The sequence below is a fragment of the Burkholderia sp. Tr-20355 genome, assembly GCF_017104685.1.
Taxonomy (GTDB): Bacteria; Pseudomonadota; Gammaproteobacteria; order Burkholderiales; family Burkholderiaceae; genus Burkholderia; species Burkholderia seminalis.
In genome coordinates, this window is the sequence record NZ_JAAGPK010000011.1 from 1 (window position 1) to 100,551 (window position 100,551).

At 65.7% G+C, this 100,551-nt stretch carries 76 protein-coding genes and 4 pseudogenes; 33 read left to right on the top strand and 47 right to left on the bottom strand.

Annotated elements, in window-relative coordinates; genetic code table 11:
• The 3 genes and pseudogenes from G3N62_RS04300 to G3N62_RS04310 all read left to right on the top strand — a co-directional run.
• Positions 1 to 326 (top strand): annotated as a pseudogene (locus G3N62_RS04300) (cytochrome c); the annotation flags it as partial.
• Positions 327 to 360: 34 nt separating this feature from the next.
• Positions 361 to 1,314, top strand: a complete 954-nt coding sequence (locus tag G3N62_RS04305) for an ABC transporter substrate-binding protein (protein WP_034191524.1) — start codon at positions 361 to 363, stop codon at positions 1,312 to 1,314.
• A gap of 89 nt (positions 1,315 to 1,403) precedes the next feature.
• Positions 1,404 to 2,270, top strand: a complete 867-nt coding sequence (locus G3N62_RS04310) for an MOSC N-terminal beta barrel domain-containing protein (protein WP_049029624.1) — start codon at positions 1,404 to 1,406, stop codon at positions 2,268 to 2,270.
• Between the two features lie 42 nt (positions 2,271 to 2,312).
• Here G3N62_RS04310 and G3N62_RS04315 read toward each other — a convergent pair whose 3' ends face one another.
• The 3 genes from G3N62_RS04315 to G3N62_RS04325 all read right to left on the bottom strand — a co-directional run bounded on the left by G3N62_RS04315 (position 2,313) and on the right by G3N62_RS04325 (position 5,772).
• Positions 2,313 to 3,734: a sensor histidine kinase gene (locus G3N62_RS04315; RefSeq protein ID WP_034191526.1), complete on the bottom strand. Its 1,422-nt coding sequence runs from the start codon at positions 3,732 to 3,734 to the stop codon at positions 2,313 to 2,315.
• Positions 3,731 to 4,411, bottom strand: a complete 681-nt coding sequence (locus tag G3N62_RS04320; RefSeq protein WP_069705315.1) for a response regulator — start codon at positions 4,409 to 4,411, stop codon at positions 3,731 to 3,733. The genes G3N62_RS04315 and G3N62_RS04320 overlap by 4 nt, the downstream gene beginning before the upstream one ends.
• Before the next feature lie 125 nt (positions 4,412 to 4,536).
• Positions 4,537 to 5,772 (bottom strand): multidrug effflux MFS transporter, encoded by a 1,236-nt coding sequence (locus G3N62_RS04325; RefSeq protein WP_124669374.1) that lies wholly within the window; start codon positions 5,770 to 5,772, stop codon positions 4,537 to 4,539.
• 103 nt (positions 5,773 to 5,875) lie between these two features.
• Here G3N62_RS04325 and G3N62_RS04330 point away from each other — a divergent pair, with 103 nt between their 5' ends.
• From G3N62_RS04330 to G3N62_RS04350, 5 genes are all read left to right on the top strand, one after another.
• Entirely contained in the window at positions 5,876 to 7,348 is a 1,473-nt protein-coding gene (locus tag G3N62_RS04330; protein ID WP_124669375.1) for a PLP-dependent aminotransferase family protein, read from the top strand.
• A gap of 216 nt (positions 7,349 to 7,564) precedes the next feature.
• Entirely contained in the window at positions 7,565 to 8,665 is a 1,101-nt protein-coding gene (locus G3N62_RS04335; RefSeq protein WP_034191529.1) for an ABC transporter substrate-binding protein, read from the top strand.
• A gap of 113 nt (positions 8,666 to 8,778) precedes the next feature.
• Positions 8,779 to 10,551, top strand: a complete 1,773-nt coding sequence (locus G3N62_RS04340; protein WP_124608402.1) for an iron ABC transporter permease — start codon at positions 8,779 to 8,781, stop codon at positions 10,549 to 10,551.
• Complete coding sequence (locus tag G3N62_RS04345) at positions 10,544 to 11,611, top strand: ABC transporter ATP-binding protein (RefSeq protein WP_034191531.1); 1,068 nt, start codon at positions 10,544 to 10,546, stop codon at positions 11,609 to 11,611. Before G3N62_RS04340 ends, G3N62_RS04345 begins: the two co-directional genes overlap by 8 nt.
• A gap of 142 nt (positions 11,612 to 11,753) precedes the next feature.
• Positions 11,754 to 12,845 carry a porin gene (locus tag G3N62_RS04350; protein WP_034191532.1) on the top strand — a complete coding sequence of 364 codons (1,092 nt, stop codon included), beginning with the start codon at positions 11,754 to 11,756 and terminating at the stop codon, positions 12,843 to 12,845.
• Positions 12,846 to 12,986: 141 nt separating this feature from the next.
• Here G3N62_RS04350 and G3N62_RS04355 read toward each other — a convergent pair whose 3' ends face one another.
• Complete coding sequence (locus G3N62_RS04355) at positions 12,987 to 13,952, bottom strand: zinc-binding alcohol dehydrogenase family protein (protein WP_124608403.1); 966 nt, start codon at positions 13,950 to 13,952, stop codon at positions 12,987 to 12,989.
• 46 nt (positions 13,953 to 13,998) lie between these two features.
• Complete coding sequence (locus G3N62_RS04360; protein ID WP_034191534.1) at positions 13,999 to 14,250, bottom strand: hypothetical protein; 252 nt, start codon at positions 14,248 to 14,250, stop codon at positions 13,999 to 14,001.
• 95 nt (positions 14,251 to 14,345) lie between these two features.
• On the opposite strand from G3N62_RS04360, the gene G3N62_RS04365 reads away from it, so the two are divergent.
• A complete protein-coding gene (locus G3N62_RS04365) occupies positions 14,346 to 15,137 on the top strand; it encodes a helix-turn-helix transcriptional regulator (RefSeq protein ID WP_124669376.1) in 792 nt (263 codons plus the stop codon).
• A 275-nt stretch (positions 15,138 to 15,412) separates the two neighbouring features.
• On the opposite strand, the gene G3N62_RS04370 is transcribed toward G3N62_RS04365, so the two are convergent.
• Genes G3N62_RS04370 through G3N62_RS04380 form a run of 3 tightly spaced genes read right to left on the bottom strand, consistent with a single transcriptional unit; the run spans position 15,413 to position 21,900 of the window.
• The gene (locus G3N62_RS04370) at positions 15,413 to 17,056 is read right to left on the bottom strand and encodes a tetratricopeptide repeat protein (RefSeq protein WP_241012843.1); all 1,644 of its coding nucleotides are present in this window, start codon (positions 17,054 to 17,056) and stop codon (positions 15,413 to 15,415) included.
• Positions 17,053 to 19,128 (bottom strand): phospholipase D-like domain-containing protein, encoded by a 2,076-nt coding sequence (locus G3N62_RS04375; RefSeq protein WP_124669377.1) that lies wholly within the window; start codon positions 19,126 to 19,128, stop codon positions 17,053 to 17,055. Before G3N62_RS04375 ends, G3N62_RS04370 begins: the two co-directional genes overlap by 4 nt.
• Positions 19,129 to 19,167: 39 nt before the next feature.
• A complete protein-coding gene (locus G3N62_RS04380; RefSeq protein ID WP_124669378.1) occupies positions 19,168 to 21,900 on the bottom strand; it encodes a type VI secretion system Vgr family protein in 2,733 nt (910 codons plus the stop codon).
• A 165-nt stretch (positions 21,901 to 22,065) separates the two neighbouring features.
• Between G3N62_RS04380 and G3N62_RS35840 the strand changes: the two are divergent.
• Positions 22,066 to 22,370, top strand: a pseudogene (locus tag G3N62_RS35840) (AraC family transcriptional regulator); the annotation flags it as partial.
• 78 nt (positions 22,371 to 22,448) lie between these two features.
• Here G3N62_RS35840 and hpaI read toward each other — a convergent pair.
• The 7 genes from hpaI to G3N62_RS04415 are packed head-to-tail and all read right to left on the bottom strand — an operon-like array spanning position 22,449 to position 28,355.
• A complete protein-coding gene (gene hpaI / locus G3N62_RS04385) occupies positions 22,449 to 23,255 on the bottom strand; it encodes a 4-hydroxy-2-oxoheptanedioate aldolase (protein WP_124669379.1) in 807 nt (268 codons plus the stop codon).
• 11 nt (positions 23,256 to 23,266) lie between these two features.
• On the bottom strand, positions 23,267 to 24,070 hold the full coding sequence (gene hpaH / locus G3N62_RS04390; protein ID WP_049036266.1) for a 2-oxo-hept-4-ene-1,7-dioate hydratase: 804 nt from the start codon (positions 24,068 to 24,070) through the stop codon (positions 23,267 to 23,269).
• A gap of 20 nt (positions 24,071 to 24,090) precedes the next feature.
• The gene (locus G3N62_RS04395) at positions 24,091 to 24,483 is read right to left on the bottom strand and encodes a 5-carboxymethyl-2-hydroxymuconate Delta-isomerase (protein ID WP_034191538.1); all 393 of its coding nucleotides are present in this window, start codon (positions 24,481 to 24,483) and stop codon (positions 24,091 to 24,093) included.
• A 44-nt stretch (positions 24,484 to 24,527) separates the two neighbouring features.
• Positions 24,528 to 25,376, bottom strand: a complete 849-nt coding sequence (gene hpaD / locus G3N62_RS04400) for a 3,4-dihydroxyphenylacetate 2,3-dioxygenase (RefSeq protein WP_124669380.1) — start codon at positions 25,374 to 25,376, stop codon at positions 24,528 to 24,530.
• A 42-nt stretch (positions 25,377 to 25,418) separates the two neighbouring features.
• The gene (gene hpaE / locus G3N62_RS04405; protein WP_034191540.1) at positions 25,419 to 26,882 is read right to left on the bottom strand and encodes a 5-carboxymethyl-2-hydroxymuconate semialdehyde dehydrogenase; all 1,464 of its coding nucleotides are present in this window, start codon (positions 26,880 to 26,882) and stop codon (positions 25,419 to 25,421) included.
• Between the two features lie 22 nt (positions 26,883 to 26,904).
• On the bottom strand, positions 26,905 to 27,669 hold the full coding sequence (locus G3N62_RS04410; RefSeq protein ID WP_034191541.1) for a fumarylacetoacetate hydrolase family protein: 765 nt from the start codon (positions 27,667 to 27,669) through the stop codon (positions 26,905 to 26,907).
• Positions 27,666 to 28,355 (bottom strand): fumarylacetoacetate hydrolase family protein, encoded by a 690-nt coding sequence (locus tag G3N62_RS04415; protein ID WP_049036276.1) that lies wholly within the window; start codon positions 28,353 to 28,355, stop codon positions 27,666 to 27,668. The genes G3N62_RS04410 and G3N62_RS04415 overlap by 4 nt, the downstream gene beginning before the upstream one ends.
• 152 nt (positions 28,356 to 28,507) lie before the next feature.
• On the opposite strand from G3N62_RS04415, the gene hpaR reads away from it, so the two are divergent.
• Positions 28,508 to 28,948, top strand: a complete 441-nt coding sequence (gene hpaR / locus G3N62_RS04420; RefSeq protein ID WP_034191543.1) for a homoprotocatechuate degradation operon regulator HpaR — start codon at positions 28,508 to 28,510, stop codon at positions 28,946 to 28,948.
• Positions 28,949 to 29,002: 54 nt separating this feature from the next.
• Here hpaR and G3N62_RS04425 read toward each other — a convergent pair whose 3' ends face one another.
• Positions 29,003 to 30,214: an SDR family oxidoreductase gene (locus tag G3N62_RS04425; protein ID WP_059556453.1), complete on the bottom strand. Its 1,212-nt coding sequence runs from the start codon at positions 30,212 to 30,214 to the stop codon at positions 29,003 to 29,005.
• Positions 30,215 to 30,861: 647 nt separating this feature from the next.
• Here G3N62_RS04425 and G3N62_RS04430 point away from each other — a divergent pair.
• From G3N62_RS04430 to G3N62_RS04440, 3 genes and pseudogenes are all read left to right on the top strand, one after another.
• Positions 30,862 to 31,206: a DUF3564 family protein gene (locus G3N62_RS04430; protein WP_034191545.1), complete on the top strand. Its 345-nt coding sequence runs from the start codon at positions 30,862 to 30,864 to the stop codon at positions 31,204 to 31,206.
• A gap of 422 nt (positions 31,207 to 31,628) precedes the next feature.
• The gene (locus G3N62_RS04435; protein ID WP_034191546.1) at positions 31,629 to 33,521 is read left to right on the top strand and encodes a penicillin-binding protein 2; all 1,893 of its coding nucleotides are present in this window, start codon (positions 31,629 to 31,631) and stop codon (positions 33,519 to 33,521) included.
• Between the two features lie 138 nt (positions 33,522 to 33,659).
• A pseudogene (locus tag G3N62_RS04440) lies at positions 33,660 to 34,019 on the top strand (SDR family oxidoreductase); the annotation flags it as partial.
• Between the two features lie 59 nt (positions 34,020 to 34,078).
• Here G3N62_RS04440 and G3N62_RS04445 read toward each other — a convergent pair.
• The 4 genes from G3N62_RS04445 to G3N62_RS04460 all read right to left on the bottom strand — a co-directional run bounded on the left by G3N62_RS04445 (position 34,079) and on the right by G3N62_RS04460 (position 39,939).
• Complete coding sequence (locus G3N62_RS04445) at positions 34,079 to 35,794, bottom strand: cation:proton antiporter (protein ID WP_034191547.1); 1,716 nt, start codon at positions 35,792 to 35,794, stop codon at positions 34,079 to 34,081.
• A gap of 208 nt (positions 35,795 to 36,002) precedes the next feature.
• The gene (locus tag G3N62_RS04450) at positions 36,003 to 37,424 is read right to left on the bottom strand and encodes a cytochrome c (RefSeq protein ID WP_034191548.1); all 1,422 of its coding nucleotides are present in this window, start codon (positions 37,422 to 37,424) and stop codon (positions 36,003 to 36,005) included.
• Positions 37,421 to 39,199: a GMC family oxidoreductase gene (locus G3N62_RS04455; RefSeq protein ID WP_034191549.1), complete on the bottom strand. Its 1,779-nt coding sequence runs from the start codon at positions 39,197 to 39,199 to the stop codon at positions 37,421 to 37,423. Before G3N62_RS04455 ends, G3N62_RS04450 begins: the two co-directional genes overlap by 4 nt.
• Positions 39,199 to 39,939, bottom strand: coding sequence for a gluconate 2-dehydrogenase subunit 3 family protein (locus G3N62_RS04460; protein ID WP_124669381.1), 741 nt, complete (start codon positions 39,937 to 39,939; stop codon positions 39,199 to 39,201). The genes G3N62_RS04455 and G3N62_RS04460 overlap by 1 nt, the downstream gene beginning before the upstream one ends.
• A gap of 603 nt (positions 39,940 to 40,542) precedes the next feature.
• On the opposite strand from G3N62_RS04460, the gene G3N62_RS04465 reads away from it, so the two are divergent.
• Entirely contained in the window at positions 40,543 to 41,127 is a 585-nt protein-coding gene (locus G3N62_RS04465; RefSeq protein WP_049032163.1) for an RNA 2'-phosphotransferase, read from the top strand.
• Between the two features lie 12 nt (positions 41,128 to 41,139).
• Here G3N62_RS04465 and G3N62_RS04470 read toward each other — a convergent pair whose 3' ends face one another.
• On the bottom strand, positions 41,140 to 41,556 hold the full coding sequence (locus G3N62_RS04470) for a DUF3995 domain-containing protein (protein WP_049032162.1): 417 nt from the start codon (positions 41,554 to 41,556) through the stop codon (positions 41,140 to 41,142).
• Positions 41,557 to 41,840: 284 nt separating this feature from the next.
• Between G3N62_RS04470 and ald the strand changes: the two genes are divergently transcribed.
• The gene (ald, locus tag G3N62_RS04475; protein WP_124669382.1) at positions 41,841 to 42,956 is read left to right on the top strand and encodes an alanine dehydrogenase; all 1,116 of its coding nucleotides are present in this window, start codon (positions 41,841 to 41,843) and stop codon (positions 42,954 to 42,956) included.
• A gap of 53 nt (positions 42,957 to 43,009) precedes the next feature.
• On the opposite strand, the gene G3N62_RS04480 is transcribed toward ald, so the two are convergent.
• The 5 genes from G3N62_RS04480 to G3N62_RS04500 all read right to left on the bottom strand — a co-directional run bounded on the left by G3N62_RS04480 (position 43,010) and on the right by G3N62_RS04500 (position 49,110).
• The gene (locus tag G3N62_RS04480) at positions 43,010 to 44,737 is read right to left on the bottom strand and encodes a helix-hairpin-helix domain-containing protein (RefSeq protein WP_124669383.1); all 1,728 of its coding nucleotides are present in this window, start codon (positions 44,735 to 44,737) and stop codon (positions 43,010 to 43,012) included.
• A gap of 152 nt (positions 44,738 to 44,889) precedes the next feature.
• Positions 44,890 to 45,282, bottom strand: a complete 393-nt coding sequence (locus tag G3N62_RS04485; RefSeq protein WP_034191552.1) for a TraR/DksA family transcriptional regulator — start codon at positions 45,280 to 45,282, stop codon at positions 44,890 to 44,892.
• A gap of 301 nt (positions 45,283 to 45,583) precedes the next feature.
• Complete coding sequence (locus G3N62_RS04490) at positions 45,584 to 46,624, bottom strand: glycosyltransferase family 1 protein (protein ID WP_226103918.1); 1,041 nt, start codon at positions 46,622 to 46,624, stop codon at positions 45,584 to 45,586.
• A gap of 285 nt (positions 46,625 to 46,909) precedes the next feature.
• A complete protein-coding gene (locus G3N62_RS04495; RefSeq protein WP_241012844.1) occupies positions 46,910 to 48,325 on the bottom strand; it encodes an undecaprenyl-phosphate glucose phosphotransferase in 1,416 nt (471 codons plus the stop codon).
• A gap of 2 nt (positions 48,326 to 48,327) precedes the next feature.
• Positions 48,328 to 49,110 (bottom strand): Crp/Fnr family transcriptional regulator, encoded by a 783-nt coding sequence (locus G3N62_RS04500; RefSeq protein ID WP_034191554.1) that lies wholly within the window; start codon positions 49,108 to 49,110, stop codon positions 48,328 to 48,330.
• 919 nt (positions 49,111 to 50,029) lie between these two features.
• Here G3N62_RS04500 and G3N62_RS04505 point away from each other — a divergent pair.
• The 6 genes from G3N62_RS04505 to G3N62_RS04530 all read left to right on the top strand — a co-directional run bounded on the left by G3N62_RS04505 (position 50,030) and on the right by G3N62_RS04530 (position 56,927).
• Positions 50,030 to 50,812, top strand: a complete 783-nt coding sequence (locus G3N62_RS04505) for a Crp/Fnr family transcriptional regulator (RefSeq protein WP_034191555.1) — start codon at positions 50,030 to 50,032, stop codon at positions 50,810 to 50,812.
• Positions 50,813 to 50,979: 167 nt separating this feature from the next.
• A complete protein-coding gene (locus G3N62_RS04510; protein ID WP_006490451.1) occupies positions 50,980 to 51,231 on the top strand; it encodes an acyl carrier protein in 252 nt (83 codons plus the stop codon).
• Positions 51,228 to 52,424: an acyl-CoA dehydrogenase family protein gene (locus tag G3N62_RS04515; RefSeq protein ID WP_034191556.1), complete on the top strand. Its 1,197-nt coding sequence runs from the start codon at positions 51,228 to 51,230 to the stop codon at positions 52,422 to 52,424. The genes G3N62_RS04510 and G3N62_RS04515 overlap by 4 nt, the downstream gene beginning before the upstream one ends.
• On the top strand, positions 52,421 to 53,395 hold the full coding sequence (locus G3N62_RS04520; RefSeq protein ID WP_034191557.1) for an amino acid--[acyl-carrier-protein] ligase: 975 nt from the start codon (positions 52,421 to 52,423) through the stop codon (positions 53,393 to 53,395). Before G3N62_RS04515 ends, G3N62_RS04520 begins: the two co-directional genes overlap by 4 nt.
• Positions 53,392 to 54,447: a DUF1839 family protein gene (locus tag G3N62_RS04525; RefSeq protein WP_034191689.1), complete on the top strand. Its 1,056-nt coding sequence runs from the start codon at positions 53,392 to 53,394 to the stop codon at positions 54,445 to 54,447. Before G3N62_RS04520 ends, G3N62_RS04525 begins: the two co-directional genes overlap by 4 nt.
• Positions 54,448 to 54,476: 29 nt before the next feature.
• On the top strand, positions 54,477 to 56,927 hold the full coding sequence (locus G3N62_RS04530) for a glycoside hydrolase family 2 protein (protein WP_241012845.1): 2,451 nt from the start codon (positions 54,477 to 54,479) through the stop codon (positions 56,925 to 56,927).
• A 60-nt stretch (positions 56,928 to 56,987) separates the two neighbouring features.
• Here the strand turns inward: G3N62_RS04530 and G3N62_RS04535 are convergent, their stop codons facing one another.
• Both G3N62_RS04535 and G3N62_RS04540 read right to left on the bottom strand, forming a co-directional pair.
• On the bottom strand, positions 56,988 to 58,379 hold the full coding sequence (locus G3N62_RS04535) for a sigma-54 dependent transcriptional regulator (RefSeq protein WP_034191559.1): 1,392 nt from the start codon (positions 58,377 to 58,379) through the stop codon (positions 56,988 to 56,990).
• A 699-nt stretch (positions 58,380 to 59,078) separates the two neighbouring features.
• Positions 59,079 to 60,296 (bottom strand): glycosyltransferase family 4 protein, encoded by a 1,218-nt coding sequence (locus G3N62_RS04540; protein WP_080288016.1) that lies wholly within the window; start codon positions 60,294 to 60,296, stop codon positions 59,079 to 59,081.
• A 239-nt stretch (positions 60,297 to 60,535) separates the two neighbouring features.
• On the opposite strand from G3N62_RS04540, the gene G3N62_RS04545 reads away from it, so the two are divergent.
• Together G3N62_RS04545 and G3N62_RS04550 are read left to right on the top strand one after the other, a co-directional pair.
• The gene (locus G3N62_RS04545; protein ID WP_080288009.1) at positions 60,536 to 61,198 is read left to right on the top strand and encodes a drug:proton antiporter; all 663 of its coding nucleotides are present in this window, start codon (positions 60,536 to 60,538) and stop codon (positions 61,196 to 61,198) included.
• Positions 61,195 to 62,757, top strand: a complete 1,563-nt coding sequence (locus G3N62_RS04550; protein WP_124669385.1) for a mannose-1-phosphate guanylyltransferase/mannose-6-phosphate isomerase — start codon at positions 61,195 to 61,197, stop codon at positions 62,755 to 62,757. Before G3N62_RS04545 ends, G3N62_RS04550 begins: the two co-directional genes overlap by 4 nt.
• 36 nt (positions 62,758 to 62,793) lie before the next feature.
• Here G3N62_RS04550 and G3N62_RS04555 read toward each other — a convergent pair whose 3' ends face one another.
• The 4 genes from G3N62_RS04555 to G3N62_RS04570 form a co-directional block, all read right to left on the bottom strand.
• Positions 62,794 to 64,056, bottom strand: a complete 1,263-nt coding sequence (locus G3N62_RS04555) for a right-handed parallel beta-helix repeat-containing protein (RefSeq protein ID WP_124669386.1) — start codon at positions 64,054 to 64,056, stop codon at positions 62,794 to 62,796.
• 82 nt (positions 64,057 to 64,138) lie between these two features.
• Positions 64,139 to 65,284, bottom strand: a complete 1,146-nt coding sequence (locus G3N62_RS04560; RefSeq protein ID WP_124669387.1) for an acyltransferase — start codon at positions 65,282 to 65,284, stop codon at positions 64,139 to 64,141.
• Between the two features lie 219 nt (positions 65,285 to 65,503).
• Complete coding sequence (locus tag G3N62_RS04565) at positions 65,504 to 66,928, bottom strand: DUF6418 domain-containing protein (protein ID WP_124608455.1); 1,425 nt, start codon at positions 66,926 to 66,928, stop codon at positions 65,504 to 65,506.
• A gap of 221 nt (positions 66,929 to 67,149) precedes the next feature.
• Positions 67,150 to 69,465, bottom strand: a complete 2,316-nt coding sequence (locus tag G3N62_RS04570) for a GNVR domain-containing protein (protein WP_124669388.1) — start codon at positions 69,463 to 69,465, stop codon at positions 67,150 to 67,152.
• A 468-nt stretch (positions 69,466 to 69,933) separates the two neighbouring features.
• Between G3N62_RS04570 and G3N62_RS04575 the strand changes: the two genes are divergently transcribed.
• The gene (locus G3N62_RS04575) at positions 69,934 to 71,115 is read left to right on the top strand and encodes a polysaccharide biosynthesis/export family protein (RefSeq protein WP_124608456.1); all 1,182 of its coding nucleotides are present in this window, start codon (positions 69,934 to 69,936) and stop codon (positions 71,113 to 71,115) included.
• A gap of 130 nt (positions 71,116 to 71,245) precedes the next feature.
• On the opposite strand, the gene G3N62_RS04580 is transcribed toward G3N62_RS04575, so the two are convergent.
• The 4 genes from G3N62_RS04580 to G3N62_RS04595 all read right to left on the bottom strand — a co-directional run bounded on the left by G3N62_RS04580 (position 71,246) and on the right by G3N62_RS04595 (position 78,994).
• Entirely contained in the window at positions 71,246 to 72,499 is a 1,254-nt protein-coding gene (locus tag G3N62_RS04580) for an oligosaccharide flippase family protein (protein WP_124608413.1), read from the bottom strand.
• A gap of 38 nt (positions 72,500 to 72,537) precedes the next feature.
• Complete coding sequence (locus tag G3N62_RS04585) at positions 72,538 to 73,728, bottom strand: glycosyltransferase (protein ID WP_124608457.1); 1,191 nt, start codon at positions 73,726 to 73,728, stop codon at positions 72,538 to 72,540.
• 363 nt (positions 73,729 to 74,091) lie between these two features.
• A complete protein-coding gene (locus tag G3N62_RS04590; RefSeq protein WP_124608414.1) occupies positions 74,092 to 75,867 on the bottom strand; it encodes an alpha/beta hydrolase in 1,776 nt (591 codons plus the stop codon).
• A gap of 697 nt (positions 75,868 to 76,564) precedes the next feature.
• Positions 76,565 to 78,994 carry a right-handed parallel beta-helix repeat-containing protein gene (locus tag G3N62_RS04595; RefSeq protein ID WP_124669389.1) on the bottom strand — a complete coding sequence of 810 codons (2,430 nt, stop codon included), beginning with the start codon at positions 78,992 to 78,994 and terminating at the stop codon, positions 76,565 to 76,567.
• Between the two features lie 636 nt (positions 78,995 to 79,630).
• Between G3N62_RS04595 and G3N62_RS04600 the strand changes: the two genes are divergently transcribed.
• Complete coding sequence (locus tag G3N62_RS04600) at positions 79,631 to 81,832, top strand: glycoside hydrolase family 3 C-terminal domain-containing protein (protein WP_124669390.1); 2,202 nt, start codon at positions 79,631 to 79,633, stop codon at positions 81,830 to 81,832.
• Between the two features lie 65 nt (positions 81,833 to 81,897).
• Here the strand turns inward: G3N62_RS04600 and G3N62_RS36240 are convergent, their stop codons facing one another.
• Entirely contained in the window at positions 81,898 to 82,020 is a 123-nt protein-coding gene (locus G3N62_RS36240; protein ID WP_264172321.1) for a hypothetical protein, read from the bottom strand.
• On the bottom strand, positions 82,020 to 82,598 hold the full coding sequence (locus G3N62_RS04605; RefSeq protein WP_226252102.1) for a DUF4865 family protein: 579 nt from the start codon (positions 82,596 to 82,598) through the stop codon (positions 82,020 to 82,022). Before G3N62_RS04605 ends, G3N62_RS36240 begins: the two co-directional genes overlap by 1 nt.
• 130 nt (positions 82,599 to 82,728) lie before the next feature.
• Between G3N62_RS04605 and G3N62_RS04610 the strand changes: the two genes are divergently transcribed.
• Together G3N62_RS04610 and G3N62_RS04615 are read left to right on the top strand one after the other, a co-directional pair.
• Positions 82,729 to 83,586 (top strand): LysR family transcriptional regulator, encoded by an 858-nt coding sequence (locus G3N62_RS04610; protein ID WP_059556698.1) that lies wholly within the window; start codon positions 82,729 to 82,731, stop codon positions 83,584 to 83,586.
• Positions 83,587 to 83,940: 354 nt separating this feature from the next.
• Positions 83,941 to 84,528, top strand: a complete 588-nt coding sequence (locus G3N62_RS04615) for a YigZ family protein (protein WP_034191569.1) — start codon at positions 83,941 to 83,943, stop codon at positions 84,526 to 84,528.
• A gap of 60 nt (positions 84,529 to 84,588) precedes the next feature.
• Here the strand turns inward: G3N62_RS04615 and ppk2 are convergent, their stop codons facing one another.
• The 7 genes from ppk2 to G3N62_RS04650 form a co-directional block, all read right to left on the bottom strand.
• Positions 84,589 to 85,539: a polyphosphate kinase 2 gene (gene ppk2, locus G3N62_RS04620; RefSeq protein WP_034191570.1), complete on the bottom strand. Its 951-nt coding sequence runs from the start codon at positions 85,537 to 85,539 to the stop codon at positions 84,589 to 84,591.
• Between the two features lie 88 nt (positions 85,540 to 85,627).
• A complete protein-coding gene (locus G3N62_RS04625) occupies positions 85,628 to 87,022 on the bottom strand; it encodes an OmpW family outer membrane protein (protein ID WP_124669392.1) in 1,395 nt (464 codons plus the stop codon).
• Between the two features lie 4 nt (positions 87,023 to 87,026).
• Entirely contained in the window at positions 87,027 to 88,322 is a 1,296-nt protein-coding gene (locus G3N62_RS04630) for an HlyD family efflux transporter periplasmic adaptor subunit (protein WP_034191572.1), read from the bottom strand.
• A gap of 12 nt (positions 88,323 to 88,334) precedes the next feature.
• Positions 88,335 to 89,339: a hypothetical protein gene (locus G3N62_RS04635; RefSeq protein ID WP_034191696.1), complete on the bottom strand. Its 1,005-nt coding sequence runs from the start codon at positions 89,337 to 89,339 to the stop codon at positions 88,335 to 88,337.
• Entirely contained in the window at positions 89,336 to 91,456 is a 2,121-nt protein-coding gene (locus G3N62_RS04640) for a peptidase domain-containing ABC transporter (protein WP_059556440.1), read from the bottom strand. Before G3N62_RS04640 ends, G3N62_RS04635 begins: the two co-directional genes overlap by 4 nt.
• 131 nt (positions 91,457 to 91,587) lie before the next feature.
• Entirely contained in the window at positions 91,588 to 91,773 is a 186-nt protein-coding gene (locus G3N62_RS04645; protein ID WP_027791386.1) for a hypothetical protein, read from the bottom strand.
• 225 nt (positions 91,774 to 91,998) lie between these two features.
• A complete protein-coding gene (locus G3N62_RS04650; protein ID WP_006479216.1) occupies positions 91,999 to 92,175 on the bottom strand; it encodes a hypothetical protein in 177 nt (58 codons plus the stop codon).
• Positions 92,176 to 92,453: 278 nt separating this feature from the next.
• Between G3N62_RS04650 and G3N62_RS04655 the strand changes: the two genes are divergently transcribed.
• The gene (locus tag G3N62_RS04655; protein WP_124669393.1) at positions 92,454 to 93,869 is read left to right on the top strand and encodes a TolC family protein; all 1,416 of its coding nucleotides are present in this window, start codon (positions 92,454 to 92,456) and stop codon (positions 93,867 to 93,869) included.
• Positions 93,870 to 93,877: 8 nt separating this feature from the next.
• Positions 93,878 to 94,062, top strand: a pseudogene (locus tag G3N62_RS35845) (ISL3 family transposase); the annotation flags it as partial.
• A 21-nt stretch (positions 94,063 to 94,083) separates the two neighbouring features.
• On the opposite strand, the gene G3N62_RS04660 reads toward G3N62_RS35845, so the two are convergent.
• A complete protein-coding gene (locus G3N62_RS04660; RefSeq protein ID WP_049034740.1) occupies positions 94,084 to 94,533 on the bottom strand; it encodes a helix-turn-helix domain-containing protein in 450 nt (149 codons plus the stop codon).
• 351 nt (positions 94,534 to 94,884) lie between these two features.
• Between G3N62_RS04660 and G3N62_RS04665 the strand changes: the two genes are divergently transcribed.
• Positions 94,885 to 95,808, top strand: a complete 924-nt coding sequence (locus tag G3N62_RS04665; RefSeq protein ID WP_124669394.1) for an alpha/beta fold hydrolase — start codon at positions 94,885 to 94,887, stop codon at positions 95,806 to 95,808.
• 56 nt (positions 95,809 to 95,864) lie between these two features.
• On the opposite strand, the gene ggt is transcribed toward G3N62_RS04665, so the two are convergent.
• The gene (gene ggt / locus G3N62_RS04670) at positions 95,865 to 97,586 is read right to left on the bottom strand and encodes a gamma-glutamyltransferase (protein WP_034191577.1); all 1,722 of its coding nucleotides are present in this window, start codon (positions 97,584 to 97,586) and stop codon (positions 95,865 to 95,867) included.
• Positions 97,587 to 97,996: 410 nt separating this feature from the next.
• Here ggt and G3N62_RS04675 point away from each other — a divergent pair, with 410 nt between their 5' ends.
• Positions 97,997 to 98,521 (top strand): metal-dependent hydrolase, encoded by a 525-nt coding sequence (locus G3N62_RS04675; protein ID WP_034191578.1) that lies wholly within the window; start codon positions 97,997 to 97,999, stop codon positions 98,519 to 98,521.
• 190 nt (positions 98,522 to 98,711) lie between these two features.
• On the top strand, positions 98,712 to 100,551 hold a 1,840-nt coding region (locus tag G3N62_RS04680; protein WP_206141146.1), incomplete at its 3' end, for a DEAD/DEAH box helicase.

The following is a 100,551-nucleotide window of genomic DNA, read 5'->3' on the forward strand; positions in this document are numbered from 1 at the left end:
TCGGCGCGTCCGTCGCGGCGCCCTCGATCGGCACGCGCGCGAACTGCGTCGCGACGACGCCCGATACGTGGCGCGCGTTCGCCACGATTGCCGGCATCGCGCCCGATGCGCTCGGCGGCACGCAACTGCTCGCCGATCGCCGAGGCTGGCTGCGGGCGCGCGCGTTGCCGGGCAGCGCCGGCTGGTCGGATGCCGACCTGCTGTGCCGCTCGAGTGCGGCGGCACGACCGACCGTGCCGGCCGCCGGCGGCGACGCGCTGACCGCACTGCTGCTGCGCGTCGACACCGAACCCGTGCGCGACGTGCAGGCCGGGCTCCCGCATTGAATCCCTGAACCCGTTCTTCCAACCGAACTCCACGATGAATCCGACCCGACGCCATTTCCTCGCACAGGCGAGCGCCCTCGCCACGATCGCCGCGGCGCCTGCCGCACTGCGCGCGCAATCGGGCGCACGGCCGCTGCTGCGCGCCGGCGACCAGAAAGGCGGGCTGCGCGCGCTGCTCGAAGCGGCCGGCGAACTGAACGGCCTCGCGTACGACATCGCGTGGACCGAATTCCCGGCCGCCGCGCCGCTCGCCGAAGCCCTGAACGCGGCGGCCGTCGACTGCGGCCCGATCGGCGACGCGCCGGTGATCTTCGCGCTCGCGTCGGGCGCCCGCATCAAGGTGATCGGCGCGAACCGTTCCGATCCGTACGGCACGGCCGTGCTCGTGCAACCCGACGCGGCGCTGAAAGGCGCGGCCGACCTGAAGGGCAAGCGCATCGGCACCACGCGCGGCTCGATCGGCCATTTCGTCACGCTGAAGGCGCTCGACGCGGCCGGCCTGCCGCCCGATGCGGTGTCGTTCCGCTTCCTGCCGCCGGCCGACACGATGCTGGCGCTCGCCACCGGTTCGATCGACGCATGGGCGACCTGGGAGCCCTACACGGCGCTCGCCGAAACGAGCGGCCGCGCACGCGTGCTGGTCAACGGCCGCGGGCTGTGGTCGGGCCTCAGCTATCTCGCGGCGACCGACGCGGCGATCGCGTCGAAGCGCGACGTGCTGCACGATTTCCTGCGGCGCGTCGTGCGCGCGCAGACGTGGTCGTACCGGCACGTCGACGCGTATTCGGCGGCGCTCGCGCGCATCATCGGCATTCCGCCGGCCGCCGCGAAGCTGCAGTTCGAGCGCCGCAACACGCGCTGGCTGCCGATCGACGCGACGGTGATCGCCGAACAGCAACGCACGGCCGACTTCTACCTGAAGGCCGGGCTGCTGCGCCAGCCGCTCGACGTGCGCACGACGTTCGATACGGGCTTTCCGCTCGCCTGAACGGCCGCGCGGCAGCGTGCAACGGCCCAAACGGCTTCGGCACGATCTGGCACAATCGCGATTCGACCATCCCGCGTTCAGCCAGCGTCATGCCAGCCATCACCGAACTCTTCGTCTATCCGATCAAATCCTGCGCCGGCATCGCGCTGACGCGTGCGCAACTGCTCGAAACGGGCCTCGCGTACGACCGCCACTGGCTGATCACCGATCCCGACGGGCAGATGATCACGCAGCGCACGCACCCGCGCCTCGCGCTGATCCGCACGGCATTCGACAACGACGCGCTCGTGCTGAACGCGCCGGGCATGCCGGAAATCCGCACGCCGCTCGACGGCGACGCATCGCCCGCGACGCCCGGGATGGCGGCGACCGTCTGGCGCGACACCGTCGACGCGATCGACACGGGCGCCGACACGGCCGCGTGGCTCACCGAATACCTCGGTACGCCGACGAAGCTCGCGCGCTTCGGGCCCGACGCGCGCCGCGGCTGCAACCGCAAATGGACCGGCGAGATCGAAACGCACACGCAGTTCGCGGACGGCTATCCGCTGCTCGTGATCGGGCAGTCGTCGCTCGACGACCTGAACGCGCGGCTCGCCGCGAAAGGCGCGCCGGCGATTCCGATGAACCGCTTCCGCCCGAACATCGTCGTGTCGGATCTCGACGCGTACGAGGAGGATTTCGTCGAACACCTCGACGCCGACGGCGACACGCCGGTGCGGCTGCGCCTCGTGAAGCTGTGCACGCGCTGCCCGATGCCGACGATCGACCAGGCCACCGGCGCGCCCGACCCCGCGTGGCCGCACGAGCCGACCGACACGCTGCAGACCTATCGCGCGAACCCGAACCACGACGACGCGCTGACGTTCGGCATCAATGCGATCGTCGTCGAAGGCGCCGGTGCGTGGCTCGAAATCGGCCAGCCGGTCGAAGCGGAGATCGGGTTCGGCGACTGAGCCGGACCACCGCCCTTTCCCGTCCCGCGTTCTCACGCGCGATCACGCGGCGCGCGGCACCGCCTCGGTCGCCGCCGCCGGTAGCCGGATCGTCACGATCAGTCCGCCGCCGGCCGCATCGGCCAGCGTCACGCTGCCCTGATGCACGCGCGCGATCTCCCGCACGATCGACAACCCGAGCCCCGTTCCCTCGACCGTCTGCGTCTTGCTGCCGCGATGGAAACGCTCGAACACCGCGTCGCGCTCGTCCGCCGGGATGCCCGGCCCGTTGTCGATCACGTCGAGCCGCGCGTGCTCGCCGTCGCGCGACACGCGCACCGTGATCACCGCGTGGTCGCCCGCATAGCGGATCGCGTTGTCGATCAGGTTGCCGACCATCTCGCCGAGCAGATCGGGCTGCCCGAGCACGTCGACATCGGCCTCGTGCTCGAAGCCGAGATCGATGTCGCGCGCCCGGGCGACCGGCGACCAGTCGAGCGTCACGCTGCGTGCGAGCCGGTGCAGTTCGACCGGCTTGTGCGCGATCGCATGGCCGCTGTCCGAATCGAGCCGCGACAGCGACAGCAGTTGCTGGACGATCTTCGCGGCCTGCCGCACCGCGCCGTTCGCACGCCGCAGGTGCCCGTTCGCGCGCGGCTGCTCGTCCGGCCGCAGCGCGAGTTCGACGCCGGCCTGCACGGCCGCGAGCGGCGTCTTCAGCTGATGGGCCGCATCGGCGAAGAAGCGGCGCCGCGCGACCTGCATCCGCTGCGTGCGGCCGATGTACTGGTTGATCGAATCGACGAGCGGCGTGAGCTCGCTCGGCATCGCACCGGTATCGAGCGGCGTCGTGTCGTCCTCGCTGCGCGCGGCGACGGTGGCCGACAGCCGGTTCAGCGGCCGCAGCCCGCGCCCGACGCCGAGCCACACGATCCCGAGCGCGAGCACGACGAGCAGGCCCTCCTGCAGCAGCGACCCGACCAGGATCTCGCGCGCGAGCGCCTGGCGCGCCTCGATCGTCTCGCCGACCATCACCCACACGATGCGCGACTGCGCGGTCGGCACGTCGTGCACCGGGATGCGCAGCGCGGCCATCCGCAACTGCTCGCCGCGATACACGACGTCGTAGTAACGCGTGACGAACAGTTCGCCGTCGCCCGCGTCGCGTCCCTGCGGCAGCGGCAGGTCCGGGTAGCCGGTGATCGTGTGGCCGTTGTCCTCGCGGATCAGGTAGTAGATCTTGCCGCCGTCGCTCGATTCGAGCATTTCGAGCGCGAGATACGGCAGGTCGACCTCGATCTCGCCGTCGTTGAGCCGCACGCCTTCGCGGATCGACTTCAGCGACGACGACAGCGTACGGTCGAACGCGACGTGCGCGGCGTTCATCGCGCGCTGGTACGTGAGCCACGAGTCGAGCGCGAGCAGCCCGAGCAGCGGCAGCAGCAGCCACAGCGCGACCTGCGTGCGCAGGTTCGGGCGAATCATTCGTCGTTCTCCGCCTTCGCTTCGAGCAGATAACCGAGCCCGCGCAGCGTGACGATCGCGACACCCGTGTTCTCCAGCTTCTTGCGCAACCGGTACACGTAGATTTCGATCGCATCGGCATTGACCGACTCGTCGAGCCCGAAGATCTTCTCCGACAGCGTGTCCTTGTTGATCGCGCGGCCGTTGCGCAGGATCAGCACCTCGAGCACCGAGCGCTCGCGCGGCGTGAGCGACAGCGGCTCGCCCGCGAGATGGAAGCTGCGATCGATGCTGTCGTACGAAAGCGGCCCGCATGCCACGAGCGAATGCTCGTGACCGAGGCTGCGCCGGATCAGCGCGCGGGCGCGCGCCTCCAGCTCGGTCAGCTCGAACGGCTTCGCGAGATAATCGTCGGCGCCGAGATCGAGCCCCTTCACGCGGTCCTCGACCGACCCGTGCGCGGTGAGGATCAGCACCGGCACCGGGTTGCGGCGCGCGCGCAGCCGCCGCAGCACCTCCAGCCCGTCGAGCTTCGGTAGCCCGAGATCGAGGATCACCAGCGCGTAATCCTGCGTGCGCAGCACGTGGTCCGCCGCCTCGCCGTCCGCCATGTGATCGACCGCGAAGCGCGCGGCGCTCAGCGCATCGCTCAGCGACTGGGCCAGGTTCGGATTGTCTTCGACGAGCAGCACGCGCATGGGGATTCCGGTAAGGTCAGCGACAGGCCGCTACATTACATGATCCTTTCCATGTCGACGCCTCGCGGAAACACGGGTTGCGCGGGGGCCGCCAAGCCGCCGCGCGCGCCGCCGACGGCCGCCGCTCAGCGTTCCGCCGCGGGATGACCGGGCGCCGCGAAGCGCGCATCGCCGGCCGCGCGCCGCTCGCGAAAGCCGACGACCACCGCGACGAACGCGACGCTCGCGCCGGCCGTCACGACGATCATCGGGTGCGCGGTGCCGTCCGACAGCCACGCCAGCACGCCGCCGCACGCGGCCGTGATCGCCATCTGGATAAAGAAGAACAGCCCCGATGCGGTGCCGGCGATCTGCGTATACGGCTGCATCACCGCGAACTGGCACGCCGGAATCGCGATCCCGACCGCGATCATCACGACGAACATCGGCACGACCAGCGCGGCCACCGACATCGGGGCGAGCGCGCCGCCGGCCCACAGCATGGCGGTGCCGGCCAGATTCACGGCGGCCGCCGCCGCGATGACCGAATCGGCTTGCCAGCGCCCGCCGGTCCGCGCGAATGCGCTCGAGCCGATCAGGTAGCCGAACACGGTCACGCCGAAGATCGCCGCATAGACCGGGCCGGACACGCCGATCTGCCGCTGGAACAGCGTCGACGATTCCGCGATGAACGGGTAGTACGTGCAGTAAACGAAGCTGATCGCGAGCGAGTAGCGCAGGAAACGTCGCTCGCGCAGCAGGCCCGCGTAGGTCCGCAGGAGCCCGGGGCCCGGCGCCAGCCGCGCGGCCTGTTCGCGCGTCTCGGGCAGCGCGCGCAGCACCATCGCGGTCGCGACCAGCCCGCCCGCCGCGAGCCATCCGAACACGCCGCGCCAGCCGAGCCACGCGGCGATCGCGCTGCCTGCCAGCGGCGCGACCACCGGCGACAGCGCCATGCCGGCCGAGATATGGCCGAGCATCGTGGCCTGCGTCGCGGCCGGAAAGCGCTCGCGCACGATGACGCGGCCGATCACCGTGCCGGTGCAGCCGCCCAGCGCCTGAAAGATGCGCGCGACGATGAGGGCCGCGACGCCGCTCGACAGCGCGCATGCCACGCTCGCGACGACGTACACGCACAGACCGCCGAGCAGCACGGGACGGCGCCCGTAACGGTCGGACAACGGCCCCGACACCAGCATCGACAGCGCATAGCCGACCATGTAGAGGGTGAGCGTGAGCTGCAATTGGGCGTCGGTGCCGTGCAGCGCATCCGCCATCGCGGGCAGCGACGGCAGGTATGCATCGATCGTGACGCGCGGCAGGCACACGACGAGCATCAACAGGAACAACCAGCCCCGCTGGGGCAATGAGCGTGTCTTCATGCGGCAAGTCCGTTTCCGGTCCGAGGAGAAAGGGTCGACAGCAATCTAAGGGGAAAGTGATATAAGCTGAAGGACCATTAAATCGACCACCAACTGGACCACTATGCCGCGAGGCAAAGCCGCGATTCCGCTCGATCTGCCGCGCCCTTCCGGGCTGTCGGCCGGCAGCCCGTCGTCGAAGCAGGAATGCATTGCCGACACGATTCGCGACGCGATCCTGAAGCGCCTGCTGCCTGCCGACAGCCCGCTACCGTCCAGCCGGACGCTGGCCGTGCGCTGGGACATCGCGCGCGGCACCGTCGAAGCGGCGTACGACATCCTGTGCGCCGAGGGCTACATCGCCCGCACGCGAGGGTCCGGCACGCGCGTCTGCGCGGTGGTGCCGGACAGCTATCTGCGCGCGGCCGCGCAGCCTCGTCCCGGCAACGCACACCGCGAGCCGGCAGGCGGCCCGGACGAGTCCGAATCCGAACATGGCGTGCGCCCGGGCGTCCCGTTCGTCGCGCGGCTCGCCGATCCCGGCCTGATGCCGATGCAGCAATGGAAGAAGGCGCTCGGCGCGAGCCTGCTTGCCGCGACGGCCAACGAGCTCGGCGCGACGCCCGCGCAAGGCGTCGACAGCCTCCGCGACGAAATCGCCGCGTACCTGCGCGAATATCGCGGCATTCCGTGCGACGCCGGCGACATCTTCATCACGACCGGCATCCGCCATTCGATCGACCTCGTCGCGCGCACGGTGCTCGCGCCGGGCTCGACGGTGCTGATGGAAGATCCCGGCTACGTGTCGGCGTGGCAGATCTTCACGATCGCGGGCGCGACCGTGATCGACGTGCCGGTCGATCGGGAAGGCATCGACACGGCGTCGCTGCACCGGCATCCCGATGCGCGTGCCGTCTACGTGACGCCCGCGCATCAGGCACCGCTCGGCGTCACGATGTCGGTGTCGCGCCGGCTCGAACTGCTCGACTGGGCGCAGCGCGGCCGCGCGTGGATCGTCGAAGACGACTACGACGGCGAATTCAGCTACCAGACCGCCCCGCTGCCCGCGCTGAAATCGCTCGACGCGTGCGACCGCGTGATCTACTGCGGCTCGTTCAACAAGACGCTGTTCTCGGGGCTGCGCATCGGCTTCATGGTCGTACCGAAAGCGCTGCGGCCGGCGCTGTCGGCCGTGTGGCATGCGACCGCGCGCGCGGTCGGCGCGGCGCCGCAACTGGCGCTGGCCCGCTTCATCGCCAGCGGCGATTTCGCGAAGCACCTGCGCGCCGCGCGGCACACGTACCGCCAGCGGCGCGACATCGTGCTCGAGCAGCTGGCGAAGCACGCCGACGGCCGGTTCGCGGTATCCGGCGAGCACGCGGGCTTTCATTTCGTGCTGTGGCTGCCGCCCGGGACGGACGACGCGACGGTTGTCGCCCGGGCCCGCGCGGCCGGCATCGCGTTGCAGCCGATCCGCGAATTCTGCCGAAGCGCCCGGCGTGAAGCGGGTGTCGTCGTCGGATATTCCGCGCTGACGGCCGCGCATGCACGGCATGGCGGCCGGATCCTCGGCCAGTTGCTGGCGGCCTCCGCCTAGCGGTCGTTGCGGGCGTTCCCGCGCCTGCCCGGCCCCGCTTCTGTTCCCGTCCGAACCATGCCGCACGCCGCGCAACCCGCGGCGGCGGCCGCCGCGACCTCGGGAAATCCATGACGCAAACGACGCGATTGTGAACGGGAATGAAAGCAGGCTGAAAGTGCCCCGCAATTAACATCCGCGTCACTCGAACAACACCACGCATAACTGGAGGAAGACATGTCGTTTGCACCGAAGCGCGTTGCCGCCGCACTGGCGATCGTCCTGGGCACTGCCGCCGGCGGCGCCGTCGCGCAGGTTCCGGCCGGGTATCCGGGTAATTACCAGGGCGTGATCGACGCCGCGAAGAAGGAAGGCAAGCTGATCGTCTACTCGACGACCGACACGGGCCTCGTGCGCCCGCTGATCAAGGACTTCGAAAGCCTGTACGGCGTGAAGGTCGAGTACAACGACATGAACAGCACCGAGCTGTACAACCGCTACATCAGCGAAAACGCGGCGAGCAGCACCAGCGCCGACGTGCTGTGGAGCTCCGCGATGGACCTGCAGGTCAAGCTCGTCAACGACGGCCTGATGGCGGCCTACGATTCGCCCGAAAGCCCGAACGTGCCGCAATGGGCGCAGTACCAGAAGCAGGCGTACGGCACGACCTTCGAGCCGCTCGCGATCGTCTACAACAAGCGCCTGATCCCCGAGAACGAAGTGCCGAAGACGCGCGCCGAGCTGATCAAGCTGCTCGCGTCGCAACCGGACAAGTTCAAGGGCAAGCTCACGACGTACGACGTCGAGAAATCCGGCGTCGGCTTCAACGCGCTGACGCAGGACGCGCACCTGAACGAGAAGGTCACGTGGGAACTCGTGAAGGCGATCGGCGCGACGGGCCCGAAGCTGCAGTCGAGCACCGGCGCGATGATGGAGCGCATCTCGTCGGGCGAGAACCTGATCGGCTACAACATCATCGGTTCGTATGCGTACGCGAAGGCGAAGAAGGACAAGTCCATCGGATACGTGTTTCCGAAGGACTACACGCAGATCGTGAGCCGCCTCGCCACCATCTCGAAGAAGGCGAAAAACCCGAACGCCGCCAAGCTGTGGGTGGACTACCTGCTGTCGAAACGCGGCCAGACCATGATCGCGAACCAGGCGAACCTGTACGCGATCCGCACGGACGTGACCGGCGAGACGTCGGCCGCGAGCCTCACGAAGGAACTCGGCGATTCGCTGAAGCCGATCCAGATCGGCACCGGCCTGCTCGTCTATCTGGACCAGTCGAAGCGGCTCGCGTTCCTGAAGCAATGGCAGCAGGCGATCAAGAGCTGATCCGCTGACCGGCTCCGGCCGACCCACGGCCGCCCGCCGCACGTCACGCGGGCGGCCCTTCCCCTTACCGACTTCCTTGAGGCGGCCATCCGGATGGCCGCAGGGGCGAACTCATGCTTTCAACCAGCACCCGCGGCACGGCACCGGCCGCGCCACCCGCCGCCGGCCCGCGCGACGCGATTCCCGCGCTGCCGGTCAACAGCCTGCAGCCGCTCGCCGGCATGCTGCGCTGGATCGTCGTCGCGGTACTCACCATCGCGGTCGCACTGCCGCTCGGCTTCATCCTGTTCCAGAGCCTGCTGTCCGCGCCGTTCTTCGACGCGAACAAGACGCTCGGCATCGACGGCTTCCGTTTCGTCTTCAGCGATCCCGATTTCTGGTCGGCCGTGAAGAACTCGTTCATCATCGCCGGTGGGATGCTGTTCATCTCGATCCCGCTCGGCGGCATCCTCGCGTTCCTGATGGTGCGCACCGACCTGCCCGGCCGTCGCTGGCTCGAACCGCTGCTGCTCACGCCCGTGTTCGTGTCGCCGATGGTGCTCGCGTTCGGCTACGTGGTCGCGGCCGGACCGGTCGGCTTCTACTCGGTGTGGTTCAAGGAACTGTTCGGGGTACAGAACATCCCCTGGAACGTGTACTCGGTCTTCGCGATCACGGTGATCGTCGGCCTCACGCACGTGCCGCACGTGTACCTGTATTCGTCGGCCGCGTTGCGCAACCTCGGCTCGGACGTCGAGGAAGCCGCGCGCGTGGCGGGCGCCCGCCCGTTCCGCGTCGCGCTCGACGTGAGCCTGCCGATGACGATGCCCGCGCTGCTGTTCGCCGGCGTGCTCGTGTTCTTCCTCGGCTTCGAAGTGTTCGGGCTGCCGCTCGTGCTCGGCGATCCGGAAGGCCACCTGGTGCTCGCGACCTACCTGTACAAGCTGACCAACAAGCTCGGCGTGCCGTCGTATCACCTGATGGCCGCGGTCGCCGTGTGCATCGTCGCGATCACGTTCCCGCTCGTGCTGCTGCAGCGCCGCCTGCTGAAGACCGCGAACCGCTTCGTCACCGTGAAAGGCAAGGCCGGCCGGACGACGGTGCTGCCGCTCGGCGTGTGGCGCTGGGTCGCGCTCGCGATCGTCGTGCTGTGGCTGATGCTGACCGTGATCGTGCCGATCTCGGGCATCGTGCTGCGCGCATTCGTGACCAACTGGGGCGAAGGCGTCGCGCTCGCCGAAGTGCTGACGCTGTCGAACTTCATCGAGCTGTTCGAGCAGGACAACCTGGTGCGCGCGATCGTCAACACGCTCGGCATCGGCGTGATCGGCGGCGCGCTCGCGATCGGCTTCTACTCGCTCGTCGCGTTCGCCGGCCACCGCCGCCCCGACTGGGCGACCAAGCTGCTCGACTACCTCGTGCTGCTGCCGCGCGCGGTGCCGGGCCTGCTCGCCGGTCTCGCGTTCCTGTGGATCTTCCTGTTCGTGCCGGGCCTGCGCGAACTGAAGAACTCGATGTGGAGCATCTGGATCGCGTACACGGTCGTGTGGCTCGCGTACGGGATGCGCCTCATCCAGAGCGCGCTGCTGCAGGTCGGCCCGGAACTCGAGGAAGCCGGCCGCAGCGTCGGCGCGACGCGCAGCCGCGTGTCGCTCGACGTGACGCTGCCGCTCGTGCGCTTCGGTCTGCTCGCCGCGTGGCTGCTGATCTTCATGATCTTCGAGCGCGAATACTCGACGGCCGTCTACCTGCTGTCGCCCGGCACCGAAGTGATCGGCGCGCTGCTCGTGTCGCTGTGGGCGACCGGCGCCGTCGACCAGGTCGCCGCGCTTTCTGTCATCAACATCGCGATGGTCGGCGCCGGTCTCGGCGTGGCCCTGCGCTTCGGAGTGAAACTTCATGGATAAGCTCATCGTCGACGACCTGCACCTCAGCTACGGCGCCAATCCGATCCTCAAGGGCGTGTCGTTCGAACTGAAGGCCGGCGAAGTCGTGTGCCTGCTCGGCGCGTCGGGCAGCGGCAAGACCACGCTGCTGCGCGCGGTGGCCGGCCTCGAACAGCCGTCCGACGGCCGCATCCAGCTCGACGACCGCGTGTTCTTCGACGGCGCGAAACGCGTCGACCTGCCCGTCGAGCAGCGCTCGCTCGGCCTCGTGTTCCAGTCGTACGCGCTGTGGCCGCACCGCACCGTCGCCGACAACGTCGGCTACGGACTGAAGCTGCGCCGCGTCGCCCCGGCCGAACAGAAGCGCCGCGTGCAGACCGCGCTCGATCAGCTCGGCCTCGGCCATCTCGCGGAACGCTTTCCGCACCAGCTGTCGGGCGGCCAGCAGCAGCGCGTCGCGATCGCACGCGCGCTCGTCTACAACCCGCCGGTGATCCTGCTCGACGAGCCGCTGTCGAACCTCGACGCGAAGCTGCGCGAGGAAGCGCGTGCGTGGCTGCGCGAGCTGATCGTGTCGCTCGGGCTGTCGGCCCTGTGCGTGACGCACGACCAGACCGAGGCGATGGCGATGTCCGACCGCATCCTGCTGCTGCGCAACGGCCGCATCGAACAGGAAGGCACGCCGGCCGAGCTGTACGGCGCGCCGCGCTCGCTGTACACCGCCGAATTCATGGGCAGCAACAACCGGATCGATGCGCGCGTCGCCGCGATCGACGGCGAATGCGTGACGCTCGCCGGCGACGGCTGGGAACTGCGGGCGCTGGCCCGCGACACGCTCGCGCCGGGCCAGGACGCGCAGGCCGTGATCCGCCTCGAACGCGTGCAGGTCACCGACGGCCCGGGCGCGAACCGGCTGCAGGCCGACCTCGTCACGTCGATGTATCTCGGCGACCGCTGGGAATACCTGTTCCATTGCGGCGACATGCGCCTGCGCGCGTTCGGCCACGTGCCGCGCGCGGCCGGCAAGCACTGGATCGAATTCCCGACCAACGACTGCTGGGCGTTCGCGAAAGCGGGCTGACCCGGTCGCGGCGGCTCACGTGCCGCCGCGCATCCCGCCACGCATGGACTTCCCGTCCGGCGGACGCCTCCCGGTGTCCGCCGCGGGCGGATGCGCGCCTAACCGACTCACCCAACCCACAAGAACCAAGGAGACACCGCCAATGAAATCACGCGCAGAGCGTTCCCTTCGCGCCGCCGTCCTGACCGGATCGGCCGCCGTCGCCGGACTCGCGGCAGGCGCCGCGCACGCGCAGTCGTCGGTCACGATGTACGGGATCATGGATGCCGGCATCGAATACACGAACCATGCGGCGCCCGAAGGCGGCAGTTCGGTCAAGCTCAAGTCGGGCAACAAGAACACCTCGCGCTGGGGCTTGCGCGGCGTCGAGGATCTCGGCGGCGGGCTGAAGGCCGTGTTCCGACTCGAAAGCGGGATCGACCTCGCGAACGGCGCGCTCGACGACGGCCCCGACTCGATCTTCGCGCGCCGCGCGACGGTCGGCCTGAAGAGCAAATGGGGCGAACTGACGCTCGGCCGCAACTACACCGTCACCTACGACTACATGCTGCCGTTCGACCCGATGGGTTACGCGCAGAACTACTCGTGGGCCTCGGCGTCGACGGCAACGGGCGGCCGCAAGGACGGCATGTTCACGCGCTCGTCGAACGCGGTGCGCTACGACGGCGAATTCAGCGGCTTCAAGTTCGGCGCGTTGTACGGCTTCGGCAACGTGCCGGGCAGCGTGAAGACCAGCTCGAAATACGACTTCGCGGTCGGCTACGAGAAAGGCCCGTTCGCGGCGGTCGTCACGTTCGACCGGCAGAACGGCGCGGCCGACAGCGTCACGCCGGCCGATACGGTCAACTATATCCAGGGCGTCCATGCCGGCCTGAGCTACGACTTCGGCAACCTGAAGACGATGGCCGGCTACCGCAACTACAAACGCACGTTCCGCACCACGGCGGCGAACCAGCTGAGCGACACGTACTGGCTCGGCGGGTCGTATCAGTTCACGCCGGCGTTCTCGCTGATCGCGGCCGTCTATCACCAGAACATCAAGGGCGGCAGCGATGCCGATCCGACGCTGGTGTCGATGCGCGCGAACTACGCGCTGTCGAAGCGCACGGTGCTGTACGCGGCCGGCGCGTTCGCGATCGCGAAACACGACCAGAAGGTTGGCGTGTCGCGCGATTTCGCGGGATACGGCACGACCCAGGTCGGCGTCACGGCGGGGATCCAGCAGCGGTTCTGACACCCGGGCCGGCGGGCGGCGGCAGTCGGTCGACCGCCGTTCAGCCAGGCCACGCGCGGCGGCATCGCGGCGAACCGCCGGCCGCCGCCGCCCAGCGTGCCCCTCGCGTCACGTCCGGCGCGCTGCGTTTCGATGCGCCGCTCACTCGCCGCGCATCGTGAACACCGGGCGCACGAGACTGTTCGTATCGCCCCAGTGTTCGCCCACGGCCGACAGCGGCACCGTGCGCGTGTCGATCGCGAGGCCGGCCGGCCCGGCCGCGTCGAACACACCGCGCACCGACGCCAGCAAGCGGGGCAGCGACACGCTGCCGATGCCGCTGCCCATCAGTTCGATCGCGGTCGCCCGCAGCACCGCGCCCGGCAGCAGCACGTCCGCGCCGCCGATCGAGCCGATCTGCACGAATCGCAGCCGGCGGCCGTCGGGCGTCGCCTTCGCGGCGGCAAGCAACAGCGTCTGCGCGCTGGCGCCCCACAGATAGTCGAGCACGATGTCCACACCTTCACGGAAATGCGGTTCGAGCGCGCGTGCCAGATGTGCGTCGTCCTGCTGCAGCGACACGACCGCATCCGCACCGGCGCTCGGCAACGCCTGCAGCGCGGCTGCGTTACGGCCCGTCGCGATCACCTTCGCGGCGCCGAGATGCTTCGCGATCCGCACTGCCAGCCGCCCCGACGTACCCGTCGCACCGTTGACGAGTACCGTCTCGCCCGCGACGAGCCGCGCGCGCTCGGTCAGCGCCGCCCACGACGACATCCCGGGAATCGCGATCGCCGCCGCCGTGACGTCGTCGAGCGAATCGGGCAGCGGCACGCACCGCGTATCGGGCGCGATCGTCCGCTCGGCCATCGCGCCGAACGGGGCGGGTGCGCCGAAGAAGTAGACGCGCTGCCCGTCGTCGAGACGGCGGCCCACCCCGTCGACGCCGACGACGAACGGATAACGCCCGTCCGACGAGTAATGCGTGCCGGCCGCGCGCGCCTGCGCGAGCCGGCTCAGCGCGGACGCCGTCACGTCGATCAGGCTGTGGCCCGGCATCGCGCGCGGCGCATCGAATTCCATCTGAACGGGACGCTCGCCGGCGCCCGTCACGACTGCTGCTTTCATGGTGACTCCTTGAATCGGGGATCTCGATCGACGGTTCAGCTGCGCATCAGCGTGCGTCGAGCCACGCGCGCAGCGCGGGATCGCGCACTTCCAGCACGTCGAACAGGCCGAGCGCGCGCAGCGCCGGCAATGCGTCGATCGCGTCGGCCTCCGCGCGCGCCCGGTCGGCAGGCTCGGCGTGCGGGTCGGTCAACACGCGCGCGTTGACCAGGAACGCGCCGACGGTCCCCTTGCGGATTGTCGTTCCGCCGGTTTCGATCCGGTCGGCATGGTCGGGAAGCATCTGTTCGGCTCGCATCGCGTCGTACTCCGGTTGTCATCGATGGATGCAGTGTAGGCGTGCGAAGCCGGCCAATCTCCGGTATAACAGCCATTCGATACCGATATCCGGCCATGTCCGATCCGCTTCTGCCCGCCCGATTCGTCACGTCCGACGACGGCCCGTTCGTGGTCGCCGCCGTGCTGTCGCAACGCGACCCGCGCGTGACCGCGCCGCATTCGCATGCGCGCGGCCAGCTCGTCGGCGCGCTGAGCGGGCTGCTGACGATCGGCCTCGATGACCAGGCCTGGGTCGTGCCGGCCATTCACGCGATCTGGATTCCGCCGCATTGCCGGCATTCGTTGCGTTCGTTCGGGCCGATTTCCGGCTGGTCGGCGTTCGTCGCCGAAGCACGCTGCGCGGCACTGCCGGCCGCGCCGCGCGCGATCCGCACGACACCGCTGCTGCGTGAAGCCGTGCAGCGCGCGGCAAGCTGGGGCGATTCGGAACTGGATGCCGCGCAAACGCGCATCGCCGACGTGATCCTCGACGAAATCGCGTCGTCGGAGGTCGAGGCGCTGGGACTGGTACGGCCGCGAGACGCGCGGCTGATGAAGATCACCGATGCGCTGGCCACGAATCTCGCGGACAACCGGCGGCTGGAGGAATGGGCCGCATGGGCCGGCATCAGTGCGCGAACGATGAGCCGCCGCTTCGTCGCCGAGACGGGGCTGACGTTCGCGCAGTGGCGTCAGCAGGCCAGGTTGCTGCGGGCGCTGGAGAGAATCGCCGATGACGTGCCGGTGACAACGATCGCGCTCGATCTCGGGTACGACAACGTGAGCGCGTTCATCGACATGTTCCGGCGGGCGTTGGGGACGACGCCTGGACGGTATTTGGAGGTGGGCCGAAGAGCGGAAGTCTAGGTGCGGCCATCAGCAAGCGTGAACAGTCGCGACTCACTTACTGATATATCGGGTATTCGAACCGAAAAGCAAACACCGTTGTCACGCTGCGCATCGATTGGAAATCGATCATTCGGGTCTGCCAGGCTCTCAGTGACAGAACACTATCGCCGTCCTGTTTCAAGACATCTCGCCTATCCTGCGCACTGCACTCGACGATGTCGCTTTCGCGAGCCATCGGCTTCGAGTCAACGATGACCGCGTCAGCCTACGTCGGATGCAGCACTACACAACTTTTATAGATTAATGGTGTAAATGCCGGCGGCGCCCGTTTCTGCATTCGGACTCCCCAAATAGGTCCATTGGACATCCTCGTTCGCAATGTCGATGAATCGCTCGGCAGGTGATGGAAACGCCTGCCCTTTTTCGACAAATGCTTGCTGATCCCATTGGTTAAACAAATCCGCCATCGGGTGGTCACCTGCAACGCGGCCCTCCCACACGCCTGTTTCCGTGCAGCGACGATCACCGGAGCACTTCACCGCCAACGGCCGCGCCGCTACCTCGCGCAATAATCCAGCTTCAACCATATTCGCCAGAAAATCTGCACGCTGTGGCGGCAGGCGGTACGCTTCACCGAGGAAATACCATTGCACTCGATCCGGAGATAGCCACTCGTGCATCGGCGGCTCGAACCGTTCTCCGGCTTCAAAGCGCTCTGGCAGGCCAGAGCGAGCAATCAACCGCCCATCGGGTTCATTCAATGAACCGTACAGTGCCAGCCAGTATCCCGTTGTAGGTACGATTTGATCACCGCTGACTGCGAGCGTACTCGCTCCCAATGCGACGACTGCGTGACCATCGGGTATAGAAGAACGCCCCTGAAGCGAGCTGCTCTTTTGCCGTCTGACCGGCGGAGTAACCACCTTCGCGGCATTGATCAGCGTTTGTCCGTCGCCGTTCCATTTGGGTAGCGGCGCTGGCGGTAACGGCAATATCTTGTCCAGGTTGGGAAGCTTCAATCGTCCATCGTAAATCTTCAAGATATCGGCAATTTTTCCGTACCGTTGAGCACGCGCTTTGTCGATATGGCCTACCAAATTGGTTCCATTTTCAAGATCCATCCCGTCAAATTCCGAAACGAGGCTATCCGCACACTTGGTACTCCCGAGCTTCACACCTTCATGCAAGATCTTCAGCGCGCGGAGCTTTGCCTCGAGTGTATTGGGTCGCGCATAGATCAGCCCCAGTTTCTCTGCGGCATCTCCATATCCCTGTGCAAAAGCACATTCGAGCATTTTGGTTCCCACCACTTGGTTGGCCCAAAATCCCTCACTGGGATTATCGTAGGACGCGGCCAGCTTGTATCCCAGGAACGCCATTGCAGCCGGACTACCCATATCCGCTGCTCGTTGGAAAAAAGAGTAAGCGCTCGTAGCGTCCCCCTCCTTTACGACACCATTAAGATGGTATACACCCATCCTGTCATACGCGTCAGGAATACCAAGCCTCATCGCCTTCTCAACCCATTGAATGGCGACCTCCGGATTGTGTTCCGGCACGCCGGAATGATCACTCAAGATCAACGACGCCAGATTCAGCATCGCTTTCCAATGGCTTTTCTCAGCCGCCTGCAGATAGAGCTGATACACTTTTGCATAGTCGATATTTTCGGCAGGTACAGCCGGATCGTCTAACTTCAACGCTTGCTGAAACCACATTTCCGCCTGCGGATCAACGGGCGGCACCTGTTGCGCCTCATATACACAGGTAAAATCTTTTCGATGTGGATCAAAGAGCGGTAGTTTTTCGTTTCGTGGCAGATCAGACATAGCAGTGGTCAACTTATTGCCGATAGAAGTCAGGATGCCTGCATGTGCCGTAGTGGTTAGCAACAAAGCAGCAAGGGCAAAACGCGATGCGTAGATAAAAATCTTCATGCGTATACATTTTCAGGAGAACCACCGACACCACCGCTATTTGGTACAGATATCGACCCATACAGCGTCGTGGTCGAACGATGCTCGACGAATGGTAGCAAAAAACCTGTCATCGGTTGTGTACCCGCTTGCTGGATGTCTTGATTCTTGCTCATTCGTCGATTCCAATTTCTGAATGTATCCGGCATATCTTTTGGGTGACCACTATACTTAATGTCACCACCATAGAGCAGCCCAAATACCCGTTCACGGAGATTGCCAGCATAAATACCACCGGTTGCAGCTATATTAATTTCACTATCAATAGCCATACTTCTCTGATTCAGATTTGCACTACCCACCGTAACAAATACATCATCAATGATCATCAATTTTGAGTGAATATAAATTTCCCGATATGACATATTATTATTCGCATCAGGACCACTCGTTCGCAATCTCGCGACACTGACAACCACTCCCAATGTTTTCTCGAGATTCTCCACACTAGGCCGATCAAGTACCTCACCCCGCCCTCGGCTGCTTTTGCCATAGACAAAATCAAGTTTTCCTTTATCGACAAGCCCCTTTTGCTCAGACATCGAATCACCAGCACCAAGCAAGGTCAGGGTATCGTACGTTCGAGGCACCATTTCCTCTCGCTCCGGATGTGGAATCACGATAAAAATATGCAGCTTTTGCATTTCGGTAACTGGTTTATTCGCCCCCTTCATCCAGTCATCGCAGTGTTTTTTTCGTGTTTTGATCAGATGACGGGCAAACTCCGGATAAAAGAAATACTGATTTTCCATGTAAATATAGTTGCGCGCACTACTTGCAGCCTGAAAATAAACCTCTTTGATCGATTTTTCTCTTTCATGAGGTTGCGTGCGCACAATTTGCACAAGATGTGCCGGATTTCCGGCTGCCCGCGGAATCTTCGCTGGTGGCGTCGGAGGAGTCCGGTACGGCAATTCTCCAACTTGGAGCGCTGCAGCCCATGCGTTTTCGAAATTGAAATGCAGCTGTGCAAGCGCCGGCCCGACAACTCGGCACGCGTAGTCCTGAAAGGGACGTCCATGAACATAGTTTTCATGCCCGATTCCATGCTGTACGTCGTTTTTCGAGAACCTGTTTTTCAGGCTCTGGTACATCTCGGCGGGAAAACTAGTTTTTGCTGGCGCAGTCTGCGTTGCAATTTCTCGCTTCAGTTCGTCTTCAATAAGTGGCGATGACAAGATCTCACGCTTTCGATCGTCGATTTCGTGAGCGGTTCGATCCCAGTAGTCGGTAACCGAATTCAACCCCATGACGTAACCAACCGCCTTACTTCCGTTGTCGTAGTCGTAATCGATCAGAATTGGTTTCTGGTGATGTGTCCCATAGTCCTCCATCCCGCTTCGCTCATCAACAACGCTGAATGTACTGGTTACGGGCTTGTCCTCTTCCGCAGGCGCAGTCGTCATCAAGGCCTTCGCATCGGCAGGCGAAACTTCACGCAGTACCACACGAAGGCGAGGATTTTTTCCGCTGTTGCTTTTTCCACCGGGTAGGTTCTCGGCCCACCATGCAACACAGGTCTTGTGACGCTCGCTCTTCTCATCGCCATACGCCGGCCCCTGTCGAAGATGGTAGACAATAGGACCACTAGTCCAATTTTCCTGGACATCTGAAAAGCCAGGCATATTGTTCTGGACAGCTGAGCCCCGTGGCGTAGACCAGATGAGCAATCGCACCGTGACAGGATTTTCCTTGCGCTTGGTGATCTCATCCAATAATTGTCCGTAGGTTTGCCCCCGCGGCCAATTTTCACCCTCTCTCTCAAGCTCCATGCCCGGATCAAAACCCCAGCAGATGATGTCTGCCGATTTCTTCGCTTCGCGCAAGTCTTTGGCGATCCGCTTGAATCCCTCTTCGCCGCAAATGATGAAGTTGAGCTTATTTCCCTTCGTAATCGGACAGGTGCCGTCCCCATCCTTTTCTTTCACGTCGCGGTGCTCAACGAGAAATTGCATCGCATTCTTTGCCGACCTTGACTGTTCATCGATCGCGACTTTTGCGTGTTTGTGTGTTTTAAGTGGAAAATCTGCCATGGCTGCTATTCTCAGTAGTGGATGCGATTGGCGTTGTTCTCAGACATACCGCTCACCTTGATTCGTGCGTTGATCGGCGTGATCGGAATCTTCGTTGAGCGCATCCTTGACGTTTAAATTGTATTCTGCGCCGTTGCTGAGTCTAGCAGTGTAGGTTTGCGTACCTGTCTGGTGGTCGTCCACAATAATCCGACCGAATTCGTCAGTGACGCCAGCTCCGATCTTTGCGCTACCCTTGTATAGCTCATAGGGCTCGCCGGAAATCAAATGCCCTTCACCCGGTAACGCTTGCAAAGCGAAATGCAGTTGCTCCTTCTCTGGAGGCAGCGCAGGAATATTCGGCGTGCTCACGCTATCGGGGCCAACGAACGTCTGGCTTGCCGAATGCACTTCAAAGCCGCCCGATGTGCCACTCTTGATTTGCGCGCTTGTCCACCGGGTATAGCTCCCCCCCCCATTAATCTCGACCTCCTGCTGCGCACTGATCGTGATTTTCGTCGCCGTCACCGTAACGTTCAGCTTCGCCAGCAAATTGATGCTGTCCTTCAGCGCCTTCACGTCGATGTCGCCGGCCGCCGCAACGAGCCTCATACCGGCCTCATAGGCGAATAGGCGTAGCGCTCGACGCGCACTGGCGAAGAATCCACCACCCGTACTGACGGACATATGTTCGCCGGTGGTAACTGCAGTGGTTTTGCCACTGCTCAGGTGAATCTGTTCGTCAGTCGTGGCCGCGACGCCTGCTGGGCTGGCCAACACCAAATGCGGCCGCTCGAACTGTTTGAGCGTACCGCCACCTTTTATCGAGTTCGCCTGACTCTTCAGCGAATTGGCAACAGCCTTCTGCTCGCCATCTTGGGCGCCTGCGGCTTGGGCCGACTGCGCGACGCCGGCGGCGATATCCTGTGCGTTCACGAGTTGGAGATTCACCTCATCGACACTGAACGTATCCCCAGTCGCCCCGGAGCGGGCATGCGTCGATAGGAGCATCCCGCGTGCGCCGCGTACCGCGACGTGACCATCCGTGCGCAACTCCGCGCCCTCGCCACGCTTCTCGCCGCGCCCAGCGGGTTCGCTGACTCGTGTGAGGTAGCCCAAATGCAGTCCTGACTCGAGATGATCACTCCGAATCTGAGTCTGCACTTGCCCCGCCGTGTCGTCTTTCAGCCAGACGTTGTTCTGCTCCCCACCAATCTCCTTGCTGACGAAACCCGACAGTGCATGTTGATCGGGAAGATTCCACTGCGGCCGATTCGTGCCGTTCCCCACACGGGCCGTGATCACCGGCCTGTCAGGGTCGCCATCGAAAAATGGCACGACCACCTCGTCACCGACTCTCGGTAACTGAACACCGCCAAACTGAGCGCTCGACCACGGCTGTGCAACCCGCACCCAGCACGAGCTGCGCTCGTCGCGTTTTCCAATACGATCCCAGTGGAACTGCACCTTTACGCGCCCCAGTTCATCCGTATAGACTTCCTGGCCTTGCGGACCCACGACAGTTGCTGTCTGCATCTGCATGACCGGCTTGCGGTGTTCGAACGGGCTGCGATACGGAACGGCCTTTCTTTGCGTCTCTATCTCGACGAGAAAGAAGCCTTTGGCTCCATCATCGTGCGTAACGATCGACGTGTTTCCGACGCCCCGGTTCGCCATTGCGTCGGACAAACGACCCTGCAGTCCATGAGGGAAGTTTGCGTGATGACTTGAGCCTGGGAGGTTGTTCTCGATCAGCCATACGGTTTCGATAATCGCGAATTCACGACGCTCGGCAGAATCACGATCGTGCTCTGGATGCCCGGTAAGTTCGAACCATCTACCCGCATCGGCCGCACGCAGGCCGCCCGTACCGTAAAACCGCTTGGCGCTCGACTCCCACTCCTCCATCTGCACTTTGGCAAGGTGATCTCCCCGCTCCTGCTTCAGGTAGGTGTACGGGCCAGTGTACTCGTACATCTCCAACTGTTCGGGCAATTCGGGCAACACTGTCGGTACATTGGTGCCCTTGGGATTTCCAAGGGATGACGGATTCTTGTAATCGAACGTACGGGTCGTCAGCACTGCGCTATGCAGGACTCGTATTCCGGACCAGTGAACCAGTGCGTCGACCTCGCTATTTGCGCCGTCACGCGAAAATTGAACCGCTTGCGGAGTAGATTGCTCACAAGTGTCCAGACGATCGGTCACTATCAGCGTGTGCGATTTGCCATCGCCAGCCTGCGTCCAGATGCCGAACAGCCCTTCTACTTCCATGAGCCGATGAACGAAGTTCCAGTCGTCCTCGTACTGAGTGCAATACGATCTTGGCGGTAGCGGCTTTGAAAGTGCGAACTTGAACTGTCCTGTCGCCTGCGGATGTGCGTTAAACACGTCGCTGAGGATTTCATCTACAGGCTTGTCCTGCCAGATACGTTGATCCCGGCGGAACTTCAAGAAATTCATCCACGATGCGAATCCGATCTGGTAGCTGGTCAGCCCACCTTCCGCTCCCAGCCGCCTTATCGAATAAACATAGCCATGCCGTGGCAGATACGCCTTGTTCGCCTGTAGGATCCACAGGGTGATAGGTTGCCCGATCAGTTTCTTCAGTTTGAGATCGCCACGCGTCGACAACACATCGAGCGTGAAGTCGTAGTGCCGTCCGATCCGAGACCACCCCGCCACGCGATGCGGCAGCAGCACGTTGGGGCCCAGCGGAGTATCGAGTTTCAGCAGACGGTCTTGTTGAAGCAATCCGCCCTGAAGTGCCCTCACAATATCTTGCGCGTCCATTCCCATCCCTTTATTACTTTTTGCTTACTTATTGTCATTAATATGACATGGGCTCTCCAGCGCGATTCTAACTGCACTCAGATCAGCATTGCATCAGGTTTACAAAACTTGGCATACCCGACCCGAAGCACCCCGGCTCGCGGGCCGCGGAGCCGACGGTTCACGAAGATCACCGATGGGTTAGCCGCGGATTTCACGGACAACCGACCGCTGGAGGAGCGCACCGGCCTCAGCGCGCGGGCGATGAGTCGCCGCTTCGTCGCCGAGTCAGGACTGATGGCATTTGCCAACGACATCAGCAAACATGGTTGCTACCGGCGTCGGAAAGAATTGCCGACGATGTACCGGTAACGACGATCGCACTTGATCTGGGGTACTGCAACGTCAGCACGTTTGTCGACAAGTTTTGGCATGCGCTGGGGACAACGGCAGGAAGATATATGGAGGCGAGTCGGCGAGTAAAAGGATAGGCGCGGCAATGAGCCGACATGGGGCCGCACCTCGAAAGGCAGACTCTCCGCGGGCCGAAACTGCCGGCCGCCGCTACGTCAATACGTGCCGTCGCCCTTCTCCGCGGCCTTGCCCCCCTTCCCCTTGAACTGCGCCGCCAGCCGCTCCGCGCTCCTCGCGAGCAGCGTCGTATCGACCCCGACCGCGACGAACAGCGCGCCCGCGTCCAGATAGCGTCGCGCGGCCGCCTCATCCGCGCTCAGAATGCCCGGCGCCTTGCCGGCCGCCTTGATCATCCGGATCGCGCCGTCGATCGCGGCCTGCACGACCGGGTGGCCCGGATTGCCGAGATGCCCGAGATCGGCGGCCAGGTCAGCCGGCCCGATGAACACGCCGTCGACGCCTTCGACCCGCGCGATCGCATCGATCGCATCGAGCCCCGCGCGTGTCTCGACCTGCACGAGCACGGCCATCTCGTCGTTCGCGCGATGCAGGTAGTCGCCCACACGATTCCACCGCGACGCGCGTGCCAGCGCACTGCCGACGCCGCGCATCCCGTGCGGCGGGTAACGCGTCGCGGCCACGGCCGCGCGCGCTTCGTCGGCGCTCTGCACCATCGGCACCAGCAGCGTCTGCACCCCGAGATCGAGCACCTGCTTGACGATCACCGGATCGTTCCACGGCACGCGCACGACCGGATGCGACGGATACGGCGCGATCGCCTGCAACTGCGCGAGGATCGTCGGCACCGTGTTCGGCGCATGCTCGCCGTCGATCAGCAACCAGTCGAATCCCGCGCCCGCGACGACCTCGGCGCTGTACGGATTCGCGAGCCCGAGCCACAGCCCGATCTGCGCGTAGCCGCGCGCGAGCGCGGCCTTGAAGACATTCGACGGAATCTGCATCGTTCGCTACCTCACTCGAAATGGCACTGGATCGTCCCGAGCGGGCCGTAGTCGACGCTGAACGTATCGCCCGGCCGCGCCGCACACGGCCGCGTGAACGACCCGCCGAGCACGATCTGCCCGGGTTCCAGCGCGACGCCGAAACGCGACAGCCGGTTCGCGAGCCACGCGACGCCGTTCGCCGGATGGTTCAGCACGCCGGCCGCGACGCCCGTTTCCTCGACCACGCCGTTGCGCGACATGATCGCCGCGACCCAGCGCAGGTCGACGTCCTGCGGCCGCACCGGCCGGCCGCCGATCACGACGCCCGCGTTCGCGGCGTTGTCGGCGATCGTGTCGAACACCTTGCGCGGCCGCTTCGTATCGGGGTCGATGGACTGGCTGCGCGCGTCGATGATCTCGAGCGCGGGCACGACGTAATCGACCGCGTCGTACACGTCGAAGATCGTGCAGTTCGGGCCCGAGAGCCGCTTGCCGAGCACGAACGCGAGTTCGACCTCGACGCGCGGCACGATGAAGCGGCCGGTCGGGATCGTGCCGCCGTCGTCGAAGAACATGTCGTCGAGCAGCGCGCCGTAATCGGGCTCGTCGATCTGCGACGTGTTCTGCATCGCCTTCGACGTGAGGCCGATCTTGTGCCCCTTCAGCGTGCGGCCTTCCGCGAGCTTGAGGGTCACCCACGCGCGCTGGATCGCATACGCGTCGTCGATCGTGATGTCGGGATGGTCGAGCGAGATCTGGCGGATCTGCGTGCGCTCGCGCTCGGCGTCGTGCAGACGCCGCGCGAGCTGGTCGATGAGGGCGGGTTCGAGCATGGTCGGATCGGGAATGGGGTTCAGCCGGCCCGCTTGTAGCGGGCGTGGATGTTGTTGTGCTTGTACGAGCCGCTTTCGCTGAACTCGGTCAGTTCCATCGACAGCGCGAGGTAGCGTTTCGCGTACAGCTCGGCGAAATGCGCCTTGATCGCATCGAACAGCGCATCGCACGCGGCCTTCTTCTGCGCGTCGGTACGCCCCGAGCCGATCTTCAGCGTCACGTGGACGAAGGCGTCGTCCTCCGTGCCGTCGGCGACGCAGTAGTCCTGCAGTTCGAGCGCGCGCGAGCGGATGCCGCCGGTCGGGAACACGCCGCCCTGCGCGATCAGCGTCGCGTTGATCGTGCGCAGCAGCGCGGGAATGCGCGCGTCGTCGCGGATGTTCGCGGTGTATTCGACGACGATGTGTGGCATGGCAAATCTCCGTTCGGATTCGATTGCTTGGCAGGCGGCAGCGCTCAGGCGAGCGGAAAGATCGCGTTGATCTGCCCGGTGCCCGAACTTGCGAAATAGTCGGTGACGATCTCGACGGGCTTGTCGTAACGATCCCAGCCGAGCAGCCCGAGCAGCATCGCCGTGTCGTGCATCCCGCCTTCGCCGTGGCAATGGAGGTTGTACTCGGGCAGCATCGCGCAGAAGGTCTTGAAGTCGCCCTGCTTCCACAGATCGACCACGCGCAGGTCGACCTGGCGGAAGAATTCGCGGCTGATCTGGTGGATCGATTCCTCGGGGCTGCCGTTGTCGTTGAAGCGGTGCGACAACGAGCCGCTCGCGAGGAACGCGACGTTCGAATCGCTCTTCTCGATCGCCTCGAGCAGCGCCTCGCCGAAGCGGCGGCTTTCGTCGAGCTGATGCCACATGCACCAGCCGGCGATCGACACGACCTTGAAATGCTGGTCGCCGTTCATGTAGCGCATCGGCACGAGCGTGCCGTATTCGAGTTCCAGGCTGTCGATCTCGTGCGCGCGCGTCGCGATGCCGCGCCCGGTGGCCGTCTCGGCGATCAGCCGGCCGAGCGCCGGGTTGCCCGGATACGCGTACGTCATGTCGCGGATGAAATGCGGCAGCTCGTTGCTCGTGTACGTGCCCGAGAACCGCGCGTTGCAGTTCACGTGATAACCGGCATTGACGAGCCAGTGCACGTCCGACACGACGATCGTGTCGACGCCGAGCGCGCGGCAGCGCTCGCCGATCAGTTGGTGGCCGCGGATCGCCGCCTCGCGGCAACCGTGATGCCTGCCGGGCAGTTCCGACAGATACATCGACGGCACGTGCGTGATCTTCGCGGCGAGGGACAGTTTGCCCATCGTTCAGTCTCCGTTTGGTTCGTTATCGCGGCGAAACGACCGTCACACGCCCCAGCGCGGGATGTGGTGCGAACCCATCGAGATGCACACGTTCTTGATCTCCGCGAACACCTCGAAACTGTACTCGCCGCCCTCGCGCCCGGTGCCCGACTCCTTCACGCCGCCGAACGGCTGGCGCAGGTCGCGCACGTTCTGACTGTTCACGAACACCATCCCGGCCTCGATCCCGCGTGCGAGACGATGCACCTTGCCGACGTCCTGCGTCCAGATATACGACGCAAGGCCATACGCGGTGTCGTTCGCGAGCCGCAGCCCTTCGTCTTCGTCCTCGAACGGAATGATGCAGGCGACCGGCCCGAAGATCTCTTCCTGCGCGATACGCATCCGGTTGTCGACGTCGGCGAACACGGTCGGGCGCACGAAGTTGCCGTTGCGCAGATGCGCGGGCAGCCCGGCCGGCTTGTCCGCGCCGCCCGCGACCACGCGCGCGCCTTCCTGCTCGCCGATGCGAATGTAGCCCGTCACCTTCTCCCAATGCTGGCGCGTGATCATCGCGCCGAGATTCGTGCCCGGATCGGCCGGGTCGCCGACCACCAGGTTGTTCGCGCGGCGCGCGAATTCCTGCACGAAGCGGTCGTAGATCGTGCGCTGCACGAAGATCCGCGAACCGGCGGTGCACCGTTCGCCGTTGATCGAGAAGATCGTGAACAGCGACGCGTCGAGCGCGCGGTCGAAATCGGCGTCGTCGAAGATCAGCACCGGCGACTTGCCGCCGAGCTCCATCGAATACTTCTTGAGGCCCGCGCGCTCCATGATCCGCTTGCCCGTCACGGTGCCGCCGGTGAACGACACCGCGCGCACGTCGGGATGGCGCACGAGCGCGTCGCCGGCCGTCGCGCCGTAGCCCTGCACGACGTTCAGCACGCCGGGCGGAATGCCGGCTTCGAGCGCGAGCCGGCCGAGCTGGTCGGCCGTCAGCGGCGACAGTTCCGACATCTTCAGCACGGCCGTATTGCCGAGCGCGAGGCACGGCGCCGTCTTCCACGTGGCCGTCATGAACGGCACGTTCCATGGCGACACCAGCGCGCACACGCCCACCGGCTGGTACAGCGTGTAGTTCAGCATCTGGTCGTCGACCGGATACGTGCGGCCGTTCATCTGCACGCACACTTCCGCGAAGAAATTGAAGTTCTCCGAAGCGCGCGGAATCAGCTGCTTGCTCGTCTGCGCGATCGGCAGGCCGGTGTCCTGCGTCTCCAGCGCCGCGAGCATCGGCACGTTCTTCTCGATCAGCTCGCCGAGCTTGCGCATCAGCTTCGCGCGCGCCTTCGCGGGCGTGTTCGCCCATTTCGGGAACGCCGCCTTCGCCGCGCGCACGGCCGCGTCGACCTCGGCCTCGCCGCCCGACGCGACGTCGGTGATGACGTCGCCCGTCGCGGGGTTCAGCGTCGTGAAGGTCTCGCGGCTCTCGACTTCGCGGCCGTCGATCCAGTGCTTGATGGTCATGTGCTCTCCTTGGGCGACGGGCTCAGCCGGCGCGATAGTAGTCTGCTTCGCCGACGATCGTGTTCACGAGCCGGCCAATCCCTTCGATCTCGGTCACGACCTCGTCGCCCGGCTGCGTGTCCGCCAGCCCCTCGGGCGTGCCGGTCAGGATCAGGTCGCCCGGCGCGAGCGTCATGAAGCCGCTGATGTGCTCGATCAGCGCCGGCACGTCGAAGATCATGTCGCGCGTGCTGCCGCGCTGCGTCTCGTGGCCGTTCACGGTCGTGCGCAGCATCAGGTCGCCCGCGTCGCCGATCTCGTCGCGGCTGACGAACCACGGCCCGAGCGGCGTGCAGGTATCGCGGTTCTTCACGCGCAGGTTCGGGCGATAGTAGTTCTCGAGATAGTCGCGGATCGCGTAGTCGTTCGCGACCGTGTAGCCGGCCACGTAGTCGACGGCCTGCGCACGGCTCACGTTGCGCGCGGGCCGGCCGATCACGACGGCCAGTTCGCACTCGTAGTGCATGTGCGTCGCATCCGCCGGGCGCACGGTGCGCGACCGGTGGCCGATGAACGTGTTCGGTCCCTTCAGGAAGATCAGCGGCTCGCTCGGCGCCTTGAACGCGAGTTCCTTCGCGTGGTCGGCGTAGTTGAGGCCGAGCGCGAACGTCGTGCGCGGCGCGACGGGCGGCAGCCACGCCACCGCCTCCTCGGCGACCACGCGCCCCGTATCGAGGCGGATCGTGCCGTCGCCGGCCGGTTCGGCCGCATGCAGTGCGCCGTTGTAGATCACGCGCGCCGTCTTCATCGTGCTTCCTCCGCAATCAGCGTATGCCGCAGCGTGCCGATCCCGGCGGCCGAAATCTCGATCGTGCTGCCCGCGCGGGCGCGCGGTGCGCCGCCCGCGACGCCGAGCAACAGCACGTCGCCCGCGTCGAACGACATGAACGCGGTCACATCGGCGATCAGTTCGCGCACCGGGCGGATCAGCGTGGCGGTCGACGCGGACACCACCAGTTCGCCGTCGATCCGCACCGTCAGGCCGATCGCGTCGACGTCGCCGAGCGCGGCGGCCGGCCCGATGGCCGGGCCCATCGGGCAGAAGCCGTCACGGCACTTGAAGCGCACGGCCGGGCGGTAGTAATCGGGGTGCGGCACCGACACGTCGCTCGCGAGCGTGAAGCCGTGCACGTAGTCGAGCGCCTGCGCGGCCGGCACGCGCGTCGCGCGCCGGGCGAACACGACGGCCACCGACGCGCCGATTTCCAGCGCGTCGACGCCGGCCGGCACGACGACGGCGGCGCCGTCGCCCGCATGCGTGTTGGCGGGTTTGATGTACAGGATCGGCGCCTGCGGCGGGCGGCCGTAAGGCGGCGCGTTCACGGCGTCGCCGAGCGCGTCGAGCGCGACGCGCTCGTTGAGCAGTGCGCCATAGACGGTACCGATGGCGACCGGCAACGGCGGCGCCGCGGCGGTCGTGCAAGACAGCTCCATGCGTCATTCCCCTGCCGCGCGTCGCGGCGCATCGTCAATAGTTAATATCTTAAGTAAACAATCGAACGCTGGCAACCTCGATTACCCTGATACGCGAAATCCATCTCCTTCGGCTGTTAAGATTGATACGTCCCCGTCCTTTACCCACCCCGATGAACCGTACGCTCGACCATCGCAACCTGGCCATGCTGCTGCTCGAGGCCCGCGAAACGCTGATGGGTCTGTTTCGCCCCATTCTCAAGGAATTCGCGTTGACCGAACAGCAATGGCGGATCATCCGCGTGCTCGACGGCGAACCGGCGCAGGCGCTCGAGGCGGGACAGATCGCCAGGCGCTGCTGCATCCTGAGCCCGAGCCTCACCGGCGTGCTGGAACGGATGGAGCGCGACGGCCTGATCACGCGCACGCGCGCGCAGGAAGATCAGCGCCGGCTGCTGGTCAGCCTGACGCCGCAAAGCAGGAAGCTGGTGACGGAGATCGGTCCGCGCATCGACGAGCAATACCGGCAACTCGAGTCGCGCTTCGGCGAGGACGGCCTCGAAGACATCTACCGCGCGCTCGACCGGCTCATCGAACTCGGCGGCAACGCATAAGGAAAGCGCCCGCTCCCGCCGCGCGCGGGAACGGGCGCGGTGCGGCGCGGGCAGTCAGTGCAACGCGCCGCGCATCAACTCGGTCACGGCCACGCCGCGCGACGTGCGCATGCACTCCTCGACGTAATCGATGAACGGCAACGGCTCGAAATCGATTTCGTCGCGCACGCGACGGTTGTCGAACACGCGATCGACCGTCGCGAATTCCCCGCAGCGCTGCAATGCACGGCCGATCACGCGCTCAAGTGCCGGATCGGCCCGCCCGAGCACGTCTCGCACCACGAGCGGCAGTTCCGCCGGCGCACACGCGGCGTAGCGCGGCGCACCCGTCATCCCCGCCGCCTCGTCCATCGCCCGCACGATCTGCGCGACCTGCGGCGCCTCGTCGCCGGCCGACACGTGATAGACGTCGTGGGCGAGCGTCGGCTTCACGGCCAGCAGCATCGTCGCGCGCGCCACGTCGTCCACCGACACGATGTCGATGCGCGTCATCGGCCGCGCGGTGAAGCGACGCGCGGCATGCGCGAGCCGGAACATCCAGAACGAATTCGGCGCGGGCCGCGTGCCGAGCACCGTATGACCGACCACATGCGACGGCCGCACGACGACGAGCGGCAGCCCGAGCGCGCGCAGGCGCTGTTCGGTTTCGGCCTTCGCGTGCAGATAATCGGCCGCGAGCACCGCACCCGGCAGGCCTTCGTCGTCGTGCGCCGGGTCGTTCGCCGCAGCGCCCGCCGCCTGTTCCTGCACGATCCCGCCGCGGCCCGCGTGCGCATAGGCCGTGCCGACGTACACGAAACGCTGCAGGCGCGGCGCGCGCGCGAAGCGTTCGGCGAAATGCACCGCATCGGCGATGTCGGCCTGCAGATGCGCGCCGTCGGCCGGCGACGCATGGCCGGCGCAGTGAATCACGTGCGTCGCCCCGGCGAGGCGTGGCGCATCGGCGCCGTGCCACACGTCGCCGAGCGCGCCGACGATCACGTTCGCATCGGTCAGGCGCGACGCCCAGTACGGCGCAAGCCCCGCGCGCAGCGCCGCCTCGCGCAGCCGCGCGACGGCGTGGCCGCGATCCTGCGCGCGCACGACGCACACGATGCGTTCGAGCAGCCCTGCATTGACGAGCGCCGTCAGCACGGTACTGCCGATGAAGCCGGTTGCGCCGGTCAGCACCAGGCGCCCGACGTTCGCCGCCGCGACCGGTGCGCTGGCCGGCGACACGAGGCTCGTCCGCCAGTTGAGCGACAACGCGGTTTTCCAGATCAGCACGATAGTCTCCTTCGAAGAATCGGCCGGGCGGCGCGGTGCCCGCGGTTGCGGGCCGCGCACGGCTCACGGCCGGGCCGGGGCTGACGCGGCCCCGGCAGTCCCGATCGGGCGTGCGGCCTGCGATCGCGTCGATCGCTCTCTGGCACGAGATGGCGGCAGCCGCCGCGGACGGGCGTCCGCGGCACAGGATCGGGACCTTCCCAGTGTGGGGCCCGACCGAATGCAAGTCTGTCCCGAAAGTTTCGTGAAAGTGTGCCGATTTGTACGCGATTGTCGGAGTGTGTCGTGCCGGACCCGCCGTCTGCACGACGAAACGTCCGCCCGGTCGGTCTCCCGACTGCGCCATGTCGCATCCGTCGGCACCGTTTCGGTGGCCGGTCGCGCGCGACAGATCGACGCGCCCCGCGCGCGGGTCATCCCATCTCCCGACCGCCTTCGACGCGCCTCTCGACACCGCGATCCCCGCTAACGCCCGTGATGGCAAGTACCGCCGAAACGACCATGAATCGTCAGACGTCGTTCCATCTGAAACCGGAATGAACTCAATAAGGATTGTTTGAGGATTATCACTTGCGTTTCACACCAGTCTATCTAGACTGATCAAGTCAAAACGGTCGAATGCGTCAATTTTTCAGGAGACGATCACAATGCGCCTCACCATTCGGATTAATGGCAGCGAATCGGCAACCCGGCACGCTTTCGCGGTTCTATGGGTCGATACCGACGAGGGACTGTGGTCGCGCGAGGCACATCAGGGCATCGATCTCCCTGCCTGGGGCAAGGTCCGCGACGTCGAGGGCGCGATGGCGCTCTGCGCGGCCGATGGCGGCAACGCCGTGTGCCAGTTGAAGGGGCTGTCGTTCGGCGCGACGCAGCGCGAACAGGGCCCTGCCGTCCTCGCCGGCGACCACGCCGGTGCATGGCGGCTGCAGGCGGTCGATCGCTGCACGACCCAGCCGGAATACCGGGAATTCATTTCCGTTGCCCGATAGCATTCATCGAGGTAAATCGTCTGCGGTTTTCGGGTTTATTCCGGTGCCAGTGATATTCATTTCGATATTCATGATTATCGACGCCCCCTTTCGGGGCGTTTCTCATTTTCGGGCATAAAGAAATAATCGAGGCCCGGGCAATTGATCGCGCTGCGTCGGCGGTCGCGCTCGACCGGCACCCGAATCCGCCTACCCGGATCGCCCCCCCTGCCGAGCATCCCCCCGTTGCCTGCCGTGACGTCGGCCGCCCGCTTTCGTCGTGCTTTTTTGCTGCCTTCGTTTTTCATGTCCGGCCAAGTCGCCGTTTTGACGTTTTTTCACGGGGCCGGAACACACTTTCCCCACACGACGTTTACTCATTTATTACAATCGCATTATCCAGACTGATTTGCCGCCGACGGGCGGCCCGAACCGGCCATTGCATGAGCGTGAAAAAGAAGACCCACCCCGCCGATCCGTACGCGGCCGCGACCAAGAATCCGATGCTCGCGTCGCGCCTGCCGATGTGGCGCTCGAGGTTGATCGTGATCGTCGTGTTCCTCGCGTTCGCCGCGCTGATCGCGCGGGCCTTCTGGGTGCAGGTCGCGAACCAGGATTTCTATGTCGGACAGGGCCAGAAGCGCTACCAGCGCACGATCGAGCTCGACGCGATGCGCGGTCGCATCGTCGACCGCAACGGCGCGATGCTCGCGGTCAGCCTGTCGACCTATGAAATCTGGGCGAACCCGAAACAGGTCGCCGATACCGACTACCCGCAGATCGCCAAGCTGCTCGACATGCCGCTCGTCGAGGTGAAGCGGCGTCTGGGCAACGAGAAGACCTTCGTGCTGCTCAAGCGGCAGGTGGACGCCGATACCGCGGGCCGCCTCGACAAGCTCGCGATCGACGGCATCACGCAGATCGCCGATTCGAAGCGCTTCTATCCGGAAGGCGAATCGGCCGCGCACGTGGTCGGCTTCACGAACGTCGAGGACAAGGGCCAGGAAGGCGTCGAACTCGCGGCGAATGCACGCCTGCAAGGCACGTCGGGGCAACGCGAGGTGATCCGCGATCGGCTCGGCCGCATCGTGTCGGATACGCGCCCGCTCGTCCCCGCGCAGCACGGCGCGACGATCGAGCTGACGATCGATCGCCGCATCCAGCAGCTCGCGTACAGCCAGCTCAAGGCCGCCGTGATCGAGAACAACGCGGTGGCAGGCAGCGTCGTCGTGCTCGACGCGCAGAACGGCGAGATCCTCGCGCTCGCGAACTACCCGACCTTCGACCCGAACGATCGTGCCCGCCTGACCGGCCAGCAGTTGCGCAACCGCGCGGTGATCGACACGTTCGAACCGGGCTCGACGATCAAGCCGCTCGTCGTCGCGCTGTCGATCGACGAACGCAAGGTCACGCCGAACACGATCATCAACACGTCGCCCGGCACCTACAAGATCGGCCCGGCCGTGATTCACGACACGTCGAACCACGGGTCGCTGACGGTTTCGCAGGCGCTGCAGAAGTCGAGCAACGTCGCGCTCGCGAAGCTCGCGCTGAACCTGCCCGCCGAAACGATCTGGAACAAGTACCAGGAGTACGGGATCGGCCGCGCGCCGGAACTGACGTTCCCGGGCGTGGCGTCGGGCCGGCTGCGCGGCTACAAGCGCTGGCGGCCGATCGAGCAGGCGACGATGGCTTACGGCTACGGCCTGTCGATGTCGCTGCTGCAGATCGCGCAGACCTACACGGCTTATGCGGGCGACGGCACGCTGCACCCGGTGTCGCTGCTGAAGAACGGCACCGATCAGCAGACGATCGACGCGCATCGCGGCCACCGCGTGACGTCGCCGCAAACGGCCGCGTCGATCCGCTCGATGCTCGAGATGGCGGTCGGCGAAGGCGGTACGGGGCGCCGCGCGCGCGTCGACGGCTACCGGATCGGCGGCAAGACCGGTACCGCGCGCAAGCAGGTCGGCGCGACCTATGCAAAGGGCAAGTACCGCGCGCTGTTCGCGGGGATGGCGCCGATGAGCAACCCGCGCCTGATCGTCGCCGTGATGATCGACGAGCCGCGCGGCAAGGGCTACTACGGCGGCACGGTGGCCGGCCCGGTGTTCGCGTCGGTCACGAGCGGCTCGCTGCAATTGCTCGGCGTACCGCCCGATGCGCCGGTCGAGCCCGAGAAGAATGCGCCGGCAAAAGCGGCTGCGCCGCAGAAGACGGTAGCCGCGCCGAAGGCCTCGCCGGCCCGGACGGCTGCCGCGCGGAAACCATCCGCGCCGCTCGAGACGGCCGCACGATCCGGCACGGCCGCGCCGGCGAAGGCTGCCGCAGGCTGACGTCGCCGTCCGGGCGATGCCGGATGCGCGTCGCCCTTCCCTGCTTTCATCCCACGTTCCAGGAACGCCCCGCATCATTTGAGGGTTCCGCCGCGTTCTCCTGCAATTTTTGCGCGCCGCAGGCGGCCTTGCCGGTGCGCCCGACTACAACATCCGGCCTACAGCGCGGCCAAGGCCGGGCTGATCAGCGACACGAAATCGCTGGCGATCGAATAGGGCCGCGACGGCGCGCGCGCGAACATCGTGCTGCCCGGCACGGTGAAGACACCCGCGTGGGAAGCGCACGTGCGGCGCAATCCGCAGGTGTTCGAGCAATCGAGAAAGGGGTATCCGCCCGACGATTTCGCGACGCCCGACGACGTCGCGCTGGCCGCGCCGTTCCTGAGTTCGCCGACCGCTCGGATCATCACCGGCGTCGCGCTGCCGGTGGACGGCGGCCTTCTGGCCGGCAATCGCGTGGTGATGGCGCGGGAACCGACGCTCGAGACGTTCTACTGACACCGAAGCCCCCCGGGCCGCCGCGCGCTGCCCGGTGCGCGGCGCGATGCCGCGCGCCGTCAATGCGCGGCCGCGACCGGCTTCACCATCCGGCCGAGCACGTGCTCGGTCATCCCGCGCGCGAGTTCGGTCTCGCCCATGAACACGGTGCCGACACCCTCGCTGGACAGCAGCGCGGCCTCGTCGCCGCTGTTGGTGCACAGCACGACCTCGAGCGTCGGGTTGAGCGTGCGCGAGATCTCGACGATCTGCCGCACGTCGAACACGTCGGGCAGCGTGACGACCAGCATCCCGGCCCGCGCGATATGCGCCTGCACGAGCACGATCGGCTCGATCGCGTCGCCCGACACGGCCGCGATGCCGTCCGCGCGCAGCTTCTCGACGAGTTCGCGATTCTGCTCGACGACGACATAGGCAATCCCGCGCTCGTCCAGCGCATGCGCGATCCGCGTGCCGACCTTGCCGTAGCCGACGATCACGACCTGCCCGGTCAAGTGGGTCTGCGGCGTCGACATCGGCAGCGCGGCGAGCGGATCGTCGCGCGCCTCGAGCTTGCGCGCGAACGCCGAATGCTTGCGGATCCACACGAGCGCCGGGTCGATCATCGCGAACAGCAGCGTGTTCATCGCGATCGAAATCAGCGCGACCGCGAGGATCAGGCTCTGCCCCTCGGCCGACAAGAGCCCGAGCGCACGCCCGAGCCCCGCGAGAATGAACGAGAATTCGCCGATCTGCGCGAGGCCCGCGCCGACCGTCAGCGCGGTGTTCAGCGGATAGCGGAACGCGATCACGAGCGCGACGGCCGCGAGCGTCTTGCCGACCAGCACGATCGCCGCGACCTCGATCACGTGCAGCGGCTCCTCGAGCAGCACCTTCGGGTCGAACAGCATGCCGACCGAGATGAAGAACAACACCGAGAACGCGTCGCGCAGCGGCAAGGTCTCATCGGCCGCGCGCCGACTGAATTCCGACTCGCGCATCATCATCCCGGCGAAGAACGCGCCGAGCGCGAACGACACGTCGAACAGCTTCGCCGCGCCGAACGCGATCCCGACCGCGGCCGCGATCATGCACAGCGTGAACAGCTCGCGCGAGCCGGTGCGCGCGACGAGCCACAGAATGCGCGGAAACACGCGCTTGCCGACCACCAGCATCAGCGCGATGAACGCCGCGACCTTCAGCATCGTGACGCCGAGCGTGCCCCACACGCTGCCGCCCGCCGCATGCGTATCGCCGGGCGGCGTGCCGCCGAGCAGCCCCGCGACGGGCGGCAGCAGCACCAGCACGAGCACCATCACGAGATCCTCGACGACCAGCCAGCCGACCGCGATGCGCCCGTTGACCGTCTCGACGAGCCCGCGCCCTTCCAGCGCGCGCAGCAGCACGACGGTACTCGCGACCGACAAGGCGAGCCCGAACACGAGCGCCGCGCCGAGGCTCCAGCCCCACGTGAGCGCGAGCCCGCCGCCGAGCAGGGTCGCGACGGTAATCTGGACGACCGCGCCCGGCAGCGCGATCTTGCGCACCGCGAGCAGATCGCCGAGCGAAAAATGCAGGCCGACGCCGAACATCAGCAGCATGACGCCCACTTCCGCAAGCTGCTGCGCGAGCGACAGGTCGCCGACGAAACCGGGCGTGCCGGGGCCGATCACGATCCCGGCAAGCAGATAGCCGACCAGCGGCGGCATTTTCAGCAGCGACGCGAGGTAACCGAAGATCATCGCGAGACCGAAACCGGCCGCGAGCAACGCAATCAGGCTGACGTCATGAGGCATCCCCCCTCCCAAGCTCTTGTAACTATTTAGTAAGGTTCAAGAGTGAAAGGATAAGGGATGAGGCGGAAGAATGGCGCGCGGCCGCGAAAAATTCACGCTGCCGCGCGCTTTTGCGGGGTGCAACCCCGGCGAAACGACGGGCGCCGCACGTCGCGGCCGGCGCCCTGAAACGGGTCGAACCGGCGGGGCCGGCGCCCCGCCGCCCGCGTCAGCGCGACGCTTGCGGGAACCGCGCGCCCGGCGGCGGCTCCGGCCGCGTCGACGGCACGCTCTTGCGCACCTTCGCGACTTGCGCGGCCGTCACCGGCGCCCCCGTGTTGCCCCAGCTCGTGCGCACGAAGTTCGACACGTCGGCGACTTCCTGGTCCGACAGGCGCCAGCCGAACGGCGGCATCGTGAAGGTCGACGGCGCGGTGCGCGTCCCCTCCAGCGCGCTGCCTTCCAGCACGACGTGGATCAGCGAGGTCGGATCGTCCCCCTGCACGACCGGGTTGCCGGCCAGCGCCGGGAACACGCGCGTGTAGCCGTGGCCGTCGCTGCGGTGGCAGGCCATGCAGTTGTCGCGATAGACGGCCGCGCCCGGCTTGCTCGCGTCGCCCGTCTGCAGCGCCTTCGCGGCGGCCGCGTCGTATACGTGCGGCTGCTCGCCCTGCACGCGCGGCGGCAGCGTCTTCAGGTAGCGCGCGATCGCGTTCAGGTCGTCGTCGGTCATGTGCTGCATGCTGTGGCCGACCACGTCCGTCATCCCGCCGAACGCGGCCGTGCGCAGCGTGCGGCCCGTCTTCAGGAACTGCACGATCTCGGCTTCGTTCCACGTCCCCAGGCCCGTGCGCGGCTCGCCGCGCAGGCTCGTCGGCACCCAGCCGTCGATCGCCGCGCCGCCGGCCAGGAAGTCAGGGCCGTCCGCATCGGTCAGCCCGCGCTCCTGCATCGTCGGCGCGCGCGGCGTGTGGCACGCGCCGCAGTGGCCGAGGCCCTGTACGAGATACGCGCCGCGCGCGACCACCGGATCGGTGTACGGCGCCGCATCGAACGGCTTCGGCGCCGGCGCGAACAGCTTGCGCCAGATCCCGAGCGGCCAGCGCATCGACAGCGGCCACACGATGTCGACCGCGCGGTTCTCGTGCTCGACGGGCGCGACGCCGTGCATGAAGTACGCGTACAGCGCCTTCATGTCGTCGTCGGTCAGGCGCGAATACGACGGGAACGGCATGGCCGGATACATCGTGTCGCCGTTCTTGCGCACGCCCTCGCGCACCGCGCGCGTGAAGTCCTCGTAAGTCCAGCCGCCGAGACCCGTCTTCGGGTCCGGCGTGATGTTCGTCGAGTAGATGCCGCCGATCGGCGTGTCGAACTTCAGCCCGCCGGCGAACGGCTTGCCGCCGCTCGCGGTGTGGCATGCGATACAGTCGCCGGCGCGCGCGAGGTATTCGCCGCGCTTGACCAGGCTCGCGTCGGCCGACCGGGCCACCGGTGCAGCCGCCGGGCCGGAAGCCGCGGCGGGCGCCGCCGGTTGCGCGACGGCCGTCGTGCCGGCGAGGCCGAACACGGCCCAGCTCGCCGCGGCCGCCAGGGCACGCGACCACGAGGACATGCGGCGCGTGGCGAGGGAATTCATCGTCCTCTTCATACGGTCACCAGCGGGGCAGGATTTTTCAGGTATTGCTCGCGGATCGCGCGTGCCGACCAGTAGGCCAGCGCCGCGATGATCCCGGTCGGGTTGTAGCCGATGCCCTGCGGCAGCGCGGACGCGCCCATCACGAACACGTTGTGCACGTCCCAGCACTGCAGGTAGCGGTTCAGCACGCTCGTCTTCGGGTCGGTGCCCATGATCGCGCCGCCGACGAGGTGGGTCGTCTGGTAGGCGCGCGAATCGAAGTGCTTGCCGAACTCGCGCGTCGACACGCTGATCGCCTTCGGCCCCATCGCTTCCGCGATCTTCTTCATCTGCCCGGTCACGTATTGCGCCATCTTGATGTCGTTGTCCTTCCAGTCGAACGTCATCCGCAACAGCGGCTGACCGTACGAATCGCGATAGGTCGGGTCGAGGTCGAGATACACGTCGCGGTACGACATGTTGGTGCCGTGCGCGTCCATCGAGATCGTGTGCGCGTAGTTGTCCTTGACGGCCTTCTTCCACGCGGAACCCCACTGCGGCGTGCCGGGCGGCGTCGCGATGCCGCTGATCGGCTTCACGCCGGCCTGGTTCACCCACAGCGGCGAACCGCCGACGAAGCCGAGCGGGCCGTGGTCGAAGTTGTCCGCGTTGAAATCGTCCACCGCGACGCCGTTGCCGCCCGCGCCGATGAACGGATTCGTGTAGGTGTCCTTGTCGAAAAACGCCTTGATCGTCGACAGGTTCTGGTACGCGAAATTGCGGCCCACGACACCCTCGCCCGAGACCGGATCGTACGGCTTGCCGATGCCCGACAGCAGCAGCAGGTGCACGTTGTGATACTGGAACGCGGCCACGATCACGAGATCGGCCGGCTGGTGCACTTCGCGCCCGGCCGGATCGACGTAGGTCACGCCGGTCGCGCGCTTCTTCGTGTCGTCGAGGTCGACGCGCAGCACGTGGCACTTCGAGCGCAGCTCGAAGTTCGGCGCCTGCTTCAGCGCGGGCAGGATGTTCAGGTTCGGCGACGCCTTCGAGTACATGTAGCACGCGTAACCGCTGCAGTAGCCGCAGAAGTTGCACGGGCCCATCTGCACGCCGTACGGGTTCGTGTACGGGCCCGACGTGTTCGCCGACGGCAGCCGGTACGGATGCAGGCCGAGCGACTTGGCGGCGTCGAAGAAGCGCTGCGCCGAATACGTATTGAGCTGCGCGGGCAGCGGGAAGTTGTCGCTGCGGTTCGCCTCGAACACGTTGCCGTCGCCGACCACCTTGCCGCCGACCTTGTACGCCTGCCCCGACGTGCCGAACACCTTCTCGGCGAAGTCGAAATGCGGCTCGAGCTCGTCGTAGGTCACGCCCGTATCCTGGATCGTCATCCCTTCGGGGATGAACTTCCGGCCGTAGCGCTCTTCATAGTGGCTGCGCAGGCGCAGCTCTTCCGGCGTGATCCGGAAATGCACGCCCGACCAGTGCAGCCCCGCGCCGCCGACGCCTTCGCCCGGCAGGAACGCGGCGAGCTGCCGGTACGGCAGCGCGGTGTCCTGCAGGCCGTGGCGGATCGACACGGTCGTCTTCGACAGGTCGAGGAACAGCTTCTTGCGGATGTTGTACGTCAACTCGTCGATCGTGTTCGGATACGCGCCGTCCGGGTACGTATCGCGATATTCGCCGCGCTCGAGCGCGACGACCTTCAGGCCCGCTTCGGTCAGTTCCTTCGCGAGAATCGCACCGGTCCAGCCGAAGCCGACGATCACCGCATCGACATGCGGCTTTTTCTCTGCGGCCATCAGCTGCGCTCCCCGTTGATCGAGACGGGCCCGTACGGATAGGGCTTGCCGCTCTGGTTGACGAAATCCATGAAGTCCGCGCGTGCGCCCGGAAAGCCGATCATCTTCCACGCGGCCATGTCGTGATTGCCGCCGTGCACCGGATCGCAGAAGTAACCTTCGCGCGTGTTCTGCAGCAACTGGCCGAAGAACACGCCGGGCGGGACGTCGTCGATCTGCGCGGCGCCCTTCTCCAGCGCGCCGAGCACGGTGTCGCGCGTCGGTGCGTCGAGATCCGCGAACGCCTTGCCGTGCGCCTTTTCGCAATAACGGTTGACGGCCGCGATGCCGAGCCGGTAGATGTCGCGGGGCACCAGCTTCAACTGGTAACCCAGCTCGGGCACGCCCTGCTGGAACGGCCCCTGCATGTACCACGTCGCGCCGTGCGCATACGGCGTCTCCATCTGGCGGTCGATGAATTCGGGCACGCCCGATTCGAGCGCGCCGGGGCCTTCGGCGTCGGCCGGGACGAGCCGGTCGACGGCGGCCTGGACGAACGCCCACTCCTTCGCATCGAAGAAGGTCGGCTTGTACGGGGCGCGCTCGGCGCTGGACGATGCGGCGGGCGCGCTGCCGGCCGTCGTCGCGGACGGCGACGACGAGCGCAGGTCGCAGCCGGCGACCGACGCGATCGGCACGAGCGCGACCGACGTGCGCAGGAAACGGCGGCGCGAGTTGGGTTTGTCAGGTGGCGTGGACATGGTCGGATGTTGATCGTTGGGGATCGGCGCCGGCCACGCGCATTCCGCATGCCGCGTGGCCGGCCGGAAGCCGTGCCGCATGCGGCTGGCCGTCCTGTTCTTCATATGTTGCGAACAACCTCGATGCGGGCAACGGCCGCGCGATACACGGTGACGCCTTCATGCGGCCGCGCGTCGCGCCGGCGACGGCGGCGCGCTGCACGGATCGACCTCTTAACGGGCCCTATCGTCAGACAAATAGCGGCCTTTCGACCGGCATCTGCTGCCATCGCCATGACCCTTGTTCAACTTAGGCGCCGCGTTTGCCGACGGCAAGCGCAACGTGCACGACCCTCTTTAGGGCCCGGCGACGAGTGCGGCGAATTATAGCTGGAACCGGTTCCATTGCTACAGGGTTCGATGCAATTCAATGCATCGAAAATCGCAACAATTGAAAAATCTGAAAACCGGAATGCGCAAGGATGCGCGCGATCGCAGGTGGATGAAGGGGGCAGGCAGGCGTTCGTTGCCTGGAGGACGTACCCGGAGAGCTGTCTCTTTCCAGCCACGCGGCACCACGCGACGGCGCCGGAGCGCGCCGTACCCTGGTAGCCTCCGCCTCTCATGAATACCCGGAAAAACAAATCGCTGGCGCCCGATTCGACCAGCATCAGCAAATATCTGAGCTACCTGCTACGCCACGAGCCGCAGGCGATCGGCCTGCAACTCGATGCGCAAGGCTGGGCCGATATCGGTCGGTTGATTGCCGGCGCCGCCCGTCACGGACACCGGCTCGATCGCGCGACGATCGAAAGCGTCTGTGCAACCAGCGACAAGCAGCGCTTCGCGCTTTCCGACGACGGTCAGCGCATTCGCGCGGTGCAGGGCCATTCGACGCCCGTCGTGCAGCGGCGTTATCCGGCCGCGCAGCCGCCCGAGCGCCTCTATCACGGCACGGCGACGCGCTTCCTCGATTCGATTCGTGCGCAAGGACTGAAACCCGGCGCCCGGCATCACGTGCACCTGTCGGCCGACATCGGGACGGCACGGGCGGTTGGCGCGCGCTACGGCGTGCCGGTGATTCTCGAGGTCGGCGCGCAGCGCATGCACCGGCAGGGCCGCACGTTCTTCATTGCCGAAAACGGCGTCTGGCTGACCGACGCCGTGCCGGCCGAATGCCTTGCGCCGATCGATGCGCCCGCGGGTTGAACCGCCCGCCGCTCACCGCGGCCAGAACATCGACGCGATGGACAGCGCCAGCGCCGCGCACAGCGGCGAGTAATACAGCGAGTCCATCCGTGCGAAACGCGACCCGCGAATGCGCTTGAAGAAGCCGACGTAGCGGAAATCGCCGACGGCGCGCACCGCGAAGATCAGTGCGAGCGCAACGACCGCGAACGCGATCGTGCCGGGATACGCGTTACGCCCCAGCCAGCCGGCACGCGCGGCCACCACGCATGCGCCGCCCAGCAGCGCCGCCGCGACGGCAAGCGTGCCGATCGCGGTCGGCCGCAGCAGCGGCACGCCATCCAGTTCCGGAATCGCCGCACGCTTGCCGCGCCGCCCGCCCAACGCCCAGTAGACGTGTACGAGCGCGATCGCGCAAAGCGTCGGCACGCTGAAATACGCGCCGGTCATGTCGTTCGTGTCCTTGTCTCGTTGTTCTGCCGGAAGGGTTCCGGCGCGCGGCCCCGGCCCGCGCCACGCATGACGATACCGAAACCCGGCGACGCGTGCATTGCGACCTGCGGTCGCAACCCGTGGCAGCACGTGGTGCGATGCAGTGCGCGTGCCAGTCGCCCGGGCCGGCCGCTTGACTTCCCTTCGCGCGCTACTACCCTGTTATTCCAGTACCGCGGTCGGCACGCCGCAGCATCGTACCGACCGCACGACAACGATAACGAAGGCCATGGAGGCGACTCATGCTGATCGGTGTGCCGAAGGAGATCAAGAACCAAGAATATCGCGTCGGCCTCACGCCGGCCGGCGCGCACGAACTCACGCGGCACGGCCATCGCGTGCTCGTGCAGCGCGGCGCGGGCACCGCGATCGGCCTGCTCGACGACGACTACACCGCCGCCAGCGCATCGCTCTGCGACGGCGCCGACGAAGTCTTCGCGCGCGCCGACATGATCATCAAGGTCAAGGAGCCGCAGCCGGCCGAATGCGCGATGCTGCGACGCGGCCAGATCCTCTACGCGTACCTGCATCTCGCGCCCGATCCCGACCAGGCGGCCGCGCTCGTGAAATCCGGCGCGGTCTGCATCGCGTATGAAACCGTGACGGGCCCCGGCGGCGGCCTGCCGCTGCTCGCGCCGATGAGCGAGGTGGCCGGACGCATGTCGATCCAGGTCGCGGCAACCCACCTCGAAAGCCCGCGCGGCGGCCGCGGCCTGCTGATGGCCGGCGTGCCCGGCGTGCCGGCCGCGCACGTCGTCGTGCTCGGCGCGGGTGTCGTGGGCACCGGCGCGCTGCAGATGGCGGTCGGCCTCGGCGCACGCGTCACCGTGCTCGACAACAACGTCAACCGGTTGCGCCAGCTCGACCTCGTGTTCGCCAACCGGATTTCGACCGTCTGCTCGAATGCGCATACGGTCGACGCAGCCGTGCGCGACGCCGACGTCGTGATCGGTGCGGTGCTCGTGCCGGGCGCACCGGCGCCGCGCCTCGTCACGCGCGACATGATCGCGACGATGCGCAAGGGTGCCGTCGTCGTCGACGTCGCGATCGACCAGGGCGGCTGCTTCGAGACCTCGCATGCGACGACGCATGCCGACCCGACCTTCGTCGTCGACGGCGTCGTGCACTACTGCGTCGCGAACATGCCCGGCGCGGTCGCGCGCACGTCGACCTTCGCGCTGAACAACGCGACGCTCGGGCATGCGCTCGCGCTCGCCGACAAGGGCTGGAAGCAGGCGATGACCGACGATCCGCATCTGCGCGCGGGCCTGAACGTCTGCGACGGGCACATCACGTACGAAGCGGTCGCGCTGGCGCTCGGCCTGCCCTATGTGCCGGCGACCGGCATGCTCGCGTGACCGTGCCGGAATGACATGAACGCACGGCGGGCAGCATGCGTTGCCGCCCGCGTTCATCCCCCCCTCGACCGGCTCCGCTTCGTCCCGCCGCCCTCGCCCATCGTCCGTGCCAGCAGCGGCCGCAGTTGCGCGAGCGTGCACGTGTTCAGCACATCCTGCCGCGTGAGCCAGCCGCGTCGCGCCTGATCGATGCCGTACGCGAGATTGTCGAATTCGTCCGTGCCGTACGCATCGGAACCGATCGCGACCCGCACGCCGGCCCGCGCGGCCTCGCGGCACCAGATGTCGGGCAAATCGAGCCGCCGCGGCTGTGCATCGAGTTCGACGAAGCAGCCGCGCGCCGCGGCCTGGGCAATCACGCGCGGCACGTCGAGTTCGACTGCCTCGCGTTCGCCGAGCATGCGGCCGGTCGGGTGCGCGAGAATCGTGAAATGCGGGTGGTCCATCGCGCGCAGCAGGCGATCGGTCTGTGCCTGGCGCGGCAAGTCGAAGTGATCGCGGACGGCTCCGACCACGAGATCGAGCCGGCCGAGCATCGCGTCGGGCACATCGAGGCTGCCGTCCTCGCGAATACCGGCCTCCACGCCCCTGAGCAGCACGAAATCGTCGAACGACGCATTGATGCGATCGATCTCGTCCAGCTGTCGCGCAAGCCACTCGAAGTCGTGGCGGCCGCCGTCGGCAGGCGGTGCGCGATCGGTGATCGCCAGATAAGCGAGCCCGCGCGCACGGGCCGCGTCGGTATGCGCATGCAGGTCGCCATGGAGATGCCTGCGTTCGACCAGGGCCGGCAGCGTGCCGGCGCGCGACGCATCGATCTCGCCGCGATCCTCGCGCAGCTCGGGCGGCACCTCGTGCAACCCGATGGCGGCATAGACCGAGGCCTCCGTGTCGCCGGCAATCCGCTCGTCGCCGCGAAACACGCCGTATTCGTTGATCTTCAGCCCGCCGGCCTGCGCGATCCTGCGCAGCGCAATATTGTGCGCCTTCGATCCGGTGAAGTAGACGAGCGCCGCGCCGAACGCATCGGCATCGACCACGCGCAGGTCGACCTGCAAACCGTTGGCGAGTACGACGCTCGACTTCGTCTTGCCGTGCGCGAGCACACGCGCCACATCGCCGTGGCCGACGAACGCATCGGCGACGGCGGCCGGGTCGCGTGCGGTGACGAGAATGTCGAGATCGCCGACGGTTTCGCGGCGACGACGAAAACTGCCGGCCGGCACGGCCTTGCCGACGCCCGCGACCGCGCGCAGGCGGTCGAGCAACGGCATCAGCGACCGCGCGGCGTCGGGCAGCAGGAAGCGTTGCGGCTCGCGCTGCAGGCGATCGTCGATCGCTTCGAGCAGATGGGCTTCGGTTTTCGCGCCGAAGCCCGGCAGCTCGCGCACGTGGCCGTTTTTCGCTTCGGCACGCAACTGTTCGAGCGAATCGACGTGCAGCGCATCATGCAGCGCCTTCACGCGTTTCGCGCCCAGCCCCGGCACGTCGAGCAACTCGACGATCGCACCCGGCAACGCATGGCGCAGCGTTTGCTGCAGCTCGCAGGTGCCGGTCGCGGCGATCTCGCGCAGCTTCGACGCAAGATCCGAACCGATCGACGGAATCTTGCCGAGATCGTCGCCGTTCGCGATCATCGTCGGAATATCGCGACCGTAGTCGGCAATCGTCCGTGCGGCGTTGCGGTAGGCCCGCACGCGAAACGGATTGGCGCCCTGGATCTCGAGCATGTCGGCGATCTCGGCGAATACGGCCGCGCACTCGGCATTGTGGATCGGCATGATCGGCGTGGCTCCCTTCCACGTGGATGGCGCCGCGTACTGGCGCCACGGCGCCTGCCCGCCCGTCGGCATCGCAGGTCGACGCCACCGGGCGCCCGTCCTTCATCGTACGCCCGCTGCGCATCGCGTGCAGCGCCGTTGCGGCCGCGACGTCAGAGGGAAGCGCGCGGGGTCGTCGCGTAGTGCCGCTCGTAGATCGACTGGCAATGCGTGCAGCGCTCGGCGGCCGGGCGCGCCAGCAGCCGCTCGTAGCCCACCGCGCCGTCGCAATCGATGCATTCGCCGTAACTGCCGTCGCGCATGCGCTGCAGGGCGCGGCCGATCGCGCGCAGTTCGGTCAGCCTCATGCCGATCAATGCGTGATCGACGTCGACGAACAGGTCCGCGTTCGCCTCGTCGCCCTCGTCCGGCGCCGCGCCGGCAAGGTCCGCGTAGGATTCCGACGCGCGCTGGTCCTCGCTCGCGCGGATCTCCGCACGCAGCGCCTGCTCGCTCTCGTTCAGCCGCTGTTTCAGCGTCTGCCGTTGTTGTGGGTCGAGCGCCATGGCCGTCTCTCCTGTTCCGGGTTCCGCGCGAAAGCGTACGGCGCGCGGTGTCGCGCCGGTGCGCGGCGAAACTGCGTGACCGCCGTCGCCGCGCGTCCGGATACGCGCCCGGCAGCACGAAGCGCCGGACGCATTCGACGCAGGATAAACCCATTGAACACGCGTGTGTTGACCGGAATCAGCAGGCCGGCCGCGCGCCCGAAAATCGGGGACGGATGTGAAACGCGGCGTCGCCGGATTCGTCCGACGCAGACGCCGCCGGGATCGACCCAGCCGTTGCGTCGGACCGCGTCACCGCCCGTCAGGTATCGGCACGGACGATATCGAGCAACGCGCGCGCCGAGCGCTGCCAACTGTACCGCCGCGCATGCTCGCGGCCCGTCGTGCGCAGCCGCGCCCGCAGTTCGGGATCGTCCATCACGCGAGCGATTGCGGCGGCGATGTCCGGCGGCGAATAGGCATCGCAGAACAGCGCAGCGCCGCCGCAGACTTCCGGCAGCGAGCCCTCGTGCGACACGATGACGGGGCAACCGCACCGCATCGCCTCGAGCGGCGGCAAGCCAAATCCTTCGTACAACGATGGGAAAACGAAGCATCCGGCGTGCTCGTACAGCGCTTTCAGTTCGCCATCGGTCACGTAACCGGCCCACGTGACGTAGGGATCGTCCTCGCGCAGGCCTGCCTCCCGTACCCCGAATATCTTCGCATTGGCGCCGCCCGCGATCACGAAGCGCAACGTCGGGTGCGACGCCCGCATCAACGCGATCGCGGCCAGTGCGCGCACGAGATTCTTTCCCGGCGCGAGCGACCCGACGAACAGCACATAGCCGTCCGTCTCGAGATTCAGGCGCGACAGCACGCCCGGATCGGCGTCGATCCGGTCGATGTGATCGACCGCGCCCGGTACGACGGACAGGCGCGCCGGCGGTACCCCGAGCCGGGCGGCCAGCCGTGCCCGCGAAAAATGCGACACCGTCACGATATGACGCGCGCGCCGCTTCAGGATCGAGAACGCGAAGCGGTACCACAGACGGAATGCGAGCGAATAACCGGCCGGCAGATCGAAGACCGCCGCATCGTGAATCATCAGCAGCTGATCGCGCTTCACCAGCGGGCCGATGTTGCACAGGCTCAACAGGGTTCGTCCGCGCGTCGTGCGCGGCAGCGTCCATTGCTCCCACAGCGCGCCGTGCCGGCGCCCGACGGTCTGCGGCCGTGCGCCGGCCGGCATGGCCGCCGGATCGTGATCGACCGGCACGACGAGCGACGGTTCGTCACCGGCATTCGCGAGGCGCGCGAGTTCGGCCGTCAGTTCGTAGGCCACGCGCTGAACGCCGGTCATGCGCTGCGCCGTGAATTTTCCGTTGATTGCGAGGCGCCGCAACCGCGCGGTTTGCGCGGCGGCGCCGACGCCCCGTTCCGCGCGCGCTTCCTGCAGTACCGGTGCGCTGCGCTCCCGAATCGACGTTGACATGATCGTGACTGTTCCGATGGCTGCGGCACGATGAGGCGCCGCCGGACACCCCGCTGAGCGGAATGCTGCTGTGCCGTCAGTGTGTCCGCCGCCGCCGATCCGGTCGGTACGTTCGACCGCACAACGCCCGGCTTTCCGGACGATTCGCCATCCTCAGAAAGCGTTGCGGCCGATGAAGCCGCGCACGACCGTCAACAGGATGATCTTCATGTCGAACCAGAAGCTCCAGTTCTGCATGTAGAAAAGATCGAATTTCACGCGCGCCGCCATCGCCTCGACCTTGCGCGTCTCGCCGCGATAGCCGTTCACCTGCGCCCATCCGGTGATGCCCGGACGCACGCGATAGCGGTACATGTAGCAGTCGATCAGTTGCCGATAGAGGTCGTCGTGTTCGATCGCGTGCGGGCGCGGCCCGACGACCGACATCTGCCCGAACAGCACGTTGAAGAACTGCGGCAGCTCGTCGAGCGACGTGCGCCGCAGGAATGCGCCGACGCGCGTGATGCGCGCGTCGTTGCGCGAGGCCTGCCGCAAGACGCCCGGCTGCGCGCGATGCACACGCATCGTCCGGAACTTCAGGATGTCGAACTCGCGGCCGTCCACGCCCTTGCGGCGCTGCCTGAACAGCACGGGCCCCGGTGACGACAGCTTGACCGCGATCGCCAGGATCGACAGCAGCGGCAGCAACGGAATCAGCACGCCGAACGCGAACAGCCGGTCGAACGCGAACTTCGCCCACAGCTCCGGCGCCGAGCTCGGCGTGGTCGCGAGATTGATCGCCGGCATGCCGAGCACGTCGGTCGCGGAGCGATCGACGACCGCCATCTGCCGCACATCGGGCAGCAGCCGCAGCTCGACGAACTCGTCGCGCAACTCGCGCACGATGCGCTGGATCCGCCATTCGTGCGACATCGGCAGCGTGAGCCACACTTCGTCGATCTCGCCGTTGCGGATCATGTCGCGCAGCGTGGCCCAGTCGTCGATCACCGGCACGCCGCCGATGCCGTTCGCGGCGGCTGGTGCGTCGTCATCGAAGACGCATGCCGCCACGAACGGGCCGTTCGGCGCGAGCTGCATCCGCTCGACCGCCACGCGCCCGTATGCCGTTGCGCCGACCACGGCGACACGGCGTTGCCGCGCACGCGGGTCGTTGCGTGTCAGCACGACGGCCAGCAGCGCGGCGCGGCCGAGCAGCAACGCCGCGTCGCCGGCCAGCACCGTGTGCACGAGCCAGCGTGTCGTGACGGTGCCGCCTCGATTCATGATCCACATCGCGGCGGCCACCGTCAGCACGCTCGCGCAGACGACCGCCACCATCGTCTGCGTCAGCACGTGCGCGCCGCCCCGCACCGCCACGCCGCCACGCACGGCGCGCAGGTAGCGCGGCAGCAGCGCCACCGTCAGCACGCACAGCAGCGCGATCGCACCGCGCTGCGCATCGGACAACTCACGCCACGCGAGGCCGGACGCGGCCTGCGCCGCAAGCGTCCCCGCCAGCACGAGCACGACATCGAGCGCCGCGATCGCGGCACGCCGCATCGCATTCGTTCCACCGGACGTCGACTGCATCGTCATGCACCATGTGCCGGGAATCCGCGATGCACCTCCGGCAGGCGCGGGCGAACCGGCGCCGGCCTCGCATTCCCGCGCGCCCCGAGCAACCGGCGATAGTCGGCGCGAATCAGGTCGTAGCATTCGCACGCATGGTGTTCGAGACCGTCGCGGTCGAGCACCGTGATGCGGCCGCGGCGCTGCCGGATCAATCCGGCTTCCTGCAGGTTGCCGGCGGCCTCCGTCACGCCTTCGCGCCGCACGCCGAGCATGTTCGCGATCGTCTGCTGCGTGACGGCCAGCTCGTCGCCGTCGATGCGATCGTGCGCGAGCAGCAGCCAGCGGCTCAACTGCTCGCTGACCGAGTGATGACGGTTGCACAGCGCGCTGCGCGAGATCTGCGCCATCGTCGCCTGGCAGTAGTTGAGCAGCAGCCGGTACGTCTGCGGCGATCGCTCGAATTCGGCACGCATCACGCAACTCGGCACGCGATACGCCATCCCGCCGATGCGCACCTCGACCCGGTTCGACGCCGCGATGCCGCCCACCAGCGTCCCGAGGCCGACCACGCCTTCACGGCCGACCACCGCCACCTCGACCATCGCGCCGTCCTCCATCAGGTGCTGCACCGACATCATCGCCGTCGTCGGAAAATACAGATGGCGCATCGGCTCGCCGACCCGGTCGAGCATGCCGGCCTTGATCCGGACCAGTTCGAGATGCGGTGCGATAGTGCGGATGCTGTCCTCCGGGAGTGCATCGAGGATGGCGTTCGCCGTGTAGCTCGAGTGAAGATGAAGCATGTCTGTATCCCTTTATTGTCCGCACCGCCTGCAGCCGCGTGCACGGAACTCGTTATCGCAATGCGCGTCCGGACGTTGACAACGGTTGCGGCCCACAACCCTGATTCCGACCGACCATCGACTTGTTACCGCCGAATTGAGTCGGCCGCCCCGTTTCGACACGCGAATTCGAATAAGCGATTTACGTGCCAATAGCCGCCCATCCTTAATATATGAATCACACTCGATTTGGATCGCCCGAATATTTGGCCTCGCACCATAAAAAGCGTCTCATTTCCGGACACTCTTCCGGCGACGGACACCGCAATTGATTTGACTGAACAATTCTTCTGCATCGAGCCGGGGCAAACGGATCGGGGTCGCGAAGCTTGTCGTTCAAACACTTACAGCCGATTTTCAATTGTTTCCGTGATGTTCAGGACCACGCTTCCCGATGTCGCCGTGCTTCACACGTTCGTTTGAAACTGTCTCAAATTTGAATCGGCATACGCATTCCCCGTTCTGTAACCTGTCGCACACATCGCATGCAAGCCATTGATCCTGATGGACATTCAGGCAGACCCCGTTTATTTGTCAAATAATGTTCAACGTGCGCCCGATGATTTTCACGTACGATGCACACCGTCATCCGATTGATTCCCGAACAAGATCGAATGACGGACCCGCTCGGCATTCCATTTCCGGATGATTAATTCGACGGAAATGAACCATTAAATCCGCATGACGTTTGCACTCGACCAAAATCGTCAAACTTTGCAAGATGACGTAATGTGCAATTGATCGATTTCAATCGCGTGCTAGCCTTTTCGCAGCATCGTCATTCGATTTTCGATGAACACAAATTCGCACGATCGTGCTGAATCCCGTTTTCACGGGACCGCCACGACGACGCGAGATCGCCACCCTACGAGGATGTGCCGTGACTCTCCAGGCCAACGACGCCGTCGCCTACGCGAACGGCATGATCGAGCTTTCCCACAGCTTCGATGCCAACCGGTTTCTCGCGGCCATCGACCGCGACGAACTCGCCACGCTGGCACCCCACCTGCAGCTCGTTCACCTGAAATCGGGGCAAGTGCTGTGCGAACCCGGTGAAATGCTCACCGCGGTGTACCTGCCGGTCACGACGGCGATCTCGCTGCAGTACGTGTCGTCCGGCGGCATGACGCTGGAGGTGGCGGAGATCGGCAGCGAGAGCGTGGTCTGCGACGACGTGATCGGCGGCAGCGGCCGGATGCCCTGCCGTGCGGTGGCCTGCCGCGACGGCTTCGTCTACCGGCTCGACCGGCGCGTATTCGCCGCCGCGTTCGACGCATCGCCGGTGATCCGCCATCTCGTGTTCGTCTGCGTGCGTCTGCTGATGGCGCAGGTGTCGCAGATCACGTTCTGCAGCCGGCATCACGTGCTGAAACATCAGCTATGCAGATGGTTCCTGCTCGCGTACGACCGCACGCGCAGCATCGAGATCCAGGTGACGCACAGCATGCTCGCGCAGATGCTCGGCGTGCGGCGCGAAACGGTCACGGATGCCGCCGGCGAAATCCAGAAGCTCGGCCTGATCCGGCAATACCGCAGCTCGATCGAGCTTGCCGACCTCGACGGCCTCGAAAGGATGTCGTGTGGCTGCCGCGCGATCGTGCGCGACGAAATGAAGCGCATTCTGTCGGCCGACTCGGGCGTGCCGGCCGCATCGCGCGCGTGATCGACGGACCGGCCCGGCACCGCGAGCACGCCGGGTCAGCCGATTGTAGGGTGGCGAACAGAACGCCGTGCCTGCCAATGGTCTACTGATGCCGGACTGCCGGGGGGACGTCAGCGCACATCGCGCGTCTGCCCGAGCGGACGACACCACGCACGCCGGAGCAGCACGTGAAAAACGAAATCAGAACCATCCTCAAGCACGTCGCCCACCTCGAAGCCGCGATCGATTCGATCGGCGACGGGGACGACCTCTACGAAGCGGGCCTCTCCTCGCTCGACACGATCCAGCTGATGCTCGCGATCGAGAAGCAGTTCAACATCGAGATTCCCGACGAGATGCTGAACCGCAACCTGTTCCGCAGCATCGACGCACTCGCGGACACGATCGCCACCCTGCAACGCACCGAGCATTCCGCATGAGCGCGCCGCTTCCCGAACTCGCGGCCGACAGCGAATCGCATCGGCTCGACGAGGCCGCGCACGCCGTCGCACAGATCGCCGCGCAGCACGCGGATGCGGTCGATCGCGACGCGCGCTGCCCCGTCGAGGCGATCGAGGCAATGCGCGCGCGCCGGCTGCTCGGCGCGATGGTGCCGACCCATCTCGGCGGTGCGGGCGCGTCGCTGGAAGATATCGCGTCGGCCTGCTCGATCCTCGGCCAGGCCTGCGCGTCGTCGGCGATGGTGTTCGCGATGCACCAGATCCAGGTCGCCTGCATCGTCGACCATGCTGCCGACCAGGGCTGGCACAAGCTGTTCCTGCAGCAGCTCGTGCGCCACCAGTGGCTGCTCGCGTCGGCGACGTCGGAAGACGGCGTCGGCGGCAACCTGCGCGCGAGCCAGTGCGCGCTCGAAACCGACGGCGGCGGGTTCCGGCTGCGCAAATCCGCGCCGACGATCTCGTATGGCGACTATGCGGACGGCATCCTCGCGACCGCACGCCGCGACGCCGACGCCCCGGCGTCCGAGCAGGTGCTCGTCACGCTGCTGCGCGACGGCTATACGCTCACGCGCCGCGGCGAATGGGACACGCTCGGGATGCGCGGCACCTGCAGCAACGGCTTCGTGCTCGATGCGCAAGGCGCCGCCGTCCAGTGCCTGCCGGTCCCGTTCGCGAAGATCGCCGAAGAAACGATGGTGCCGGTGTCGCACATCCTGTGGGCCGCCGTCTGGATCGGCGTGGCCGGCGACGCGTTCCATCGCGCGCACCAGTTCTTCCGCGCACAGGCGCGCCAGACCGACGGCGCGCCGTCGCCCGCGGCGCGGCGCATCGCCGAATCGCTCGCGCTGATGCAGGCGATGCAGGCCCGTGTCGACGCCGTGCTGCGCCTCCACGCGAACGCGTCGACCAGCTCGTGGTCGGCCAGCATGGCCCGGGCCGCCGAGATCAACACGCTGAAGACCTACGTGTCGACGACCGCGCTCGAAGTCGCGCACCAGGCGATGATGATCTGCGGGATGGCCGGCTACAAGCAAGGCACGCCGTTCAGCATCGGCCGTCACATTCGCGACCTGCTCGCGGCGCCGCTGATGATCAGCAACGACCGCATTGCCGCCAACACTGCGAGCCTGCTGCTCGCGCTGCGTCCTGCGACGCTGGAGAAACATACGTGAACGATCGCCTCGCCGTGCCCTCCGCCGCCTCCACTCCCGCCGACGCGCCGCTCGACCGCGCGGGCGTCAACCCGCTGCGCGACGAACTGATCGACGCGGGCCTGCTGGTCTCGACCGGCATCCAGGGCCTGTTCGGCCGCAGCGAACGATTCGAGCGCGTCGTCGAAGCGCTCGACGCATTCGTCACGCGCGTCGGCGCCGACCAGCAAGCCGAAGTGCTGCGCTTCCCGCCGGCGATGAGCCGCATCGAGTTCGAGCGCAGCGAATACATGAAGAGCTTCCCGCAGCTGGCTGGCAGCGTGCACGCGTTCTGCGGCGACGAACACCAGCACCAGCGCGTGCTGCAGTGCCTCGATCGCGGCGACGACTGGACCGAAAGCCAGAAGCCGACCTACGTCGTGATGACGCCGGCCGCGTGCTACCCGGTCTATCCGGTCGTCGCGCGCGCGGGGGCGCTGCCCGCCGACGGCCGGATCGTCGACGTGTTCTCGTACTGCTTCCGGCACGAGCCGTCGCTCGACCCGACCCGCATGCAGCTGTTCCGGATGCGCGAGTACGTGCGCATCGGCACGCCCGAACAGATCGTCGCGTTCCGCGAAACGTGGATCGAGCGCGGCACGCGGATGATCGAGGCGCTGCGCCTGCCGAACGCGATCGATCTCGCCAACGATCCGTTCTTCGGCCGGGGCGGCAAGATCGTCGCGAACAGCCAGCGCGAGCAGAACCTGAAGTTCGAGCTGCTGATCCCGATCGAGCACGACGACCGTCAGACCGCGTGCCTGAGCTTCAACTACCACATGGACCATTTCGGCCTGCTGTGGAACATCCGCACCGCAACGGACGACGTCGCGCACACGGGCTGCGTCGGCTTCGGCCTCGAACGGCTCACGCTCGCGCTGTTCCGCCACCACGGCTTCGACATCGACGCATGGCCGGTCGAGGTGCGCGACGTACTGTGGGGCGCGCGATGAGGTTCGTCTCCCGCGACGGCGAAGACGCGTCGTTCGAGGACGTGCGCCACCGCGCACGCCACTACCGGCCGCACCCGCTGCACAGTCAGGAGATGGTCTGGAAGCAGACCAACTGCTACGTCGACATGTGGCTCGAGGTGCTCCGGTGGTGGGGCCTGAATCCGTACGCGGCGCTGCCGTTTACGATCGCGCTCGATTTCGAGGGCGACCAGTTCACGTTCTTCAAGTTTCCGCACGACGAACTGGAGCGGCTCTACGGGATCGTCGTGCAGGAACATTCGATCTACGAACCGCTCGACCAGCACATCGAGACCCAGGTCGCGCGCGGCCACCTGATGATCGTCGAGGTCGACGCGTGGTTCCTGCCCGACACGCGCGGCAGCAGCTATCGCACACAACACACGAAGACGACGATCGGCATCGACGCCATCGACCGCGTGAAGCACCAGATCGGCTATTTCCACAATAGCGGTTACTACGTGGCCGAGGATTTCGACTACAACGGGCTCGTCGGCGGCAGTTCGCCGATGACGCTGCCGCCGTACGTCGAATGCGCGAAACGGCGGTTTACGCCGCTCGACGAGCGCGCGCTCTGCGACGCATCGCTCGCCGCGCTGCAGCGTCACCTGCGGCGCCTGCCGGTCGTCAATCCGATCGCCGCCTTCCGGCGGCAGTTGCAGACCGACGCACGGACCCTCGCCGATGCACCGCTCGAGCACTTCCACGCGTACTCGTTCAATTCGGTGCGGCAGCTCGGCGCAAACTTCGAACTGTTCGGCCACTACGCACGCTGGCTGCAGGCCAGCGGCTGCGTCGGGCCGTTCGCCGAGATCCGCGCCGCGTGCGATCGCATCGCGTCGGAAGCGATGGTGCTGGAATTCCGGCTTGCGCGCGCCTGCGCGCGCGGCAAGGAAGAACGCGGCGACTCGACGCTCGAGGCGATCGAGGCCGCGTATGCCGACCTCGTCGCCTGCGCGCGGCAGATCGGCGCGCCGCTGCGACATGTCGCGCCCGTGCGCAGCGACGCGGCGCCCGTGCCGGTCATGCGGTGACGCGCGCGCGAGCCCTGCCCGCGTGGTCGATGCTCGCGACGGCCGCGGGCGCCGTGCGGGAACCGTGCGACCTTGCGGCGGATGACGCCGGCTGGATCGCGGCGCCCGTGCCCGGCACGGTCGCGCAGGCGCTCACGCTGGCCGGCCGGGTCGACGATGCGCGCTCGCTCGACGAGCGTGACCACTGGTACCGGATCGAGCTGCGCGGGCACGGGCCGCGCGTGCTGCGCTTCCACGGCCTCGCGACGCTCGCGCAGGCCTGGCTCGACGACACGCCGATCCTCCGCTCCGACAGCATGTTCGTCACGCACGACGTACCCGTGTCGCTCGACGGCACGCACCGGCTGACGCTCTGCTTTCGCGCGCTCGCGCCGCGGCTGCGCGACGCGCGCGCGCCGCGCCGGGCGCGCTGGCGCACACGGCTCGCCGAGCCGGCCGCGTTGCGCACGGTCCGCGCATCGTTGTTCGGGCACATGCCGGGCTGGTTTCCGCCGGCGGTACCGGCCGGCCCGTGGCGGCCCGTCGAGGTGCTCGATCCGGCCCACGGCCCCGTCCTGGTCGATGCGCGCCTGCAGGCGCGCATCGAAGGCGACACGGGCTGGCTCGACGCGGAACTGGCGTTCGCCGCGCCGCTGCCCGACAGCATCGCCGCGCGGCTGTCGTGCGGCGAGCATCATGCGACGCTGGAACGCACCGGCACCGACCGCCTGCGCGCCAGCGTCGCCGTGCCCAGCGTGCGTCGCTGGTGGCCGCATACGCACGGCGAACCGGCACTCTACGAGATCACGCTGCATATCGGCGACGAACGGCGGCCGCTCGGCTCGACCGGCTTCCGCACGATCGAGGTCGACGGCGGCGCCGACGGCAAGGGCTTCGGGTTGCGCATCAACGGCGTACCGGTGTTCGCGCGCGGCGCGTGCTGGAGCAGCGCCGCCCCGCTCGCGCTGCACGCGGACGACGCGGCCTACGGCCGCCTGCTCGGGCTCGCACGCGACGCCGGCTTCAACATGATCCGCGTCGGCGGCACGATGACCTATGAGGCCGACGCGTTCCACGCATGGTGCGACCGGCTCGGGCTGCTGGTCTGGCAGGACTTCATGTTCGCGAACTTCGACTACGCGCTCGACGATCCCGCGTTCGCGGACAACGTCGATCGCGAGGCGGATCAGTTTCTCGCGCGCCGCGGCGCTTCGCCGTCACTGGCGGTGCTGTGCGGCGGCAGCGAGATCGCACAACAGGCCGCGATGTCGGGACTCGCGCCGAAGCAGCGCTTCCTCGAGCTGACGGCCGAGCGGCTGGCCGGCCATGCGGCCGCACGCCGCCCCGACGTCCCGTACGTGCCCGATTCGCCCGACGGCGGCGTGCTGCCGTTCACGCCGCGCGAACGCGTGTCGCACTACTACGGCGTCGGCGCGTACCTGCGCCCGCTCGACGACGCGCGCCGCGCCGACGTGCGCTTCGCGAGCGAATGCCTCGCGTTCGCGAACGTGCCGTGCGATGCGACGCTCGCGGAGCTCGGCTGGCCCGGCGTGCACGAGCCGCGCTGGAAGACGGCCGTGCCGCGCGACCCCGGCACGTCGTGGGATTTCGAGGATGTCCGCGACCACTATCTGCGGACGCTGTACGACGTCGCGCCCGACCGGCTGCGGCGCGAGGATCCGGCCCGCTACTTCGAGCTGTCGCGCGCGGTGATCGCCGACCTGATGCGCGAAACGTTCTCGGAGTGGCGGCGCACCGGCTCGCGCTGCGCCGGCGCGCTCGTGTGGCAGTTCCAGGACGTGATGCCCGGAGCAGGATGGGGGGTGATCGACGCCGCGCACCGGCCGAAATCGGCGTGGTATGCGCTGCGGCAGGTGCTGCAGCCAGTCCAGGTGCTGCTCGTCGACGAAGGCTTGAACGGGCTCGACGTGCACGTGGTCAACGAGCACCCGGCGCCGCTGTCGGCGTCGATCGAGCTGGTCGCGCTGCGCGACGGCCGCACGCCGGTCGCGCGGGCCGGCTGCCCGGTGCGGATCGCCGCGCACGACGCGATGCGGATCGGCTCGGCCGACCTGCTCGGCCGTTTCTTCGACTGGACCTATGCATACCGTTTCGGGCCCTGCGAACACGACACCGTTGTCGCGACGCTGCGCACCGACGACGGCACCCTGCTGTCGCAGGCGTTCCATTTCCCGTCCCGCACCCATCCGGCCGTACTGGCGCGCCGCGAACTCGGAATCGAGGCGTGCGTATCGCGCACCGGTGGCACGTGGCATGTCGACATCGACACGCGGCACGTCGCGCGCCACGTGCAGATCGACGCACCGGGCTTCATGCCGCGCGACGACTGGTTCCACCTCGCGCCGGGCACGCCGGCGCGCGTCGCGCTCGTTCCGCTGCAATCGGCCGGGCACAACCCGGCGAGCGACGACGTGCCGCCTGCGGTGGACATCCGTGCAGTGAATGCCGCGCGCGCGGTGCGCGCGACGCACGCCGGTTGATGCGGCGCTCGCGGCCGCCGTGTGCCGCGAGCGTGTTCCATCCCCGCCCGATCGAACCGCTCAGTCGGACGAGCCCGTCCCGCGCGGCCGCTCGATGCCGTACGCCTCCATCCAGCGATACAGCGTCGCGCGCGACACGCCGAGTTCGCGCGCGGAAGCCGCGACGCGGCCGCGCGTGCGCAGCAGCGCCGTTTCGATCGCCTCGCGCTCGATCGACTTGCGGATGTCGGCCACCGACGGCGACGCCGCATCGAGACAGTATTCGAGCTCGAGATCCCGCGCGGTGATCAGCCGCCCTTCCGTCATCACGACCGCACGGCGCACGCGGTTGATCAGTTCGCGGACATTGCCCGGCCAGTCGTGCTTGTACAGTGCGGTGATCGCATCGGTCGAGAAACCGCGCACGCGATGGCGCGCGTCGCCGCGGAAACGTTCGAGCATGTGATGCGCGAGCAGTTCGATGTCCTTGCCGCGCGCGCGCAGCGGCGGCTGGTCGATACGCATCACGCACAGACGGTGGAACAGGTCGGCACGAAAACGGCCCTCCTCCATCGCATCGCGCAGGTCGACGTGCGTGGCCGACACGATCCGGACGTCGACCGGCACCGGATCGCTGCCGCCGAGCCGGTGAATCGAACGCTCCTGCAAAAACCGCAGCAGGCTCGCCTGGCTCTCGTGCGGCAGGTCGCCGATTTCGTCGAGCAGCAGCGTGCCGCCGTTCGCGGCTTCGACATAGCCGATCTTGCGCGCGTTCGCGCCGGTAAACGCACCGCGCTCGTAGCCGAACAACTCGGACTGCAGCAGATGCGGCGGAATCGCGCCGCAGTTGACCGCGACGAACGGGCCGTTGCGTCGTTCCGAATGGCGATGGATCGCGACGGCCGTCAGTTCCTTGCCGGTACCCGTTTCGCCGAACACGAATACCGGTGCGTCGGTGCGCGCGAAACGCCGCACCGTATCGAACAGCCGCAGCATCGCGCTGCAGGTGCCGACGATGCCCTTCTCCTCAGATTCGAGCTGTTCGCGGTCGCGGGCAAACAGGCACTCCATGCCGTACGCATGGCCGACCGTATCGGCGATCCGCTGATGCGACGCGGGCAACGTGACGTAGTCGAAGCAATAGTCGCGCAACAGCGCGCGCACGTTCGGCGACGCGGTCTGGCCGACGTCGACGAGCGCGACCCACACGACGTCGCGCATCGACGCGCAGGTCGACGCGATGCTGCCGATCGCATCGGCATGGCCGCCGCTGAGATCGAGGATGCCGCAGGTGATTTCGCCGGACGTGTCGCGCAACTCGTTCGCATGCGCGACGACCGACACTTTCCAGTCGCGGCGCGACAATTCCTTTCGCAGCATCACGGAAGGCGACTGCGTCCAGTAGATCAGCGGACGCTGCCCGTTACCGCTCCCCGCGCCGGCGCTCTTATCGCGCGTTATTGGCATATTCATAACGACCCATCACTTTCTTCACTCCGTGACCCGTTCGTGTGCGCCGCGGCCGGCGGCGCATGGCCGCCTTTCCGCGCTGCGTTGCCGCAGTCTTGGCGAAGATCGAATCTGCACACGGCGAGAACCCCCGGAGGTCGAGCCGGATGTGTCACCCGGCCTCGTTGTCATCGAACTCGAACGGAACGCGCGGCTGCGGGAGCCGCGACATTCCGGCTTTGAAGCGACCCGCCGTCAGGCGGGACACGTCGGCAAACGGAACATCCGTCCGCATGTGCGTCGCGTCGTACACGACAGTCGCGCCCGATGCTGAACCGGACGGCGGCCAACCCGCTTGCGGAATGACCGCCGCATGTGATCCGTTCGTGAATTTACACCCCGTTTCGCGATGGTCTTGTTACCAAAAGATAATCCTGAATCAGGCGGTTACGCAGCCGGGTCGCCCCGCGCGACACCCCTTTGGCCACTGAGATTTGATTATCTACGAGCATTCCCGTCAATCAGTGCCAAATACTACTTTTCCGCGAGATTGGCGCCGTCGATTGGATGTGATTTTCATCGAAATCCGAGAAAAAAACCGGCACCGCATTCCATGTACCGCATAATCGTGCGTGCCGCCGGCCGGCCGGGCCGTCTCGGCGCCGCGCGCGGGTCGCCCGACCGTTACATACCGTAATCAACCGGCACGATCGCCGCCCGGGCTCACAGTGCCGTCTCGCCCTGCCGGACCGGCCGGTCGCGCATGCCGTCCACGGCCGATGCGTCGTCGCCCGGCGTGAAACCGGCGGGACCGGCCATTTCCTCCTGTAACGCAGCATAGCCGTCCATCACGAAGCGCGTAAACTCGTCCCGAAAGCGCGCCGAGCCGAAGAATTCGGCATTCGCGCGACATGCATGCGGATCGATCGACCCGCGCGGCAGCGCTTCGAAACGGGCCAGTGCGTCGAGCAGCGCGTCGACCGTCTGTGCGCGGTAAAACAGCCCCGTTGCGCCGGTGCCCGGCCATGCGCGCACCGATTCGCGCACGCCGCCCTTCCCGTACGCGATCACCGGCGTGCCGCAGGCCTGTGCCTCGACCGGCGAAATGCCGAAATCCTCTTCCGCCGCGAACACGAATGCGCGCGCGCGCTGCAGGTGGTCGTGCAGCACGTCGAACGGCTGGTAGCCGAGCAGCGTGACGTTCGGCCCGGCCAGCGCACGGATTTTCGCCATCTCCGGCCCGTCGCCGATCACGACGAGGCGGCGTTCGGGCGTACGCGAGAATGCCTCGACGATCAGGTCGATCCGCTTGTACGGCACGAGCCGCGACGCGGTCAGGTAGAACGCGTCCTTGTCCGGGCGCAGCGACAGGTGGTCGACGTCGACCGGCGGATAGATCACCGTCGCGTCGCGCCGGTAGGTCTTGCGAATGCGGCGTGCGATGAAGTGCGAATTCGCGGCCACGCGATCGACGCCGTTCGCCGAGCGCGCATCCCAGTTGCGGATGTAATGCAGGAGCGCCCGCGCGATCGCCGATTTCGGCCCGCGCGCGAGCCCGGCCTCGTTCAGGTACTGGTGCTGCAGGTCCCATGCGTAGCGCACGGGCGAATGCACGTAGCTGGCGTGAAACTGGTCCGGGCCGGTCAGCACGCCCTTCGCGACCGCATACGAGCTCGACAGCACGACGTCGTAGGCCGACAGGTCGAACTGCTCGATCGCCAGCGGAAACAACGGCAGGTAGCTGCGGTAGCGCGTGCGCGCGAACGGCAGCTTCTGGATGAAGGACGTGCGCACCGCGCGGCCGCGCAGGCAGTCACGATCCTCGAGGAAATCGACGAGGCTGTAGACGTCGGCCTGCGGAAAGCAGTCGATCATGTGCGCCAGCACGCGTTCGGCGCCGCCAGGCACGACCAGCCAGTCATGAACGATCGCAATCTTCAAGTACCGCTCCCGATTCTTCATTGACGTTCGATATGGGTCAGCCGCGCAACACGGCCCCATGTCGTGCCAATTATCGGAAAGCCCCGCCACGACCGATGTGTGCTATCGCACATTGCGCTGCTGTCGGCGCGCCGGAACCGTCGTGCTGTTCACGGTCCGGTTTGCCGGACTGCGAGCGGGACGACAAACCGGACCGTGAGTGCGCTTTCGAACAGACCGGCGCGCACGCCATCCGCATCATGGTCATCGCCACACCGCACGGAACGAACGCGTCCGTGCGGCACGGCGTGCTGAAGGTTTCACACGAGGACCGCATCATGGAATGGCATTGTTGTGAATTCGAACATCTGAGCGCCGTCGATCTCTATGCAATCCTGCGCGCACGCAACGCCGTGCTGGTCGTCGAGGATGCGCATACCCATCTCGACATCGACGGCAAGGACGCGGGCGCATTGCACGTCTATGCGACCGTGTGCAACGGCGACACGGCGGAAGTCGCGGCCTACGCACGGATCCTGCCCGGCGACGACATCGATCCGGACGTCGTGATCGACAAGGTACTGACGAGCGAAGCGTGCCGCGACGGCGATACGCTCGAGCATCTGCTCGAACGTGCCCTGACCGCCGCGCTGGCCGCGTGGCCGGACGCCGCGCTGCGCATGCACGTCCCCGAGCCGCGCCAGGCGTTCTACAAACGTTTCGGATTCCGCAAGGCATACGGACCGTATCTCGAACAGGGCGCGCCGTTCGTCGGCATGATCCGGCCGGCCGACCGCGCCGCCGGCGCGTTGCGCCAGCTGCTGTCCCGGGCCGTTTCGACCGCCCGGCCCCGAACCGAAGACGCGCGCGCCGACGGCCGCGTACACAACCGGCTGCCCGCCGATACCGGAGCCAACCGATGACCCGCACCCTACGCCCGGTTCCCGAGCCTGACCTGCCACGCATCCTGCCGGTCATCCTCGCCGGCGGTTCCGGCACGCGCCTCTGGCCGCTGTCGCGCGAACAGTATCCGAAGCAGCTGATCGAACTGACGTCGAACGAATCGCCGCTGTCGGCGACCGCACGCCGCCTGAACGGCATCGCGAACGCGGCGCTGGGCGACACGCTGTTGCTGGTATGCGGCGAACAGCATCGCATCATGAGCGCCGCTCAAGTGGTCGACCGTGCGGCGCCCGCGCGCATCCTGCTCGAACCCGCCGCGCGCAATACGGCACCGGCGCTCACGCTCGCCGCGCTCGACGCCAGCGCGCTCGCGGACGATCCCGTGCTCGCCGTGATGCCGGCCGATCACGTGATCGCCGATGTCGGCGCGTTCCAGGACGCGATCGCACGCGCGGCGCGTTACGCGCAGGAAGGCGCGATCGTCACGCTCGGCGTGCTGCCGCGCCGCGCGGAAACGGGCTACGGCTATATCCGGGTGGGCGAGCCGCGGACGAGCCGCCATGGCGGTCAAGGCGGCTATTCGATCGGACGCTTCGTCGAGAAACCCGACGCGGTGCTCGCCGAGCGCTACCTGCAATCGGGCGACTACTGGTGGAACAGCGGGATTTTCGTCACGCGCGCCTCGGTCTGGCTCAACGCGATTCGCGCGCTGGCGCCCGAGATCCACACGGCCTGCGAGTCGGCATGGCGAGCGGGCGTCGCCGAGGATCCGTTCTTCCGGATCGACGCGGCGGCCTTCGACGCCTGCCCGTCCGACTCGATCGACTACGCGGTCATGGAGCGTCTCGCCGACCACAGCGAACTCGGCATCGAGGGCATCGTGGTGCCGCTTTCGGCCGGCTGGTCGGACGTCGGCACGTGGGATGCGATCTGGGAAATCATGCCGAAGGACGATCACGGCAACGTCGCGCGCGGCCCGATCGTGTTCGAGGACACGCAGGACAGCCTCGTGCGCTCCGAGGGTCGTCTCGTCGCGTGCGTCGGGATGAAGGATGTCGTCGTGATCGAAACGCCCGACGCGGTGCTCGTCGCGAACAAGCACGACGTGCAGCGCGTGAAGAACATCGTCGCGCGCCTGAAGAGCGACCGGCGCCCGCAGGCGAGCGAGCACCGCAAGGTGCAGCGTCCGTGGGGGCACTACGATTCGATCGATCTCGGCGAGCGGTTCCAGGTGAAGCGGATCGTCGTCGACCCGGGCAAGCGGCTGTCGTTGCAGATGCACTATCACCGCGCCGAGCACTGGATCGTCGTGCGCGGCACCGCGAAGGTGACGCGCGGCAACGAGACCTTTCTGCTCAGCGAGAACGAGTCGACGTACATCGCCGTCGGCGAAGTCCATCGTCTCGAGAATCCCGGCCGGATTCCGCTGGAAATCATCGAGGTGCAGTCGGGCAACTATCTCGGCGAGGACGACATCGTGCGCTTCGACGATCAGTACGGGCGCCCCGTCGTCGACACGCTGCCGGAACGGCACGCGGTGTCGAACGTGCAAGTGGTGGAGGGAGACGTCGTCCGCTAATCGCGGGCCGCGCCTGCCGGCGCGTGCATCGAGTCGTCAATCGATGCCGCGCCGCGACGGGCGCGCCTGCCTGAGCGCTTCACGCACGCGCGGCAACGCCGAGGGGTCCGCCCCGACCTTGTCGGCCAATGCTTGCTGCACAACCTGCGCCCCGCACGACCCGGCCTGCGCGCCACCCGAGGGGCAGCCTCCGCCCCCGCCTACCTGCACGGGCATGCCGCCGATCGCGGAGAAGCGGTTGTCCGCGATCCGGTACTGCGATACGTTTCCCCACACGCGAATGCCGGCGAACCGTGCGCGCGACACGCGGTTGCCGATCACGGCCACGCGCGTCACCGAGCCCGACCACGTGCTGACGTCGATCGCGGCCTGCTGCGTGAGCGGGCGCGGATCGGTACGCACGGCCGCGGTCTGGATATCCGAAATCTCGTTGTTCTCGACCAGCACGCCGGACGCGCCGTAAGTCCGGAAGCTGTCCTCCTGCGCGACGAGAATGCCCGCGCTCACCTGCACGTTGCGCACGACGTTGTTCTCGATCGTCACGTCGGCACCGCCGACCACCGTGATGCCGCGCCCCCACGCGTTGCCTTCGAGCGAGTTGCCGGTGATCAGCACGTTGCGGCTGAGCACGCCGTCGCCCTGGTAGCTCACCACGGCGATCATGTCGTCGCCGGTGCCGCGCACGAGGTTGCCCTTGACCAGCACGTTACGCGCCCCATGCGTGATGTGGATGCCGTCGGCCAGCGTCGACAGCACCTCGTTGCCGACGATCGCGACGTCCGTTCCGCCGAATACGAAGATGCCGGCACTGGCGCCGCCGTCGATGACGTTGTCGAGCACTTGCACACCGTGCCCCGTGACCTCGACCTTGGTCGACTCCGGCGTCGCGAGACGCGCCGAGCCGGTTCCCATGATCCGAAAACCGACGAGCGTCGTATCGCCGCCGCGCATCTCGATCGTCTGATCATCGGGGGCCGTCGCGATCAACGCCGCGCCGAAACCCGACAGCACGACATGCGGCTGCCGCACGACGAGCGAGCGGCCAACGACATACCGACCCGGCATGAACACCAGGCGCTGTCCCGACTGCAGCCGGTCCAGCGCGCGTTGCAGTTCGTCAGCCTGATCGGTTGCGTCCGGGGCAGGATGAACGTACACGTCGGGTACGCTCGAGCGAATCGTAACCGGTGCGGGTGCGCCGGATGCCGCTTCGGTGAATCCCGGCCACGCCAGCCCGCTCGCCATCATCACGCCGGCGAGACCGATGCATACGCGGGACAGGCATGGCGATCTGCGCATATCGAATCATTTCCATGGAACAACCTGCGCACAAGGCAGGAGAAGGCCGGAACCGCCGCCGGCCATCCGCCCGGCGAACGCATCAGCCGGCCGCATCGCCCGATGCGAACATGCCCCTTCCCCGATGCGACGTGAGCGTCCGCGCAAGCTTCACGAAAGGTGCTTCACACAATCGGTAGCCGGCCCACGACAACGGAATCAGCGGCACGATCGGTACGATCATGTAAAAGCCGAGCGGCCATCCGACGATGTTGAAACGCTGACACAGCCAGTACCCCACAAAGAGCGGAAGACTGTGCAACAAGTAGACCGAGTAACTGATCTTGCCGATCCACGAAAGCAAACGGATACGAAGCTTCAGCACGGTGGCCAGCATCGCGAATGTCGCGACGCCGATCATGTAGGCAAGCGAAATCGGAAGGTGGAACATGTTGTGATGGCGCCAGTCGTCGATGGCCCCCGCCAGCGCGATGCCGACGACCGGTACCGTCACCCAGGCGACCGCCGCCCGGTAAGTCAGCGAGAGTCGAGACAGCGCCCCGCTTCTGGCCAGTCTGACATGCAGCAATTGCGAAGGGTTGTCGTAGGCCTGGCGAAAGCACGCACCCCAGAACATGATGCCAAGATGATAGGGCATGGTCTTGTACTGACTGAGAAGATCGGCCGGGAACAGGTGCAATTTCAGCGTCAGCACGAACAGCCCGCATAACCCGATCGTGGCGAGACACAAATGGAGCATCCGGTGAAGCGCCCCACACCAGAACAAAATCAGGCACACCCCGTAGAAATACAGCTCCGTTTCCAGCGTCCAGCCATGCGGCAGGATCAGGCTTTCCCCAAACGCAACCGGAATCATGGTCACATTTGCCAGCACGCCACGCAGATCCATTGTTTTATCGAATAGATACCAATGAACAAAATACCCGGCGGGAAGCGCCAGCCAATAGGCGGGATACAGTCGAAGGAATCGTCGCACGAGGAACCGCTTCGTGCCCGCGCCGATCTCGCCGTGCAGACTGGTCGGAATCAACATGCCGCTGATCGCGAAGAAAATGACCACCCCGATTCTTCCGAAATTCACGGAGCGCTGCAGGGTGTCCAGCATGTGCTGAGAACCGGCAAGGGGGACGAACCGTTCCGCATAGTGCGTCCATATGACGAGTATCACCGCAATGGCGCGCATCGCGTCGATATGCTGAAAGCGCTCCGAACCCGCTGTTTTTGACATGACTGGAATGGTGAAGACTCAAGGCGCAAGGCGGCTCGTATCCACAATCGACACATCCGCTTCCGGAATGGACGACGCAAACACAAACGCACTGCACATGTTCACAAACAAGCGATTGCCCGCGTTGGCCGGGCGCGCTTCGACAACCTTGCGCAGCCCGCACCGCCGAACGACGACAACACACGCTTGACGAAAACGCTCAGGATTGCCAGGCCCGGTTCATTTTAGGTTCGAATGTTTCGCATCGACCCAATACCACCAGACGAGTGCGAGAAGCGCATAAAAAGCCGTACGGGAGCCGAACATCATCCAGTACTCACCTTGCTGAACGGCGAAGGTTGCATAGGAAAAAACCTTAGCCATCAGCCACAGCATCACGACCCCGCCGCGCATCGCAACCACGATCTGCAGCGCACCGAGCGCGCCATATACCAGGCCCGTCATCGCAACGAAGAGCGCGCCCCCGGCATAGCCGAACCAATACACGGGCACGGCCATGTTCCCCATCGTGAAGGTCACGTCGTCGAACATGTAGGCCCTGAGCACGCTCGGCTCGGTGTACGACTTCATCAGGTCACGCAAGCCGCTCGGTTCGGAATCGTCGAAAAAGGTGGGCATGGTCCAGGAACCGAGCGAGTTCACGAAGCGCCAGAAAGCGTCCGTGCCGCCCAGCCTCGGTGCCGTGAACAGGTGCGCATCGTTGTCGACCACGTACCACGGTTGCCCCTGAAGCAGAAAGCGCGACGAAAGCATGTCGGCAACTTCCAGCCCTTGCCCGCGGTAGGAATACACAATCGAAACGGCACCCAGCAATAGCGCCAATCCCGCACCGATACCCAGATAGCGGACAACCGGCTTGCCGTTCAGCGCGTGAATCGAAATGAACGGGGCCAGCGAGCACAGGCCGATATGCAGCACGGCCATGAACTGTTCGCCGTGCATCACGTTGAGCGCCAGGTCGACGGCCATCGTCAGGATCGCCGCCACGCGGATGCGCTTGTCGGGACTGGTGGCGATCGTGCCCAGCAGAAAACCCATGAAGGACTGATTGTTCAGGAACAGGTTGAACATCGTCCCGTTCGACGAATCGTTCCGCAGCGCATATCGATTGATGCCGGAAAACAGCGAGAACCCCGACGTCAGCCCCGCGATCACGCCGATCGCGATGATCGTGGCCGCAAGCCCGAACCCGATCACAATGCTCGCCGGCTGCAGCGTGATCCGTGCCTTGATCGGCTCGCGCGCCGGGCGTTCGTCCAGAAACCGATCGAAGGCAACCAGCGCACAGATGACGAAAATCAGATAGAACGAAAGGAGCCGGCTGAATGCCCCGGTCGCGTCGCCGATAACGTCGGTTTCCGTCAGGTAGCCGCCGTCCTCCAATCCCACGCCTGCGAGAAATGCGGTCATGCCGATCGCCAGCACGTAAAGCATCGAAACGGCAAACACCGGACGCGACCTGACCAGGGCGACGAGCCCCATCATCGCCAACAGCAACGTGCACAACGCGCTCGATTCCTTCATTCCGAGCGCCGGCATCACCGCGTTGAACAGCAGTGCTAGCATGAACAGCGTCAATCCGATCACGCCGGTTGCGGAGACAAAGCCTCCGTTGCCGCCCAATGCTCCGGTCGTTCTATCCATCGTGCCGCAACCCGAAATTCGTTCCATCCTTCACGCACCCGCACCAGACAGCAGTGAGCTGATCGTCACGGGCGCCTAGAACCATGGCAAACCCCGCCCGGGAACGCAGGATCAACCACGATCCGACGAACGACATTGCTCGTGCCGTAGCCGTGTCGACTCGAGATTGCCTTTCCGCCCCTGCCCGATGAATCATTTGCCTCGCTCCGTGTTGCTCGACATCACGCAACGTTTCTGAGCAGTTCCTTTCTTACTCGCGTCCATGCCCTGAACCACAACGTATCGGACGCGACGTCGCGAGGATCGGCCTGCGCCCGGGGTTCCTTCGCGTGTCGACTCGCGTTCGCGTAATAGCCGTGGCGAAACGGCGAAAGCTCGAAGCCGTTGAACACCAGGCCATCCACGTTCGCGCCGACCTTGTTCAGGTTCTCGACCGCGTCCGCCACATCGGCGTAGCTGACCGAACCTTGACGAGCCACCATCAACGTGATGTCGGCGAACCTCGACAACATGGCGACGTAGGCTGCCGGGCGGGCCGACGGCGCATCCACGACGATCACGTCGTATTCGCCTCGCAGCGACGCGATCAGCGCCTCCAGCTTCTCGGTGCCGTTCAGGTTCCGCACGGGCTTGGCCTGTTTTCCGGCAGGCAGCATGTCGAGGTTTTCCTGAACGCGCGCGATCGCTTTCCTGAGCTCGATCGAGCCTTTCAGTACATCGGACAAACCCTTCTCGTATTTCGCCGACAGGTATCGCTCGATGCTCCCGTGGCCCGCATCGGCACGCACAAGCAAGGTCCTCAAGCCGCTGTCCGCAAACAGACAGGCAAGATTGGCGGAGATCATCGACTTGCCCTGCCCGGGTTCGGGCGACGTCATCAGGACGGTCGTTGCGTTGCCCCGCTCCGCGCTCATCTTGCAACGCAACAGCATGGCCAGATCCGTCATTGCCTCGGCGAACGGCGTATCGGGGTGCTCCCTTACGGCCATGAAAGCCGGCCTGCCATTCGACTCGGCCTCGACCTGTTGCAACGACGACGGGAGTACGCCAAGCATCGGGACACCGGCCATCGCTTCCAGATGCTTCGGATCACGAACGTGCCTGAAAAACAGCGCAAAACCTTGTGCCACGGCGACGCCCAGTATCAGCCCGACCACCGCACCCAGCACGATCACGAGCATGCGCTTCGGTCGAATCGGCTTGTGGCTCGCATCAGCCTTGTCGATGATGGACGCATTGCCGACCGTGCCGGCTTTCGCGATCTGCAACTGCTGCGTATTGTTCAGCAACCCGACGTACAGCTGGTTGTTGACTTCGACGTCTCGCGCCAAACGTAAATAGGTCTGTTGCTGCGACGGCAAATGCGCAACCTTGCTTTTCAATTCGGCCGACTGCTGGTCAAGCGTCTTCAGCTTGTTGGCCACGGCCGTGAGCTGGGGCTGTCCGGCGACATATTTTGACGACAAGTCCTGATACTCGAGCTTGGCCTCGAGCCGCGACTTGTCCACCAGCGCCAATTGGTCGATGAGCAGCCTGACATCGCCTTGCGAATCAATCGATCCTTGCGCGTTGCGAAACGTGTTCAGCGCCTGCTCCGCCTGCTCCAGCCGCGCCTTCACGGCCGGCAGCTGCGTCTCGAGGAACGACAGGCTGCGCTCGGCGTCCTCCGAGCGCCGTCTTGCGTTGACATCCAGATAAGCCGCGGCAATGGCGTTGAGTAGCCGCGCCGCAAACACCGGATCGGGATCTTCCAGACTGAGCTGCATGATGCCCGACTGGCGTTTCGTTTCGGCCCCGGTCAACTTGGTCAGGATCTCGTCGAGTCGCACGGGCGTGGCAACCCGCCGAACACGGAACTCCGTACCGGCGCGCGCCACGATCCGCGACACATCCACGCGATAACCGTTACCTTCGCTCGGCTCGCCGATTACCCCCTTCAATACCTCTTGACCATCGCTGTCCTTCAACAGGAAACGGTTGCCGTCGAGATAATCGAATTCCAGTTTTTTGCCGATCTGTGCGTCCGGAACGTCGAATTTCCTGAATTCGATGCGTTCACCCCCCCACGCCCAGAACGGGGTATTGAACAGTGGAATGACGAGACCATTCGCATCTTTCGACAGGATCGAAGCAAGCAAACCGCTCACGAGCGGAATCCGGTTACTGACCGACACTTCTGCCTGCGCGACGGTTTCGTCGATTGCCTGGGTGACAACCGTGCGCGAGCGGGCGACATCGATTTCGCCGATTACGGCGGAATTCTGAATATCCAGCGCATTCGAAATCTCCGAAAGCGAGCCCAGCGCACTGTGTTTGTTTTCCTGGACTTGTATCAGCGTGTCAACCGAGTAAATCGGTTTCGCTGAAATGGCATACACAAGCGCCAACAGCAAGCACCCCAGAAAAACAAAAGTGAACGCCTTTCTATATTCAAATACATTCTCGAGCAATTCGGTCAGCGTAAACCTGGACGCGTCGCGAGAAATATTTCCCGCTCCGTCTCGATACTCATTAGACGAATGTCTATCCAAAGCCATGCATGAACTCCCAAATTGCCACCTTGACTGGCTTCCCGCGGCAGCGTGCGCGTCGGTCACGCCTGCCCCGCGACGCGTTGCAGGCCTCGCCACCCCGGGTTCCTGCCCACATCCGGTGCCGGGTCGGCAAAAAATACGTCATCGAACCCTTGTCACAGGTACACCAATGATTCTGTATGTCGTGGTCACTATGCGATAAATGCCCGGCACGCTAAGTGCGATGGCTTACATTAATAGAAACTGACGGCTCGAATCACTCGGTTGCCAACCCGTCTCGTGCTATGTTAAGCGAATCGAAGCTCCCTATTTTTAACAATTATTGTCAAAACAAGTGGCCTGCGACCATGGATATCACGGGTATCGAGATGAAAAATCCCAGACACCCGAAGGCATTGAAAGTATTAAATTGATCAAAGTTGTTTTGAAATCCGGGTCATATCTGGCCGGTTCACCATGCTGAATGACGACATGAACATGCACCAGCAATTCGATACGCGCGCACCGAAAAAGAACGACCATGCAGTGCGTCGAATGCGCGCGACGCTCTCCCTGGCGATTTCCACGCTGCTGTCGGCGTGCGCGCTTGCACCGGGCCAGCACATGGCAGGGCCCGCCGTGTTGCCGGTCACGACTGCCGACAACGGCGACGTGACCCGTGACATGAAGGTCCCGGTCAAGCAGATCGACCTGACGCTGATCAACCAGATGCACGCGGAGCAGAAGCACGGCACCGCGTGGCCGATTCCGGGCAATCTGCTCGGTAAGCCGGGCGCCTACAAGCTCGGCCCGGGCGACGTGCTGCAAATCACGGTTTGGGATCATCCCGAGTTCGCCGCCGCGGTCGGCCAGCCGACGCAGAACACGAAATCGTCCGATGCAGCGCCCGGTTTCGTCGTCGACAGCGACGGCAACGTACAGTTTCCGTACGTGACACGACCGATCCGCGCGGCCGGAAAGACGGCGGCGCAGGTCCAGCGGGAGCTTGATGCCGAACTCAGGAAAGTGTTCATCAAACCGCAAGTGACCGTTCGCGTGGCGTCGTTCCGCGCCGAGCAAGTGTATGTCGACGGTGAAGTGCGCACCCCTGGTTCGCAGACGATCAACGACATTCCGATGACACTGGTCGAAGCGGTCAACCGTGCAGGCGGCTTTGCGCCGACCGCGGACCAGAGCCGCGTGACGATCACGCGCAACGGCGAGATCTACCCGGTCAACGTCGCGCAGTTGATGAAGACCGGCAAGAGCCCCGCCACCATCATGCTGCAGCCAGGCGACCTGTTGCATGTGAGTGCCCGCGACGACAATCCCGTCTATGTCATGGGCGAAGTGAACAAGCCGACGGCCGTGCCGCCCCTGCGCGACGGCTCGCTCACGTTGAGCGCGGCGCTTTCTGAGGCTGGCCAGCTCAACCAGCAGACGTCGAACGCCAAGCAGGTTTTCGTGCTGCGCAAGGCCGCCGACAGTGAGCCGGTCATCTATCACCTCGACATGGAGTCGCCTGTCTCGATGCTGCTCGCGAATCAATTCCCGCTCGCGTCGAAGGACATCGTGTACGTCGACAACACCGGGCTGGTCCGCGCGAGCCGCGTGCTGAACCTGCTGCTGCCGGCGATCAGCGCGGGCTTGACCGGCGCGCTCATCACCAAGTAATCGGCCGGTCGGTGCGACGACAACGGCGACGCGTATCCACTCGCGTCGCACAACGGCAGCGGCGTGGAGGGATGGCGAATCCAACGCATCGCGCCACCACTGCCGGCGCGCCGTCAGCGCGTGATTTTCATCACCCCGAACGCGCCGACAGGTTAATCAGTCCGACCCGCTCACGACGAAGCACATAGGCAAGCGCGACAGCGACGGCCGTCTCGGCGATCAACACCGCGATAGCCGCCCCGCGCTCCGCGAACAGCATGGCAAGCGGCGGCAGCAGTGTCACGTTCAACGCGCCGGACGAGATCAGGATGATGCTGAAGGCGCGCTTCATGCCCATCGGCAACATGGTTTGAACGCCGAACAGATCCGTCATGCAGGCCATGAACGGCACCAGCGCCAGGCAATGCAGCACACCGACCGTCGGCGCAAACGAGCTGCCGTACAGGATCTGGACGACGAACGGCGCGCTCAAGTAGATCGTCGCCGACATGGCAAGCACCGCCGCGCCCTGCAGCACGATCAGCTTTCGCAGGAACGCAAACGCATCGTCACGCGCGTGATGCATCAGATACGTGACATGCGGATAGGTCGCGGCTCTCAGCGGTTGCAGCAAACCGACGGCGGCCCGGATCAACTTGTCGCCAGCGGCGAAATAGCCGGCCGCGACGCTACCCGATACGATACTGAGCAGGACGGTATTGGTCGATGCGTAGAACGAGATCGACGTCGATGCGAGAAAGACCTGCGAGCCGCCTTTCAGGGCCGCGGCGATGTCCGCGAACCGCAAGCGGACGCTTTCGACCTCACGACGAAAGAACAGGTAGGCCAGCAACGTTACGCCGCACAGCAATGGCACCGCTGCATTGATGGCCACCGCGTGCAGGAGATCGTCCGGCGTGCGCACCCACAGGAAGAATGCGATGACACTGCACGCACGGTATACGACCACGGTGACGCTGTAGACGCTCAGCTTCTGGATTCCCTGGAAGTACCAGCCCGGCGTCAGCGCGGCACCGACCGCCATCCCGAATCCGATCAGCAGAGCCGTACGCTCCGCGGCGAAATGCGGAATGAGCAGGGTCAGCGCGACAAGTACGACGAAGCCGGCGGCCGTGATCGCCCATTGCGCGCTGACCGTCGCCCAGAAAATCCGCGATCGCTCCATCCTGCCGTCCGCCAGCGCGACCCGCGGCGTCGCCGTCAGGTCGAAGCTGTAATTGGCCAGATTGATGAAATACGTTGTCACCGCCAGCACGAACGACAACCGCCCGTATTGCAGCGGGCCGAGCACGCGCGTCAACAGAGGTAACGTGACGAGCGGCACGACGTACGTCGAGATTTGCAACGCAAACAACAAGGCGAAATTCTTTCGGACAGCGGTCATCGTGCTTTATGGGCTGAGGGTAAACAGTGTGCCGACTGTCAATGTGCCCACGTTCGCGGTCCATCCGTGCCAATGCCGAGTACGGCACACAGCGACGACGCGTAGCATTCGACCGAGTAACGCGACCAGTCGTAGTGACGATTTTCGCGATCGAGATGCGCGCGCAGTTCGGCGAGTGCATGCGCGAAGCCTTCGGGCGTGCTCCGGTAGAGGATCTTGTTACCGATCTCGTCACCAAAGGTCGACAGGCTTCCGATGTCGTGCACGAGCGCCGGCAGGCCGAGCATCGCCGCCTCCACGATCACAAGGGGGGCGTTTTCCACCCAGATCGACGGCAACACGAGCGCATCGTGCATCGGAAGCGCGGCGAACAACGTTGCATGATCGAGGCGCCCGGCAAAGCGCAGCCTCCCCGACTCGACGAGCGTCGCGTGACGGTTTTCCAGGTCGGCTCGCTCGGCCCCGTCGCCGTAGACGGTCAACGACGCAACCGCATCGCCGGCCGATTCGCTCATGAGCGCGAGAAACCGGCCGAGGCCCTTGTCAGCATCCACCCGTCCGACGAACGCCAGATCGAGGCGATCGCCCCGGGCGGGTTTGGGCAGACGGGGAACCAGCGTCGCGTCGATCGGGTTCGGTACGAGTGTAGCGGGAGTTCGACCGCACTGCGCGATGAGATCTCGCATGAACGGGCTCGGGCAGAGGATCTCGTCGAACAAGCCAAGCGGATCGAAAAGCGCATTGACCGCATGCCAATGCAACTTCTTCGCGACATCGTGGAGAATGCCGCGCGGGCTGGCCTTCAGCGCGACGCGCCGGCTGCGATGCAGCAGGTCGATCGACAGCGGTTGCGCGCGCCCGCGGGGATAGACAAGCAGGCTCGGGTTGTAGAACAACAAATGGTAATCGTGCGCGGTCATGAACAGGCCACATCCCGAGTGCCGCTTGTAGCGCGCGAGAACGGGCAGAATCGCGCTCGACAGCCGGTTGTGGTAGTTGTGCACGAGGATTCGTTGCGGGCGAAACCGGTCGAGCAGCGTGACGAGGGCACGCGCGGCGGCTGGTGACCATGCAGATGCACGCCCGCCACCTTCGACCTCGGGTAATGCACGCTCGTCGAAGGTTTCGACGACAACGCCGTCACGGGCCCGCAGCACGTCGACGGACACCCGGTACACTTCCTCCGCACCGCCCTTGCGAGCGAAATCGTTGATCACCAGCACACGCATCACGATCGACCTCGGCGAACGCAATGTCGCAAGTGCGATGCCACGTCATCGCCTGCACGACAGGGCCTGATGGTTGCACGCGCGTTTCGCGAACCGGTGTCATCCCGTGTCGCATGCACCCGATCGGGCGTTGCCCGCTCGCGGTGACGCAGATCCCACTTCCGATGTTGCCGGCACTCTTGCTTCATTGTCATTCCTGAACGGAGTCGCGATGGTGCTTGCGAACAGGCAACCCCATGAAAATTCGACACGGTCAGGATAAGGCGACAGGTGCGGCGGATCTGTTCGTCCGGTTACGTTAGCGGAAGACTTTGGCCAAACCACCGATGTCCCGCTCCCCGGAGCGGGACATCGGCACGGACGTCATGAAGGCGCGTGTTCCGGTTGCGCGGATACCCGGAATTCGGCCGGCGCGTACCAGCCGGCAAGCAGCGCGGCGCATCGGGCGACGACGTACTGCGCAGCGGCGTTGCCGTGCAGCGAATGGTCGAGCGTGTCCTTCAGGTCGACGGATACGTTCGGCAAATGCGCGAACGCACCGGATGCGGGACCGAAATTCCGGACGAGCGCATCGACGCCGGCATCGAACGTGCCGTACATGAGATGGGTCCGGATGCCGCGAGCCGACATGTCACGCATCAATCCTCGCGGTGTCCCGTTACCCGGACGCCAGCCGAGATGCTCGCCGACACGCTTGACGGGAACGCTCATGACGCCCGTGACGAAACGGAACAGGGCACGCAGGACCGGCCGCAGATCGCGCCCTTCGAGTATCAGCCGGCGCAGCTTGTGGCGGCTGCGCAGCGATGCCCAATAGCCACGCATCGAATTGGTCTGGTTGCTGACAGCATTCGCGAGCGTTTCTCCGCGCGGCCAGATGAAAACGGGAAGATTGACCGCGATCACGCCGGCGAATTGCTCACGCGCGGCGGCATGAAGCGACGCGTACGCTCCGGAGCAAATGCCGAACGCCACGATCTCGCGATGCCCCTGCGCCTTCAGCCACCCGGCCGCGGATGCGATATCGTCGATCACCTGATCCGAATACGGAATGCCCGACTGATCGTCACTCGCACGCGAGCCGCTGTCGCCAATGCCACTCGAATCGATACGCAGGCTGCTGATACCCGATGCCGCGAGCGACCGGGCGAGGCGAACCGCAAACCGGCCGTCCGCGACGTGCGGATTGGCCGCCGTATTGGCGATCAACAGGGTCGGTGCGGCGGCGCGTCGGATACTGCCGGCCGGTTCGCACAGTACGCCGACCATGCGCCCCGGTCCCACGGAGACCAGACGTTCGATACTGCCTTCTCCAGCCAGGGACACGGCTGACTCGCTGCCCCGCGTGGAGACGCGAACGGCCGCATCGGAACCGTCGTCGATCCAGTTCGCGACCGTGTCGAGCAAACCGTCGGGCAGCCGCGACCAGACCGGTTCCCGCATGAGGTTGCCCCAGTCCGGGCAGGTCTGCAGGTCGACCGAAACACCGCGCGCCTGGAGCGCGTCCGACAGCGCGGGACCGTCGCCGTACGGCATATCGACGAGCAACGCGCGGGGCGGCAGCGTCCGGAGTTGTCCGACGGACTCGCACAGCTTGATGCCCCGGAGTGCCGCGACGAGATCATCCGGATACGCGTGCCCGAGCACATGGAGAGGCCGCTCCTCCCGGACCGCGTCCCGCACGGCCGGAGGCGCGTTGTCGAGCCAGCGTTGCGCCACGAGCGAAAGCTCGCGCAGGTAGTTGCGACCGCGCACGACGGGGGCAAGTGCGATGAAACTCGCGAGCCCCGGTATGCCGTCAGCGGCAAGCAATGCCAACGCGGCACCGGCGCGCACGCCGATGAGTGTCAGGTGATCCACATCGGCGTTTTCGTGCAGCGTCCGAACGGCATGCCGGATGCTCTCGAGCATGTGATCGAAGCGTTCGGCATCCCGTTCGTCCCCCAGTGAATCGCCGCTGGCCGGATACTGAAAGCGCAGCACCGGGAAGCCTCGGTCGGCAAGATGCTCGGCGATCGAACGCACAAGTTTGTGCAGCCAAAGCGCCTCATGGCCGAGCGGTTCGCAGATGACAACGCCATGTGGTCGGTTACCCTCGTGAAGCCACCCAACGCATCCATCGAACTGGATGGGTGTCATGTTTGGTCCTTATTTTGAGTTTATGGTGGGTCGCATGTCGACGCATGCTTGCCGGTGCCCAGGGGACAAGCGGCCGATCATTGCCCGGACGATCAACGCGCGGCGAACGTACGACACGCGAACCGCCCCCGCGGACTACCCCGATCCGCGGATCCTTCGAGATTGAGACCTGTTCTGAAAATGCGCTTTCTGCATGTCAAAACAGCGTGGCCCTTCGGATCGGATGACCTCGACACACCGGGCAAGCGCCCCCATCTCGAATGCCTGCCGAAAGTAGACCATTCAATACTGACGTAATCCGTACGCTACATTACATTTCCAATACACCCCGCCTTGCTTCGCACCGGGCGAACAGGAACGACGAATGGGTACGGCCCTGCTTCGGCAAGCACGAAAACCGTGAACACGCCTTCGAATCCCGGTTTCGCGGCGTAACGGCAGCGCCGATCGTGCCCCGCCGTGGCAACTCGCGCAGGACCACCAGATTGAACACTGACCGGAGCGGCGTGTATGTGAGGTCCCTCACATAAACCCGCCTCCACACCAACAGATGCCCGCGTTTGTCGTCGAATTGCCAATGCGCTTTCCGGCATCTGCGATCGTGAATATCGCTGACGCCGACGAAAAGGCGGTTGATCGGGTGCCCGTCCATTTCCTTCCCGCCCCTCCCGATTTCACGTCAGGTTCGCCGCCTGCGTTACTGCCCCAGTCTCGGAATCATCGCGATGGAGGGCGCGGCGCTATAGGTCACCGTCATGGCGTCGCCCGGCTTGAGATCGATCATGCCGTTGGTTAATCCGGTCGCATACGCCTGCTGTCCGTTTCGCGATACGTTGATCGACAACACCGTACCACCGGAGACCGACATGCTGACCGCGCTAGGGTAGCCGTTCGCGAATGTCCACGGCGAAGCACTCACCGTCTGGGTAACCGTCCCCAACTGCACGCCGAGGCCGACAAATCCGTTTTGCGCGAGGTTGTCTTCGCTCCACGACGTGTAGGCCCACGAAGCTGACGAGATCAGCGAGTCGATTGCGCGGGGGTAATTGACCGGCTGGGCCATATAGTTTCCCTGCAGTTTGAGCAATGCACCGGCCGTAAGCGTCCCGACCGTGATGAGCCGCGCGAAGCCGTTGCAGCAACCGATATTTTCCCCGGCGTTGCCGCTGATCTCGGTGAACGACGTACACGATCCATCTACATAGATTCCGTCCTTCGAGATACCGGACAACTGGTTCTTCGAAACGATGCACCCACGAGTGCTGTACAGGGTGATTCCGGAAACGGCACTCAGTCCGCCAGTCCCGGTGAACGTGATCAGCGCGCCACTGGCAATTCCGCTGCCCGTGAAATTATTGGACAACGTGACCGTGGGGCCATTTCCGTTACCGGAAACCGACGTCACGTAAGTGCCGACCGGAATGTTCGTTCCCGATACACCCTGCCCCACCGCACAGCCGCGGGCCGACGGATACGGCGTAAACGTCAGCGTGTTGGTTCCCGCCGCCGACGCAGCCGAGGTCGTGATCGCTTGAGACGTCATGCAGACCATCGGGGTAAAGACGATCGACGTACCGCTCGCGACGGCGCCGATCGTGGGCTTGCTGAGTGTGACCGAATTCGCCGTTACACCGGTCACGAACGTCCCAGGCGCGATATTGGTACCGCTGACGCCCTGCCCGATCGACACGCCAGTCGTTTCGTCACCGGGCGATCCGAAGCCGTAGTTGTCGTTATAAGTAACGCCGGTCGTCGCGGCGAACGTCAACGACGTCGCGGCACTCAAGGCGGCAGCGGTCGTCGCGATCGTCGCGCCGAACAAGCCGACGCCAGAAAAAATCACGGTCCCGCCACTCGGCACGGTCGCAGTTTTATTCAGCGTGACCGCAGCCGCCGCTGCCGACAAGACCGTCCCGATCTGCATACTCGTCGACCCGTTGAAATACCAGGCTGTCATGCCGACCGCAACGCCCGGGTTATTGGCAAAGTTCAGCGTCGCTGACGACGATGTTGCACTGACGGTCGTCAACGGGAATCCGTTCTTGTTGTTTGGATCCCATGCATTGCTGATCGAATTCTGGGAAATATTGACATGGATGTTGCTTCCGGCCTGCTGCCACAGCCCGATCGGCGTGCCTGCCGAGTTCTTGATCGTGTTATTGACGATCGTGATGTTCGAATTATTGAATCCGGCCGTCGCTGTCACGGCCAATGCCGCATAGCCGATCGGGCCGTTTGACGAGTTGACGATTGCACCAATGTTGGACTGAACCCCACACGTATCCAGAATGTTATTTGCGACGGTGACATTGTCGTTGCCGTACGACTGGTAAACGCTCGTCAGTTCCGACGCGATATAAATACCGGCCGCCATCGGCTTGTAGATCTGGTTGTCGGTAACCGTAATCTCTTGCGCACCTACAATCGCTATACCGCGTGCATACTTGGTGCCCACGACCCGGTTATTCGAAATCGTAATGCGACGAGGACGGACGCCCTCGTTGAAGTAACCCACCACGGCAAACGCGTCGTCGCCGCCATTGATCACTTCGTTGTTCGTGATGGTGATATCCGCGCTCGCCTTGGTAACGTGTATGCCGTCATGCCAAATATCGAGCAGCGTATTGTCGAACACCTTGCCGTTGACACAGCTGCGCATGAGCGCTCCGCCCCCGGCGGAATTGTTGAACTTGCATCCTGAAATTTCGAACTGGCTGCAATCCTGCAAGTTGATCGATCCGGCGTTCTCGTCCGGATAATAGGCGGTTGCATTCTTTGAAAAAAACTGCAGGTTCTGAATTTTCAAGTTGCTGGCATTGCGCCAGTAGATCACCGAATTCTGGCCTTGCGGCGTCGTGCACTGCAGGATCGAGTTCCACCCCGCCCCGATGATCGAGGCCGTGGCGGTCAGCGTATTGCTGTACAAGTAGGTACCCGGCGGAAAATACAACGGGATTCCGGCATTGAGCGCCACCTGGAGTGCCGCCGTATCGTCCGTCACACCGTCGCCCATCACCCCGAATCGCCGCACACTCGTCGGCAGATCGACCAGCTCCTGGAGAAGCGTTCTGGCGATCAGGCCCGTCGAGCTACCAACGAGATACGTAGCCGGGAATTCTGCTGTCATTTAAGTGCCCCTGCGATCGCAATTCGTTGCGACGCAAAAAAGTGAAAATTGAATGGCGGGATTCTTGATGAATTCTCTGTTTCGCAACCTCATCGACCACCTTCGATAGGCGTGGGCTCACAGTGGGTCGCGCAAACCCGTCTCAGAATAGAGGCGGTTATCTCGAGGAAAAGTGCGCGGAATAACCGAAGCGGACTGACCCATCCGAAAACGCTTGCCACGAATGCAGCAGTCCGACATCGCGCCGGGCGGCGCTTTTTCCATCGAGCGCGTACTTCTTACCCCGCCATCCGATTCCAATCGGGAACGTTGACCGCCTTTTCCTCCCATCGCTCCACCGCGTCGAAAAAAGATCGTACGTATCGGTACAAACACCGATGCTGTAGTCAAACTACATTCGTACGATTGGTCGCTGCAGAGAATCGCTACATCCGATTCGGCAGTGTCGGACGGTCCGCGTCGCCGTCCTCGATGTTCGATCGGGCCCAACCGGCCGTAACGATTCCCCGCCCGGCCTGGCATGCCGACGCGCAACCACCCTGCATCGCCAGCCGAATACGTCCGATGCGAATCCATCGAACGTGCGCAGCTCCAGACATCATTCGAACAACCGGCAATACGATCATGGAGAGCAACATGCGGGACACCCTCTGGCCGGCCGTCGTGCTGGCAGCGACCCTCTGCACCACCGCCTACGCCGGCAACGCCGATTTCAATTCGCAGGGCGACGCGACCGACGCATTCGCGTCAGCCGCCGCGCAGCGGCGCGCCGACCTGCTCGTGCGCAAGATGACGCTCGACGAGAAGCTCCAGTTCATTCATTCGCAATACGAAATGTCCAAGGTGCCGGGCGGCGGTGCCGGCTACATCCAGGGTGTGCCTCGGCTCGGCATTCCCGATCTCAACATGGTGGATTCGGCGACGGGCTCCGGCAGCACCTCGCAGGCCAGCACCACGTTCCCGGCGACGATCGCCGTCGCCGCGAGCTGGGATCGCCGGCTGTCGTACGACTATGGCAAGCAGGTCGCGATCCAGTTGCGCGCGCAAGGATTCGGCATGGGCCTCGCGGGCGGCACCAATCTCGCGCGCGAGCCGCGCGGCGGCCGCCTGTTCGAGTATCTCGGCGAAGATCCGCTGCTTGCCGGCGACCTGCTCGCCGAACGCACGCTCGCCACGCAGCGGCAGAAGGTCATCGCGACGATCAAGCACTACGCCGGCAACGAACAGGAGCACGGCCGGATGGGCGGCAACACGCAGATCGACGAACGCACGCTGCGCGAGCTTTACCTGCTGCCGTTCGAGATCGCCGCGAAGCGCGGCCGCCCCGGCAGCGTGATGTGCAGCTACAACCGCCTGAACGGCACGTATGCGTGCGAAAACCCTCACCTGCTGAACGACGTGCTGAAGAACGAATGGGGCTTCCAGGGCCAGGTGCAGTCCGACTGGGGCGCCGCGCACAGCACCGCGGCCGCGATCAACGCCGGGCTCGACGAGGAAGAAGACGTCGGGCCGACCGTCTACCTCACCCCGGCGGCCGTCAAGCAGGCGATCGCGAACGGCTCGGTGTCGACCGCGCGCCTCGACGACATGGTGCGCCGCAAGCTCGCCGTGATGATCCGCGTCGGCGTGATGGACGATCCGGCCAAGGGCGGCGGCACGATCGATTTCGCGTCCGCGAACCGGTTCGCGCAGGCAGCCGCCGAGCAGTCGATCGTGCTGCTGAAGAACGACGGCAACCAGTTGCCGCTGGCCGCGGCGGCGCTGTCGCGTATCGCCGTGATCGGCGGCCACGCGGATGCGGCCGTGCTGTCCGGCGGCGGCTCCGGCAACACGCGCGATCCGGTTTCGGGTTCGTTCGCGGGCTGCGGCGGCCTGACGTTCGGGTCGTCGACGGGCTGCAGCTGGTGGCGCAATCCGTGGCTGAAGGTCGACGTGCCGATCGTCGCGGCCATTCGCGCGCTCGCGCCGGCCGCGCAGGTCACGTACGCGGGCAACAGCGATCAGCAGTCGCCGTTCCGCGCGTACACGCAGCAGGAGATCGACCAGGCCGCGGCGCTCGCGGGCCGCTCGGACGTCGCGATCGTCGTGGTCGCGCAACCGGCCGGCGAGGATTTCGGCGACCTACAGAGCCTGAGCCTCGCGAATCCGTCGAACCAGGATGCGCTCGTCGAAGCCGTCGCGCGTGCGAATCCGCACACGATCGTCGTCGTCCAGAGCGGCAATCCGGTGCTGATGCCTTGGAAGGACAACGTATCGGCGATCGTCGAGGCGTGGTATCCGGGCGAAGCCGGCGGCAAGGCGATCGCGAACGTGCTGTTCGGCGCGGTGAATCCGTCCGGCAAGCTGCCCGTCACGTTCCCGGCGCGCGATCAGGACTCGCCGACCTGGGGGCAAAACGGCGCGTTCGACAACGATCCCGTCTACGCGGAAAAGCTGAACATGGGCTATCGCTGGTACGACGCGCGCAACATCAAGCCGATGTTCGAGTTCGGCTACGGGCTGTCCTATACGCACTTCGCGTACTCGGGACTGTCGGTGTCGAGACAATGGGACGGCTCGCTGAGCGTCGCATTCACGGTGCGCAACGACGGGCGTGTCGCCGGCGCGGAAACGCCGCAGGTCTATCTCGGCGTGCCGTACAAGGACGAGCCGCCGAAACGGCTGGTCGGCTGGGAGAAGATCCGGCTGAATCCGGGCGAAGCGCGGCGCGTGCGCGTGACCGTGTCGCCGCGGATGCAAAGCGTGTGGGACACGTCGCGTAACGGCTGGCGGGTCGTCTCGGGCGGGACGGTGTATGTCGGTGCGTCGTCGCGCGATATCCGGCTTCAAGGCAACTGATCGCCGGTGAACCCGCGGGGAGCCGCGTGCCCGGCTCCCCGTCTTTGCCGATCGTTCGAGCGGCGTTACCGGAGCAGCAGCGCCAGCACCGCCGCGAGCGCGGCCATCGCGACGATCGCCGCGGCCACGCCGGCCAGATGCGCGGCAACCACCAGGCCGGCCGGCAATCGCGACCCGATGCCGGCCATCACGCACCACCCGCTTCCAGCGTATCGAGCAACGGCCGCGCCAGGTGCAGGACCTGATACACCGTACCCGCGCCACCCTCGTCCGGTTCGTGCTCCGTGACGACGGCCCGCGTCAGTCGCCAGCGCAGCGGGTCGAGACTGACGACAGCGGCCACCACGCCCTGCCGTGCCGCCGTTTCGCGATTGCGCGCGATCTCTCCTGCAAGCGTCGCGTCGAGGTCGGCATCCGGCGGAATATCGAGGGTTTCCAGACGCGCGAAGCGTCCCATCGACGCACGGCCCTTGCGCGCCTCGAGCACGACCTGGGTTTCGATCGGCGCGCGCCCGAAGCTGTCCGTCACGACCCGATAGCGGCCGGCCGTCACGAACCGCGCGAACGCCTGTTCGTGACGCCACAGATAAAAAGACGCATAGCCGTTTTCCGTCGCGCCGTAACGGCCGGCCTCGCGCAGCAGGAACCCCTTGAACAGCAGATCCGGCGTGTCGTCCCAGAGCGCGCCGCGTTCGCGCACGCGGTTGCGGATGATGTCGAGGTCGTAGTCCGCCGGCAGGCGGTGCACGTAGTACGCGGTCAGCATGGTCGACTCCTGGCGAAAGCAACGGGTGACATTCAGGAAAACGTGCGAACAGCGTAGAAGACCTTGAATCATTTGAAAAGACGATGGCATCATATTTCAATGATTCGATTCTTAAATGGATGAGTGCGCGATGAAAACGCTCGACATCGAAGCCGTGCAAGCGTTCGTGCTGACCGCCGACCTCAAGAGCTTCACGCGAGCCGCGGAAGCGATGGACACGACGCAATCGGCCGTGAGCCTGAAGATCAAGCGGCTCGAAGAGGGGCTCGGCCGCCGCCTGCTGGAGCGCACGCCGCGGCAGGTCCGCCTGTCGGCCGACGGCACCGCGTTCCTCGAGCCGGCGCGCGAGCTGGTGGCCGCGCACCACGGCGCAATCGGCGCGTTCGGCACGGGCCAGCGGCGGCTGGTGATCGGCGTCAGCCACCATGTCGTCGGCGCCGATCTGCCGATGCTGCTGCGACGCATGAGCGAAGCGGAGCCGACACTCGTGCTGGAGATCCGCGTCGCGGCGTCGCGCGACGTGCTCGATGCATTCGACCGCGGCCAGCTCGACGCGGCCGTCGCGCTGCAGCACGACAGCCGGCGGCTCGACGGCGAGACCATCCTGTCGGAGTCGTTCGGCTGGATGGCCGCAGCCGATTTCGAGTACCATCCGCCGCAACCGCTGCGGCTGGCCACGCAGGCCGAACCTTGCAGCGTGCGGCGCATGGCCGTTGGCGCGCTGGACGAGGCCGGTGTTCCGTGGACCGAGGTGTTCGTCGGCGGCGGTATCGCGACGATCGGCGCGGCGGTATCCGCGGGGCTGGCCGTCGCGGCGCTCGGGCATCGCGTGGCGCCCGCCGGCACGGTCGACGTCGGAACGCGATACGGGCTGCCGCCGTTGCCGGCGCGCGACGTGGTGCTCCATTCCAGCCTGACCGACGCGCGCGCCCGGCAGGCACTGCGCACGCTCGGCGCGGCGCTGCGGTCGTCGATCGGGGTACGTTGACGTCGCACGCACGGGTGCGTTCCGAACCTCTCACGGGGAAAACCATGCGCCCGCTGCGCGACCGGTTCAACGAGCGCGGGGCCGCCCTTCAGCTATCCACGCGATCGACCTCGGGAGCCCATGGTCGTTCGACGGGCGGCATGCTCGCGCACGGTGGCCATCTTCGTCTGCGTCTTCGTATCCGGCACATCGCCCGAGCCGGGTTTCGACCGCATCGAAATGCTTCGATGCGCACCACGGTAAAATTCCCGTTTCGTCCCGTCCGCGCGTGCAGGTGCCATCCACGTGCGGGCCGATATCCCAGCATCGCCAGGCCATCATCACCTTGACTTCCTTACCCGTTGCTCGCGGCGCATGAGTTACACGCTCGCCACCACCTATATCCGCGAACTCGAGATCCGCAAGAGCCGCTTCATCGGGCTCGCGATCCCGGTCGACGACCGCGATGCCGCGATGCAGGCGCTGCAACGCCTGCGCGACGCGCATCCGACGGCCACCCATGTGTGCTGGGCGCTGCTGGCCGGCGGCCAGTCGGGCATGTCGGACGACGGCGAGCCGTCGGGCACGGCCGGCCGGCCCATTCTCGAAGTGCTGCGCCATCACGATCTCGACGGCGTGCTCGGCGCGGTCGTGCGTTACTACGGCGGGGTGAAGCTCGGCGCGGGCGGACTGGTGCGCGCCTATACGGATGCGATCGCCTCGGCGCTGCTCGATGCCGAGCGCATCGAGCGCATTCGCCAGACGCGGCTCGCGATCGAGATCGGCTACCCGGAGGAGGCGCGCGTGCGCCGCTGGATCGAACAGGCCGGATACGAACTGGTGGACAGCACGTACGGCATGACGGTGAAACTGGTGATCAAGCTGCCGGAAACCGCCGAGGCCGATGCGAGGGCCGAATTGTTCGACCTGACCCAGGGGCGCTCGGGGTTTCCGGACCTGTGACGCGCGGGCAAGGCACCTGCCTTCCCCGCTTTGCCTGACGCTGCCAGGCGCATTCCGGCGTCAGTAAGTATCCGGCACGATCATGTCGTCCGGCGTCGGCCGGCGGATGTAGTCCTCGTGATGCTCGCGCGGCGGCAGGTCGATCGACGGGTGCGGCACCTCGTGATACGGCACCTGGCCCAGCAGATGGTGGATGCAGTTCAGCCGCGCGCGCTTCTTGTCGACGGCCTGCACGACCCACCACGGCGCCTCGGGAATATGCGTGCGCTGCAGCATCTCCTCCTTCGCGGCCGTATAAGCCTCCCAGCGGCGCCGGCTTTCGAGGTCCATCGGGCTCAGCTTCCACTGCTTCAGCGGATCCTGGATCCGCGCCTGGAAACGCACTTCCTGCTCGTGATCGGTGATCGAGAACCAGTACTTGACGATCTGAATGCCGCTGCGCACGAGCATCTTCTCGAACTCGGGTACCGACCGGAAGAACTCCTCGTACTCGTCGTCGGTACAGAAATTCATCACGCGCTCGACGCCCGCGCGGTTGTACCAGCTGCGGTCGAACAGCACGATCTCGCCGCCGGCCGGCAGATGCGCGACGTAGCGCTGGAAGTACCATTGCGTGCGCTCGCGGTTGTTCGGCGCGGGCAGCGCGGCGACACGGCACACGCGCGGATTCAGGCGCTGCGTGATCCGCTTGATCACGCCACCCTTGCCGGCCGCGTCGCGCCCTTCGAAAATGACGACGAGCCGGTGCCCGGTGCTCACGACCCAGTCCTGCAGTTTCACGAGTTCGCCCTGCAGCCGGAACAGCTCGCGGAAATACTGCTTGCGTGCCTCGCGACGCGCCTGCGAAAACAGCAAGTCGTCGCCGTCGTCGAAGCGACGGTCGTCGAGCTCCATTTCGAGTTCTTCGTCGTATGCGTCGACGAGATCTTCCTCGAAGCGGCGCTGACGCGCTTCCATCGAGCTCGAATCGGCAAGGTTGTCGGTCTCGGTGCGGGTATCTTTGTCGCCCATGGGGCCTCCTTCCATCATTGACGCGGCCAAACTTCGCCATTATCCCAGCGTCGCGCGTCAAATTGATGAAAACCGGCCGCCGGGACCGTCAGAAGCGGAAGTTCAGCAGCACGCTGGCCAGCACCGGATTGGCCGAAATATCGAAGGTGTTCGATGCAAGCGTCCGGTTCGGCTGGCTGATGTCGAGCGTGATCTTCGTCCGCAGCGGGATATAGGTGACCATCCCCGTGATCCAGAGCCGGCGCGTGATCTGGTAGCTCGCGCCGACGGTGAACACCGGCTCCCACACGCTCTTCACCTTCGCCGATACATTGGTCCGCCCCGACAGCAGCAGGTCGCCGCCGGCATCCCAGATCCGCTGGAACATCGCCGGGTCGAGCAACAGCGACTGCAGGCTGCCGATGTCCGCGCCTGCCGCGAGCAGCCCGCCGAGCGACGCGAGCTTGCGCTGGAACACGGGGTTCAGGTTCGTGTTCGTGAAGCGCGTGTAGCTGACGCCGATGCCCGCGAACGGCCGGAAGCGATCGTCGCGCTCGCCGAGGTAGTACTTGAACACGACGGACCCGAGCCACGCGCGCGTGGTCGCGAGCGGATTGCTTTGCGTGTTCGCAAGGTCGATCAGCGGAAAACGCCCCTGGACGCCGGCAAAGATGCGCTCGAGCGGCAGCGCGATGCTGCCGTGCCCGCGCAGCGTCAGCACCGGCGGAATGCCCGCGCCGAGTTCGGCCGCCCAGTGCTCCGATAAAAAGTGGGTGAACGTGAACGCCAGCGTGTTCGTATTGCTGAGCGACAGGCTCGACCCGGCGTTCTGGAAGCTGTTCAGCCCGAGCGCGTCGGTATGCGTCGTCACGGGCGTCGACCGGCCGGTCGTCCCGACGAAGTGCCAGCCAAGGCCGACCATGTTGCGGTCGTCGCCCATCAGCTGCTCGAGCAACGGCGGCGCCTGCGCGGCCGGCAGATCGGGCAGCCGCGACGGATCGACCGGATGCAGTTCGTACGGCATCCGGCCGGCGTGGACCACGCCGCCAGCCGATGCGTCATCCGCCGTTGCCTCGCGCGGCGCGGCCGGCGCGCAGCCGTCGTCCGCGCCGTTGTCGTCGAAGCCGATACCGTCGACGCCATCGTCGCGCGCTCCCGCGCACGCGCGCCCCGCTTCACCGGTGCGCTGCCCGAGCGTGATCTTGCGTGCGCTCAACGGGACGGCGTCGAGCGGCGGCACGCCGGCCGCAGCGCCGTCGCGCCCGCCGCGCGCCGGCCCTGCATCGGTCGCCCACGCGCTCGCGTCGAACCCGTCCGCATCGCCGCCCGGCCAGAAGCCGATCCCGTCGGCACCGGCCTGCCAGCGCGGCGCGGCATCGCCGTCCGGCCGCGGCGCGCCGTGCGCGGCAGCCGCGCACGCGAACAGCGTCGCGCCGAGCCAGCGCGACAACGGACGCACGGCGCCCGGCCGCGCGCGGCGGCGGGTAATGTCGCGATTCGCCATCGGCTCAGGCCGGCACGCCGAACAGGCGCTGGCGGATCCGGTACAGCGGCTCGAACAGCCATTCGAGCAGGCTGCGCCGCTCCAGCACGACGTCGGCCTTCAGCATCATCCCGGCCCGCAGCGACAGCGGCCGCCCCTCGAAGGACGGCGTTCGATCGGCGAGTTCGACCCAGGTCTTGAAGTAGGTCTGCGGCGCGGCCGCATCGCCCGGCAGGTTCAGCTCCTTCGCCGAAAACGCGACCGGCGAGATCGACAACACCTTGCCGCGATAGGTGCCGAACTTCTCGACCGGATAGCTTGCGTACGCAACCTTCACTTCCTGCCCCTTCTTCACGAAGCCGGCCTTCGACGACGGAATGTAGACCTCGGCGATCAGCCCGTCGGCCTGCGCGGGCAGGATCTCGACGACGCGCGTGCCCGGCGGGTCGATCACACCGCCCTGCACGACGTCGAGCCGCACGATCTGCCCGTCGGCCGGCGCGTACAGCACCTGGTTCACGTTCTCGTCGATGTTGTATTCCTTCGCGTTCAGCTCCTCCTGCTTGATCTTCAGTTCCGCGTTCGCGCCGTCGTACTTGCTCTGCATCGTGTCGAGGTCGCCGCGCAGCTTCATCGCGTTCTTCGCGAGCTCGGCGCGGCGCAGCAGCAGGTCCTGGTACGCCTGCCCGGCCTGCAGGTACTGCGTGTTGACCTGGTTGTACTGTTCGAGCGTCACGACCTGCTCGTCGAGCAGCTGCTTCACGCGTGCGCGCCGTTCGCCGTACTCGTCGACGATGCGCTTCTGGTCCTGGATCTGCCGGTCGATCAGCCCACGGCTCTCGCCTTGCGCGGCGATCTGCTGGTTGATCTGCTGCACCGACGACCGGTATTCGAGCCGTGCCGCGTCGATCTGCTGCGTCACCTCCACGCGTTGCCGGTCGAGCGCCGCACGCATGCCCTGCACGTTGTTCGCCTGGCTGACGAAGCTCGTGTCGCGCGTCACCGCCATCAGCCGCTGGCCGGCCTTCACCTGCTGGTCCTTGCCGACGTAGATGTCGCGCACCGCCCAGCCCGGCGGCGCGCCGACGCCGATCAGCCCCGAGCGCGGCGTCAGCATCCCCGACACGCTCTCGGTATTCGCGTAGCTCAGTTCGACGAGCGCCGTCACGAACATCGCGAACATCGCCAGCGACAGGTAGCAGAAAAACCGCATCGACACCGGCACGTCGACGACGCCGTGGATCACGGTGCCGAAAGTGGTGCCGCGCGCGAGCTTGCGCGACGGCTTCTGTTCTTGGAGGGCGGAATTCCAGATCGGCATGGGGCAGGCTCGTCAGGCGCGACGCCGCGCGGCCGCATCGAGCAGCGGCGTCGGCATCAGGTAAGGCGTGAAGTGTTCCCAGAAATGCCATTGCTCGGGCTGGCGCACGAGCGCCTGTTCGAGGCGGTCGACGATGCGCTGGTGCGTCGCGCGCACCGGCGATGCGTCGTCGTCCGCCCCGAGCATCGGCGCGAGCGGGCTGGCCGCGAGCCCGGTGAAATGCACCGCGCAGCGATCGCGAAACGGCACGCCCGTCGCATACGCGACGAGCAGCGGAATCCCCTGTTCGACCGCGAGCTTCACGCCGCCGCCGGCCATCCGCACCCAGCGCCCGCCGAGCCGGCAGCGGTTGGTCTTGCCGAACTTGCCGTGCAGGTCGGAAAACAGCAGGAACACGGGCGCTTCGCGCCGCAGGCTCGTGATCAGCCGCCGCAGATGCACGCGCTCCTCGATGTCGATGAACTCGACGTCGCCCGCGCCGTACTCGGCGACGAGCCGCAGCGCATCGTCGAAGAACGCGCCGGGCGCGTCGCGATGCAGGATCACCATCAGCTTGCGGTCGTCGGGAATCATGAAGCGCAGTTTCGTGACGAACAGCATCAGGTTGCCGAAGTGCAGCCCCGCGAGCATCAGCGGGCCGCCGCGTGCGAGCGCCGCGCGCAATTGATCGTCGCCTTCGCACGCCATCCCGTCGATCATCGACTTCATCGACGCGAGGCTGTGCGTGCGCAGCTTGAGTCCGGCGAACTCGGCCTCGAACAGCTCGCGCACGATCGCGGCCGATACTTCCCGCACGCGCCGCGGATCGTCGTTCAGGTGCGCGCTCAGCATGTAGGCGACCGCGCGTTCGATCGATTCGCGAATGGGCGGAAAGCAGCGCAGGCATGCGCCCGAGCACCAGCGCATCAGCCGCAGCCCGAACGCGGGCGACGTACGCAGCGCGACCGCACGCACCGCGCGGCGCAGCAGGAACGCATACGAGAACGGATTGAGCAGGAAGAGCCGCCCGAGCATCACCGTGCCTCCTCGGCCGCGTGCCACGCGCCGGTCGCGTCGGTCAATACGCCGTCGTGCATCTGGTAGATGCGGTCGACCATCGACAGGATCGACGCGTCGTGCGTGACGAGCACGATCGTGCACGGCAGCGTCAACACGTTGCGGCAGATCTCGTGCGTCGTCGCCTGGTCGAGGTTCGACGAAAACTCGTCGAGGATCAGCAGGCGCGGCTCGCAATACAGCGCCCGCGCGATCAGCAGCCGTTGCATCTGGCCGGCCGACAGGAACTTCTGCGTATCGCCGAGCGGCGTGTCGTAGCGGTGGTCGAGCCGCTCGATCTCGTCGTGGATGCAGGCGAGCTTCGCCGCGTCGAACATCGCGCCGATCCGCGGCGCCGGCGCGAAGTTCGTGATGTTGTCGCGGATCGTCCCGCGAAACAGCTGGTCGGACTGCGTGACGGCCGCGAGATGCTTGCGGTACTGCCGCAGGTTCACTTCCGCGAGATCGACGCCGCCGACGAACAGCGTGCCCGGGTCCGGGCGCACGAGCCCGCAGATCAGGTTCAACAGCGTCGTCTTGCCGCTGCCGGTGCGGCCGACGATCGCGATCTTGGCGCCGGCCGGCACGTCGAGCGCGATGTCGCGCAGGATCGGACGGTTGCCGCCCTTCGGCGTGTACGACAGCGCGCGGATCGACAGCGCACCGTCGAATCCGTCGATCGGTCGTACGACCGCATCCGGCGCGGGCTCCTCGGTCTCGGTCTGCAGCACGTCGGCGACGCGGTCCATGTGCACCTGCAGCACCTTGCGGCGCACATGGAGCTGGATCGAATCGATGAACTTGTCCGCGAACAGGTTCTTGTACTGGATGAACGCGTAGATCACGCCGATCGTGCTCTGTCCGTGCATCACGAGCCACGCGCCGTACGTGACGATCACGAGTTGCTCGACGTGCACGATCCCCTTCGAGATCGCATCGAACAGCAGTTGCAGCCGCTCCTGCTGGCGCATCGCCTGCAGCTTCTGCGTGAACGCGTTGACCCACAGGCTGCTGCGCGCGGTCTCGGCCGACAGCAGCTTGATCGAATGCGCGGAACGGATGTTCTCGATCAGCAGCGCATCGGCTTGCGCGCCGCGCGTGAGGATCTGCGACATCGCGTCCTGCAGCCGCGGCTGGATCGCGAGCCGGCTCAGCGCGAACAGCACCATCCCCGCGAGGCTGATGCCGGCCAGCACCGGGCTGTAGTACAACATCAGCACGAGCGTCAGGGTGCAGGTGACGATATTCAGCAGCCCGCCGACCAGCCCGTCGACGAGAAAGCGCCCGACCTCCGACACCGACGACACGCGCGAAATCGAATCGCCGGTGTTGTGGAACAGGAAATAGCCGATCGGCAGCCGCGCGAGATGGCCGACCATGTTCGCCGACAGCTGCTGCGACACGATGTTGCGCAGGTAGCTCTTGATGTTGCCGACGAGGTTCGCGTACAGCGTGTCGAACAGGAACACGATCGCGAACAGGATCGTCAGCAGGTACAGGATGTCGACGTCGGTCTTCTTCAGCGCCTCGTCGATCGTCAGTTGCACGTACGACGGGCCGAGCAGCAGCAGGAGCTGCGCGGCGACGCCGCCCGCGATGCCGATCGCGAGGCTCTTGCGGATGCCCGTCAGCCCTGCGAGGTAGTCGCGCAACCGGATCCGGTCGGTCGGACCCGCCCGCGTGAAGCCGATGTCCGGATTCAGTTCGAGCGCATAACCGGTGATGTGCGTGAGCGCCTGCGCGAGCGGCAGCTTCGTCTCGCCGAGCGCGGGGTCGACGATGTGCACGCTGCCGTAGCCGACCTTCGTCAGCACGACATAGTGGTTCATCCCCCAATGCAGGATGCACGGCGTCTTGAGCGCGTCGAGTTCTCCCGCGTCGAACTGCAACCCGCGCGCGCGCAGCCCGAGATCGTTCGAGATCTCCATCAGGTCGAAGAACGACAGCCCGGAATCGATCCGCACCGGATAGCGGTTGCGCAGCGTGCGCAACGTCGTTTCGCGCCCGTGCCACGACGCGATCATCGCGAGGCAGGCCAGGCCGCACTCCGTCACCTCGTCCTGCAGGACCGGACGGACTTTGCGCGTATTGAAGAGCATGGTCGGGCACCCGGGGCGCGACGACACGCCGCCCGGGCCTGCCGTGCGGGCCCGTGGCGGGTCGTGCGCGATACGCATGGGCGCAGCCGGCGCACTGCCGGCCGCGGCGGAAGACCGGTGTTACCGGCCGCTCAGCGCGACGAGCCGAGCGACATCCGGAACTGTTCGACGGCGCGGGTCTGGTACTGGGTCATCAGGCCCTGCAGCGTGGTCCCGATCGACTGGTTGACGAGATCGACCGTATAGGCAGCCGAATTGGAGTAAAGCGACGCGCCGCCACGAATCTGGCGGGCCTGTTCTTCCGTGATGTCTCGCATTTGTTGTGGCCTTTATATTGTCGGAATGCCTGCAGCCGTCAGCCAATCGAAAACTCAATGGCCGTTTACTTTATTACGGAGATAATCCGGCACTCCCGCCTCCTGATAATCGCCCGATTCCGAAATAATGCATTCCGGAGTCGCTTAATTGCCACTGCGGCGATCGATTCTTTTCCTTCTGTTTCGCGGCATCTCGCGCGGGGGGCGCCTCCCCGCGCACGGCGGTTACTTGCCGGTGTTGTTGAACGTCTTCGGGTTCTGCAGGTAATTGCCGAGGCTCGGCAGGAACTGGCCGAGCGCGGTCACCACCGGCGCGGCGTCAACGGCGAGGCTGCCCAGCGAGCTGATCGCCCCGCCGCCATGCACATTCCTGACCTGTTCCGTCGTCATGACCTTCATCATTCTCTCCTCGTAAAAAATAAAGATGATGCAAAGAACCTTCATTGAAAGACAAACGGCTTTTAATCCCTAGCGACTTGTTAATCTAATAATCACCGCGATTACCAGCCGAAATCAGGCTATCATGCGGTCGCATCGGAATTCAATGGAGGACACACTCTTACAGTCGCAATTTCCGATGTATGACGGCTAAGCGACATTCATGTTTTTTGAATTTCAATTTCAAAACGTTTAAATCCCGCCGCAATGCGTTGCGGCACGGGCAGGAGACGGAGACGGCCATGTTTGAAACGAGGCGCGCGAATGGCGGATCGGCAACGCGGAATGCGGGTATTTCCTTATCAAGATTTCCAACTAGGTGGAATCCCCGACTTGCAACCATGACACTGATCGCTGTAACGGTTATCGGTGCGACCACGAACGCGCACGCGTTCTGCCTCGACACCGCCTACCAGTACGCATCGGTGCACGATCCGCGCTATCTGCAGGCGCGCAGCGAATACGACGCGGCCCGCCAGAAATTCCCCGAAGCGCGCGCGCAGATGCTGCCGCAAGCCGCCGCGCAACTCGAATGGGGGCGCTACGGTACGCACGCGAACCTGTTCGGCATCGACGTCAGCGGCTCGAGCAATGCCGCATACGGTTCCGCCCAGATCACGCAGGCCCTGTTCAACGTGCCCTACCTGTACGACATGCGGCGCGCGACCGAGTACGAGGAATCGGCGAAGCAGAAACTCGAGGTCGCGAAGCAGGACCTGATCCTGCGCGTCGCGAACGCGTGCTTCGACCTGCTGAGCGCGCGCGAGAAACTGCAGTCGGCCGACGACGAGGTCAGCGCGCTGGCACGGCTCGAAAGCGACACGCGGCGCATGGCGCAACTCGGGATGAAGACGATCGGCGACACCGCCGAAATCGAGGCGCGCCGCAGCCTCGCCCAATCCGACGAAGCGCTCGCGCAGACCGACGTCGACGCGCGGCGCGCACGCTACGAGACACTGCTCGGCTCGACGATCGACTTCACGCGCTGGCCCCGGCTCGCGATGCGTGGGTCATCGCCGCGCATTCCGTCCGGCGACTACGCGCCGCAGGACAACCCCGCGTACCGTCAGGCGTATCGCGACGTACAGGTCGCGCGGCTCGCCGCCAAGCGCGTCGGCGCCGAGCACTTGCCGACCGTCGACCTGTTCGCGTCGTATTCGCGCGGGCTCAACCCGAACCTGCGCGGGCTCACCGATCGGTCCGACTTCCATCAGAGCGCGTTCGGCGTGCAGGTGACGATTCCGATCTTCTCCGGCGGCAGCGTGTACTACCGGCAGGTGGAAGCCGAGCACGTGACCGAGCAATACCGCAACCGGCTGCGCGAGGTCGAGGAGCAACTGGGCACCGATCATCGCGAGGCGCTGTCCGCGCTCGAATCGGTCGGCAAGCGCATCCGCGCGCTGCAGCAGTCGCTGCAGGCCGCGCGGCTCGCGTACGATTCGTCGATGAAAGCGCATCAGGTCGGTTACAGCACGACGTACGAAACGCTGAACCTGCGGCGGGACATCTCGGGTATTCGGCAGAAGCTGTTCGACAGTTACCTCGATGCGCTGAAGCTGCAACTGAAGCTGAAAAGCGTGCTCGGCACGCTCGACGAGCAGTCGCTGATCGCGGTGGACAGCTTTCTCGAAAGCAACGCGGCGAACGACCGGAGCTGACGGCGGTTCGATGCATGCGCGATCTGCCGCGGTTCGAAACCCGCTGGTGTCGCGTGTGCCTCGCCGGCGGGTCCGCTGCGAATGCCGCGGCGGGCCCCGACTGGAAAAACCGGCGCGGCGCGGCCGCTACCGCAGAGCGACGAAGCGCTTCGCCGAGGCCTGCGAGAAGCCGCTTCAAGCGGCCAGCATGCAGCCGGAAGGATAATCCCGCATGTCAGCCGGGCGGCGGCAGCACGACCGTGTCTTCCGGCCCGAGCACGCGCCCGTCCTGCGAACGAAGCTCCAGCTTCCTGACCGGCAGTCCGGTTTTCCGGTCGACGAGCAGCACGTGCGCCTCGTCCGGTTCGAAGCAGAAATCCTCACCCCACTGCCGCAATGCGACCAGCAGCGGAAACAGCCCGCGCCCCTTCTCGGTCAGCACGTACTCGTGATGCGCGCCGCCGTCGGCGGCCGGCACGATGTCCATGATCCCGTGCGCGACCAGGTTGCGCAGGCGAGCCGCCAGGATGTTCTTCGCGAGGCCGAGGTTTTTCTGGAATTCGCCGAAACGGCTCAGCCCGTCGAACGCGTCACGCACGATCAGCAGCGACCACCCGTCGCCGATCGCATCGAGCGGGCGGGCAACGCCGCAAAGGGAATCTTCGTGCGTGGTTCGTCGGTTCATCGGTGCGTGCGGTTACGCCGTTCCCTGTGGGCAGGCTGAGCGGCAGTCGTTTTCCATTGAAATGAATGGTTGCAATATAAAACCCGTCTACCCAAAGATCAATGGGGCGAACCCGACTGTTCGCGATCGGCGAACGGCGCGGAGGTTTCGACTCCAATTGACCTGAGATTCAGCCGATTGACTCGTCAATCACGCCATCATCGCTTTCCAACGCTTCGCCACGCATCAACGACGACACCCGGCGGCAGTCGACCGGATCGCGCTTCTGGTTGCAACTTGAAACCTCATGTCCTACGCTTCCATTCGGTTTCACATTGAAACCAAACTACTCGACTACCGAAGGAGCGTTCGATGATCCGGTCCGATGCCACGTTCGACGGCACCTTTCCCTTCGCCCCGCATTTCGACCAAGCATCCGGCTTCCGGATGCACTACGTGGACGAAGGACCGCGCGACGGCGAAACCGTCCTGTGCCTGCATGGCGAACCTACGTGGGGTTACCTGTTCCGCCATCTGGTGACAACGCTGCGTCCGACGTACCGCGTCGTCGTGCCCGATCACATGGGATTCGGCAAAAGCGCGACGCCGCGGGACCGCAGCTACTGGCTGCAGGACCACATCGACAACCTCGAGCGCTTCGTGCTCGCGCGCGGCCTCGAGCGCATCACGCTCGTGATGCACGATTTCGGCGGCCCGGTCGGCATGGGGCTCGCCGCACGTCATCCGGACCGGATCCGGCGCATCGTGTCGGCGAACGGACCAACGCCGTTCGGCCAGCCCGATCTCGTCGAGCGCCTGAATGCGAATGCTCGCGAGGCGCCGTGGTTCCAGTGGATCATGCGCGCGGCGGCCGACGATACGCTCGAAACGGTGCTCGGTCAGCTCGGCTTCAACATCCTGAGCACGCTGAAGCTGAACGGGTTCGAGAACCACGCGGTCATCACCGACACGTGGATCGCCGCGTACGGAGCGCCGTTCGCGCAACCGGCCGACTGTCTCGGCGCGATCGGCTGGGCCCGCGGCTTTGCCGCCGGCGCGCACCGGTTCGAGGAGCCCGATGCGGCGGCACTGCGCGCGATACGCGGCAAACCCGCGCTCGCGCTCTGGGGAGATGCCGACCGGACGCTCGGCGCGGAACACTTCCTGCCGCTTTTCACCGCGTTGTTTCCGTCCGCGCCCGTCGAGCGGCTGGCGGGCGTCGGGCACTACTGCTTCGAGGATGCGCCCGACGCCATCGCCAAGCGGATCGCCGGCTTCATCCGGGCCACCGCTTGAACGCGTTCCGCAGCCGCCAACCTGCACCGGCCGCGGAACACGCGCATCGCTTCATGTCAACGAATAACCCGTGTCACACCGCGCCCGCGCGGATCGGCCATCGCTTCCGGCGTCTTGCCGTCGATCTTGATGACCTGGATGTCGCCGCTGAAATCCTGCCCCTTCAGCGTGTAGCCGCGCGCCTCGATCTGCTTCGCGAGCTCGCCTTCGATCGGGTGGTACGGCTCCCAGAAGATCGTGTTCGGCGGCAGCAGCTGGTGATGGAAGCGCATCGCGCCGACCGCTTCCTTCAACGGCATCTTGAAGTCATAGATGTTGTTGATCACCTGGAAGATCGACGTGAAGATGCGAGAGCCGCCCGGCGTGCCGATCACGAGCGACACCTTGCCGTCCTTCGTCATGATCGTCGGCGACATCGACGACAGCGGGCGCTTCTTCGGTTCGATCGCGTTCGCGTCGCTGCCGACCACGCCGAACATGTTCGCGACACCCGGCTTCGCGGAGAAGTCGTCCATCTCGTCGTTCAGCACGATGCCCGTGCCGTCGGCGATCACGCCCGAGCCGAAGTATCCGTTGATCGTGTACGTGTTCGACACCGCGTTGCCCCACTTGTCGACGACCGAGAAGTGCGTCGTTTCGGCCTTCTCCGGCATCGTCGTGCCGAGGCCCGGCTGCACGCTCTTCGTGTCCGACGGCTCCTTCGGGTTGACCTCGGCCGCCCGCTTCGCGATGTAGGCGTCGTCGGTCAGCTGCGCGATCGGCACCTTGTAGAAGTCGGGATCGCCGAGATACTGCGCACGGTCCGCGAACACGCGTTTCTCGATTTCCGCGACGAGGTGGATGTACTGCGGCGAATTGAGCTTCACGCCCTCGAAGTCCTGCTTGAGGTCGGCCTTCATCTTCAGCAACTGCACAAGGCCGATGCCGCCCGAGCTCGGCGGCGGCGCGGTGATCACGTCGTAGCCGTTCCACTTCGCCTGCACCGGCTGGCGCCACACCGCACGATACTGCGCGAGATCCTCGGTGGTGATCAGCCCGTTGCCGTCGCCGGTCTTCATCGACGCGGCGATCAGTTCGGCCGTCTTGCCCTTGTAGAAACCTTCCGCGCCGTCGTTCGCGATGCGCGTGAGCACGTCGGCGAGGTCGGGTTGCTTGAAGTTCGCGCCGGCCTTCAGCCCGGAGAAGTATTTGTCGAAGTTGGTCTTGCCGCCGAATTCCTTCGATGCATCGACGCCGCGCTGCGCGAGTTGCTCGTCAACGACGAAACCGTCGCGCGCATAGTGGATCGCCGGCGCGAGCACCTGCTTCCACTTCAGCTTGCCGAAGCGCTTCTGCGCTTCCCACATGCCGGCGACCGTGCCCGGCACGCCGACCGCGCGCGGACCGTACAGGCTCATGCCCTTGACGACGTTGCCGTCCTTGTCGAGGTACATGTCCTTCGTCGCGGCGAGCGGCGCGCGCTCGCGGTAGTCGATGAAGTACGGCTTGCCGTCCTTGTAGATCGTCATGAAGCCGCCGCCGCCGATGTTGCCGGCTTCCGGATACGTGACGGCGAGCGTGAAGGCGATCGCAACCGCCGCATCGATCGCGTTGCCGCCTTCCTTGAAGATCCGCTCCGCGGCATCCGCGCTGTACTTGTCGGCCACCGCAACGGCCGAACTCGTCAGGACCGCCGGCTGCGGCCCTTTCGCATAGGCGGGCGCGTTCGGCATAAACCCGATGCCGGCCATCGTCGCAAGCACGGCAGCGGATGATTTGAAGCGATTCAGCGTAGTCATTGCATGTCCCCCATGTGGATCTCCTTCAGGCAGGAAAGGCACCTGATCCGTCGATGACCGCCGGCGCGCCGGCGGCGATCGGCCGGCTTCGTAGTATAGGGGGACAATAAGGGTCGAACACGCGGCATGCAACGACGGCATGCCGATCGTGTGCGCGCGGTCACATTGCGGCGCCGCGACGGCCAAACGAATCGGTCGAAACGGCATGCGTTGCGCGCCCGATGCACGCCGTCACGCAGCGCGCAAAACCGAAAAGTTGCGAACCTCGCCGCCTGCCACGCGGCACACGCAAAAAAATCTGCAAACGCCCCTCCCGCAGCGCGGGTCGATCTGAGAAGATAGCGCCCCGCTTTCGCACGACATCGCTGTTTCGTTCACGTGCCGCTTCACGTTTGTTCGTCTCGCTCCCTATGGCATCACACAACGCACATCATGCGTCCGGCTTCGCGGCCGGCGTCGCCGCCGCCGTCCTCGTCGCGCAAACCGGCGCCACCGGCCCCTGGCACACCGGCATGCTCGCCGCGTTCGTCGCGGGCGTCGCCGGCGGCACCGCACCCGACTGGCTCGAAGTCGCCTGGTGGACCCGCAAGCGCCGCCTGTGGATCACGCATCGCACCGTCACGCACTGGGGCATCGGCTGGGTCGCGCTGCTTGCGCTCGGATGGCACGGGCTGACTCATCATCCGCATCCGCTGTGGGCCGCACCGCTGTTCGGCTTCGCCTGCGGCGGCGTGATGCACCTGCTCGCCGACTGGCCGAACCCGCTCGGCGTGCCGTGGATCTGGCGGCGTCACTCGCTCAACCTGTGGAACAGCGGGCATTGCGACCTGATCGTCGTGGCCGCCGCCTGGGGCGGCACGCTGTGGCTCGCGCAATCGCTGTGGTCGCGCGCGCCGCTGCTCGAACACTGGCTCGGCTGGCTGCATCGCGTTTAGTTGCAATCCGTCGCCATTCGACGCGAAGAATGGCACGCAACTTTCGGTTCGTTGAAAGCGCGCCGCGAGTCCCCATCTGAAGATGAATCGTCGATAGGCCTGCCCGGCACGCACCCGCGACGTCTGGCACACTGACGATTCGATTCATGCGCGGTTCGCCCGCGCACTCGCACCCCATTTCAACGCTCCGATGGACGTCACCGCTACCCGCCCTGCCGCCCGTGCGCTCGACGTGTTCCACCCGGCCGTGGCCGCGTGGTTCCGCCGCACGTTTGCCGCGCCGACCGGCGCGCAGGCGCTCGCGTGGCCCCACATCAAGGCCGGCCGGTCGACGCTCGTCGCCGCGCCGACCGGCTCCGGCAAGACGCTCACCGCGTTCCTGTGCGCGCTCGACGATCTGGTGCGCGATGCGCTGGCGCACGACGGCACGCTGCCCGATGCAACGCTGGTCGTCTACGTGTCGCCGCTGAAGGCGCTGTCGAACGACATCCACGTGAACCTCGACGCGCCGCTCGCCGGCATCGCCGAATCGCTCGCGCAACTCGGCCTGCCGGTGCCGGCGATCCGCACCGCGGTGCGTACCGGCGACACCACGCAGGCCGAGCGTGCCGCACTGCGCAAGCGCGCGCCGCACATCCTCGTCACCACGCCCGAATCGCTGTACGTGCTGCTGTCGTCCACCTCCGGGCGGCAAATGCTGTCGAACGTGCGCTCGGTGATCGTCGACGAGATCCATGCGCTCGCGTCGTCCAAGCGCGGCAGCCATCTCGCGCTGTCGCTCGAACGCCTCGACGCGCTGGCCGGCCGCGCGCTGCCGCGCATCGGGCTGTCGGCGACGCAAAAGCCGATCGACGCGGTCGCGCGCTTCCTGGTCGGCGGCCCGGCCGACGCGCCGCGCGACTGTACGATCGTCGACACCGGCCACACGCGCGAGCGCGACCTCGCGCTCGAACTGCCGAACGTGCCGCTCGAACCGGTGATGGCCACCGACGTGTGGGAACAGGTGTACGACCGCATCGCCGGGCTCGCCGCCGCGCATCGCACGACGCTCGTGTTCGTCAACACACGGCGCACCGCCGAGCGCATGGCGCGCCATCTCGCCGACCGGCTCGGCAAGGATGCGATCGCCGCGCATCACGGCAGCCTGGCCAAGGAACACCGCTTCGATGCCGAGCAACGCCTGAAGCGCGGCGAACTGAAGCTGCTCGTCGCGACCGCGTCGCTCGAACTCGGCATCGACATCGGCGACGTCGATCTCGTCTGCCAGGTCGGCTCGCCGCGCGGCATCGCGCCGTTCCTGCAGCGCGTCGGCCGTTCGGGGCACCACGTCGGCGGCGTGCCGAAGGGGCGCCTCTTCCCGCTGTCGCGCGACGAGCTCGTCGAATGCGCGGCACTGCTCGACTGCGTGCAACGCGGCGAACTCGACGCGTTGCGGATTCCCGAAGCGCCGCTCGACGTGCTCGCGCAGCAGATCGTGGCCGAAGTCGCGTGTGCGGAGTGGCAGGAAGACGCGCTGTACGCGAGCTTCACGCGTGCCGCGCCGTACGCAAGGCTGACACGCGAGCGCTTCGACGAAGTGATGAAGATGCTCGCCGAAGGCTTCACGAGCCGTCGCGGCGTGCGCGGCGCGTACCTGCATCGCGACGTGGTCGGCGGCACCGTGCGCGGGCGCCGCAATGCGATGATGACCGCGACCACGTCGGGCGGCACGATCCCCGACATGGCCGACTACGCGGTCCTGCTCGAACCGCAGGGCATCCAGGTCGGCACCGTCAACGAGGATTTCGCGATCGAAAGCCTGGCCGGCGACGTGTTCCAGCTCGGCAACCAGTCGTACCGGATCATTCGCGTGGAAACGGGCCGCGTGCGCGTCGAGGACGCCCAAGGCCAGTCGCCGAACATTCCGTTCTGGCTCGGCGAGGCGCCGGGGCGCAGCGACGAACTGTCGGCGGCGGTCGGCCGACTGCGCGCGCGGCTCGACGGGCTGTTCGCCGACGGCGACCGGCTGGCCGGCGAAGGCGCCCGCGCCG

Bases quoted from the DNA above. Each gene is read 5' to 3' on its own strand.
- G3N62_RS04305 (WP_034191524.1), top strand. From the start codon at position 361: ATGAATCCGACCCGACGCCATTTCCTCGCACAGGCGAGCGCCCTCGCC.
- G3N62_RS04310 (WP_049029624.1), top strand. From the start codon at position 1,404: ATGCCAGCCATCACCGAACTCTTCGTCTATCCGATCAAATCCTGCGCC.
- G3N62_RS04315 (WP_034191526.1), bottom strand. From the start codon at position 3,734: ATGATTCGCCCGAACCTGCGCACGCAGGTCGCGCTGTGGCTGCTGCTG.
- G3N62_RS04320 (WP_069705315.1), bottom strand. From the start codon at position 4,411: ATGCGCGTGCTGCTCGTCGAAGACAATCCGAACCTGGCCCAGTCGCTG.
- G3N62_RS04325 (WP_124669374.1), bottom strand. From the start codon at position 5,772: ATGAAGACACGCTCATTGCCCCAGCGGGGCTGGTTGTTCCTGTTGATG.
- G3N62_RS04330 (WP_124669375.1), top strand. From the start codon at position 5,876: ATGCCGCGAGGCAAAGCCGCGATTCCGCTCGATCTGCCGCGCCCTTCC.
- G3N62_RS04335 (WP_034191529.1), top strand. From the start codon at position 7,565: ATGTCGTTTGCACCGAAGCGCGTTGCCGCCGCACTGGCGATCGTCCTG.
- G3N62_RS04340 (WP_124608402.1), top strand. From the start codon at position 8,779: ATGCTTTCAACCAGCACCCGCGGCACGGCACCGGCCGCGCCACCCGCC.
- G3N62_RS04345 (WP_034191531.1), top strand. From the start codon at position 10,544: ATGGATAAGCTCATCGTCGACGACCTGCACCTCAGCTACGGCGCCAAT.
- G3N62_RS04350 (WP_034191532.1), top strand. From the start codon at position 11,754: ATGAAATCACGCGCAGAGCGTTCCCTTCGCGCCGCCGTCCTGACCGGA.
- G3N62_RS04355 (WP_124608403.1), bottom strand. From the start codon at position 13,952: ATGAAAGCAGCAGTCGTGACGGGCGCCGGCGAGCGTCCCGTTCAGATG.
- G3N62_RS04360 (WP_034191534.1), bottom strand. From the start codon at position 14,250: ATGCGAGCCGAACAGATGCTTCCCGACCATGCCGACCGGATCGAAACC.
- G3N62_RS04365 (WP_124669376.1), top strand. From the start codon at position 14,346: ATGTCCGATCCGCTTCTGCCCGCCCGATTCGTCACGTCCGACGACGGC.
- G3N62_RS04370 (WP_241012843.1), bottom strand. From the start codon at position 17,056: ATGAAGATTTTTATCTACGCATCGCGTTTTGCCCTTGCTGCTTTGTTG.
- G3N62_RS04375 (WP_124669377.1), bottom strand. From the start codon at position 19,128: ATGGCAGATTTTCCACTTAAAACACACAAACACGCAAAAGTCGCGATC.
- G3N62_RS04380 (WP_124669378.1), bottom strand. From the start codon at position 21,900: ATGGACGCGCAAGATATTGTGAGGGCACTTCAGGGCGGATTGCTTCAA.
- hpaI (WP_124669379.1), bottom strand. From the start codon at position 23,255: ATGCAGATTCCGTCGAATGTCTTCAAGGCCGCGCTCGCGCGCGGCTAC.
- hpaH (WP_049036266.1), bottom strand. From the start codon at position 24,070: ATGCTCGAACCCGCCCTCATCGACCAGCTCGCGCGGCGTCTGCACGAC.
- G3N62_RS04395 (WP_034191538.1), bottom strand. From the start codon at position 24,483: ATGCCACACATCGTCGTCGAATACACCGCGAACATCCGCGACGACGCG.
- hpaD (WP_124669380.1), bottom strand. From the start codon at position 25,376: ATGGGCAAACTGTCCCTCGCCGCGAAGATCACGCACGTGCCGTCGATG.
- hpaE (WP_034191540.1), bottom strand. From the start codon at position 26,882: ATGACCATCAAGCACTGGATCGACGGCCGCGAAGTCGAGAGCCGCGAG.
- G3N62_RS04410 (WP_034191541.1), bottom strand. From the start codon at position 27,669: ATGAAGACGGCGCGCGTGATCTACAACGGCGCACTGCATGCGGCCGAA.
- G3N62_RS04415 (WP_049036276.1), bottom strand. From the start codon at position 28,355: ATGGAGCTGTCTTGCACGACCGCCGCGGCGCCGCCGTTGCCGGTCGCC.
- hpaR (WP_034191543.1), top strand. From the start codon at position 28,508: ATGAACCGTACGCTCGACCATCGCAACCTGGCCATGCTGCTGCTCGAG.
- G3N62_RS04430 (WP_034191545.1), top strand. From the start codon at position 30,862: ATGCGCCTCACCATTCGGATTAATGGCAGCGAATCGGCAACCCGGCAC.
- G3N62_RS04435 (WP_034191546.1), top strand. From the start codon at position 31,629: ATGAGCGTGAAAAAGAAGACCCACCCCGCCGATCCGTACGCGGCCGCG.
- G3N62_RS04445 (WP_034191547.1), bottom strand. From the start codon at position 35,794: ATGCCTCATGACGTCAGCCTGATTGCGTTGCTCGCGGCCGGTTTCGGT.
- G3N62_RS04450 (WP_034191548.1), bottom strand. From the start codon at position 37,424: ATGAAGAGGACGATGAATTCCCTCGCCACGCGCCGCATGTCCTCGTGG.
- G3N62_RS04455 (WP_034191549.1), bottom strand. From the start codon at position 39,199: ATGGCCGCAGAGAAAAAGCCGCATGTCGATGCGGTGATCGTCGGCTTC.
- G3N62_RS04460 (WP_124669381.1), bottom strand. From the start codon at position 39,939: ATGTCCACGCCACCTGACAAACCCAACTCGCGCCGCCGTTTCCTGCGC.
- G3N62_RS04465 (WP_049032163.1), top strand. From the start codon at position 40,543: ATGAATACCCGGAAAAACAAATCGCTGGCGCCCGATTCGACCAGCATC.
- G3N62_RS04470 (WP_049032162.1), bottom strand. From the start codon at position 41,556: ATGACCGGCGCGTATTTCAGCGTGCCGACGCTTTGCGCGATCGCGCTC.
- ald (WP_124669382.1), top strand. From the start codon at position 41,841: ATGCTGATCGGTGTGCCGAAGGAGATCAAGAACCAAGAATATCGCGTC.
- G3N62_RS04480 (WP_124669383.1), bottom strand. From the start codon at position 44,737: ATGCCGATCCACAATGCCGAGTGCGCGGCCGTATTCGCCGAGATCGCC.
- G3N62_RS04485 (WP_034191552.1), bottom strand. From the start codon at position 45,282: ATGGCGCTCGACCCACAACAACGGCAGACGCTGAAACAGCGGCTGAAC.
- G3N62_RS04490 (WP_226103918.1), bottom strand. From the start codon at position 46,624: ATGACCGGCGTTCAGCGCGTGGCCTACGAACTGACGGCCGAACTCGCG.
- G3N62_RS04495 (WP_241012844.1), bottom strand. From the start codon at position 48,325: ATGCAGTCGACGTCCGGTGGAACGAATGCGATGCGGCGTGCCGCGATC.
- G3N62_RS04500 (WP_034191554.1), bottom strand. From the start codon at position 49,110: ATGCTTCATCTTCACTCGAGCTACACGGCGAACGCCATCCTCGATGCA.
- G3N62_RS04515 (WP_034191556.1), top strand. From the start codon at position 51,228: ATGAGCGCGCCGCTTCCCGAACTCGCGGCCGACAGCGAATCGCATCGG.
- G3N62_RS04525 (WP_034191689.1), top strand. From the start codon at position 53,392: ATGAGGTTCGTCTCCCGCGACGGCGAAGACGCGTCGTTCGAGGACGTG.
- G3N62_RS04530 (WP_241012845.1), top strand. From the start codon at position 54,477: ATGCTCGCGACGGCCGCGGGCGCCGTGCGGGAACCGTGCGACCTTGCG.
- G3N62_RS04535 (WP_034191559.1), bottom strand. From the start codon at position 58,379: ATGAATATGCCAATAACGCGCGATAAGAGCGCCGGCGCGGGGAGCGGT.
- G3N62_RS04545 (WP_080288009.1), top strand. From the start codon at position 60,536: ATGGTCATCGCCACACCGCACGGAACGAACGCGTCCGTGCGGCACGGC.
- G3N62_RS04550 (WP_124669385.1), top strand. From the start codon at position 61,195: ATGACCCGCACCCTACGCCCGGTTCCCGAGCCTGACCTGCCACGCATC.
- G3N62_RS04555 (WP_124669386.1), bottom strand. From the start codon at position 64,056: ATGCGCAGATCGCCATGCCTGTCCCGCGTATGCATCGGTCTCGCCGGC.
- G3N62_RS04560 (WP_124669387.1), bottom strand. From the start codon at position 65,284: ATGTCAAAAACAGCGGGTTCGGAGCGCTTTCAGCATATCGACGCGATG.
- G3N62_RS04565 (WP_124608455.1), bottom strand. From the start codon at position 66,928: ATGGATAGAACGACCGGAGCATTGGGCGGCAACGGAGGCTTTGTCTCC.
- G3N62_RS04570 (WP_124669388.1), bottom strand. From the start codon at position 69,465: ATGGCTTTGGATAGACATTCGTCTAATGAGTATCGAGACGGAGCGGGA.
- G3N62_RS04575 (WP_124608456.1), top strand. From the start codon at position 69,934: ATGAACATGCACCAGCAATTCGATACGCGCGCACCGAAAAAGAACGAC.
- G3N62_RS04580 (WP_124608413.1), bottom strand. From the start codon at position 72,499: ATGACCGCTGTCCGAAAGAATTTCGCCTTGTTGTTTGCGTTGCAAATC.
- G3N62_RS04585 (WP_124608457.1), bottom strand. From the start codon at position 73,728: ATGCGTGTGCTGGTGATCAACGATTTCGCTCGCAAGGGCGGTGCGGAG.
- G3N62_RS04590 (WP_124608414.1), bottom strand. From the start codon at position 75,867: ATGACACCCATCCAGTTCGATGGATGCGTTGGGTGGCTTCACGAGGGT.
- G3N62_RS04595 (WP_124669389.1), bottom strand. From the start codon at position 78,994: ATGACAGCAGAATTCCCGGCTACGTATCTCGTTGGTAGCTCGACGGGC.
- G3N62_RS04600 (WP_124669390.1), top strand. From the start codon at position 79,631: ATGCGGGACACCCTCTGGCCGGCCGTCGTGCTGGCAGCGACCCTCTGC.
- G3N62_RS36240 (WP_264172321.1), bottom strand. From the start codon at position 82,020: ATGGCCGGCATCGGGTCGCGATTGCCGGCCGGCCTGGTGGTTGCCGCG.
- G3N62_RS04605 (WP_226252102.1), bottom strand. From the start codon at position 82,598: ATGCTGACCGCGTACTACGTGCACCGCCTGCCGGCGGACTACGACCTC.
- G3N62_RS04610 (WP_059556698.1), top strand. From the start codon at position 82,729: ATGAAAACGCTCGACATCGAAGCCGTGCAAGCGTTCGTGCTGACCGCC.
- G3N62_RS04615 (WP_034191569.1), top strand. From the start codon at position 83,941: ATGAGTTACACGCTCGCCACCACCTATATCCGCGAACTCGAGATCCGC.
- ppk2 (WP_034191570.1), bottom strand. From the start codon at position 85,539: ATGGGCGACAAAGATACCCGCACCGAGACCGACAACCTTGCCGATTCG.
- G3N62_RS04625 (WP_124669392.1), bottom strand. From the start codon at position 87,022: ATGGCGAATCGCGACATTACCCGCCGCCGCGCGCGGCCGGGCGCCGTG.
- G3N62_RS04630 (WP_034191572.1), bottom strand. From the start codon at position 88,322: ATGCCGATCTGGAATTCCGCCCTCCAAGAACAGAAGCCGTCGCGCAAG.
- G3N62_RS04640 (WP_059556440.1), bottom strand. From the start codon at position 91,456: ATGCTCTTCAATACGCGCAAAGTCCGTCCGGTCCTGCAGGACGAGGTG.
- G3N62_RS04645 (WP_027791386.1), bottom strand. From the start codon at position 91,773: ATGCGAGACATCACGGAAGAACAGGCCCGCCAGATTCGTGGCGGCGCG.
- G3N62_RS04650 (WP_006479216.1), bottom strand. From the start codon at position 92,175: ATGATGAAGGTCATGACGACGGAACAGGTCAGGAATGTGCATGGCGGC.
- G3N62_RS04655 (WP_124669393.1), top strand. From the start codon at position 92,454: ATGTTTGAAACGAGGCGCGCGAATGGCGGATCGGCAACGCGGAATGCG.
- G3N62_RS04660 (WP_049034740.1), bottom strand. From the start codon at position 94,533: ATGAACCGACGAACCACGCACGAAGATTCCCTTTGCGGCGTTGCCCGC.
- G3N62_RS04665 (WP_124669394.1), top strand. From the start codon at position 94,885: ATGATCCGGTCCGATGCCACGTTCGACGGCACCTTTCCCTTCGCCCCG.
- ggt (WP_034191577.1), bottom strand. From the start codon at position 97,586: ATGACTACGCTGAATCGCTTCAAATCATCCGCTGCCGTGCTTGCGACG.
- G3N62_RS04675 (WP_034191578.1), top strand. From the start codon at position 97,997: ATGGCATCACACAACGCACATCATGCGTCCGGCTTCGCGGCCGGCGTC.